This window comes from Streptomyces sp. NPDC051738, from assembly GCF_044453205.1.
GTDB lineage: Bacteria > Actinomycetota > Actinomycetes > Streptomycetales > Streptomycetaceae > Streptomyces.
This window is the reverse complement of sequence record NZ_JBITCM010000005.1, coordinates 168,928-281,451: the sequence shown is the minus strand read 5'-3', so window position 1 is coordinate 281,451 and position 112,524 is coordinate 168,928. Positions and strand designations below refer to the sequence as shown.

Genomic DNA, 112,524 nt, shown 5'->3' with positions numbered 1-112,524 from the left:
GCCCGCCGACGAGGACGACTGGACGGCTCTGCGGCACGCCCTGGACACGGTCATCGCGCGCTATCACGAGGACCCTGCCCGCGCCCTCGCGACGACCCGCCTGGTCAGGGACACTCCCGCCCTGTGCGCGCGACAACTGGAGAAGCAGCACGGCTGGCGCCCCGCCCTGGCCCGGGCGCTCGCGGAGCGTGCCGGTTCCGCGGAGCCGGCCACGCTCGGCCAGACGGTGCGCGCCGCGGCGGCGCTGGACTGTCTGAACGTCGCGGTCGACCACTGGAGCGCCTCCGACGGCCGGCTCGACCTGGTCGAGCTCCTGGACGAGGCCTTCGCGGCGCTGGGGTCCGGCTAGGGAATGGTCGGACAGTCCCCTCAGGGCCTGTTTCAGGGGTCGCCGAATCAGTGGCCGCGTCCCATCATCGCTGCATGACCGAGCTGACCCGACGAAGCTCGACCAGCAGCAGGAAAGGAAGCGCCGGCCATGTCACTCGCTCGCGTCCACAACTTCTCCATCTCGCTCGACGGCTTCGGCACCGGTGAGGGGCTCAGCCGCGACGCGCCGTTCGGCCACGCCGGCGAGAGGCTGCACGAGTGGATGTTCACCACCCGCTTCTGGCACGGCATGACCCGTCGGCCCGGCGGAACCGGCGGCGTCGACGACGCCTTCGCGCGGCAGTTCCTGCCCGGGATCGGTGCCGAGATCATGGGCGCGGGGAAGTTCGGCTACCCGGGGTGGCACGAGGACCCGGAGTGGAAGGGGTGGTGGGGGCCCAACCCGCCGTTCCACACGCCGACCTTCGTCCTCACCCATCACCCGCGCCCGTCGATCGAGATGGAGGGCGGCACGACGTTCCATTTCCTCGACACCTCGCCCGCCAAGGCTCTCGAAACAGCCCGCGAGGCCGCGGGCGGGCAGGACGTACGCATCGGCGGCGGGCCCACCGTGGTCCGCGACTTCTTCGCCGCCGGGCTCATCGACCACCTGCACGTCGTGGTGGCCCCGATCCTGCTCGGCCGAGGCGTACGCCTCTGGGACGGGCTGGAGGGCGTCGAGGACGGCTACGAGGTCGAGGCCACCTCCTCGCCCAGCGGGGTCACCCATGTGACGTTCACCCGTACGGGCCTTTGAACCACCGCCGTGCCGGTGAGGCCGGACCGCTACCTCGTCAGTGCCTCGACCCGCCGCATCACGTCACGGCAGAACGCGCCGACCCCGTCCGGGTCGTCGATGAACTGGTTCGGCTTGACGCAGAAGGTCGTGAAGCCCTGTTCGAGTTGCTCCGGGATCGACGCGAGTGCGGCGCCGAGGTCCGCCGGGGAGTGGTCGTCGGGGAAGACGGCCTGGGTGCCGCCGATCATCTCCAGGTCGGCGAGGTCACGGCCGGCCGCGGCCAGGGCGTCCTTGAGGAGCTGGATGTCCTCGCCCGCGGGCCGGCCGAGGGGATGGAATCCATGGCCGTGGCGGACGAGTCGGCGCAGGACCGGGCCGTGCAGGCGCTGTCCGCCGAACCAGAGTCGAGGGCCCTCCGGGCGGTACGCCTTCGGCTCGAACCAGACGTCCTTGAAGGAGTAGTGCTCGCCGGCGTGCGAGATCGGTGACGGTCCCCAGGCCTTCGCCCAGATCGCCAGGTGCTCGTCGAGCAACCGGCCCCGGCTGCCGAACGGCACGCCCAGCGCGTCGTACTCGTCCCTGCTCCAGCTGACCGTGGGCTGCACCACCAGTCGTCCTTCGCTGAGCAGGTCGAGGGTGCCCAACTCACGTGCCATCAGCAGGGGATGGCGCAGCGGGGCGAGGACGGCCGCGGCGGCCAGGCGCAGCCGCTCGGTGACGGAGGCGATGGCGGCGAGCAGGAGCAGCGAGTTCGGCCAGGGGGTGTACGGGTCCTGGTTGCCCGGGAGGGCGTAGTCGCGGGGGTTGCCCATGATGCCGGCCGCGGCGGCGTCGGGTCCCAGGACGATGTGTTCGCTGACCATCACCGCGTCGAATCCGGCGTCCTCGGCCTCGCGGGCCCAGCGCACGGCCCTGGGGAGATCGGCGCGGCCACCGGTGAGCGTCCAGTTCTCGCTGAGGACGAGGAGCATGTGGGGCGCGGTGGCCGTCGGGGTGGTGATCGTCATGCGCATCCTTGCCTTTCGACGAAGCGGGAGACGTCCTCCGGGGCCGGACGCAGCACGCCGTCACGCACCGCGAGCGCCGTGGCCTGGGCGCGGGAGGCACAGCCGGTCTTGCGCAGGAGGTGCTCGACGTGGCTGTGCACGGTCCGCGGGGAGAGGTAGAGGGCCGCCGCGATGGCGTGGTTGGTCTGGCCCATCGCGGCCCGCGTCAGCACCTCCAGCTCGCGCGGGCTCAGTCCGTACGGCAGCTCCATGGGCACCTCGTGGACGACGACCGCCCGGCGGACGAGCGCCGAGCCGGCGGTGCACCGGCGCAGCACCACGCGGTGCCACTCCCGGCCGACCGGCCACAGCACGCGTAGCCGCTGCCCACCGGAGTCCTCGAACGCCCGGACCAGACAAGCGAATTCATCATCCGCGAGGACCTGGGCGGGTCGGTGTCCCGGGAGGTCGACGACAGCTCCGTCGGCGACGAGGTTCGCCCCCGCCTCCTCCGGCAGGTCGTGCAGCTCGGCCGGTCGGGCCGTCGGGTCGGCGAGGGCGCCCAGCGCGGGGAGCACGGAGGCGAGCAGTCGGCGCGCCTCGGTGTCGTAGGCGTTCGCGCCCTCCGCGGCCAGGTGGACCAGGCCCACGAGCCGGCCCTCGTGACGCAGTGCTCCCGTCACGCCGTCCCGGAAGCCGGCCGGGCGGACGCGCTCGGCGTAGAACCAGCCGTGGCGGAAGCGCTGCCCGGCGTCCTCGGCGTCCTCGGTGATGGACGGCGGGAGCTCCTGTCGTACGACGTTGCCGTACCACGGCGTCCCCACGAACTCGGCGGCCAGCGCCTCGGCGTCCCCCGGTTCGTAGCCGACGCCGGCCACCTGGGCGTGGGCGCCGGTCAGCGGGTCGATCGCCAGCAGGGTGGCGGCGTCGAGCGGCAGGGCGGCAGCGAGCTCGCTCAGCGCCTGCGCGCAGGCCGAGGTGGTGTCGCGTTCACGGGTGAGCATGCCGATGCGGGCAGCCGCCGCGAGCTGGTGGTGGCTGATCATGCGGGACTCCGGGGGCCGGGACCACGGGGCGGTTGTTTGGGCCCTAACGATATGGGTGGGCGTGGGCGGTCCACAAGGCCGGGCGGGGCCGGTCCTGTTTTCGCCCCCGCCGCCCCTACCCTTCCCGTCCTTCTGGGGCTCCGCCCCAGACCCCGCTCCTCAAACGCCGGAGGGGCTGATTTTGCCCGCCTGCGCCCCAAGCACCGGGCCCGCGCATTTCAGCCCGTCCGGCGTTTGAGGACAAGGCCCCTTAAGGGCCGAAACGGGGGTCTGGGGGCGGAGCCCCCCAGGGACGGGACGGGTAGGGGCGGCGGGGGCGAAACACACTCCCCCACCCCGACAACGGTCGGTATATGTACGGATGGCGGCGCGACCTGCCCGGGTCTTTCCTGTTCGGCACGCACCGACGCCCGGCCCGCACCGGGCCCCGTCCCCCGAAGGGCACCGCCATGACCGCATCCCCCTCGTCCGCCTCCCCGACCTCAAGACGACGGTTCCTCGCCTGGTCCGGCGCGTCCGTCGCCACCGCCGCGCTGGCCGCCGCCGGCTGTTCGGCGCCGGACGACGGAACCGGCTCGACGCAGGCCGCGGCCTCCGGCGGACCGTCGGGCAAGCTCACCAAGATCGGCCTGGACTACCCCTTCACCCAACTCCCGCTCTACTCGACCCTGGTGAAGCTCTCCACGACCGCCGCCAAGCAGCACGACATCTCGCTGCTGACCACGAGCGACGCGGGCAACGCCGACACCCAGGCCACCAATCTCAACACCTGGGTCACCCAGAAGGTCCCGGCCATCGTGTCGTTCCCGATGGTCTTCGAGGCGACGGAGTCCATCGCCAAGGCGGCGCTGGACGCGGGCCTGATCTGGGTGACGTACGGCGGATCACTGGAACACCAGAGCGCCGACATCCAGTTCAGCTTCGTCGAGGGCGGAACCCTGCTCGGGGAGGCAGCCGCCAAGTGGGCGGACGAACGGCTCGGCGGCAGGGGCAAGGTCGCCTTCCTCACCGACAGCACCATCCAGCTGGGCCGCGAGCGCACCAAGGGCATGATCGACGCCTTCACCAAGCACGCGCCCGGCGTCGACGTCGTCGCCCAGGAGCAGGCCATCGACCCGGACACCGGCCTGTCCAAGTCCCGCGCCATCCTCGCCAAGCACCCCGACCTCGACATCATCCTCGGCGTCACGGACGCCGCGGCGTACGGCGGGTTCAAGGCACTCCAGCAGACCGGGCGGGCGAAGGACGACGCCAAGACCTTCGTCGGCGGGCAGGACGGCTCGGCGCCCTCCCTGCTCGCGATCAAGCAGGGCACCTTCTACCGCGCCTCCGCCGCCCTCGCGCCCAAGGACATCGCCGCCGCCATCGTGGACGTGCCGCGCGCGGTCGCCGCGGGGAAGGCGGACGCGAGCGCCCAGGTGCCGATCACCCTGGTCCAGCGCGCGGACACGGCCCGGATCGACGCCCTGCTCGCCCAGAACGCGTAGGCCGGTCATGACAGCGGTCACCAACCTCCGTATCCAGGGTCTGAGCAAGTCCTTCGGCGGTGTGCGGGCACTGGACGGCGTGGACCTGACCGTCCCGGCGGGCCAGGTGCACGCCCTCCTCGGGCACAACGGCGCCGGCAAGTCCACGCTCATCAAGTGCCTCGGCGGAGCCTTCCCGCCGGACGCGGGCACGATCGAGGTGGGCGGGAGGGCGTATACGCGGCTGACTCCCCGCGAGTCCATCGCCGCCGGTGTGGCGATCATCTTCCAGACGCTCAGCGTCGTGGACTCTCTCACGGTCGCCGAGAACATCTTCCTCGGCCAGGAGTGGACCCGGTACGGCCGCATCGACCGGCGCGCCCAGGAGGACGTCTCAGACGGCTTGCTGCGGCGGGTCGCCGCGAGCTGTTCGCCCCGTGACCGGGTGGGCGAACTGCCCATGGGACAACGGCAGTTGGTCGAGATCGCGAAGGCCCTCAGCCGCAGCGCCTCGGTCCTCGTCCTCGACGAGCCGACCGCCGCGCTCTCCGGCGCCGAGAGCGACGCCCTGGCCGAACGGGTCGAGGACCTGCGGGCCCAGGGGCTGGCCATCGTCTACGTCACGCACCTGCTCAGCGAAGTGGAACGGCTCGCGGATGCGGTGACCGTGCTCCGGGACGGGCGCGTGGCCCATCAGTCGGGGGTGGCGGGGCAGACCCGGGGTGAGCTGGTCGAGGCGATCGTCGGTCGGCCGGATGTCTCGCGGGGCGTCGCCGCGAGCGGCTCGTCAGGCCCGGCTGCGGGGCTCTCGCTCGCCGTCGGTTCGGCGTCCGGGGCCGACGACTCGCCGCGCACCACGCCCCGTACCGACAACTCCCCGCGCAACACGCCCCGGACCACCCACAGCTCCCCGCGCACCGCACGCCTTGCCGTGGACGGCCTGCGCGGCCCCGGCTTCGGACCGGTCGACGTCCGCGTCGGCTCGGGCGAGATCGTCGGGCTGTACGGGCTCATCGGCTCCGGTCGTACGCGGCTGCTGGAGACCCTGTTCGGCAGGCGCCGTGCCTCGGGCGGAACCGTGCGGGTCGGGGAGCGGGCCGTCGTCGCCACCCGTCCGGCCGACGCGCTGGCCGCCGGCATCGCCCTCGTACCGGCGGACCGGCGCAGGCAGGGCCTGTTCCCGTCGCTCAGCGCCCAGGACAACGCCCTGCTGCCGACGGTCCGTTCACTCGCCCGGCACGGTGTGCGTGCGCTCGGTGCCGAGCGACGCGTCTTCGGCGCGCTGTCCGACGCGGTGGGCCTGCGTCCGGCCCGGCCACGGCTGCCGGCGGCCGCGTTCTCCGGCGGCAACCAGCAGAAGCTGGTCCTGGGCCGGTGGATCAACGCGGCGCGCACCGTGGACGTACTGCTCCTCGACGAACCGACGCAGGGCGTCGACGTCGGCGCGCGCCAGGAGATCTACGGCGTGCTCTCCTCCCTCGCCGAACAGCAGGGCACCGCCGTGCTGTTCGCGTCCAGCGACCCCGAGGAGGTCGTCGCGCTGGCCCACCGCTGCCTGATCGTCTCCGGCGGCCGGGTCGTCGGCGAGCTGAGCGGAGCCGAACTCACTCAGACGGCGCTGCTGTCGGCCGTACATCACGCGGCGCCCGAACCGTTGGCGGCACCCGAGGGAGCCGTAGCGCCCGAAGAACCCGCGCCACCCCAAGCACCCCCGCCGCCCGAAGAGCCCGCAACACCGCAAGCAGCCCCGCCGCCCGAAGAACCCGCCCCACCGCAAGCACCCCCGCCGCCCGAAGAACCCGCGCCACCCCAGGCACCCTCGCCACCCGAAGAACTCACGGCGCCCACCTGCCCCGCGCCAACGGACAGCACCCCACGCACCCAAGATCCCGCCGCACCCGACAGGCCCGCCGCCCCCGAAGGAGCACCATGACCACCGCCACCAAGGGCTCCGCTCCCAGCCCCGCGGGCCCCGCGACCACACCCCCCGCCAACCGCCTTCTACCCGCCCCGGGCACCCTCGCCGAGACCGGCCTGACCGCCCTGCGGCGTCGCCCCCTGCTCGCCGTACTGCTCCTCATGGTCCTGGTCTTCCAACTGACCACCGGGAGCTTCCTCGACGCGGGCAATCTGCGCGGGATCGCCACCGACGCCGCCACGCTCGCCATCGTCGCGGTGCCGCTGGCGCTGCTGGTGATCAGCGGCTACCTCGATCTGTCGGTCGGCTCAACGCTCGCCCTGGGCGGACTGGTGGCGGGCTGGCTCGCCGGGTCGCAGACGCAGTCACCGGTCGTCGCCGTGCTGGGTGCGCTGGTGGCGGGGGCCGCGGTGGGCGCCGTCAACGGCGTCCTGTGCTGCTATCTGGGCCTGTCCGCCTTCATCGTGACGCTGGGCATGCTGACCGCCGTGCGGGGACTGGCGCAGCAGCTCTTCCCGCTGCCGCTGAGCGGCTTCGGATCCGGGTTCGCCTGGCTGGGCGGCTCGCGGATCGCCGGCGTCGACGCGCCGGTCCTCATCGCGGTGCTCGTGCTGGTGGCGGGCGCGCTGTTCCTGGCGCTCACCCCGGCCGGGCGGCACGTCTTCGCCATCGGCGTCAACCGGGAGGCCGCCCATCTCTCCGGCATCGACGTCCGCCGTACGCCGTTCACCCTGTTCGTCGTCACGGGTGTGGCCGCCGCCCTCGCCGGGGCCATCAAGGCATCCGTGCTGGACAGCGTCGTCGCCGGGACCTCGGGCGCCGGGTTCGAGCTGACCGTGCTGACCGCCGTCCTGCTCGGCGGGGTCGCTCTGACGGGCGGCTCGGGCTCCGTCTTCGGAGTGCTGCTCGGCGTACTCTTCCTCGGCTGTCTGCAGAACGGCCTCACGCTGCTGAACGTGCCCACGTTCTGGCAGCAGATGGCGCAGGGAACGGCCCTGGTGGCGGGCGCGGCGCTCGCCTACTTCGGTCCGCGGCAGACGCGATGACCACCAACGACTCCCCCCCCCACCTCGCAGAAAGGCCTCGCGTGAGCGACAGCACCCCCACCCTCGTCCTGACCGGCGGTCAGGTCCTCACCGTCGACGCCGGTTTCACGGTCGCCGAGGGCGTGGCCGTGCGCGGGCGCGACATCGTCGCCGTCGGCAGCGACGCCGAGATGCGTGCGCTGGCCGGTCCCGGCACGCGGGTCGTCGAGCTCGACGGCCGGACCGTGCTGCCCGGCATCAACGACTCGCATCTGCACGGGGCCGCGTACGGCCTGGCCAAGCCGCCCTTCGCCCTGGACGTCGGGAATCCGGCGGTGGGGACGATCGCCGACATCGCCGCGGTCGTGGAGCGGGCCGTGCGGGAATCCCGCCCCGGTGAGTGGATCGTCGGGCTGGGCTGGGACGCCGGGTATCTCGCGGAGTGTCTGGCGGATCCGCAGCGCTTCCCGCACCGGCGGGACCTGGACGCCGTGGCGCCCGAGAACCCGGTCTGTCTGACCGACTTCTCCCAGCACATGGTGTGGGTCAACAGCGCGGCCCTGCGCGTCTGCGGGGTCGACGCGAACAGCACGCCACCGCCCGGCGGTGTCATCGACGTCGACCCCGACGGGGAGCCCACGGGCATCCTGCGGGAGGCGGCCGGGAAGCTCGTCCAGGCAGCGCTCCCCTCCCCCACCGTCGGCCGGCGCCGCCAGGCCATCGAGGCGGTGGTGCGGGAGCTGCACACGCGCGGCATCACCAGCTACACCGAGCCGGGCCTCGGCCCCGGCGGCGCGGAGACCCTGTTCGGCGGTCTGAGCACCGACAACTGGACCGCGTACGCCGAACTCGCCGAGGACGGTCAACTCGACGCCCGGGTCAGTGTGTTGCTGCTGCCCGCGCCCATGGGCGGCTCGGCGGACGACGTACGCAAGGGGCTGGCCGAGCTGCGGCGGCCGGAGTCCGCGGACCCCCGTCTGTTGCGGGCGATCGGCGTGAAGATCTTCGGCGACGGGGTTCCGCCGAACCGCACGGCCTGGATGAACGAGCCGTACGCGGATGGCGGCCACGGCGCGTTGTGCGTGCACGGCACCACCCCGGCACTGCAGGTCGCCGAACTGCGCGAGATGATCCGGCTGGCGCACGAGGCCGGCTTCCAGCTGGGCGTGCACGTCACCGGGGACCGGGCCATCGACACGGTCGTGGACGCCTTCCTCGCCGCGAACGCCGCCTCGCCCCGCCCGGACGCCCGGCACTACGTCATCCACGGCGACTTCATCGGCGCCGACAGCCTCGCCAAGCTGGCCGCGCACGGCTACGGCGTCAACATGAACCCGGCCATCAAGTGGACCATCTCCGACCTGATGGACGAGGTCATCGGCACCGAACGCTCCGCCTACCAGTGGCCGGTGCGCTCCACCGTCGAGGCCGGGGTCGCGGTCTGCGCCAGCTCCGACGCGCCGATCACCGCGCCCGACTGGCGGCAGGGCGTGGCCGCGATGATGCTGCGGGAGTCGAAGGCGAGCGGGCGGCAGAGCGGCCCGGAGCAGTGCGTGGAGCTGGCCGAGGCGCTGCGGGCGTACACGATCAACCCGGCCCGGCAGGACTTCGCCGAGGAGTGGAAGGGGTCCGTGGAGGTCGGCAAGGTCGCCGACCTCTGTGTCCTGGACCGTCCGCTGCTGGATCTGGATCCGCACGCGATCACGGACGCGGAGGTGGTCATGACGGTGTTCGACGGACGGGTCGTGTACGAGAGTTGAGGGCTCCGCCTGCTGGCCTGCTCCACCTTCGGCCTGTCCACCTTCGGCCTGTCCCACCTTCTGCTCCACCTTTTCGAAAGCATGGCCGTGCATTGGTGACGCCGCTACCGTGATCGACCGATCTTCCGCGCGGAAGAAGGAGTGACGGTGGGCGCAGTCGGGTCGAGGGTCGTACTGGTCACCGGTGGCAGCGGGTTCGTCGGCAGCCATCTGGTCAAGCGGCTGCTGGAGCGGGGGTACGAGGTCCACAGCACCGTGCGGAGCACCGCGGACACGGCGAAGATGCGCCCGCTGCGGGAGCTGCAGGAGACGCACCCCGGTCAACTGTCCCTGTTCGAGGCGGACTTGCTGAAGGAGGGCGCCTTCGACGAGGCGATGAGCGGTTGCCGGGTGGTGTTCCATGTGGCGTCGCCGTTCCGTATGCCGGAGAAGATCAAGGACGGTCGCCGGGACATGGTCGACCCGGCGCTGCTCGGCACGCGCAACGTGCTGGCGGCCATCGAGCGGACGCCCACGGTCGAGAAACTCGTCCTCACCTCGACCGTGGGCGCGATCTTCGGTGACTACGCCGACGTCCTGGCGATGGACGACGCCGTGCTGTCGGAGCGGTACTTCAACACCACCAGCACGGTGGAGAACAACCCCTACCACTACGCCAAGACGGTCGCGGAGCGCGCGGCCTGGGACGCGGAGGCCGCCCAGGGCCGCTGGCGGATGGTGGCGGTCAACCCCGGCCTGATCCTGGGCCCTTCCCTCACGCCCGCCTCGGAGTCCGGCAGCCTCTTCCTGCTGGAGGAGCTGTTCAAGGGCTACTTCTTCTACGGCGCCCCGGACTTCAGCTTCACCACGGTGGACGTGCGCGACGTGGCCCACGCCCACATCGCGGCGGCGGAGAACCCGGACGCGAAGGGCCGTTACATCCTCGCCGCCCCGACCATGACGTCGTTCCACGAGATGGCCCGCATCCTCCGCAGCCGCCACCCCCGCGACCTCCGCCTCCCGCGCACCGCGCTCCCGCACTGGCCCGTACGCGTCCTGGGCCCGGCCTTCGGGCTGACGCAGGACTACATCCGGAAGCACCTCGGCATCCGCTTCCGGGTGGACAACAGCCGGAGCGTGAACGAACTCGGCCTCACCTACCGCCCGATCGAGCAGACGGTCCTCGATCACTACGCGGCGTGGCGGAGTCAACGCGCCGCGAAGTGAATCCGGCCGTCCGGCCGCCCCGAGCGTCGAAGGTCACAAAAACGTATCGGACATTTCACACGTCAACCTTCACGCGAGTCACACAAGTTGGCTAGGTTACGCCTAGGCCGCACGACGACCTCCGGCGAACCCCGTCGGGACGTGCGGCCTCCGCCGAGTCCGGTGCGTCCGCTGGGACCACTGGAGCCGGGGACCCAACCGAACTTGGGGTGAATCGGCCCAACCGCCCTTCGGGGCAAGGGCCGTAGGGCACACCTTCCGGAACCGATCGCCCGAACCCGTCAGCTAACCCGGTAGGCGGAGCACGGAAGGAGTACGTCGCCCATGGCGCCGGAACGCACCGCGCGTCCGGGGGCTCTGAGCCTCCCAGGCATGCGCAATTCCGCACTCGCGTCGGCGGCTCTCACCTCTGTGGCACTGCTCGCCCAGACGGCCAACGCCGCCCCCTCCGCGGGGGACGAGACACCGAGCCGCGAGGAGGTCAGCCGGAGGGTCAGCTCCCTCTACGACCAGGCCGAGTCCGACACGGGTACCTTCAACGCCACGCGCGCGGCGTCGACGGGACCGCGCAAGCGCGCCGACCGGCCGACGGATGCCGGACGCGGGCCCGTCGCCGCCCGAAGCACCCGCGGCGAGGAGAGCGGGCGCAGCGACCCCGCGCTCGACAGCGTCACCCGGCAGTGGTTCGACGCCGCCCGCTCCAAGGCGGGTCCGATCGTCCCGGCGGTGCTGCCGAGGGACAGAATGCCGGACGGTCCCACCGGGGTACGGCCCGCGCGCCCGGCGGAGCGTGCGCTGGAGGGCCTCACCGACCGGGGGCGGGAGCCGTCCGGCCGCGCCGCCCTGGAGTTGCCCGCCGCACCGGTCGCCGAGCTGCCGGCGGCTCCGGCCACCGCAGCGGCTGCCGTGGCGGAGCTGACCGCCGGCCCGATCGCCGCCCTGCCGGCCGCTCCCGAGGCTGCTCCGCCGGAGACCGGCTGGACCACCCAGGGCGCGCTGGGTAATCAGAGCATGCAGAGCAGTCAGATCACCGGGACCGCCCTCGCCCTGCCGGCCCCGACTGCCGAACCGCCGCGCTCCTCCCTGCGGACCACCAAGGAGCAGAACCAGCGCAAGCTCGACCGCGCCCGCGGGCTGCTGTCCGCGTACACCACGCAGCAGAGCACGGCACTCACGGCGATCGAGAGCCCCCTGGGCCAGCCCTCGCCGGAGACGCAGTGGCAAGCGCTGCAGGACCTCGGAGCCTCCGACCTGACCCCGGTCCCGGCGGGCGCAACGGCCTGGCCCGGCACGGCAGTTCCGCCCGCCGGCACCCTCGCGACCACCGCCACCGCACCCCAGGACACCCCGGCCGTGCGCGCCCTGGACTTCGCCCTCGCCCAGATCGGCAAGCCCTGCGTCTGGGGCACGACGGGCCCAGGCGCCTACGACAGCGGGGGCCTCACCCAGGCCGCCTGGAAGGCCGCCGGCATCACGCTCCCCCGCACCCCGCAGGAGCAGGCGACCGCCGGCCGCGGCATCGCCCTCACCTACGTCGAGCCCGGCGACCTGGTCCTCTTCCACGCCGGCCACGTCGGCATCTACTCCGGTAACGGCATGATGATCCACGCCCCCGGCCCGGGACGGGTCATACGCGAGGAGTCGATCCACTACGCCGGGGAGTCGGCGATCCACAGCGTGATACGGCCCGCCTGAGCTTTCGCCCGGCCCACCAGCCACCCCGCGTCACCCCGCCCACCAGCCGCCCCGCCCCGCCTGCGCAGGGCGGGGTGGTCTCCTTCCGCCCCTTGGTCGATACGTCCTGACAAACCCATTGACATCACCTGCGGGCAGCCGCATAGTACCTGCCACTAGAGCGCGCTAGTGGAGCGCTCCAGCCCGATCAGCACAGCGAGGTGCATGGGACATGCGCAGACACAACAGAGCCGCCGCTCTGACCGCCACCGCCCTGGCCGGCGTCCTGTTCGCAGCAGGCTGCTCCAGCGGCTCCGGCGGCAAGGAGTCCGAGGAGGGCGCCGCCGACGCCTCGGCGGGCAAGGCCACCACGCCCCGGATGACCGTGGCCATGATCACCCACGCCGCCCCCGGCGACACCTTCTGGGACCTGATCCGCAAGGGCGCCGAGGCCGCCGCCGCCAAGGACAACATCAAGCTCGTCTACTCCAGCGACCCGAGCGCCGGCACCCAGGCCAACCTGGTGCAGAACGCCATCGACCAGAAGGTCGACGGCATCGCGCTGACCGCGGCCAAGCCGAGCGCCATGAAGGCCGTCGTCGCCAAGGCCACCGCGGCCGGCATCCCGGTCGTCGGCTTCAACTCCGGCCTGGACGACTGGAAGGAGCTCGGCATGCTCGAGTACTTCGGCCAGGACGAGAACATCGCGGGCCAGGCCTTCGGCGAACGGCTCAACGACAGCGGTGCCAAGCACGCCCTGTGTGTCATCCAGGAGCAGGGCCACGTCGCCCTGGAGGCCCGCTGCGCCGGCCTGAAGAAGGGCTTCAAGGGCACCACGGACAACCTCTACGTCAACGGCACCGACATGCCGTCCGTGCAGTCGACGATCACCGCCAAGCTCCAGCAGGACTCCTCCATCGACCAGGTCGTCACCCTCGGCGCGCCCTTCGCCCTGACCGCCGTGCAGTCGGCGTCCGATGCCGGGAGCAAGGCCAAGATCGCCACCTTCGACCTCAACAAGGCGCTGGTGACGGCCGTCCAGGACGGCAAGGTCGAGTTCGCCGTCGACCAGCAGCCCTACCTCCAGGGCTACCTGTCCGTCGACTCGCTGTGGCTGTACAAGACCAACGGCAACTTCAGCGGCGGCGGCACGGCGCCGGTCCTGACCGGGCCCGCCTTCATCACCAAGGACAACGTGGACGCGGTGGCCGAGTTCGCCGCCAAGGGAACGCGGTAACCCCAAGAACGGGCGGGGCCGGCCGTGACCGCGACGGGGCACGGCCGGCCCCGCCTCCCCGCTCTCCCAGAGCCTGCGACTCCCCGCTCTCCCAGAGCCTGCGAACAGGCTCTCAGGCCGGCTCCTTCGGGGCCGGCCCACTCGTGCCGCGGACGACGAGCTTCGGGTCCAACACGGCCTCGCGCGGCTCCAGTTCCCGGTTCTCCAGCCGTTCCACGGCGAACCGCACCGCGTTCTCGGCCAGCAGCAGCGCGTCCTGACGGACCGTCGTCAGGCCCATCGGCATCAGGTGGGAGAGATGGCTGTCGTCGTAGCCGACGACCGACAGGTCGCGCGGGACCTCGACGCCCGCTCGGGTCAGGGCCATCAACAGGCCCATGGCGCACCGGTCGTTGCCCGCGAGGACCGCGGTGGGAAGCGGCAGCCCCCGGTCGCGCTCCGCCAGCAGCAGCCGGCCCGTCTCGATGCCCGACTTCTCGGTGTGCTCGCCGGGGATGACCCGCGCCTCGGACTCCAGGCCGTGCCTGCGCATCGCGGCCTTGTACGCGCGGCGCCGCTCGGCCGAGCCGGGGCCGCGCCCGCCGTCGATGTGCACGATCCGGCGGTGCCCCAGCTCCACTAGGTGGTCCATGGCCTGCCGTACGCCCTTGCCCTCGGCGCTGTGCACGAAGTCCACATGGGCGCCGGGGGCGCGACGGCCGACCGAGACGGTCGCCGCCCGATGTCCGAGTTCGTCGAGGTAGGCCGGGTCGGCGTCGGGGGCGAGCAGGATCAGCCCCTCGCAGCGGTGACCGAGCAGCGCCTCGATGGCCTTGGCCTCGCTGCGGCCCGGCGTGGTGCCGGAGAGCAGGACGTCGTAGCCGAGCCGTTCGGCCTCCGGATAGATGCCCTCGATGAGGTCCGTGTGGAAGATCTGATGCACGATGAACATCACGCCGAGCGTGCGGCTGCGGCCGCGCGCGAGCAGCCGGGCCGCGTTGTCGGGCCGGTAGCCGATCTCGTCGGCGACGCGCAGGACCCGCTCGCGGGTCTCCTGGCTCGCCCCGGGCTGGTTGCGGAAGACGATCGAGACGAGCGCCCGGGACACGCCCGCCCTCCCGGCGACATCCGCCATCGTGGGCCGCTGCCTGCCCGATCCGTCCACCTGTGGCACCCACCTTTCGACGCCGCTCACCTTAGCCGGATCTCGAAATCTTGAGCCGGGTCTCGAAATCTCCCGGCAACAAGCTATTGACATGACATTTGGACCAGCGTCATCGTACTCGGACTAGAGCGCTCTAGTAGAGCGCGACAGCAGATTCGTCCACTGGCTTCCGTCCCCTCCTCGAAGGACACGTCATGGCAACGGCGCCAACCTCGCTCCGCACCACCGCGGGCAATCTCTGCCTGGGCTCGGCCCCCGACTCCTGGGGCGTGTGGTTCCCCGAGGACGACCAGCAGGTCCCGTACACCCGCTTCCTCGACGAGCTGGCCGCGGCCGGCTACCAGTGGCTGGAGCTCGGCCCGTACGGCTACCTCCCCACCGACCCGGCCGTCCTCGCCGAGGAACTCGCCGTGCGCGGCCTCAAGGTCTCCGGCGGCACCGCGTTCGGCGCGCTGCACCGCCCCGAGGCCTGGGACGAGATGCTCGCCCACGTCCGCCAGGTGGCCACGCTGACCGCCGCCGCGGGCGCACACCACCTTGTCCTCATCCCGCCCATGTACCGGGACGAGAAGACCGGCGCGTTCACCGAGTCCCCCGAGCTGACCGCCGAGCAGTGGGCGGGCTTCGGCAAGGCCGCCGACCGGCTCGGCAGGCTGCTCCTGGACGAGTACGACGTACGGCTCGTCATCCATCCGCATGCCGACAGCCACATCCAGACCCAGCCGGAGATCGAGCGGCTCCTCAACGAGTCCGACTCCCGCTACACCAACCTCTGCCTGGACACCGGCCACGTCGCCTACGGCGGCGGCGACAACCTCGACCTGATCCGCCGGTTCGGCGAGCGCGTCGGGTACGTCCACATCAAGCAGATGGACCCCGAGATCCTCGCCCAGGTGGCCGCCGAGGACCTCTCCTTCGGCGAGGCCGTCAAGCGCGGCGTGTGCGTGTCGCCGCCCGCCGGGGTGCCCAGGCCCGCCGACGTGGTCGCCGAACTCGCCCTTCTCGACGCCGAGTTGTTCGTCGTCGTCGAGCAGGACCTGTACCCGTGCGCGCCCGAGGTGCCGCTGCCCATCGCGGTCGCCACCCGCGAGCACCTGGCCGGCGTCGGCCTCACGGGTACCCGTCGTCCAGCCCTCACGACCCCCGAACGCTGAGGAGACGGCTCATGGACATCAGGGACGACGCGACACCGGCCTCCGCCCCCGCCCCCGTCACGGACGACGCCCCGCCGGCGGTGTCCCGCAGGCTGCGGCTCATCACGATCATCGCCACCTTCGGCGGACTGCTCTTCGGCTACGACACCGGCGTCATCAACGGCGCCCTGCCGTACATGACCGAGGACCTCGGTCTGACCGCGGTCACCGAGGGCATGGTCACCAGCTCGCTGCTGCTGGGCGCGGCCCTCGGTGCCGTCGCCGGCGGACGGTTGTCGGACGCGCGCGGACGACGCCGTACGATCCTCACCCTCGCCGTGCTGTTCTTCATCGGCGCGCTCGGCTGCACGCTGGCGCCGACGACCGCCGTGATGGTCGTCGCCCGGTTCGTGCTCGGCCTCGCGGTCGGCGGCGCGTCGGTGACCGTGCCGGTCTACCTCGCGGAGGTCTCCCCCGCCGAACGGCGCGGCGCACTGGTCACCCGTAACGAACTCATGATCGTCACCGGCCAGTTGCTGGCGTTCACCTCCAACGCGATCATCGCCCGGGTGGGCGGGGAGTCCGGCGGGGTGTGGCGCTGGATGCTGGTGATCGCCACCCTGCCGGCCGTCGTGCTGTGGTTCGGCATGCTCGTCATGCCGGAGAGCCCGCGCTGGCTCGCCTCGCAGACCCGCTTCGGTGAGGCCCTGGACGTGCTCAAGCAGGTGCGCTCGCAGCAGCGCGCCGAGGCCGAGCTCGCCGAGGTGTCCGCGCTCGCCGTCAAGGAGGAGCAGGAGAAGCTCGGCGGCTGGCAGGACATGAAGGCCACGCCGTGGATCCGCAAGCTGATGTTCATCGGCTTCGGCATCGCCATCGTGCAGCAGATCACCGGCGTCAACACGATCATGTACTACGGCACCCAGATCCTCACCGACGCCGGTTTCGCCTCGGACAGCGCGCTGACCGCCAACATCGCCAACGGCGTGATCTCGGTGCTGGCCACCTTCGTCGGCATCTGGCTGCTCGGCCGGGTCAACCGCCGCCCCATGCTGATGGTCGGTCAGATGGGCACCACCGCCGCCCTGTTGCTGATCGGCGTCTTCTCCCTCGTACTGCCGTCCGGTGACGGCCGCGCCTACGCCGTGCTCGCCATGACCGTCACCTTCCTCGCCTTCCAGCAGGGCGCGATCTCCCCGGTGACCTGGCTGATGCTGTCGGAGATCTTCCCGATGCGGATGCGCGGCTTCGGCATGGGGGTCGCGGCCGTGGTGCTGTGGCTGACCAACTTCGTGATCGGACTGGTCTTCCCGTCGCTGGTCTCCGGCATCGGGATCTCCAACACCTTCTTCCTGTTCGTGGTCGCGGGCGTCTTCTCGCTCGCCTTCGTGAAGCGCTACGTCCCCGAGACGAAGGGCCGCTCGCTGGAGACCCTCGAAGCCGAACTCCGGGCGCGCTTCTCCTGATTCCCCCCTGTCCCCGGTTCCGTCGCGGCCGGGGACCGCAGAAAGGACCACCACCCATGACTGTGCGCGTAGGCGTCATCGGCGCCGGCTGGATCGGCAAGGAACACATCCGGCGCCTGACCGACACCATCACCGGTGCCCGGGTCACCGCGGTCACCGACATCGACGCCGCCCGTGCCGAGGAGGCGGCGGCACCGGTCGGCGCCCGCGTGCTGCCCGACGGTGCGGCCGTGGTCGCGGCGGACGACGTCGACGCCGTCCTCGTGACGTCCTGGGGCCCCACCCACGCAGAGCACGTGCTGAACGCGATCGCCGCGGGAAAGTCGGTGTTCTGCGAGAAGCCGCTGGCCACCACCGCCGAGGACTGCCTGAGGATCGTCGAGGCCGAGACGGCACACGGCCGCCGCCTGGTCCAGGTCGGCTTCATGCGCCGCTACGACGCCGGCTACCGGCAGCTGAAGCAGGTCATCGACTCCGGCCGCATAGGTGAGCCGCTGATCGTGCACTGCGCCCACCGCAACCCGACCGTCCCGGAGTCGTACACCTCCCCCATGGCCGCCCTGGACACGGCGGTGCACGAGGTGGACGTACTGCGCTGGCTGCTGGACGACGAGATCGTCTCCACCCAGGTGGTCACCCCGCGTGCCACGAGCAAGCGGTTCGCGCACCTGAAGGACCCGCAGATCATGCTCTTCGAGACCGCCAGGGGCGTCCGCATCGATCTCGAGGTGTTCGTCAACTGCCAGTACGGCTACGACATCCAGTGCGAGGCGGTCGGCGAGGAGGGCCTCGTCCGGCTGCCCGACCCGGCCTCGGTCGGCGTGCGCACCGCGGGGCAGTACAGCACGGAGGTGCTCACCGACTGGGTGGGCCGCTTCGCGGACGCCTTCGACACCGAGTTCCGCGAGTGGATCGCGGGCATCGCCGCGGGCGACGAGCCCACCGGGCCCTCGGCCTGGGACGGCTACGCCGCCACCGTCATCACCGCCGCGACCGTCGAGGCCCTTGAGTCGGGCCGCGTCGTCGCCACCGACCTCAAGCCCCGTCCCGCCTTCTACGGAGGTGCCGCGTGAAAATCGCCCTCGACCCGTACATGCTCCGCGCGCTCCCCATCGACGAGATGGTGCGCACGGTCGCCGAACTCGGCTACGAGTACATCGAGTTGTCGCCCCGCGACGACTTCATGCCGTTCTTCCTGCACCCGCGTGCCGACGACGAGCGGATCGCGGAACTCAAGACCTCCCTGCGCACGCACGGCGTCCAGCTGTCCTCCGTGCTGCCGCTGTACAAGTGGTCCTCCCCGGACGAGACCGAGCGGCAGGCGGCCGTCCGCTACTGGAAGCGGATGATCGAGATCACCGCCGACCTCGGATGTCCGCTGATGAACTCGGAGTTCAACGGCCGCCCCGAGCGCGCCGCCGAGAGCGAGGCGGCCTTCTGGCGCTCGCTTGAGGAACTGCTCCCGGTGTTCGAGCGCGAAGGCATCGCTCTGAACCTGGAGGCCCACCCGGACGACTTCTGCGAGGAGAACACCCCCGCGGTCGACCTGGTCCGCGCGATCAACAAGCCGTGGGTGAACTACCTCTACTGCGCCCCGCACTCCTTCCACCTGTCCGGTGCGGACCCGACAGCGGACATCGCGGCGATGATGCGCTACGCCGGCGACAAGCTCCAGCACGTGCACATCGCGGACTCCTTCAACCACAAGGGCTCGTCCGGCCTGCGCTACATCCTCAACCCGCCCGGCACCCCGGCCCGGATCCACCAGCACCTGGACATCGGGCAGGGCGAGGTCGACTGGGACGCCTTCTTCGGCACGCTGCGCGAGCTGGACTTCGACGGCGTGGCCACCGCCTGCGTCTTCGCCTGGGAGGAGCGGGCCGAGGAGTCCTCCGCGTTCATGCTGGACCGCATCCGCAAGGAGCTGACCGCGTAGGCGGCACGCAGGTTCAGGCGGCCTTCAGCGCGAGCGGCAACGCGCTGAGGCCGCTGAGGAAGTTGGAGTAGACGGGCTTCGCGGGGCCCGTCTGCTCCATCTCCGCCACGAGGTCGCGCAGTCCGGCCAGTACGGCCCCGATCTCCGCCCGGGCAAGGTAGGCGCCGAGGCAGAAGTGCGGTCCGTAGGCGAAGGTGACGTGCTTGTTGGGGGTGCGGTCCAGGCGCAGCCCGCCGGGTGCGTCGAAGAGCCGCTCGTCGTGGTTGGCGGAGGCGTTCCAGACGGTGACGATCTCGCCCTCCTTGACCGGATGCCCCACGATCTCCGTGTCGGTCGTCGCGGTGCGTCCCGAGTGCAGGGCGGGGGTCGTCCAGCGCAGGATCTCCTCTACGGCGGTGTCGATACCGGCGTCGCCGCGCTTGAGGGCCTGCCACTGGTCGGGGTGTTCCAGCAGGGCGAGGGCGGCGCCGACCATGGACAGGCGGGCCGTCTCGTCGCCGCCGAGGATCAGGCTGTAGCAGTTGAGCATGATCTCGTCGTCGTCCAGCGGCAGCCCGTTCACCGCGAGTTGTATGTGGCCGGCGACCATGTGGCCCGCGGCACGGCGAGGACGGCCGCCGCGTCGTTGCCGTCCACCTGCTCCGCGCGGACGCCGAAGCCGACGCCCTTGTACGCCAGGCCCGGAGCCGCGCACTGGGCGGACAGCGGGACGGAGATGTCGTACCGGTTGTTCTGCACGAGGAAGCTCGCCGGGCCGGCCGCAGGGGTCGGCCACGAACCGCTCGGCGGTCAGCCCCGTCCAGGCACATAGGCGCGGGTGTTCCACATGGGCCGGCCGATGGGCACGGGGAGCATCTCGGGCACCATGTGGGCGGGCAGGTGCCGGGCGCAGTGGGCGCTCACGGCCGGGAGGTCGGACTTACGCGCGGGCGGGCGGGCGGACCGTGGCTGATCGAGGCGCACACCTACCGTCTCGGCCCGCACACCAGCGCCGACGACCCGTCCCGCTACCGGCCGGCCGAGGAGGCCGAGCACTGGCGCCGGCGCGACCCGGTCACCCGCCTGGAGTCGGCCCTGCGCGAGCGCGGCGTGCTGACCCGCGAGGCCGCCGAGGCCGCGGCCGCCGAGGCGGAGGCCTACGCCGCCGACCTGCGCGCACGCTTCACCCAGGACCCCGAACTGAACACCATGGCCCTGTTCGACTACGTCTTCGCCGCACCGGCCCCGCAGCTGACCGAGCAACGCGCCGCACCGCGGGACGAGTTGGAGGGATGTTGAGATGACGACGACCGTGGCGATGGCGCAGGCCCTCAACGCCGCCCTGCGGGACGCGCTGGGCGCCGACGAGCGTGTCGTGGTGTTCGGCGAGGACGTCGGCCGCCTCGGCGGTGTCTTCCGGGTCACCGACGGTCTCACCGGGGAGTTCGGCGACCGGCGCTGCTTCGACACCCCGGTCAGCGAGGCCGGTATCGCGGGCCTCGCGGTCGGCATGGCGATGGCTGGGTTCCGGCCGGTGGTGGAGATGCAGTTCGACGCGTTCGCCTACCCGGCGTTCGAGCAGATCGCCTCCCACATGGCCAAGATGCGCAACCGCACGCGCGGCGCCCTCCCCCTGCCGCTGGTCGTCCGGATCCCGTACGGGGGCGGCATCGGCGGCGTGGAGCACCACAGCGACTCCAGCGAGGCGTACTACGCGCACACGGCGGGACTGAAGGTGGTGACGCCCAAGCGCCACTACTGGACCAAGGAGACGCTCCGACTCCCGGCCCGCACCCAGCCGTTCGGCACCGCCGCGATCCGCCGGCCCGGCAGTGACGCGACGCTGGTGGCGTACGGGCCGTCGGTCGCCGTCGCCCTGGAGGCGGCCCGCGAGGCGGAGGCCGAGGGCCTGGACGTGGAGGTGCTGGACCTGCGCACCCTCGTCCCGCTGGACGACCGTACGCTCGCCGCGTCGGTCCGCCGCACCGGCCGCTGTCTGGTCGTGCACGAGGCACAGGGTTTCGCCGGGGTCGGCGCGGAGATCGCGGCCCGGGTGGTGCAGGAGCGGTGCTTCGACGCGCTGGTCGCGCCGGTGCTGCGGGTCACCGGCTTCGACATCCCGTATCCGCCGCCGCTGCTGGAGGGCGCGCATCTGCCGGGCGCCGGGCGGGTGTTGGCGGCGCTGCGGCGGCTGCTGCCCGACAGCGCCGGGCACCGGCTGCCCGGTACGGTCGCAACCGCCCCCGACGACGGGGCCGTTTCCGGCCGTACCTTCCATCTGCCGGATCTGGGCGAGGGATTGGCGGACGCCGAGCTTCTGGAGTGGACGGTCGCGGTCGGCGACGTCGTCGAGCGGGACCAGGTGGTCGCCGAGGTGGAGACGGCCAAGTCCGTGGTGACACTGCCCAGTCCGTACGCCGGGACGGTGACGGCCCTGCACGGCCGGGCCGGCGAGATCGTCAAGGTGGGGGCGCCGCTGCTCGCGGTGGCGGAGGCCGCGCGGGAGGATGGCTCGGGCGCCGTCCTCACCGGGTACGGGACGAACGCGGCGCGGTGGTCGGCGCCCGCGCCCGCCACGCCCCGCCGGTCGGACATCGAGCCGCCCGCGTCGGCCGCCCGCACACCGCTGGACGCCACCGCCGAGAAGTGCCTCCGCGGTCACCGCGACATCCCCGCCGTCACCATCTGGGCGGACGCCGACGCCACCCACCTCCTCGCCGCCCGCGCGACCCTCGGCACCGGTCTGCTGCCGCTCCTCGCGCAGGCATGCCTCGCCGGGCTCGCCGCCTTCCCCGCCCTCAACTCCCGGGTCGACGGCGGCCGAGGGGAGATCGTCCGGCTGCCCGAGGTGCACCTCGGCTTCGCCGCGCAGACCCCGCACGGTCTCGTCGTCCCGGTGGTCCGCGACGCGCACCAGCTCGGCCTCGACGACCTCGCCGCCGAACTGGGTCGTCTGACGGACCTCGCCCGCGAGGACACCCTCCCGTCGGCCCACCGGACCGGTGGCACCTTCACCCTGAACAACTACGGCGTCCTGGACGTCGACGGCGCGACGCCGATCCTCAACCATCCCCAGTCCGCGATGCTCGGCGTCGGCCGCGTCACCGACCGTCCCTGGGCGGTGGACGGCCGGGTGGAGGTGCGCAAGGTCGTCACCCTGTCCCTCACCTTCGAACCACCGGGTGTGCGACGGCGGCACAGCGGCAGGGTTCCTGCGCCTTGTCACAGACCGCCTTGTCACAGACCGCCCCGCCGGCTGACTCACCCGCTGCGGCGATCCGCCCTGCGCTGTGCCAGCCACAGGGCGACCGCCTCCGCGAGGGGCTGCCCGGTCTCCAGCTCGACGAAGCCGAACTGGCCGCCCTGGTTGCACTCCAGGAACCACCAGATGCCGTCCTCGTCCTCGGCGAAGTCGAAGGCCGCGTACGCCAGTCCGGCCAGAGTGACGTACTCGTGCACCGCCTTGCCGATGCGCTCGGGCACCGGGACCGGCTCCCAGGGGTGCCCGGTGTCGCCGTAGCGGCCGTCGATCTGGCCGGGATCGGCCGTCTTGCGCGCGGCGAACAACCGGGCGCCGACGCAGGTCAGCCGGATGTCCGCCCGCTTGGGTATGTACCGCTGGAGCAGCGCGGGCCCGGCCGCGACCGCCGAGAAGTCGGCGTCGGGGCCGATGAGGGTGGTGGGCAGATCCTGCGCGGGGTCACCGGGCGGCGGCCCCGAGGCGGACTTCACCACCACGTCCCGGTACTCCTCGACGAACTCCCTCGCCAGCCGGGGCGCCGTGGTGAAGACCGTCGGCGGCACCGCGAAGCCGCTGAGGTGGGCGACCCTCAACTGCCAGGGTTTCAGGCGTGCCTGGTCGGCGTTGCGGGGATGGTTCATCCACCGTGCGGCGGCGGAGTGGAGCATCCCGTACAGCGCCTGCCGGGTCTCGGCGGTCAGCCACGGTGAGGGGTGCGCGGCGTGCGCGGCCGGTTCGCCGGGCCTGCGCACCCAGATGGAGCGCAGCCCGCCCATGCTGAGCACATGGCCGTTGACCGACAGATGGCCGTCGAAGTCGCCGTGCGCGTAGTCGGCGGACAGCACGGCCTTGCCGGGCAGGTCGGCGGGGTCCAGCCGCAGCACGGGCGTCCCCGTCGCGTGCAGCCTGGCCACCACCAGGTCGGCGGTCACGTCCTCCTCGGACGTGAGGATCAGTACCGTCATGCGCGGTCAGGGTCGTCAGTCGTCGAAGTGGGTCGCGGATCCGGCGGTGGACGTCGTCGTGCCGACGGCGAGCAGGAGGTCCGTGTCGCTGACGGCGGGGCGACCGTCGGCCAGTACGTTCAGCTGGCGGGCCGGGTCGAAGTGATACGGCGTCACCGCGTCGGAAAGCCCTCTGGGAGAGGCGTAGTTGAGGGTGAACGGTCGCACTGTGAACCTCCGATGTCGCGTGCGTGAATTACCGTCACTTACGTGCTCCTTCCGTAAGGAATTCATCACTTTCCGCCACATGGGGGTGAAGGTCGTCACACCTCCCCCGGATTCCCCGACCCATCACTGGAAGCCTTGACGCTGAACCGTTTCATTGCTTCTCTCAAAACGCAGTTCTACATGGGAGCGCTCCCAACCCCCCACGTGAAAGGGATCCCCGTGCAGACAACCCCCCACCCCAGACGCACCCTTTCCGCCCTCCTCACCGCCGCACTCGTCGCCTGCCTTCTGTCGCTGTCCTGGGCGGGCGGCTCACCGGCGCGGGCGGCGGCGGGCGACGGTTCGGTGTCCGATCCCAACATCGTCTATGTGGGCCGCTGGGACACGAGTTCGGCCACCGCCGCCGTGCCTCATTGGTCCGGCGCGTATCTGCAGACGGCGTTCACCGGCACCACGGTGAAGGTGAAGGCCAGGGACGCGGTCAACTTCTACGCGAGCGTCGACGGCGGACCCGACGTCTTCCACGCGGGCGTCCGCGGGACGGTGAACCTCACTCCCCAGCCCCTGTCCCCCGGCACCCACACCCTGCGGATCTCCTACCGCTCCGGCGACACCATCTTCCAGGGCCTGGTCCTGGACTCCGGCGCGCGCACGGTCGCTCCGGCACTGCCGTCAGGGCTGGTCGAGTTCGTCGGCGACTCCATCACCGCCGGCGCCCTCACCGACCGGCTGGCGCTCGACTCGTACGCCTGGAAGACCGGCGAACGCCTCGGCATGCGGCACACCCGGATCGCCCGAGCCGGCTACTGCCTGGTCGCCCAGTCCGGTTGCACGGGTCTGAGCAGCCAGTACTTCCGCACCGGCAGCACCGGCGACCAGAACTGGGACTTCTCCCGCTACCCGGCGAGCGCGGTGGTCATCAACCTCGGCACCAACGACATCGGGCACGGCGTGTCCGGCCCCGCCTTCCAGGCGGCGTACACCAAGTTCCTGAGCGATCTGCGCGCCCGGCACCCCGAGGCCCAGCTCTTCGCCGTGCAGACGCTCAAGAAGCGCTACGTCGCCGAGACCAGGGCCGCCGTGAGCGCCCGCAACAGCGCCGGTGACGCCAAGGTGACCTACGTCGACACCACGGGCTGGCTCACCGACGGCACCGACTACGAGGACGGCAACGGCCACCCCAACGAGGCGGGCCACACCAAGTTCGCGGCCCGCCTGGCCCCCGTCATCGCCGCCCGACTCGGCACCTCCGTCGCGGACGCGTCCGCCAAGGCCGCCGCTCCGGGCCAGCCCGGCGACCCCAACATCAAGTTCGTCGGCCGCTGGGACACCCGCAGCTCCAGCACCCTCTACACCCCGTACTGGGCGGGCGCCTACTACCGGGTCGGTTTCACCGGCCGGACGGTCAAGCTCAAGCAGCGGGGCACCATCGACTTCTGGGCGCGCATCGACGACGGGCCGGTGAGGTTCTACGACGACGTCAAGGGCACCGTCGACCTGACACCGACGGCACTGGCCCCCGGCAACCACACCCTCCAGGTCAACTACCAGGTGGTCGCGGGCTCGTACCGCGGCGACGCCGTCTTCCAGGGGCTGGCCCTGGACAGCGGGGCGACCACGTTCGCACCGGCGGCCCCGGCCAAGCTGATCGAGTTCGTCGGCGACTCGATCACCGTGGGCACCACCACCTCGCAGAACGCCCGTACCGCGTACGGCTGGCTGATCGGCGAGCGGCTCGGCGCCGAGCACACCCAGGTCGCCCAGGGCGGTGCCTGTCTGGTCGCCACGGCCGACGGATGTGTGGGCCTTGAGCAGCAGTTCGGCAGGCTCAACCCCAACTCGTCCACGCCCGACTGGGACTTCTCCCGCTACCAGGCGGACGCCGTCGTCATCAACCTGGGCACCAACGACGTGGGCCACGGCGTCAGCTCCACGCAGTTCCAGTCGGCGTACTCCAGCCTGCTGCGCAAGGCCCGAGCCGCCTATCCGCGGGCCTGGATCTTCGCACTGGAGACCTTCCGCGGCCGTTACGTCCCGCAGACCGAAGCGGCCGTCAAGGCGGCCGTGGACGGCGGTGACACCCGGCTCTCCTTCGTCGACACGACGGGCTGGCTGGGCTCCGGCGACCTGACGGACTCCGTCCACCCCAACGACCAGGGCCACCGGGTCATCGCCGACCGTCTGGCGCCGATCATCGCGGCGCGGATCGGCGGCTGACCTCGCCGGTCGTCGTCCCTAGGCGCCCGACCGCAGCTCGCGCAGCAAGAGCGGTGCCGCCTCGGTCAGTTGGGCCACCTGGTGGTCGATCAGCCGGACGCACTCGTCGAGCGAGCCGACGGGTGTCTCCGGGATCTCCAGCAGGTAGCGGTATCCGCCGTTCTCGTCGTCCTGCGGAGCGTCGACGCCGATGTCCGCCTCGGCGGAGAAGGCATCCGGCGACATGCGAACGGTCAGCCCGCACGACATGGCGCGGCCGTCCTTCAGGTCGAGGGTCACCCCCAGGACCTGCATTCCGGGCGTCGCGCCGTACTTCACGAACTCGCTCCAGGTGATGGCCGGCTGGTGTTCCAGGAACAGGTCGTACGCCATCGTCCGGAGCCGGCCGGCGGCGCTCCACAGGGCGATGGGCAAGCGCTGGGCGTCCAGGGCGGCTGTGTCCACGGGCCGATCCTAGGACCCGCCGTTCCCCCGTGCCCCGGGGCAGACCCGCGTGGCCGGACCGATCGCCCGTGTGGTCCAGCCACGCCACGCCCCTAGGCCCTGTCGTTTGGATCATCCCGGCGTCGCGGGTCCTGGCACGCACTCCCCCAGAGGGGGGACCCCAGCGGCGTTGTCGTCGGTCGCCGACTCCCCCACGCTCGAACCGGCTTCGCTCGGCTCGCGCGGGGGCACCCCCATCGCCCCCGCTCGGGTCGGCCAAGAGGAACCGATCCTCACGGCCGAGCTGATCCAAACGACAGGGCCTAGCGGAGCGCGCGCCTGTCCGCGTGCAGCGGGGCCGAGAGCCGGATGGTGATGAACTCGTTGTCGTCGGCCTTGCCCGCCGTACGGCCGGACGAGAAGGGGAAGTTGTTGTCGTTCAGGACCGCAAGTGTCCGGTCGTCGACGAGGTTGACGTCCTCGATCGTCTGGAACGGGAACCGGAACGAATCCCCGAAGCCGCCGAGCCCCTTGGGGTTGGCGATGTCCAGCAGGTCGGCGACGAGGGTCTTGTCCATCAGACCGTCGCCGTCGCGGTCCCGGGTGTCGGCCAGGTAGATGCGCTTGAACTTGGCCGTGTCGCCCTGTCCGCCGTCGCGCTCGATGACCAGGAAGCGGTGCCGGTCGACGGCGATGGCGTCACCGATGGCGTTCGAGGTCGACTCCAGGTGGTAGACGAAGCGCTTCCCGGTGTACGCGCGCCCCCGCAGGTCGAACTCGCTGAACCGCAGGTCGCCGGGGGTGTCGCCGGTCACCGTGCCTTCGAGGAGCGGGTAGAGGCGGCGGCCGTCCACGGAGCGGACCATGCCCTCGAAGCCCTTGCTGCTGCCGATGTTCGGCTGGGCGCCGTTCAGGTACGGGTTCTCCGGCGCCTTCACCCCGTCGAGCGCGATGGGCGCCTCCAGGAGGCGGCCCTTGGCGGAGAAGTGCAGCAGCCAGGGGCCGAACTCGTCGCCCATCCAGTACGTCCCGTCCGGCATCCGCACGATCGACTCGACGTCGAAGTCGGCGCCGGTGAGCACCCGGTCGGCCCGCGTGAGCGGGAACGGCACATGACGGTCCGGGTCGCTCAGGCTGAACCCGCCGAGCACGGTGACCTTCCCGCTCCGGGTGTCCGGCTTGATGCGGTGGACGCGGAGCAGGAAGTCGGCGCTGTTGGCCTTGGTGCCGTACCCGTTGTCCGACAGCACGTCGAAGGTGCCGTCGGGCCGGTTCACGACGCCGCTGAAGCCCTGGACGGGCTGATGGGCGAACGGAGCCGCTATCCCGTTGAACGGGCCCGCGCCGATGGCCGAGCCGGACGGCTCGCTGCCGGGCACGAACGTCTCGGCCGGCAGCGCCGCGAAGCCGGTCAGCGTGGCCCGGCCGAAGTCCTGCCCGCCCCGGTCGGCCACCGCGGGGGACGCGAGGGAGACGGTCAGCACCGCGGCACTGACCATGATCGAGATTCTTCTCATGGCGCGCACAGTAAGAGCATGCGGTGACGTGGGCGCCAACGACAGCGGAACAGCTCACGCGGCAGTGGAACACCTCACTGCATCGGCATTCCTCCACCCTGGAGCCGTTCCAGGTCGGAGGGACGTACCTGGATGACGAGCAGGGCGATCACCGCGGCGATCGCGGTGAAGATCGCGGCGATGACGAAGGCGGCGGAGACTCCCGCGGTGAGGATCTCGTCGGCGTACGGCGCCGGCAACTGCCCGGTGCGTTCGAAGCGCAGCCGCTCCAGCGGGGTGGCCTGGGCCAGGAAGGCGGGGATCTGTTTCTCGGCCTCGTTGTTGCTGGCCGTGCCGAACATGGTGACCAGGATGGACAGTCCGAGGGAACCGCCCACCTGCTGGGTGGCGTTGAGGAGCCCGGAGGCGGCGCCCGTCTCATGGACGGCCACGTTGGACAGCGCCATCAGGGTCAGGGACACGAACTCCATGCCCATGCCGAGGCTGAAGACGAGCATGGGGCCGAGGATGCTGCCCAGGTAGGTGGAGTGGATGTCGGTCAGGGTCAGCCAGGCGAGGCCCACGGCGGCCAGGATCGCGCCCGTCACCATGAACGGCTTGGGCCCGTACTTCGGCAGGAGTTGGGAGGCGAGCCCCGCGCCCACCGCGATGACGGCGCTCACCGGGAGGAAGGCTAGGCCGGCCTGGAGCGGGCTGAAGTCCAGCACGTTCTGCACGAAGAGGGTGAGGAAGAAGAACATGCCGAAGATCGCGGCGGCGAGGCTCAGCATCATGCCGTAGGTGCCCGCCCGGTTGCGGTCCGCGAACATGTGCAGGGGCGTGATCGGCTGCCGGGAACGCTGCTCGACCATGATGAACAGCACCAGGAAGACGACCGCCGCCCCGAACGCGGCCAGCGTCAGCGGGTCCCGCCAGCCGTCCTGCGCGGCCCGGATGAACCCGTACACCAGGAGCACCATGCCGATGGTGGAGGTCAGCGCGCCGGTCAGGTCGAAGTGCCCGGGGTGGCGCTCGGACTCCCGGATCCAGCGCGGCGTGGCGAGCACGATGAGCAGCCCGATGGGCACGTTGACGAACAGCACCCAGCGCCAGTTGAGCCACTCGACCAGGATTCCGCCCATCAGCAGCCCGATCGCACCGCCGCCCGCCGAGACCGCCGCGAAGACACCGAACGCCCTGTTGCGTTCGGGCCCTTCACGGAAGGTCGTACTGATCAGGGCGAGGGAGGTCGGGGACGCGATGGCGCCGCCGACGCCCTGCAGGGCACGGGCGGCGAGGAGTTGCCAGGAGTTCTGGGACAGTCCGCCGAGGAACGAGGCGAGGACGAAGAGCAGCACGCCGAAGACGAACACGCGCCGTCTGCCGAGGATGTCGCCCATCCTGCCGCCGAGCAGCAGCAGTCCGCCGAAGGTGAGCGTGTAGGCGTTGACCACCCAGGACAGGCTCGTCGTGGAGAAGTCGAGCGAGCGCTGGATGTCGGGCAGGGCGATGTTCACGATGGTGATGTCGAGCACCACCATCAGCTGACAGGACGCGATGACCAGCAACGCCATACCGCTGCCACGGCCATCACCTCGCTCCGTGTCCTGCGGGGTGGTCCGTGCTTCAGGGGTCGGCTCCGGATTGCTCATGGCATCGCGCCATCGGTGGGTGGTCGGGGCTGGTTCCCGCCACCATTCGACCGTACGCCGCAGCCGGACGGCCCTCCAGTCGATCACCGGGCCGGCTGCGGCGCCCCTGGTCAGCGTCCGGCGCGGATCAGGCCGGTGAGATAGCGCCACAGTGACGAGCGCTGCCGGGTGGCCTGGTCCGGCAGCACCGGATCGATCGCCTCGGGTGCCGGGTTCGCCGCCGGGTCCGTGGCCGTCCGCTGCGCCGGAACTCGCTCGGACACGGCGGACCCGGCTGGCCTCGCGGCGAGTTCGTACCGTACCGGCAGTGAGCGCAGGCCGCGCATGAACGGCGAGGAGCGCCAGGGAAGTTGGTCGGCCGGGAGGGCGAGGTCGAGATGGGAGAACCGCTCGAAGAGCCGGCCCACGCCGACCGCCGCGACGGTGGACGCGAGCTCGCGCGCCGGGCACTGACGCGGGCCCGCGCCCCAGGACAGATGGGCCCGGGTGCTGATCGTGCTGCCCGCCGCCACGTGGTCGGCGAAGAGCGGGTCGGCGTGCGCGGCGGCGGAGGAGACCCACACCGGGTCGCCCGCCCGGATCGTGTAGGTGCCGAGCGGGGTGTCCTTGGCGGCGAACCGCGGGACGAAGTTCACCAGCGGCGGCTTGCGCATGACCACGCGGTTCATGGTCTCCCGGATCATCCCGGCGGACAGGCTGGCGCGGACGCTGCCGTCGCCGTCGCCGGAGATGACCTCGACCACGGTGTTGGACATGAGGATGCCGACGTGGTCGGAGGTCATGCCGAGCAGCATGAACAGCTCACGGGCCAGCTCGTCGAGCGAGAGTTCGGGATGCGCGGCCAGCAGGTGGGAGGGGAAGTCGTCCCCCGGCTCCTTCAGCTTCACGGCGGCCAGTTCCGCGAGCGTGGCCAGCAGCCTTTCCAGGGCGGGCTCGGCGTCCGGGCCCGCGTCCAGGACCCGCCACATGTCCATGAGCGCGTCGTCGCCCTGGGATCCGGGGAAGCCGAGCAGATGGCTGGCCACCATCAGCGGCAGCGGGCGGGAGAACTGCGCGGACAGGTCCGCGACACCCGTGCCGCCGCCCTGTCCGACGAGGGTGATCAGTTCGTCGGCGTAGGCGGTGACGGCCGCCTTCAGCCGCCTCGCCTGGGGGTGCGCGGGATCCTGGAACGGCTTGAGCGCCGCGTCCCACGCCGTACGCAGCGGCTTGTATCCGGGACCGCCCTGGATCAGGACGTGGTTGACCTCCAGGGACGGTCCGAGCGGCCAGTCGGCGGGCACTTCGCCGTCCGAGCGGGCCCGCCAGTTCTCCAGCCCCTTCGGCCAGCCGTCGTCGTCCTGGAGTACCTGCAGCGCCTCCCGGTAGCCGAGGACGAGCCAGGCGGGCACACCCAGCAGATCGACCGGGGCGACGGGTCCATGCTGCTGCCTGAGCCGCTCGTACACGAGCGAGGGACGCGTCTCGTAGTCGCGGGTCAGCAGCGGCTGGGCATTCAACTCCTCCAGCCTGGTGCCGTCGACGCCCACGGATCCGCTCCCACCCACCTGGGACTCCATCTGCCTGCCGCCCCCTCCGACACTCCCCGCACCGGTTCACTACCAGTCAGTAGCCGACAACGTCCGCGACCCTACCCCAGGGGGCCCCGCGGGGTGAACGACGGGGCGAGGGAGGTCAGCCGGTCGTCGGCGGGATGTTCTGGTTGGCGTGGAAGAAGTTGTCCGGGTCGTAGGTGTGCTTCGCCGCGGCCAGTCGGTCGTAGTGGCCCCGGTAGGTGGCGCGGACGCGGTCCGGGTTCTCCCCTTCGCCGAGGAAGTTGATGTAGGAGCCGCCCATGGAGTACGGATGCAGGTCGCTCCAGTAGTCGACACACCACTGCCGGACCAGCCCGGCGTTGGCCGGGTCCGGGTCGATCCCGGCGATCACGCCGGACCATACGGCGTCCCGGTAGGCCCAGGCCGTGTCGTCGGCGCCGACCTCGTGGGCCTGCGCGTCGACCGGGTACAGGTGCATCAGGGACAGCTCGGTGGGGAGGTTGTCGCCGTACTTGTGGTGCACCTCGATCGAGGCGTCGGAGATCTCGTCGAAGAAGTCGCCGCGCCAGTACCACTGGTAGCCCTTGGGGATCAGCTCGTCGAACATGCCCTGGAGGGCGGGGTAGGGCATGGGCGTGGTGAAGTGGAAGGCGGGGGGCGCCGGTTCGTTGACCGAGACCAGTGCCTGTTCCAGGCGGTCGTCCGCCAGGTCACCGGTGTAGCACCAGACGACGCCGCACATCTTCTGCCCGTGGATCGCCTCGGGGAACGGCGGTCCGGGCGGGATGGTGAACAGGGTGAAGAAGCCGTTGAGGTCCTGCGGTGCGGCGGGCAGGAACTCCCGGTACCAGCGCAGCACTTCCGGTGTGCGGTCGACCGGCCACACCGTCACCGCGACCCCGACCGTGCCCACCGGGTGCAGCCGGAACGTGAACGACGTGACGACGCCGAAGTTCCCGCCGCCGCCCCGTAGCGCCCAGAACAGCTCGGGGTGCTCCTCCTCGGACGCGGTGACGAAGGTGCCGTCGGCGAGGACGACGTCGGCGGACAGCAGGCTGTCGACGGTCAGGCCGTACTTGCGGGTCAGATGACCGTGGCCGCCGCCGAGGGTGAGGCCGCCCACGCCCGTCATCGAGATGATGCCGGTCGGCAGGCCCAGGCCGAACGTGTGGGCCGCATGGTCGAGGTCGCCCAGCTGCGCGCCGCCGGCCACCTGTGCGGTCATCGCGCCCGGGTCCACGTGCACCCCGCGCATCGTCGACAGGTCGAGGACGAGCGCATCGTCGACCAGGCACAGACCGGGTCCGCTGTGGCCCCCGCCGCGTACCGCGAGCTCCACCCCGGTGTCCCTGGCGAAGGAGAGGACGGCCCGTACGTCCGCCACGTCCACGCACTGCGCGAGGGCAGCGGGCCGCCGGTCGATCATGGCGTTGTAGATGCTGCGGGCCTCGTCGTAGCCCGGGTCCCGTGGGGTGATGACGGGTCCCCGCAGTCCCTCGCGCAAGCCCTCCAGTGCCGTTCCGTTGATGCCGCCCATGGCCGGACCCCTCTTTGTGAAGACATCTGTGTGAAGACGTCTGCGTGAAGACGGTGAACCGCGGACGGATGGCGGCGCCTGACGTCCGGGCGGGCAGCGGGGGCGTGGTGCGCGAATCCGTTCGCACCTCGTGTCGATGTCGATGTCGGCAGGACGCACCCGCCCCGCCGTACCCCAGTCTTCACCTCTCCATGGACGACCGCACGTCGATCGGGAACGGATTCCCTAGAAGCTGAAGGTCATGAACGCCCCGAGGCCGCGATCGGCCGCCTTGCCGAAGAACTCGACCAGTTCCTCGTAGGTGTCCTTGAGCCACTCCCCGCCGTCGTCGTCCCAGATGCGGGGGTAGACATCCTGCTTGGTCATCTCCTCCGCGTCGTAGTGCGCCGCAACCTGCTCCCACGGGGTGGCCCGCAGCTGCCGTGCGACGGTCACGACGTCCTCGGCGGGGTACCCGAACAGGGTGCCGTCCTCCAGTATCGGGAACCCGTCCATCAGGAACTCGAGTTCCACGTCGGTCTCGTCGAGCAGGAACTGCAGGCCGGCCCACAGCTTGTCCAGGCCGACGTCGGGACGGTCCTGCAGCGAGGTGTCCTTGTCGTAGTACTCGTAGACGAACTCATCGGCCCACTCGGGCTCCTTCACCGCCCTGTCCAGCTCCTCCGTCGTCGCGCCGATGAACGAAATGTACATGCCCATTACAAGCATTCCCCCTGTGAACCGACCGTCCGATCTCTTGATCGAACAACGACGCCGAGTGTTCCACAGGGCACTGACAACCGGGCTGAGCTCCCTCTGTTACGCTCCCCGGGCCTCCCGCGGGGGAAGTCCGGTGAGAGTCCGGCGCTGACCCGCAACGGTGTGCGTGGGGACCTGGTCGTCCGTCGCGCGAGCCCGATCGCCCGTGGTTGGCGCGACCCGTTGACTGCTCGCCGAGGACTGCGAGAGGGGACCGCGCGGCCGGCACGGTCGTTCGGGCTGTCTCTCTGCCAGAGGTTCACAGGCGGCCCCAGGCGAAGGACCACCCCGCCCGTGCACCGAAGTCCGGCCCGGATACCGGCATCTCCACCGCGAACCAGTACGTCCCGCGTGGCCGTGCCGCCGCTCGTCCTGGGACTGGGTCTGCTGCTGCTCGTCTCCCTCGTGTGCGGCGTCGGGCTCGGAGCCGCCGGAATCGGCTGGGGCGATGTCTTCCGGCTGCTCGGGGCCGGGCTGACCGGCGGGACCATCGACGCCCGGGACGTCGCCTCGTACACCATCCTCTGGGAGATCCGGCTGCCGCGCGTCGTGCTCGGCGCGATCGTCGGGGCCGGGCTCGCGGCGGTCGGGGTGGCCGTGCAGGCGATGGTGCGCAACGCGCTCGCCGATCCGTTCGTGCTGGGCATCTCCTCGGGCGCCGCGGTGGGCGCCAATGCGGTGATCCTGCTGGGTGCGTTCGCGGGCCTGGGCGTCTGGGCGCTGTCCCTGTCGGCCTTCGCGTCGGCGCTCGCCGCGATGGCGCTGGTGTACGCCGCGGCCCGCTCACCGCACGGCCTCACCCCGCTGCGGCTGATCCTCACCGGGACGGCACTGGCGTACGGCTTCGAAGCGGTCACCACCGTCATGGTGTTCGGCGCCGCCCGGGGCGAGGCCGCCCGGTCCGCGATCATGTGGCTGCTGGGCAGCCTGGGCGGCGCGACCTGGGCCCAGGTTCCGCTCGCCGCGGTGACCGTGGCGGCGGGATGGGCGTGGCTGCGGTGGCGGGCCGAGTCGCTGAACGCCCTCGCGATGGGCGACGAGACGTCCGCCGCGCTCGGCGTCCGACCGACGCTGCTGCGCAGGGAGTTGTTCCTGGTCAGCGCCGCCGTGACCGGGACCGTGGTCGCGGTCAGCGGGGCCATCGGGTTCGTCGGGCTGATGGTGCCGCACGTCGTGCGGATGCTGGTCGGCGCCGATCACCGGCGGGTGCTGGCCGTGGCGCCGCTCGCCGGGGCGGTGCTGCTGGTGTGGGCCGACCTGCTGTCGCGGCTCCTCGTCGCACCCGCCGAGCTTCCGGTCGGGGTGATCACGGCCGTCGTCGGGGTGCCCGCGTTCCTGCTGCTGATGCGGCGCGGCGGCTACGCGTTCGGAGGCCGGTGACCATGCGGCTCGACATCGAGGGCGTCACGGTCGAGGCCGCCGGGGCACGGCTGGTCGACGACATCCGGCTCGCCGTGGACAGCGGCGCGTTCGTCGGGCTCGTCGGCCCGAACGGCAGCGGCAAGTCCACGCTGCTGCGCTGTGTGTACCGGGCGCTGCGGCCGGCCGGGGGCGTGGTGCGGCTGGACGGGGACGACGTACACGCCATGGCGCCCCGGGCCGCGGCCCGGGTACTGGCGGCGCTGCCGCAGGAGTCGGCGGCCGAGTTCGACTTCACGGTCGCCGAGGTCGTGGCCATGGGACGGCTGCCGCACCGGGACCGTACGGCCGCCTCCGACCGGGAGATCTGCGCCGCCGCCATGGACCGGACCGGCGTCGCCCATCTCGCCGGCCGCGGGTTCCTCGCCCTGTCCGGCGGCGAGAAGCAGCGCGTGCTCATCGCCCGCGCGCTCGCCCAGCAGCCGCAGGTGCTCGTCCTGGACGAACCGACCAACCACCTCGACATCGCACACCAGTTGGACGTGCTGTCCCTGGTGCGAGCCAGCGGCGTGACCGTGCTGGCCGCCCTGCACGACCTCAACCTGGCCGCCGCGCACTGCGACGTCCTGTACGTCATCGACGGCGGCCGAGTCGTCGCCTCGGGCGCCCCGCACGACGTCCTGCGACCCGACCTGCTCGCCGAGGTGTTCGGGGTCCGTGCCCATCCGGTACGCCACCCGGAGACCGGAGCGGTCCAGCTCCTGTTCGACCTCCTGCCCCAAGGACCCACATGCGCAAGCTCATAGCCACCGCCCTCTGCCTCGCCGCGACGGTCACCGCGACCGGCTGCGGAGCCACGGTGGAGAAGTCCGCGGACGCCAAGTCCGCCGCCGCCACGCTCACCAACTGCGGCCGGAAGGTCACCTACGACCGGGTCCCCGAGCGCGTCGTCACCAACGACGTCGGCATCACCGAGCTGATGTTCGCCCTAGGTCTGGAGGACCGCATGGCCGGGTTCGCCATGCCGGACGACAAGGGCGATCTGACCGACGTCCCGTGGAAGGACGGCTACGACAAGGTCAAGTGGCTGTCGAAGGACCAGCTCACCAAGGAGAACGTCCTCGACGCCCGCGCCGACCTCGTCTTCGCCGGCTGGAACTACGGCTTCCGCGAGGACGGCGGCTTCACCCCCGACGCCCTGAAGAAGCTGCGCGTCCCCTCGTACATTCTCACCGAGTCCTGCCGCAACGGCCGTACGGAGACCTCGCGCGGCATCATGCCGCCCCTGGACGCCCTGTACGCCGACCTCACCAATCTGGGGAAGCTGTTCGGGGTCGAGAAGCGGGCCGCCACGCTCATCGCCGACTTCAAGAAGCAGATCGCCGAGGTGCAGGCGAAGGCTCCCACGGGCGCCGACCGGCCGAAGGTGTTCCTGTACGACAGCGGACAGGACCAGCCGTTCACGTCCGGCCGCTACGCCACCCCCGACCAGGTCATCAGCAAGGCCGGCGGCATCAACGTGATGCACGACGTCCAGGACTCCTGGACCACCGCGGGCTGGGAGAGCGTCGTGGAGCGGAACCCGGACGTCATCGTGATCTGCGACTACGGCGATGTCAGCGCCGAGCAGAAGAAGAAGTTCCTGCTCTCCTACGGGCCCCTGCGCAACGTCTCCGCCGTCAAGCACAAGCGGATCTTCGTCCTCGACTACATCGACCTGGTCGAGAGCCCCCGCAACCCGTCGGCCATCGCCCGCCTCGGCGCCTACCTGCGGACGGTGGCCGAGGAGAGCTGACCCCCGCCGCCGGACCGCTCGAAGTGGCTCGGCCTGCCGTCGCGGTGGACAAGACGGCCGAGGCGCTGCGCCCGGGCGCGCGGCATGAGGGTCCAACCGCCATCGGGCTCGCGCAGGGCGGCGGAGTGCCAGGGAGTGGTCCAGACGTCGGGTGCGTCGAGGAGCCGGATGCCGAACTTGGCGGCGCCGGCCGGCTGGGGGTGGATCGACAGGCGTACGGCGCGCGGGTGGTGGTCGGCGATCAGCGCACCCCAGGCACGGCTGCGCTGGATGACGCCGTACGCCCGTCTGCGGCATTCGCGTTGGAGCGCCGAGCGGGTGCCGGGGAAGTCGGCCGTGTCCTCGACGAGGAAGCGGGTGATGCCCCGGTACAGCACGAGGGTGGGGGCATCGGTGCGGACCTCGGCGCGCAGGGCCTCCAGGGTGGGGGCGTAGCGGTCGTGGACGTGGGCGCGTTTGGTGGCGTGGGGAAGGTCGCCGAGGACGTCGCGCAGGTCGAAGACGGAGAGACGGTCCAGGCCCGACTCCCGTATGAGCGCGCGCAGTTCGTCCGCGTAGGCGTCTATGTGCTCGTCGGGGACGCGGATGAGGTCGCCGAAGACATGGCCGTCGGAGCAGATGACGACGTGGGCGCCGGGCGGGTGGATCCGCTCGATCTGCGCGCACAGCGTGTCCAGGAACGCGAGGGAGAGGCGTTCGCCCATGTCGGGGAGGTGGCCCAGGGTCTTGGCCGGGTTGGGTGACTTGCAGGGGAAGCCGGGCAGTGTGAAGGCGATGGGCGCGCCCTCGCGAACGGAGTCGGCGATCCTGCGCAGCTGACGGGGGAACGCCTCGGCCGAGACGGGGTTCTGGTCGGTCGTGCGGTGGTGGGGCAGGAGCAGGTTCAGTATCTGCGCGCTGGTGAACTCTGCCTGTGCGTCGGCGGTCTCGGGCTGCGCGCCGGTCGTCCTGGTCTGCGCACCGGCCGGCCTGGGGAGGGTGTCCGGTGCGGTCGTCAGCGACATGTCGTCTCTCCTCGGGTCGTGCGGGCATGGCGGCATGGCGCCGGGGCGGGCCAGGCGCTGTTGGTCGGGGTGGGGTGGGGTGGGATCAGTCGGCGGTCGGGGTCAGCCGGAGGCCGGGGGTGGGACCAGCCGAAGGGTGGGGCAGGACCAGCCGGGGGCCTGACCAGGGCCAGCCGGACTCCGGGGGCGGCCTGGACCAGCCGGGAGGCCGAGGCCAGGACCGGCCCGGACGCCTGGGGCAAGACCAGTCGAAAGCCAGGGCCAAGACCGACCGGACACGGGGCCAAGACCAGCCCGGAGGCCGGGCCAGGACCAGCGAGTGGCCGAGGCCAGGATCAACCGGATGCCGGAGGCCAAGACCAACCGAAAGCCAGGACCTGGTCCAGCCGGACACCGAGGGCCAAGACCAACCCGGTGCCGAGGGCCGAGGCCGGGCCACTCCCCGTCGGCCTCACAACCGCAGGTCATACGCCACGGGCAGCTGGTTCGTGCCGCGGCCCAGGACCGCCGGGATCCACTCGATGTCCTCGTCCGCGATGGCGAGACGCAGGCCGGGCAGGCGGGTGAGCAGGGTGCCGAGGGCGATCTGGAGTTCGGCGCGGGCCAGGGCGGCGCCGGGGCAGAAGTGGATGCCGTGGCCGAAGGCCAGGTGGGGGTTGGGTGAGCGGTCCAGGTCCAGGGTGTCGGGGTCCTCGAAGCGGCGCGGATCCCGGTTGGCCGCGCAGAGGGAGACGATCACGGAGTCGCCGGCCGGGACCTCGGTGCCGTGCAGGTCGCTGTCCTGGTCGAAGAAGCGCCAGGTGGTCAGCTCGAAGGCGCTGTCGTAGCGCAGGAGTTCCTCGACCGCGCGAGGCAGGAGGCCGGGTTCGTCGCGCAGGAGGGCGAGCTGGGCGGGGTGGCGGAACAGGGCGATCAGGGCCGTCGTGATCTGGTTCGTGACCGGTTCCTGGCCCGCCACCAGCAACTGGAAGATCATCGAGTCCAGCTCCTCCTGGGACAGTTCGCCCCGGTCCCGGGCCACGACGAGCCGCCCGAGCAGGTCGTCGTCCCCGCGCTCCCGCTTGTGCGCGACGACCTCGGCGATATAGCTCTGCAGACCGTGCAGCCGCGCCTCGTACAGCGGCCGCCCCGGGTCCGTCGGCCCGACCGGCTGCACGACCTTGCCCCAGTCGCGGTCGAAACGCGCCGCCAACTCCCCCGGCAGTCCGATGACTTCGGCGAGGACCAGGAAGGGAAAGCGGGCGGCGAAGCCGGTGACCAGGTCGGCGGGTCCGGTCGCAGGCAGGGCGTCCACCAACGCGTCGGCCAACTCCTGGAACCGGGGCCGCAGTTGCTCGATGCGACGCGGCGTGAAGGCATCCGTCAGGAAGCGCCGCATGTGCGTGTGCCGCGGCGGGTCCTGGTGGAGAAGATGGACCTGGAGCCGGGAGTGCTGCGGCTCGGGCATGATCGAGGCACGGGCACGCCAGCGGTCGTTTCCCCGGTCGTGGTGCTTGCCGAGGCGGTCGTCGTTCAGGGCGGCGTGGGCGGCGTCGTATCCCGTGACGAGCCACGCCTGTACGCCGCTGGGGAAGAGGACCGGGTGGACCGGCCCGGCCTCACGCATCCGCTCGTACAGCGGATAGGGGTTGGCCTTGTACGGGCAGCCCGTCAGCGGGACCGGGTCGGGGAGCGACTGAGGGTCTGTGAACGGAAGGGGTTCCTGGAGGGTCATGCGCGGGCTCCTCAGAGGGCGAGTTGGGGCTTGTGGTGGTCCAGCCAGAGGGCGAGGTCGACGACGCGTTCGAGGCGCAGGCGGTGGCCCCACTCCAGCCGCTCGGGCGGGGTGTCGAGGAGCGGCTTGATACGGGTCTCGTCGGCCAGCGCACGGACCTGTTCGACGGACAGCGCGTCGCGGGCCAGGTCCTGAAGGCCGCGGTTGTAGGCGGGGTGGTGGGTGGCCGGGTAGTGGTTCTTGGGCCGGTGCAGGACCGATTCGGGGGCCAGCCCTGTCCCGGTGGCGCGCAACAGGCTCTTCTCGCGGCCGTCGAAGCTCTTCAGTGCCCAGGGAGCGTCGAAGGCGTACTGGACGAGCCGGTGGTCGCAGTACGGGACCCGCACCTCCAGTCCCTGGGCCATGCTCAACCGGTCCTTGCGGTGCAGGAGTTGGCGCAGCCAGCGGGTCAGGGACAGGTGCTGCATCTCGCGCTGCCGGTGCTCGGCGGGGGTCTCGCCGTCGAGGTGGGGTACGGCGGCCAGGGCGCTGCGGTAGGTGTCGTCGCGGAACTCGGTGATGCGCAGGCCGAGTTCGGGGTTGAGCGGCATGGCGGCCTCGTCGCCGGTGACCAGCAGCCAGGGGAAGGTGTCCGCCGCGAGCGCCTTCGGACTGTGGAACCAGGGGTAGCCGCCGAAGACCTCGTCGGCGGCCTCGCCGGACAGGGCGACGGTGGAGTGCCGCCGTATCTCCCCGAACAGCAGATACAGCGAGGTGTCCATGTCACCGACGCCGATCGGCGAGTCCCGGGCCACGACGACGGCCTTGCGGTGCTCGGGGTCGAGCAGTGCGTGCGGGTCCAGTACGACCGTGCTGTGGTCGGTGCCGATGAAGACGCCCGCCTCGGTGGCGTACGGGGTGTCGTGGCCGGTGCGCAGGACGTCGCCGGTGAACCGCTCGGCCTGGTCGCTGTAGTCGACGGCGTAGGAGCGGATGCGGGCGTTCGGGCCTTCGCGCAGGCGGAGTTCGTCGGCGAGCAGGGCGGTCAGGACGGTGGAGTCGATGCCGCCCGACAGCAGGCTGCACAGCGGGACATCGGCCTCCAACTGACTGCGGGCGGCCTTGCCGAGCAGGGTGCCGATCCGGTCCACGGTCGTGGCCTGGTCGTCCTCGTGCGCACCGGCCTCCAGCTGCCAGTAGCGGCGCTCACGGATGCCGTCCCGGTCCAGGACGAGCAGGCCGCCCGGCTCGACCTCCCGTACGCCGGACCACACCGTAGGCCCGGTGTTGAACAGCAGGCTGTACGCCTCCCGCAGCCCGTCCGCGTCCACCCGGGGCGGTATCTCCGGGTGCCGGAAGAGCGCCTTGGGCTCGGAGGCGAAGGCGAGGCCTCCGTCGACGGCCGCCCAGTACAGCGGCTTCACGCCGAGCCGGTCGCGGACGAGGAGCAGCCGGTGGGCGCGCTCGTCCCAGACGGCGAAGGCGAACATGCCGTCCAGGTGGTCGGCGAGCCCCTCGCCCCACTCGGCGTAGGCGCGCAGCACGACCTCGGTGTCGCTGCGGGTGTGGAACGCATGCCCGCGGCCCCGGAGTTCGGCTCGCAGCTCGTGGTGGTTGTAGACCTCGCCGCTGTGGCTCAGCACGGCCGTGGGTTCGTGGGGCCGGTCCGTCATCGGCTGGACGCCGCCTTCGAGGTCGATGACGGCCAGGCGACGGTGGCCGATCGCGGCGTGCTCGCCCAGCCACACGCCCCCGGCGTCCGGGCCGCGTCGCGCGAGCTCGGCGGTCATGGCCTCGATGACCGGGGCCTGGGTGCGGGCGTCGCTGTGGAACGACACCCAGCCGGTGATTCCGCACATGGTGACTCCTCGATCAGGTCGGGACGGTGCCTGGATCACGTCGAGACGGTGTCGGTGGTCCGCTCGGACAGGGCGGCGGTGGGTCGGCCGGGCAGCGCGAGCAGGGGTACGGCGAGACAGGCGGCCACGGCTGCGGGGGCCAGCCCGGCCCGCGCTCCGTCGCCCGTGCCGGACAGGGCCCAGGTGGCGGTGGCCAGGGCCGGGCCGAGGGTGAAGCCGAGGCTGCGGGCGACCTGCACCGTGGAGCCGACGGTGGCGATCCGCTCCGGTGGGGCGGCGCCCATGACCAGGGCCTGGGTCGGGCCGCCGCCCAGGCCCATGCCGACGCCGGCCAGCGCGAGCCGCCAGGCCACGTCGGGCGGGGACCAGCCGTCGCCGAGCGGGATGAGCAGGAGCAGTCCGGCCGCGGTGAGCGCGGCACCGGTGACCGCGACCCGCCGGAACCCGTATCTGTCGGCGAGCCGCCCGCCGAACGGCCCGGCCAGCGCCATGCCGAGCGGGAAGGCGAGCACGGTCAGCCCGGTCGCGGTGGCGCTGACGCCGTCGTCCCGCTGGAGGTGCAGGGCGACGACGTAGTGCATGGCGGCGAACCCTGCCGCGAGCGCCAGCACCGCACCGTGCGCGCGGAACAGTCCCGCCGCCCGCAGGACACCGGTCACCGGACGGCCACCCGGCCCGCGCAGCCACCACCACAACGGCGGTACGGCGGCGAACGCGAGCAGGAACCACGGCGGTTGCCCCGATCCCAGCGTCAGGGCGAGCAGCAGCAGGGCCAGCCCGCAGGCCACCGCCGCCGCGTCAGTCAGTGACCGCCGGTCGGGCCCGCGCAAGGCACCGTCCTTGGGCATCGCCCTCCAGGCCACGACCAACGCCAGCACGCAGAAAGGGATCTTGACCAGGAACACCCAGCGCCACCCCAGGTGGTCCAGCAGCAGCCCGCCCACCGCCGGGCCGGTCACGGCGCCCAGCGGGCCGAGTGTCGCGGGCACGCTCATCGCCCGGCCGCGCACCTCGGGCCGTACGGCACGGATCACCAGCACCGGCATCAGCACGAACAGCACCGCCGCGCACGCGCCCTGCCCGATCCGGGCCGCGATCAGCCAGGCGGCCCAGGGGGCGAGGGCGGCCAGAGCACTGCACAGCGCGAAACCGGTGGTGGCCGCCAGCAACGCGGGCCGTGTGCCCGTGCCGTCCAGCCATCGGCCGACCGGCAACAGCAGGGCGACGACCGGGAGTTGGTACCCCAGCGCCGCCCACTGCGCCGTGCCGGCCGAGACGTTCAGGCCCTCGGCGATGTCGGCCAGCGCCACATTGACGATGTTCATGTCGAGCATCGCCACGAACGACAGCGCGCCCGCCACGGCCACGAGAACCCAGCGGTCCCTCACCCTCGCGTCCCCTCCCCCTCACGGTCGACTGCCGGACAGCAGCCTCGCTTCAGAGGTCGGGGACGCCGGTGGACGAGTTCCCGAACATGGCCGGAAATATGATGAAACGCGGAGGCGGCCGCCGTACGGCTCTGTACCGTTCCGTACGGCGCCTTCTACGTGCCTCTCTTCGGCCTTCTACGGCGGTCAGGCCGAGACGATGCCGTCCAGCTTCCCGGACTTGGCCTCCGCGACCAGCGACGAGAACTGGTCGGCGCTCATCTGCACCCGTTGCCCGAAGTCGTCCGTGAGGACCACGCGGCGTTCGGCCGGGGCGGCGGGGTCGACGAACAGCTGCGGACAGCCGCAGTCGCAGTTGCCGCAGAACGTCGCCACCGGGTCCAGGCCGTCAATCCCGTGGATGTCGCTCATAGTTCACAACCTTTCGCGATCGTGGGCGCTCACCGGTGTGACCGCCCGGGACCAGCCCCCAGAGCACCGCTCGGGGCCGACATGGGGATACCCGCTCCGTCCGGCCCGTCCACCGGGGCCCGATGATCGAAGGCGATCAGCGGATCGCCGGTCAGCGGATGGTCCACCACCGTCGCCCGGACGCCGAACACCTCGGCGAGCAGGGCGGGTCGGAGCACCTCGCGGGGTGGTCCCGAGGCGACCACCCGGCCGTCGTGCAGGACGTGCAGCCGGTCGCAGACGGAGGCGGCGGCGTTGAGGTCGTGCAAGGACACGAGGGTGGTGCGGCGCTGGGCGCGCAGCAGGGCGAGCAGTTCCACCTGGTGGCGGATGTCGAGGTGGTTGGTGGGCTCGTCCAGGACCAGGACGTCCGGCTGCTGGGCGAAGGCGCGGGCCAGCAGGACGCGTTGGCGTTCACCGCCGGACAGTTCGGTGAAGCGGCGCCCGGTGTGCCGCTCCATGCCGACGTCCCCGAGGGCTCGGGCGACGACGTCCCGGTCGGTGGCGTCCTCCCCGGCGAAGGGCCGCTTGTAGGGCGTACGGCCCATGGCGACGACCTCGCGGACGGTCAGCTCGAAGTCGCCGCCCCGCTCCTGTGGGAGAGCGGCGACATGGCGGGCCGATCGGGCCGGGGGAATCTCCCCGAGGTCGGTCCCACCGAGCAACACCCGTCCGGCGGCGGGCTTCAGGTGCCGGTACACGGTGCGCAGGAGCGTGGACTTGCCGCTGCCGTTCGGACCGACGAGGCCGGTGATCTCCCCGTCGGCCGCGATCAGATGGGCGCCGGCGACGACCGTACGGCCGGCGTACGCGACGTGCAGGTCCTCGATGTCGATCCTCAACGTCCGCTCCCCCAGGTCCCCGAGAACCTCGACGTCCGCTCCGCCAGACCCGCGGCACCGCTACCCCAGATCCTCAACTTCCGCTCCCCAGACGCCGGTCCAGCAGATACAGCAGGGCCGGAGCCCCGATCAGCGAGGTGACCACGCCGACCGGCAGCTCCTGGGTGTCCATCGCCGTGCGGCAGACGATGTCCACGACCACCAGCAGCAGCGCCCCGAACAGCGCGGAGACCGGCAGCAGACGCCGGTGGTCGCCGCCGACGACCAGACGGCAGACGTGGGGCACCATCAGCGCGACGAAGGCGATCGCCCCCGAGACGGCCACCAGGACGCCGGTCAGCACGCTGGTCACCGTGAACAATTCCCGCCGCAGCCGGGTGACGTCGATACCGAGCCCGGCCGCGGTCTCGTCGCCCATGAGCAGGGCGTTCAGGCCCCGGGCGCGTGCCTGGAGGCACAGCCACCCGGCCGGTACCGCGACCGCGGGTACGGCCAGCAGGTCCCAGTTCGCGCCGCTGAGGCTGCCCATGAGCCAGAACAGCACGCTGTGGGTCTGCTGCTCGTCCCCGGCCTGCAACACCAGGTAGCTGGTGAACCCGGACAGGAACTGCCCGATCGCCACCCCGGCCAACACCAGCCGCAGCGGCGCGAATCCCCCGCCCCGCCGGGCCACGGCCCACACGAGCGCGAAGGTGGCCAGGGCTCCGACGAAGGCCGCCCCGGACAACCCGAGGCCCAGCGCCCCGCCGGCCCCGAGACCGAGGACGATCGCGGCGACCGCGCCCAGGGAGGCGCCGTTGGAGATGCCGAGGAGGTACGGGTCGGCCAGCGGGTTGCGCACCAGCGCCTGCACCGCCGTACCCACGAGTCCGAGCCCCGCGCCGACGAGGGCCGCCAACAGGGCTCGGGGGACGCGGAGTTGCCAGACGATCAGGTCGTCGGTGCCGGGGCGCGGGGCCTCGCCGGACAGACGGCGCCCGACCACGCCCCACACCTCACCGGCCGGGATGGACGTCGAGCCCCAGGACACCGCCGCGGTGAGGGTGGCGAGCAGCGCCAGGGCGAGCGCCAGTGCCAGCGGTCCGGCGGGGACGGAGCGCGTACGGGTGTTCTCCTGCCGCTCCTGTCCCTCGTCCGTGCCCTTTCGGCCGGCCAGGGTGTCGACCACGGTCAGCCGACCTTGCCGGGGTACAGGGTCTTGGCGATCTCCTCGACCGCGTCGGCGTTGGTGACACCGGCGATGGTGGTCCGCTCGGAGCCGATGCGCAGGAAGCGGCCCTCCTCGGCGGCCTTCAGGCCCTTGGTGGCGGAGTTCGACTCCAGCCACTTCTGCGCCTCGTCGAAGGCCTTCTCGTTCGCGGCGTCGCTGCCCCGGTCGCGCACGCCGAGCTGGATCCAGTCCGGGTTCTTCGCGATCACGTCCTCCCAGCCGACCTGCTTGAAGTCACCGTCGCAGTCGGCGAAGACATTGCGCGCCCCGGCGAGGGTGATGACCGCGTTGGCGACCTGGCGGTTGCAGACGGCCATGGGCTGCTTGGTGCCGGCGTCGTAGTCGAAGAAGAAGTAGGTGGGCCGCTCGTCCTCGGGCGTGCCCCCGACCGCCTTCTGGACGGCGTCGATCTTCTCCTTCATCCCGGCGACGAGTTCCTTCGCCTTCGCGCCGGTCCCCGTGACCGCGCCGAGCGAGGTGATGTCGTCCTCCACGGCGGAGAGATCGGTGACCGGGCTCTTGCTCATGGCGGCGCAGGCCGTCGACTTCAGGAAGGTGTGCTTGATGCCGGCCGCCTCGAACTCCTCCTCGGTCGGGGCGTCCCCCATGCCGCCGCCCATGTTCATCGAGGCGAAGGTGTCGATGTACAGGTCGGCTCCGGAGCCGAGGAGCTTCTCCTTCGGGATGACGGTGTCGCTGAGCACCTTCACCCGCTGTGCCTGCGCGTCGAGTTCGCCGGGCAGGGTGCCCTTGCCGGGCGGGAAGCCGGTGCCGATCACCTTGTCCCCGGCGCCCAGCCGGAGCAGCAGCTCCAGGCTGGAGGCGTTGCTGGTGACGATGTGCTTCGGGGCCGAGGCGAAGGTGGTCTTCGCACCCGTGCAGTCGGTGACGGTGACCGGGTAGTCCGCGGAGTCGCCCTTCCCGGCGGCGGAGCCCGCCCGGTCGCTGTCCCCGCTGCCCTCGCCACCCCCACTGCCGCAACCGGCCGCCAGCAGGCCGCCGAGCACCGCAGCAGTCGTAGCCCGCCACACACGAGAACGCATCGAAACTCCCCGAATTCACTGGACGCACAGGCGGATCTCCGCCGCCCGATCCAGTAGTCGGGGCGAACCCGGTGTCAGTTCCCGGCCGGGGGAACTGACACCGGGGCTCCGGGTCAGGCGGCCACGGCAGCCGGTTCGACCACGGTCACGGTGTCCGCCACGGTCACGGTGTCCGCCTCGGCCTCGCTCAGCAGCTCGACGAGGGTCGCCCGGGCGCGGGCCACGCGCGAGCGGACCGTCCCGATGGGGCAGTCGCTCATCTCGGCCGCCTCGGCGTAGGGCAGGCCCGCCAACTGGGTCAGGACGAACGCCTCGCGGCGCTCGTCGGGCAGCGTGTCCAGCAGGTCGAGCAGGGCAATGCCGTCGTCGAAACCGGGCAGACCGGTCGGCTGGGCGCGCTCCGCGAGCAGCGTCCAGTCGTCGGTGTCGCTCAGGCGTGGCCGGGCGGCGGCGTACCGGTGGCTGTCGATCACCGCGCGGCGCGCGATGGACAGCAGCCACGCGCGCGCCGACGAGCGGCCCTCGAACCGGTGCAGGCTGCCGAGCGCACGCAGGAACGTGTCCTGCGCCAGGTCGTCGGCGGCCTGCGGATCGGCGGACAGATGGGCCACGTACCGCACGACATCGCGGTGCAGCGAGCGGACGAAACGGTCGGTCGCGTCCGGGTCACCGCCCCGGGCGGCCAGCGCCCAGGCGGTCGTCGACTCGTCGCAGGAGGCCGTTTTGGAGGGGGTGTCCGCCTTCGTGTGTCTCACGCGGGTCACACGTGAGGAGGGCAGGGCAGGAGTGATCACCTGAGTCCTTCTCGGTAGACCGGACTTCGGCACGGCGGCGGCGGGCACGACGGTGGCGCCGTCGGATACCAGGGCGCGCGCAGACCTACGGCGCGCCGTACCGGGGGTGTCCGGGGGTGCGGGACACGGCCGTATGACAGGTACGGCCGTCGGCCCGAGGCACGGTCGGCGTCGACTGCGCGACACCGGTACGGCGGTCGCCGCGCAGGCAGCCGTGTCCGTACGGCCTCGGGGAACCGGCTGTCTCAGACGACAGCGGTCCCCGCCGGGGGCCCCCGAGAGGTGATCGTGTGAACGAGCGGCAGCAGCCGCGGCGCCCGGTCGGAACGAGCGCGATGCGGACGCAGACGCGGGCGGTGCGGCGGCGCGGGCAGGACGAGCGACAGCCTCAGCGGGGCGGCCAGCCATCCGGCGACGGCCCGCAGGATCCGGAACGCGGCACGCTCACCGTGGCCCAGCCACAGGCCGCACAGCAGCGCGGCGAGGGTGTGGACGGCGAGCATGCCCAAGGAGGACGTGCTCGCCATGTCGTGGCCCATGTCCATGTGGCCTGCGGACATGTTGCCTCCGGACATGTGGGCCGCAGACATGTGGCCCGCGTCCATGGAGCCCATGTGCGCCGAGCCCATGTCGCTGGAGCCCATGTGCGCCGACGCCATGTCACCGGAGCCCATGTCGTGCCCGGTGCCGGTGGCCCCGGGGGCCAGGGACTGCGCGTACTCGAAGGCCGCGTGCAGTCCGCCCTGGGCGGCGACCACGACGGTCACGACCAGCAAGAGCCCGCGCTCGCGGCCGGCCAGGCACCAGCCCGCTCCGCCCGTGAGGAGGACACCGGCCGCCAACGTCCACCAGGGGACCGTCGCGCCCGACATCAGTACGTGGCCGAGGGCAGCGAGCAGCACACAGACGGCCGCGAACACCGCGGCCCGTACCGTGCGCACACCCCACCCAGCAGTCATGACGGCCCTCATCCTCGCATCCTGGGCCCGCTCGTCACGGGTGGGTACGCACAACACCCCCGTCCCGCACTCAAGCCCAGAAGAGTGATACAGGACACACCGTCACGAGGGAACCGGGCGCGCACGCTGACCGACGAGTAAAGGTGAAGGTGTTCGCTGCGCGCGGCCGACCTCACGAGTCGTCAGCCCTCGCCGGGGCGGACCACCACCGCCGGTACCTCGACCCGCCCGCCGTGCTCGAAGTGCAGCGTGAACGGTACGAGGTCACCCGCCCGCCACCCCGGCTTCGCCCGCAGCGTCACGTCCAGCCCGAAAGGGGACATGGCGAGGCCGCCGCCGGCCGGGACGCGGGCCGAGTCGACCGTCTGCGCGTAGGCCATGCTGCCGCTGGTCATACGATGCCTGCTGAGCGTGGCCTCACCGCCGACGGCGGACGACGTCACCTTCAGAAGCCGGTCGTCCGCGCCCCCGGTGTTGGTGATCCGGAAGAAAGCGGCGGTGTCCCGGACGTCGCCGAACGGCAGGAAGACCCGCCCTTCGGTCACCGCGATCCGCGCCGGGCTGCCCGCACTGCCGGAGTTCACCCAGGTGGTCAGCCCGCCCAGGGCGACGCTGCACGCGGCGATCGGGGCGAGTGCGGCGAGCAGGCCGTCGGCGATACGGCGGCGGGTCGGGCGCCAGGCCCGGGGTTCGGTCGGTCGCTCTGCCGTGGATGTGGTCGTGGTCATCGACTTCCCTCCTCGGCACCCAAAGGCCTCCGGGCCCGGGCTCGGCCCTGGCCCTGGTTTTGGCCCTGGCCCGCTACACGCTCACGCCCCCGCGCAGGCTCCGGCTGCCACGCCCGCAGCCGCAGGCTGTTGCCCACCACGAGCAGTGAGCTCACCGACATGGCCACGGCGGCGACCATCGGGTTGAGCAGGCCCACCATGGCGAGCGGCACGGTCACCGCGTTGTAGCCGAAGGCCCACAGGAGGTTGGCGCGGATCGTGCCGAGGGTGCGCCGGGCGAGCCGTACGGCGTCCCCGAGGGCCTCGATGTCGCCGCGCACCAGGGTCACGTCGGCGGCGCCGATCGCCACGTCCGTGCCCGTGCCCATGGCGATGCCGAGGTCGGCTCCGGCGAGTGCGGCCGCGTCGTTGACGCCGTCGCCGACGACCGCGACCCGGCGGCCCTGCCCCCTCAGTTCCCGTACGAGGTCGGCCTTGTCCTCGGGGGTGCAGCGTGCGTGTACCTCCTCGATGCCGAGCGCGGAGGCGACCGCCCTGGCCGGTGCCTCGCGGTCGCCGGTGGCGAGCACCGGGTGCACTCCGAGGCGCCGCAGCCGGTCCACGGCCCGGTAGGCGCCGGGGCGTACGACGTCGCCGATCTCGATGAGCGCCTCCGTCGCCCCGTCGACCCGGACCAGCACCGGCGTGTGCGCGGCGGCCTCCGCCACCGGCAGCACGTCCGCGAGCGCCGTGGGCAACTCCTCGTCCGGCGCGAGGACCTCGACCAGCCGGCCCTCGACCCGGCCGCGCACGCCCCGCCCCGCCTCCGCATGGAAGGCGGACACCTCGGGCAGCGGCCCCGGCAGGGTCCTGCGGGCGTACGCGACGACCGCGCGGCCCAGGGGGTGTTCCGAGCCCTGCTCCACCGCCCCGGCCAGCCGCAGCACGGCCTCCTTGCCGAGCCCGCCGGGCACGGCCGTGACACGGGCTACGCTCATGTGCCCGGAGGTGAGGGTGCCGGTCTTGTCGAGGACGACGGTGTCGATGTGCTGGAGCCCCTCCAGGCCCTGCGGTCCCCGGACCAGGACGCCGAGCTGGGCGCCGCGTCCGGTGGCCGCCATCAGCGCGGTCGGGGTCGCCAGGCCCAGCGCGCAGGGGCAGGCGACGACCAGGACTGCCACGCACGCGGTGATCGCCGCCTGCGGATCCGCCCCGGCCCCGAGCCAGAACCCGAGCACGGTGACGGCCAACGCCAGCACCACGGGCACGAACACCCCGGCCACGGCATCGGCCAGCCGCTGCGCCCGCGCCTTCCCCGCCTGAGCCTCCGTCACCAGCCGTGCGATCCGGGCGAGTTGGGTGTCCGCGCCCACGGCAGTGGCCCGTACGAGCAGCAGCCCGCCCTCGTTGACGGCACCGCCCACGACCGCCGAGCCTGGCCCGACCTCGACCGGTTCGCTCTCCCCGGTGACGAGCGACAGATCCACGGCGGAGTTGCCCTCCACCACCGCCCCGTCGGTGGCGACCCGCTCACCGGGCCGCACGACGAAGACCTGCCCGACCGCCAACTCCTCGATCGGAACGAGGCGTTCGGTGCCGTCGTCCTCGCGCACCGACACCTCCTTGGCGGCCAGCCGCGCGAGTGAGCGCAGCGCCGCACCGGTGCCGTGCCGCGCCCTCGCCTCCAGGAAGCGTCCGGCCAGCACGAACAGCGGGACGCCGACGGCCGCTTCGAGGTACAGGTGCGCGACGCCACCCGAAGCGGAGGTGAGCAGGCTGAAGGGCATCCGCATCCCGGGCGCGCCCGCGCCACCCAGGAACAGGGCGTACGCCGACCAGGCGAAGGACGCCACCACGCCCAGGGAGACCAGCGTGTCCATGGTCGCCGACGAGTGCCGCAGCCCGCGCAGCGCCCGCACATGGAACGGCCAGGCACTCCACACGGCGACCGGCGCGGCCAGCACGAAGCACAGCCACTGCCAGTTGCGGAACTGCCAGGCGGGCACCATCGACAGCACGAGCACCGGCACCGCGAGCAGGGCGGTGACCAGCAGCCGGACACGCTCCTGCCGTACGTCCTCGGACTCCCGCTCGCCCGAGGGCTCCCGCTCGCCCGAAGGCTCCCGTCCCTTCGGAGGTTCGGGCAACGCGGCGGTGTATCCGGCCTGTTCGACCGTCGCCACCAGTTCCTCGGGGCGGACGTCCGGCGGATGGCTCACCCGTGCTCGGCCGGTGGCCAGATTGACGGTCGCGGTCACGCCGTCCAGTTTCGCGAGCTTCTTCTCCACCCGCCGCACGCAGGCCGCGCAGGTCATTCCGCCCACGGTCAGATCCGTGGTGGTCAACGGGAGTAGCGGTTCGATGGCCATCAGTGGCCGCTCCCGTGCCGCATGTCCATGTCCCCGGTGTCCGCGTCGCCGCTCGTTCCCGAGCGGTGCATGCCGGGCGCGACCGGTCCGGCGGCGGATCCGACGGCGTACGACGCCGTGAAGATCAGGGCGAGCAGCAGCAGAAACCCGCAGAGAGCGGGCGGCACAAGTTGGGGTGCTTTCATCGACGGCCTCCTGACGCACGTACCGCTTCAGGAGTCGGGCGCGGAGGGCAGGGAGTTCCCGGCCGCCGTCTCAGCTGGAATTCCCGGCCGCCGCCTCAGGCAGCCCCGCCCCGACGGCTCCTGAACCACCACGCCCCGACACCGAGCACGACGACGGCCGCGCCGATGCCGATCGGCAGGGCCACCGGCATGCCGTCGTCACCGTCGGTGTCGTCCGCCGCTGCCTCCGCCGAGGGGGTCGAGGGTGCGCTGGTCGAGGGCGCCGCCGTAGTCGGCTCCTCGGTGGGAGTGGGGGTGGGGCTGACCGCCTTCGCTCCGGGTGCGGCGGCCTTGAGGTCCAGCTGCGGCGCGGGGTGCCCGTGCCCGTGGCCGTCGCCCTCGCTCTCCTCCTCCAGTTCGATCCAGCGGTCCACCTGGCCGTCGCTGTACGACTGCAGGGTCTTGAAGACGAGCGTCTTGGTGTCGGGCAACTGCCGTACGGTGACGACGTATTCGGCGTTCTCCCCGACCGCGAGCTTCGGCCCGGACACCGTGTAACCGCGATCCGTGGGGACGAGCTTCCAGCCCTTGGGGCCTTCCTTGTAGGTGATGTCGGCCGGGGTGATGCCCTCGGGCAGGATCACCTCCAGCTTGCTGATCCCGGCGGAGCCGGACTCCGACTCGGCGGTGAAGGTCAGCGCGACGTTCTGGTCGAGTGCCCGGGCGCCCTCCGCCTCGACCTCGGCGTGCGCCGCCGCGGGCTCCGCGAAGGCTACGGCGGCAGCGAACGCGACCGCGGTGAGGGCGCCGGTGCGGCGCAGCGTGCGGGGAAGGGTGGGGCGGGGCACGTGTGACTCCCTCGTACCGGTGATGTGGTCGCTGCATTCAAGCGCAGGGGAGTCCGCAATGCGAGGGGCTCTGGTTGATGCGCAGGGGCGATGGTCGATGCGCAGGGGCGATGGTCGACGCGCAGGGCTCTCGTCAGGGCGCAGCGCCTTCGGCAACGCGAAGGCGCCTGTCGTCACCGCGAGGGCTCCTCCGCTTCGCGCGGGTAGCGAAGGCAGGAGGCGACGACCACGAACGGCCAGAAGGACTGGATGGCCGTCACCAGGCGCTCGGCGGCCCCGTCGGCACCGTCGTAGTACATCTCGATCATGAACCAGGCCGCGCTCACGACCATCAGAGCGGTCGCGGTGAAGGAGGGCACGGGCCTCAGTCCCCAGGGTGCAGCGCCACTGCGGCCGACGGCCAGAACCGGCCACACCGCCAGCAGCGTGAAGCCGACCGCGACCGCCGAACCATGGCGCAGCGAACCTCCGCTGCTCGGCGGCGGGACCAGGGCCACCACGAACGTGGCCGCACCTCCCGCGCCCAGCGCCACCCGACCGGGCAGCGCGGCCGGGCGCAGACCCAGGGCGGTGATCATGTGGCAGACACCCAGGGCGGCCAGCGCCACGGTCATCACCCAGAATCCAGCGGCACCGGAGGCCGCCAGCGCGCTGATCGGCTGCGTGGCGGGGTCGTAGGCAGGCCCTTCGAACAGCGCCGCGATCGTCCAGCCGGCGATCAGTACGGCAGGCGCACATCCCGACGACAGCAAGGCCCATCTGGGGACAGATTGCATCAAGACACCGTAAAACGTCCCGTTGGTCGATCCCGTCACGCACACGCCGCGCGGTCAGGCCACCGTGAGCACGAGCGCCCCGGTGTAGGTGGTGCCGGGCGTGAGCGGGGTCTCGGTGCCGTCGACGGTCAGGGTCACGCGCTTGCCGCGCGGGGCCTCGACGGACGCGTCGGCGGCGAGGGCGAGCCGGGTCAGGCAGGAGGTGCCGGTGACCGTCCAGGTGGAGCCGCTGTTCAGCCGCACGATCGCGCCGTTGTTGACGGCGGCCCGCGCGGTGTTGGTCACGATGCCGGGTTCGTGGAAGTTCGAGGCGTCGATCGTGGACACACGGTGCCGGGCCTTCGACGCCGAGATCACGCCCTCGACCGTGGCGTCCTCGAAGGTGAGGACCATGTTCCGACCGGTGCGCATGCCGTTGCAGAAGTCGCCTTTGAGCCGGATGGCGATGAAGGTGGCGGCTCCGTCGGTGGCGTGGGCGGCGGTGACGTCGAAGGTGGAGTCCTTCGCGGGGTCGTCGGCACCCGGACGGTCGCGTCGCCGATGGCGTAGGTGCCGTAGCCGTACTCCCCCGTGTTGCCCACGTGGCTGTTGATCGCGGTCAGCTGCAGCCCGCTGCCGCCCTCGACCGACAGGGCGCCCCAGGTCTCCGAGAACACCGTCGAGTTGAGCCCGCGAAGTCACAACGGCCGTTCCCCGTAAGGGAGATGACGGGCCGCTGGAGCGTGTACGTACCGTCCTGCACGTACACCCCGTCGAAGCACTCGCCGGTCGAGGTGATGGAGATGTTCCGCGCGAGGGCATCGGTGAGCCTGCCGCCGAGCACCGCGGCCAGGACGGACTTGTCGCGCACCACACCGTCGGCGTCGACGTACAGCGCCTGGCGGAAGGGGAAGGTGAGCGTCTCGTACGTCACGTCGTTGGCCTCGGCGACCGTGAGGACCACGTCGCCGCGGTAGGTGCCGGCCTGGATCAGGGTGGCCGTGCCGCCCGTCTCGGTCAGGAGCTGTACGGTCTCCACGCCGTCGACGGTGAGCGTGAGGCTGTGGCCGTCGGGGGCGGTGATGGTGCCGCCCTTCCGGCTCCCGTACCGCTGATGGAAGGCGATTTTCCCGTCCAGTCGACCCATGTTGGCCCAAGTCCCTTGTCCCGTGCCGCCGAAGTGCGGTGGTGGCAGCGTAGGGAGGGCTTTTGACCGGAACAAGAAATGCGCCGGAGAAGGGGCATCGGGGGTTCGTATGGATGGTATGCGGCGAAGGGGAACGGTCGTGCGGCCGTCGAACGTGTAGGCCCGAATCGCCAGGTCACGCCAGAGTGCGCCACCCCTTCCGGCCCATAGAAATATCCATCAGCATGAAGGGCCCTGAACGGGACGGCAGGGCAGAGAGTGCTGGGGGTTGGACATGCAGGGCACCATGGGGAAACAGGCCGTCGAGTGGCTCGCCGCGGCCGCCGAGGATCCTGGCTCGTGCAAGCGGCAGTGGGACAAGGGCGCGGACGCGGTCCTGCTGGAGGCCGGACAACTGTGGGACGTGCTCTCCGTTCCCGAGCACCTCGGCCTGGGCGCCCTGGATCTCCTCAGACGTGCCCGACGGCGGGCCTCGGGCCCCGTCCTGGTGAACTGCGGGGCACGCAGGGTCGGCTTCTTCCTGCCGCCCGATCCGGTCACCAAGTGGGTCGGGCCCGGCGTACGCCATGTCGGCAGGGGATCCTGGGTCGCCGTGCCGCCGCCCGCCCGGTCCGCCGGCCGGCGCCTGGAGTGGCTGCTGCCGCCCGACGGCACCGGCACCCTGTACGACCCCGGCCTCGTGGAGCGGGCGCTGCGCGAGGCCGTCGGCACCGCGGCCGTTCCGAGGCGCCTCAGTCGGGCGTGGGCGGGGCGGAGACGCTGACGCGCCCGCCGCTGCCGCGCCACTCCCACAGCTCCATCGGCCCGGGAAGCCCTCGGGGGACGACGACGGCCGGCACGCGCTCCGTCGCCTCGGCCTGCTCGTCGCCTCCCGGTGCGGCCTCGAGCGCCCCGACCGGGCCCGTCCACCGGCCGATCGCCCAGGTGGTGACGGCCCGGCCCGGCCCGTCGGCCACGGTGACCGAATCCCACCATGTGTCGCGGCGCCGTGGCACGGCACGGCCGTTGGCCTGCCACTCGGCGACCAGCGCCGCGTAGATCGACGGCTGGGTCCGGACACCGGTGACCGGTACGACGTACGTCACGGGTGCGGCATCGCCTCCGAAGACTCGCCGCGCCGACTCAATGCTGTCCATGCCCGGGGAAACGCCGCGGTGTGCGCCGGTGGTACGCCGATGGCCCCCGCGACCACCCAGTCGGGTGAGACGGTCCCCCGGATGGAGCCGTGGTCCGTTCGACCCGCCCGCCATGTTCTGTTCGAACCGCCCTATGCCCACGATCGAGACAGGAGCCGCTTCCATGGACGGACGACAGGACGTTCCCGCCTTCTCCGGCATCCGCGACGAGGCAGACGCCGACGCCACCGACGACTGCCCGTGGTGCGACGCCCTGCGCGAGGCCGGCCCGCCGTCTGCCGACCAGCCGTCCCCTCCTGCGCGACGACGCTATGACCCGTATATCTCCCGCGCCCGGTACGACGACTGGTGAGGCCGGGACTGCTCACAGCTGTGCGTCGAGGGCCTGCTCCGTGCGCTCGTGCAACTGGGCGGCGAGTACGGCGACGTCGTCCTCGGCATGCCGGGCGTCGAGGCGGGCCAGCACCGTGTCGATGACGTCCTCGACCCCGGCGGTGGCCTCGAATCCGACGCCTGCCAGGCGGTCCAGGGAGTGGTCGATGTCCTCGCCGCGGTGCTCGACGAGCCCGTCGGTGAACAGCACCAGCGTCTGCGTCGGGTCCAGCCGATAGGTGGCCGGCTCATAGCCGCCCAGGCCCGTGCCCAGGGGTGGGCCGACCGGCACCGGCAGCAGTGAGGTGCGGCCCTCGGCGTCGATCACGGCCGGGGGCAGATGGCCGGCGCTGGCGAAGGTCACCTGGCCGCGATTGGGGTCGACCCGGGCGAGCAGACAGGTGGCCGGCCGGCGGTCGGGCTCCGCGGAGGCGCTGTCGTCCAGCTGGCGCAGCACACGGTGCGGCGGAAGGTCGGCGGAGGCGATGTAGCGCAGCGCGGAGCGGTACGCCGTCATGTCCACGGCGGCCTCCAGGCCGTGCCCCATGACGTCGCCCACGACGAGCAACGTCCGGCCGAAGTGCAGCCGGACGGTCTCGCACCAGTCCCCGCCGACCAGTGTGCTCTGCCCGACGGGCAGGTAGCGGATGGCGACGTCCAGGTTCGGGTGCGGACGGCCGGGTTCGGCGAGCAGGGCCCGCTGGAGCTTGCCGACGATGCCCCTGACCCGCTCGTGCTCCTGGGCGTGCCGGATGTGGGAGGCAGCGCGCTCGGCGAGGAGGGCGAGCAGGCCGGTCTCCGCCGGGGTGAAGGGCGCTCCGTCGCGGGCGCAGACCAGCCCGCCGTACGGGGAGTGCCCGCCGGTGGCCAGGGGAACGCACAGCGCCGGCCGGGCAGCGCCGGACGCGTGGGAGTGCATGGCGTCCGCCTGGGAGGGAGCGGGGTCCGCCTGGGAGGGGGCGGCGTCCGCGCCCTCCCTCGGGGCGTTCGTTCCGCGTGTCGCGGCCATGGCCCACTGGACGTCGGGCAGCAGCTCCGGGTCGCCGTCGACGGCCTCGTACTCCGCCCCGGTCTCTCTCCCGACCCGCAGCACCGCCGCGGCGCCGCCCACCTGCCGGACGGCCTCCCGGGTGAGCTCCGCACAGGTGGCGTTCTCGTCCAGCGTGGTGCCGATCCGGGCCAGCGCCGTGCGCAGCGCGGTCAGCCGGGACGACACTGCGAGGTCCGCCTCGGGAACGCCGGCGGGCGCGACGGGAGCCACCGTCGCCGACTTTCGAAACGACTGAAACCAGCGCACCACAACAAACACCCTAGAACGGCGACAAACAGATGGATGGCCCGGCGTACTCCGCCGACCTGGGGGCGCACGGCCTGCTCTCTGCCTGTTTGGCGCGCGGGCGCTCGCCCCATACGGGGAATTGAGCAGCCGACGTATGGCCGCGGCACCGGGCACCCGGTGCACTGAGGGCCCACCGGTCATCGGACCGAGGCTCCACCGGTCATCAGGAGGCTTTTCTTGGCGCTCATGGAGTGGACGAAGTCAATGGAGTGGCTGGCCGCCGCGTCGGAGGACCCCGGCGCCTGCAAGGAGGAGTGGCAGAACGGCATCACCGGGGTCGCGCTGCTCGCGGCCGGACGGTTCTGGGACGTGCTGATCGTGCCGGAACAACTGGGCCTGCGCGTCGCCGATCTCCTGGAGGAACTGCCGCTGCTCGAACCGGGGCCCTGTCTGCTGGACACCCGACGCCGCCACGTGGGGTTCTTACTGCCCCCGGAGCCGCAGACCGTGTGGATCGGCACCGGTGTACGGCTGCTCGGCGCGGGGACCTGGATCACCGCCCCCGCCCCGCACTGCCGCTGGGGCACGCTGCGCTGGCTCGTCCCGCCGGACGGCAGCGGCAACCTGACGATGCCCGAGGTCCTGGAAGTGGCCCTGCAGCGCTGCGCGGACGAACTGTCCCGCCTCCAGGGCCGTCCCGCACCCTCCGGGCACAGCCGGACGGCATCGGAGGACGGGCAGGTCAGCGGCCCGCAGCGGGTGCGCCAGTGCGCGGTGCGGGGATATCCGCAGCCCTGATCGGCTCCGGCTCCCGTAGATACGATCGGCCCCGGCCCCCTTCGGCTTCGCTCAGCCCAGGAAGCTCAACCGCACCTGCCGGTTCGGGTTGTCCCGGTTGGTGTCGACGAGGCACACCGACTGCCACGTCCCGAGTTCCAGGCGCCCGCCCAGCACCGGGAGCGTCGCGTGCGGCGGGACGAAGGCCGGGAGGACGTGGTCGCGGCCGTGGCCGGGGCTGCCGTGCCGGTGCTGCCAGCGGTCGTCGGCGGGGAGGAGGGTGTGGAGGGCGGCCAGGAGGTCGTCGTCGCTGCCGGCGCCCGTTTCGATGATCGCGACACCGGCCGTGGCGTGCGGCACGAAGACGTTCAGCAGGCCGTCACGGCCTGCCGCCGCCTCCCGCAGGAAGGCCTCGCAGTCGCGGGTGAGGTCCACGACCCGCTCCGAGGAGCCGGAGGCGACGTTCAGAACTCGGGTGGTGAAGGCGTCTGACATGCCCTCCATCCTCGCCCATCCACCGGAGTTCGCCGCCGAGGATGCGACCGGGCGACGGTCGAGCCGTGATACGCAAGGTCCACTTCGCGAGACACCGTTGACCGTCGCCACGCCATCTGGCTACTTTCAGCGGCATGTTGCGTTCAGCCCTGCTCACCACGCGCGGTCACATCGACCTGCTGCGGGTGGCCTCCGCCGCGTGTCGCCGCGGCTGCTGACGCCTGTTTCCTCCCCCAGCTTCCCTCTCCGCCGCCATACGGCACCGCTCTACCCGCACGCCTGACGTCACCGTGAGACGTGGCGGCGCCGAAGCGCATGCCCCCATCGGCCGCTCTCCCCCGTGGAGCACCCATGAGTATCAGCCACGCCCCGCCCGGCTCTCCAGAGCAGGATATTTCTGATATATCCGACGATGACGTCGCCGAGGTCACCACCGCCAAGACAATCGGCAAGACCACCGACACCACCCCCTCCCCACCCGACCTCGAACCCCTCGTCCCCACCTCCTCCCGCCGCACCCGCGTCCCCCGCTGGCTGCGCCGCACCTCCGGCCCCGTCCTGCTCCTCATCCTGTGGCAACTGCTCAGCAGCACAGGCGTGTTGACCGCCGACGTCCTCGCCTCACCCGGCCGCATCGCGCAGGTCGCGGGCGATCTGATCGCGGACGGGTCGCTGTCCTCGGCCATGGGGACGTCCCTCACACGGGTCGCCGCGGGCCTCGCGCTCGGCACCCTCGTCGGGACCGGACTCGCCCTTGTCTCGGGCCTGTTCCGGATCGGCGAGGACCTGGTGGACGCACCCGTGCAGATGCTGCGGACCGTTCCCTTCGTCGGGCTCATCCCGCTGTTCATCATCTGGTTCGGCATCGGCGAGGCGCCCAAGGTCGCCATCATCACGCTCGGCGTGACGTTCCCGCTTTACCTCAATGTGTACGCCGGTATCCGCGGCGTGGACTCCCAGTTGATCGAGGCCGGTGAGTCGCTCGGGCTGTCCAGGTGGGGCCTGGTGCGGCACGTCGTGCTGCCCGGCGCACTGCCGGGTGCCCTGACCGGCCTGCGCTACTCGCTCGGCATCGCCTGGCTGGCCCTCGTCTTCGCCGAGCAGGTCAACGCCGACTCCGGCATCGGGTTCCTCATGGTGCAGGCGCGGGACTTCCTGCGGACCGACGTGATCGTGGTCTGCCTGATCGTCTACGCCTTCCTCGGCCTGCTCGCCGATTTCATCGTCCGCTCCCTCGAAAGGCTGCTGCTGCAATGGCGACCGACGTTCACCGGCCGGTGAGCCCCCAGGCCACTCAAGCGGGCCAGGCCACCCAGGCAGGGCAAGCCACCCAGGCGGGGCAGGCCGCACCGACCGCGCAGGCCGTGCATGTGGCGGGGCTGACCCGCTCCTTCGACGGGCGTGCCGTCATCGACCGGCTCCATCTCGACGTCCAGCCGGGCGAGTTCGTCGCCCTCCTCGGCCGCAGCGGCTGCGGCAAGTCCACCTTGCTGAGGATCCTCGCCGGCCTCGACCGCGACATCGAGGGCACCGTCCTGGTGCCGCGCCGCAAGGCCGTCGCCTTCCAGGCGCCGCGGCTCATGCCGTGGAAGAGGGTGTGGCGCAACGTGCTGCTGGGCCTGCCGGGCAAGCCCGCGCGTGCCGTCGCCGAGCAGGCGCTCAAGGAGGTCGGCCTGGACCACCGTACGGACGCCTGGCCCAAGACCCTCTCCGGCGGCGAGGCCCAACGGGCCTCCCTGGCACGGGCGTTGGTCCGCGAGCCCGATCTGCTGCTGCTCGACGAGCCGTTCGGCGCGCTCGACGCGCTCACCCGTATCAAGGCCCAGCGCCTGGTGGGCGAGTTGTGGCAGCGGCGCGGCTGCGCGGTCCTGCTGGTCACGCACGACGTCGAGGAGGCCGTCCTCCTCGCCGACCGCGTCCTCGTGATGGACGACGGGGTCATCGCGCACGAGCAGCGCATCGACCTCAACCGCCCCCGCGACATCACCGACCCCCACTTCGCCGAACTGCGCGCCGGCCTCCTGGAGCGTCTCGGCGTCGACACCGCCGCCGAAGCAGCCTGATCACCCGCCCACCCCCTCCCTCCATCCCCCTCCCTCCACCCTCCTCCCTCAGTTCCACAGAACGGATCCGTCATGCGACGTCGCCTCGTCCCCGCCGCGCTGCTTCTCCCCCTGGCCCTGCTCGTGTCCGCCTGCGGAGGTAGCTCGTCGGCCTCGACCGGCGGCGACACCGACGGCTCGGGCTCCCTCACCCTCAACGTCGGTGACCAGAAGGGTGGTTCGGAGGCCATCCTGCGCGCCGCCGGGGAGCTCAAGAACCTCGACTACAAGATCAAGTGGTCGACCTTCACATCCGGCCCGCCGCTGCTGGAGGCCGTCAACGCCAAGGCCGTCGACATCGGCGGTGTCGGCAACACACCGCCGGTCTTCGCGGCCGGTGCGGGCTCGAAGATCACGGCGGTGGCCGCGTTCAAGGGCACCTCCAAGGGCGACGCGATCCTCGTACCGAACGACTCGAAACTGACGAAGCCCGAGCAGCTCAAGGGCAGGTCGATCGCGGTGGCGCAGGGTTCCTCCGCCAACTACCAGCTGGTCGCGTCCCTCAAGGCGGTCGGGCTGAGCCTCGGCGACGTCGACGTCAAGTACCTCCAGCCGGCCGACGCGCTGGCCGCGTTCACCGCCGGCAAGGTCGACGCGTGGGCGGTGTGGGATCCGTACACCTCGCAGGTGCTCCAGTCCAAGCAGGGCCGGATCCTGACGACCGGCGACGGGATCACCAACGGCCTCACCTTCCAGGTGGCGGCGCCCTCCGCGCTGCAGGACAAGAAGAAGGCCGCCGCCATCAAGGACTACCTGGAGCGGCTGCGGCGCGCCACGGCGTGGGTGTACGACCACCAGGAGGAGTGGGCCAAGGTCTGGGCGAAGGACACCGGGCTGCCCTACGAGGTCGCGCTGGCCTCGGTGAAGCGCACCAACGCCACCCGGATCTCGGTCGCGGTGGACAAGCCGGTCATCGCCTCCGAGCAGGAGATCGCCGACACCTTCACCGAGCTGAAGCTCATCCCGAAGAAGGTGGACTTCGGGGACTTCGTGGACACGCGGTACAACGGCGATCTGCCGCCGTCGACCACGGAGGCCCGCGCCTCGCAGGGTTCGTAACGGGACCGACGGCGAGCCGACCGCGCTGCCGCCGGACCCGACCGAGGGCCTCGGGGGAAGATCCGCGCCCCCGAGGCGGTTAGTAGAAGCGTGAACAACACAGGGGCGGTCGAGGCAGTCGACGTGGTCGTCATAGGCGCTGGTCAGGCGGGTCTGTCCAGCGCCTACCACCTGCGGCGCACCGGTTTCGAGCCGGGCCGCGACTTCGTCGTCCTCGACCACTCCCCCGCTCCGGGCGGCGCCTGGCAGTTCCGGTGGCCGTCCCTGACGTACGGCAAGGTGCACGGGATGCACGCGCTGCCCGGCATGGAGCTGACCGGCGCCGTTCCCGAGCGGCCGTCGTCCAAGGTCATCGCCGAGTACTTCGACACCTACGAGCGGACCTTCGACCTGCGGGTGCGGCGCCCCGTCGATGTGCGTGCGGTGCGCGAGGGCCCGAAAGGGCGGCTGCTCGTCGAGAGCTCGGCGGGAACCTGGTCGACGCGGGCGCTGATCAACGCGACCGGCACCTGGGACCGGCCGTTCTGGCCGCGCTACCCCGGCCAGGAGACGTTCCGGGGGCGGCAGTTGCACACCGCCCAGTACCCGGGGCCCGAGGAGTTCGCCGGACAGCGGGTGGTGGTCGTGGGCGGTGGCGCCTCCGGTACCCAGCATCTGCTGGAGATCGCCCCGTACGCGGCGGCCACGACGTGGGTCACCCGGCGTCCGCCGGTGTTCCGCGAGGGTCCCTTCACCGAGGACGTGGGCCGCTCGGCGGTGGCGCTCGTGGAGGAGCGGGTCCGGCGGGGGCTGCCGCCGAAGAGCGTGGTCTCGGTCACGGGGCTGCCTCTGAACGACGCCATCCGGCAAGGGCTCGCGGACGGGATCCTGGACCGGCAGCCCATGTTCGACCGGATCACTCCGGACGGGGTGGAGTGGCAGGACGGGCGGCACATTCCCGCCGACGTCATCCTGTGGGCGACCGGTTTCCGGCCCGCCGTCGATCACTTGACCCCGCTGCGCCTGCGCGAGCCGGGCGGCGGGATCCGCCTGGAGGGGACGCGCGCGGTCGCCGATCCCCGCGTGCACCTCGTCGGCTACGGCCCGTCCGCCAGCACGATCGGCGCCAATCGGGCCGGTCGCGCGGCCGTACGGGACATCAGGCGGTTGCTGTCCGAGGAGACGGTCGCCGCGTGACGTACTGGTCGCCGGCCGGCCGACTGGCGACCTTGCCCCCGGAGCACTGCGCCGACGCCCCTGTCGGTCACTTCGACGGCTTCGGGCTCGCCGGGCTCGCCGCGGCCGCCTTCTGGTGGGCGTTGAACTCGGCGACATTGCGCTGGTGTTCCGCGTAGTCGGCCGTGAAGCGGGTGTCGCCCGGCTTGACCGTGACGAAGTACAGCCAGTCGCCCGGCGAAGGGTTGACCGCGGCACGCATCGCCTCCTCGCCCGGGTTGTCGATCGGCGTGGGCGGCAGACCCATGCGCTGGTACGAGTTGTAGGGGCTCTCGATCCTGGTGTCGGACTCGGTGGTCCGGAGGGTGGAGCGGCCCAGCGCGTAGTTGATGGTGGAGTCCATCTGCAACGGCATCCCGCGCTCCAGCCGGTTGAAGACGACCCGCGCCACCTTGCCCATGTCGGACCTGCTGCCGGCCTCCGCCTGGACGATGCTCGCGATGGTGACCGCCTGATAGACGTTCATGGCGTTGCGCTGTGCGCCGGCGGCGATCGGGGCGCCGTTGAACTTCTTGTTGGCGGTGTCGACCATGGCCGACAGCAGGGACTCCGGCGTCGCCTTCTTGCCGCCGGGCTCCAGGGGATACGTCGCCGGGAAGAGGTAGCCCTCGGGGTTGCCCTCGGCGTCGCCCGGCAGCTTGAGGTCGAGTTTGTCGAGGGACTTCTTCGTGGAACCGGGCGGCAGGGCGAGGGCCTTGTCGACGGCCTCGTAGACCTGGCTCGCGCGCCAGCCCTCCGGGATCACCACCGAGGTGGGCCTCGGCTGCGGCTCCTCTCCCGGGTTCAGCAGCGGCACCGCCACGGCGGTCCCGGCCACGACGGCGCCGCCGGCGATGAGAGCGATACGGCCCCGGCGCGTCAGTCGAATCGTTCTCCGTGACGGAGTGTTCAGGTACATGCGGGAACGGTAACCCGCACATGCTTACAAAACCGGCATAACGCTACCCCGTCGGCTCCAGTTGGGCGTCACGGCGGACCAGCCCCGCATAGCGCCCGTCCCGTTCCAACAGTTCCGCGTGCGTGCCCCGTTCGGCCACGAGCCCGGCGTCGAGGACCACGATCTGGTCGGCGCCCCGAATGGTGGACAGGCGGTGGGCGATGGTGAGGGTGGTGCGGTTGGCGGACAGGGCGTCGATGGCCTCCTGGACGGCGTGTTCGGTGCGGGTGTCCAGGGCGCTGGTCGCCTCGTCGAGGATGAGGACGGGCGGGTCGCGCAGGATCGTCCGGGCGATGGCCAGGCGCTGCTTCTCCCCGCCGGAGAAGCGGTGCCCGCGCTCGCCGACGACCGTGTCGTAGCCGTCGGGCAGGGCGGCGATGTGCTCGTGGATCTGGGCCGCCCTGGCCGCCGCGTGCAGTTCCTCGTCGGTGGCGTCGGGCTTGGCGAAGCGCAGGTTGTCGGCGACGGAGGCATGGAAGAGGTACGTCTCCTGCGAGACGACGCCGACCGCGCGGGCGAGGGTGTCGAAGTCGAGGTCGCGCACGTCGACGCCGTCGAGGGTGACGCGGCCGCCCGTCACGTCGTACAGCCGCGGCACGAGATGGCCGAGCGTCGACTTTCCGGCGCCGGTCGGGCCGACGACCGCGAGGCTGCCGCCCGCCGGGACGGTGAGGTCGATGCCGCCGAGGATCGCGCCCCGCTGCCCGTCGTCGCCGTCGTACCGGAACTCGACGTTCTCGAAGCGGACCTCGCCCTTGACGCGGTCGAGGTGGACGGGGTCCGCCCGCTCGGTGATGTCGATGGGCAGGTCGAGGTACTCGAAGATGCGCTGGAAGAGCGCGAGCGAGGCCTGGATCTGGACGCCGGTGGACAGCAGGCTGACGGCCGGGCGGAACAGGCCCTGCTGGAGCGAGACGAAGGCGACGATCGTGCCGATCGAGACCTGCGGGCCGCCGACTTGGAGGGCCGTCCCCGCGGTCCAGTAGATGACGGCGGGCATGGCGGCCATGACGATGCTGATGACGGCCATGCGCCAGCGGCCGGCCATGTTCGACCTCACCTCGAGGTCGACCAGCCGCTCGGACTCGTCGGCGAAGGCGGTCGTGAGCGAGTCGGAACGGCCCATCGTGCGGCCGAGCAGGATGCCGCTGACCGAGAGCGACTCGGTGACGGTGGCGGCCATCGCGGCCATCTGCTTCTGGCGCTGGGTGGTGATCTTCTTGCGTTCGTTGCCGACGCGGCGGCTGATCCAGACGAAGACCGGCAGCAGGAGCAGCGAGACGACGGTCAGGCGCCAGTCGAGCGCGATCATCGCGACGATCGTGGCGACCACGCTGGTCAGGTTGGAGACCAGGGAGGTCGCGGTGGAGGTGACGGTGGCCTGCATGCCGCCGATGTCGTTGGCGATGCGGGACTGGACCTCGCCGGTGCGGGTGCGGGTGAAGAAAGCGAGCGACATGCGCTGTAGGCGGCCGTAGACGGAGGTGCGCAGGTCGTGCATGACGCGCTGGCCGACCGTCGTGGAGATCAGGGTCTGCAGCACGCCGAACACACTGGTGAGGACCGCGCTGAGGATCATGCCGAGCGCGAGCAGACTGAGCAGACCGGTACGGCCCTCGGGGATGGCGACGTCGAGGATCGCCTTGAGGAGGAACGGTGTGGCGACGCCGACCAGCGACGCGGCGCCGACGAGCAGGCCGACGACGGCGAGGCGCCCGCGGTACGGACGGAAGAGTCTCAGGATGCGGCGCACCTGCCGGGGTTGTTCCTTCTCTGCGGCGGATGGCCTTCGGGTGGGTTCCTTGTCGGGGTGCATGGGCTCCTACGGAAGGTGTGGCGATGCGGACTGGCGGAGCTTAGCTCATTGTTACCTATGTTCACAATGAACGTCGTCCTGATATTGTTCCCGCATGACCACCCCCGATCCCGACGGCCCGCTCGCCGAGCAGCTCCTGCGCCTCACCCGCCGGGTCCACCGCATCCAGAAACAGCACCTGCAGCAGTGCGGCGTGGGTATCACCCCGGCCCAGTCCCGTCTGCTGCGCACGCTCGCGCACTACGGCTCGCCGCCCCGGATGGCCGATCTCGCCGAGCGCCTGGAGGTGGTCCCGCGCGCGGTGACGTCGCTGGTCGACGGGCTGGAGGCGAGCGGGAAGGTACGGCGGGTGCCGGATCCGACGAACCGGCGGGTGATCCGGATCGAGCTGACCGACGACGGACGGGGAGCCCTGCGGGAGCTGCACGGTGCGCGCCGATCGGCGGCGGAGGAGATCCTAGCGCCACTGACGGACGAACAGCGTGGGGTGTTGGGCGAGTTGCTGGACACGTTGATCGACGGGGGTGGGGAGCCGCGCTGCTGAGCGCCGGCCGGCGCCCGCGCGCGGTACGGCCGGCGGACGCGGGACAGGCCGCGGCCCCCTCCAGTGGTACGGAGGGGGCCGCGGCCTGTTCGGTGGGGCTGGGGTCAAGTGACCCCGGATGACCGGGCTCAACTGGCCCCGGAGGCAGGCTCCTTGTTCGTCTGCGCGGGGACGGCGACCGGCTCCCCGGACTCGGGTGTCTCGGACGTCTCGGGCGCCTCGGGCTTCTTGAGCTCCGCCTTTTCAGCCTTCCCGGGCTCCGCCTTCTCCGGCTCGTCGTCGTCCAGCTCGACCACGATCTCGCCGTCCAGAACCTTCCTCGCCCGCTCCTTGTCCAGCGCGCCCTCCCAGCGGGAGACCGCGAAGACGGCGACGCAGTTGCCGAGCAGGTTGGTGACGACGCGCATCGAGTCCATGATGCGGTCCACGCCGAGGAGCAGGGCGACGGCTCCGGCCGGGATGGCGCCCAGCGAGGAGGCGGTCGCGGACAGGGCGAGGAACGCCGAGCCGGGGATGCCCGCCATGCCCTTGCTGGTCAGCATCAGGACCAGGATCACGGTGATCTGCTGGCTGAGGCTGAGGTCGACGCCCACGGCCTGGGCGATGAACAGTGTGCCGATGGACAGGTAGAGCGAAGCGCCGTCGAGGTTGAAGGAGTAGCCCGTCGGCAGCACCAGACCCACGGCGTCGTCACGGGCTCCGGCCTTTCGCAGCTTCTGCATCACGCGCGGCAGGACCGACTCGGTGGACGCGGTGCCGAGCGCGAGCAGCATCTCCTCGCGGATGTAGCGCAGGAACTTCCAGAGGCTGAGCCCGGTGACGATCTTCAGGGCGACGGCGAGGAGGGCGATGAAGAGCGCCGCGGCCGCGTAGCACAGGATGATCAGCTTGCCGTAGGTCTCGATCACGCCGAGCCCGTAGTTGCCGATCAGGACGGCCATGGCGCCGAACACCGCGATGGGGGCCAGCCGCATCACGAAGCCGACGATCGCGAAGATGATCTCCTGGGCCTGCTCGATGGCGGGCAGCACCTGCGGCACCTTGGTGTGCCCGAGGTGCAGCAGCGCGGCACCCACCAGACAGGCCAGGACGAGCACCTGCAGCAGGGAGTTCTCGGCGAAGGCGCCGATGAAACTGGTGGGCAGGGCGTTCAGCGCGAACTCGGTCGTCGAGGGCAGCTGTCCGCCGCCCGTCTTCGCGTCGACCGCCGAGGCGTCGAGCGTGGACGGGTCGACGTTCATCCCGGACCCGGGCTGGACCAGGTTGGCGGCGACGAGCCCGATGAGCAGCGCGAGCGTGCTCGCGACCTCGAACCAGATCAGGGCCTTCAGCCCGATCCGGCCGAACGCCTTCAGGTCACCGGCCTTGGCGATCCCGACGACGACCACGCAGAACACGAGCGGGGAGATGATCGTCTTGATGAGCCGGATGAAACCGTCGCCGAGCGGCTGAAGATCCGCGCCGAAGCCGGGCCACAGCTTCCCGACGACGATTCCGAGTACGAGCGCGCAGGCGACCTGCGCGAAGAGAGAGGTACGCAGCATGCGTGCGACGCGTCGCGGAAGGGACGGTACGGACGGCGGCACGGGCACTCCTTGGGGACGGCGGCACACAGAAGCCCCCAGGGACGGTTGGGACTTCTGCCATACGGAAAGCGGATTCCGTGCCGATCACTTTGAGGGTCATGATGTCCTGACACAAGACCCCCGTGTTGCATCCGTGTAAATCGCACCCTGAGTGACGCATCGCACACACCCGTCTCAGCAGCCGCCGCGATCCTCGGTGAGCACCCCTTGGACGCTGGTCAGAGAGCGGTCGTAGCAGCCACCCGAGCCGTGCAACCGGTAGCGCTCGCTGGTCGCGCCGACCGCCTTGCGCTGATCGCGCGGCACGTTCATCGTCCAGGCGGCATCGCCGGTGTAGGTGTCGTCGAGCCGCGACCAGGCGATGCGCCGGCCGCCGTACGACGTGACGGCCGTGGCACGGTCACCGAGGGTCAGCACGGTGCGCAGCCGGTCCTCCGCGCCCAGCGTGATCGTGCCGTCCATGCTGTACGTCCGCTCGGTGCGCGTGGTGCGGGCGGGTCCGCGCCCGTCGACCGTGATGGACACGGCGTCCGTCCAAGTGGCGTCGAGCGCATCGAGGTTCTCGCCGTCGGTCCAGCGGTGGACGGAAGTGTTGGCCAACGCACGGCGGACGGTCGTCGTCACCCGGCCGTGCGAGGTGTCGACATAGCCGGCGACGGTCAGCCGGTGCCCACCCTCCGTGTCCACCCGATGCTCCGAACCGGGCGTGTACTTCGAGGAGTTGACGAGGTCACCGAGCTGGTGCGTGGTGAGCTTCCCGGTGACCTGTGCGCTCTTCGCGTCCTGCCAGACGAGGACGTTCACGGGTGCGCTCCAGCCGCTCTGCCCCTCAGGGACGCCGACGACGGAGACCTCGACGCGATGCGGGCGGCCGTCGTTGAGGAGGCCGGCGAACGGAGTCAGGTCGTATTCGATCGGCTTGACGTCGAAGGCGCGCGGTCCCGGGACGACGTACCAGAGGAAGGGGTTGGACCAGCCCCCGGTCCACACATGCGGGAACGGCGCGGCGATTCCGGCGAGCCGGCCGTCGACCTTGATCTGCACCTCGCGGTAGGGGCCGCCGGTGGCCTTGCAGGAGTAGGGCGCCGGGTCGGGTGCGGACAGGTACCAGAACTCCTCGCAGCCGCCGCCGGATCCGGTGGCGTACACCTCGGCGACGATGCGTTCGCTGTTGCGCGGGGTGGTGAGGGTGCCGTTCTGGAGGGTGAGGATGCGGTCGGGGGTGGTCGCGGGGTTGTCGGGGGTCGTGGGCCGGCCGCCGGTGGCCTCGGCAGCGCGGCCGGCGTAGAACGTCAGCGTGACCTTGACGTCGATGACGCCGGTGTACGTGTCGTCGACGACGTTCCCGATGAGCATCTCGACGTCCTGGTCGCGGCGGAGGGTGTCGCTGTAGCGCGTGACGTCCTTCTCCACGGACCACTCGATGCCGTCGGGTGACGGCTCCGGGGTCGACGTACGGAAGATCTCGACGCCGCCGACGTGCAGATAGCCGAGCCGGTCGTACTGGCGCCCCTTGACCTTGCCGTCCATGCGCAGCACGACCTTGCTCCAGCGGTCGCCGCAGCCTTCGGGCGGAGTGTAGGCGCCCTTGTACGGGGTGAAGTCGCGGAACTGCGCCTCGGCCACGGTTACTTCGCAGGACTTGCCGGATGGCTTGGGGATGGGCGGCGCGGCGGTGATGGGGTCGTGCCAGTCGGTGCCGAACTCGGCGGGCACGTCGGCCGATCGGGCGGGGGACACCCCGAGGAGTGAGGTCGCCAGGAGGGTCGCTCCGGCGAGCATGGACATGACGATCCGTCTCTTCATGGCCGGTGTTCTACGGGGAGTTGGGCATCCGCCGCAATGATGCCTGCTGCGTCAGTGCGAGGGTTTCAGGTCGGCCCTGTCCCCCATCACCACCACGGGATGCCGGTCCGGATCGAGCGTGCGCAGCAGGTACTCCATCGCCGATTCGGACAGACTGACACAGGCCGACGTGCCGCTGCCGTGGTCCATGTGCAACCAGATGCCACCACCCTTGGCCGCGCCCTCGGGGCGGGTGGGGTCGTTGGGCGGGGTGCCCTTGACGCGGTTGTAGTCGATGGCGATGACGTAGTCGAAGTCGTGCCAGTACGACTTCGCCCACCAGCGCGGCGCCGCGAAGGCCGCGGACCTCGTGTACGGCAGCCTGGACCCGGGGTCCTTCAGTACGCCACCCGCGTCGCTCAGCGTGAACACACCGACGGGACTGCGGTTGTCGCCCTCACGGTGGTCGGTCGTCCAGCCCTTCTTGCCGTTGTGCGCGGGCCAGCTGCGGGTGCTTTCCCAGGTGGAGCCGTGCCTCGTGTACAGCACGACCGTGGAGTTCGCCGCGTCCTTGCCGTCGCCGTAGACCGCCACGACCTGGCGGGAGTCGGCTGGGATGCGCCGCTGCCAGCGGTCGCCGACGCCCGGGATGCGCGACGGGTCCGTGGTTGCGGCCGGGCGCGTGGGGGCGCCCTTGCCGCCTGCACCTGCACCGTGCCGCGAACCCTCGCACGCGGTCAGGGTCACCATGACTGCCAGGAGGGAGCCGAGGGCCGCCGCCGCGCGCCTCGACCGCCATGCTCCGCCGTTCCGCATCGCTCCATGGTGGCACCGCGTTCAGCGTGCCCGCGGGATCGACGGTGCTGCGTTCCGGAGGGGACCGGAACTGTGCGGCGCAGCGGAAAACCGTTTGCGTCCGACCACGCTGCGACGCGAACCTGTCACGGTTTGCTGCCGCCGTGCGCGTCCCCACACCACGCATCGGCACATCGCCCACTCACCACCTCCATCCCTGTTCCCCCCACTGACACGAGCCACTGGGACGTCATGCAGATTCAAGACCTTCCGTATCCCGATCCAGGTGTGCCGGACGCACGCTCGGGTCCCCGATTCCTGTGGTGGCTCTTCCGGAACCAGCTGGGCGGACAGCTGAAGGCCCTGGCCTGGGGGCTGCTGCACTTCCTGTCCGTCTCCGCCCTGCCGTTCTGCGTCGGCGTCGCCGTGCAGGCCGTCGTCGACCGCTCCGGCACTCGCCTCGCCCTCGCGGGCGGCCTGTTGGCACTGTGCTGCGCAGGAACCGCGATCGGCGAGACCTTCCTCCACCGCACCGCCGTCACCAACTGGATCACGGCGGCCGCCCGCGTCCAGCAGGTGCTGGCCCGCAAGGCCGCACAGCTGGGCTCGGCACTGACGAGGCGCGTCGCGGCCGGTGAGGTCGTCGCCGTCTCCACGGGTGACGTCGAGAAGATCGGCTGGTTCGTCGAGGCCTGGTCTCGGTTCACGGCGGCGGCGGTCACCATCGTGATCGTCTGCGTCGGCCTGGTCGTCTACCAGCCCGCGCTAGGTGTGGTCGTCGCCGTGGGCCTGCCCGTGCTGGCCGTCGCCGTGCTGCCCCTGCTGCCCCGGGCGACCCGACGGGCCGACTTCCAGCGCGAGAAGGCGGGCCGCGCCACCGAACTGGCCTCGGACACCGTCGCCGGACTGCGTGTCCTGCGTGGCATCGGCGGCGAGGAACTCTTCCTCGACCGCTACCGCCGCGCCTCCCAGGAAGTACGCCACGCCGCCGTGCGCAGCGCCCGGATGTGGTCCCTGATCTCGGCGATCCAGGTGCTGTTGCCGGGGCTGCTGCTGATCGCGGTGGTCTGGTACGGCGTCCACCTGGCCCGCGACGGCCGCGTCACCATCGGCGAACTGGTCGCCGTCTACAGCTCGATCATGATCCTCACCTACCCGCTGCGCCACTTCGAAGAGATCGCGATGGCCTACTCCTTCTCCCGCCCCTCGGCCCGGCGGGCCGCGCGCGTGCTGGCACTGGAGCGGGTCACCGACACCGACGGTTCGCGCGACGGATCCGAGGTGCCCTCCGGGGACCTGTACGACCCGGCCACCGGACTCCTCGCCCCCACAGCCCGGCTGACCGCCGTGGTGTGCGGCGACCCGGACGCGGCGGGGCGGCTGGCCGAACGCCTCGGCGGACACGCCTCGGAGGAGGGCACGCCGGTGCTCCTGGGCGGCGTCCCGCTCGACGAGTTGCCGCTCGACAGCGCCCGTACGGCCGTCCTCGTTCAGGACAAGGATCCGGTGCTGCTCTCCGGCACGCTGCGCGAACTGCTCGACGTGCCGAGGTCGGGCGGCGTCGGTGCCGAGGAGGCGCTGGCGGCAGCGCAGTGCGAGGACGTCCTGGCCGCTCTGGTCCAGGGGTCGGTCGGCGCCGAGGACCCGATGGACGCCCGTATCACCGAACGCGGCCGGTCCCTGTCCGGCGGCCAGCGCCAGCGCCTCGCGCTCGCCCGGTCGCTGATCACGGACCCCGAGGTGCTGGTCCTGGACGAGCCGACCTCGGCCGTCGACTCGCACACAGAGGCCCGGATCGCGGAGGGCGTGCGGAAGCTGCGGGCGGGGCGCACGACGGTGGTGTTCACCTCGTCCCCCCTGCTCCTGGACCGCGCCGACCGGGTCGTGCTCGTCCACGAGGGCGAGGTGGCCGCGATCGGAGTGCACCGCGACCTGGTGCACACCGAACCCCGGTACCGGGCGGTGGTGACCCGGGAGACCGACGAAGAGGCCGCGGTGAACGGCGCGTCGGGCGACAAGGCCGCCCCGGACAGTGCCCCGGACAGTGCGCTGGACAGTGCACTGGACAGTGCGCTGGGCAAAAAGGCCTCCCTCAAGGACGTCTTGAAGGAACTGGAAGAGATCGAGGAGTCGGCATGATCGGCGTGGCGCCACCGGCCTACGACCCGGCGGCCCCGACGACGGCGAACACCTTGCCGGTCGGCGCCCCCGCGACCGTACGCGCCTATGTGGTCGAGTTGTTCCGCAGGCACCGCGGTGCCTTCCTCCTGCTCGTCTGCGTCAACACGGTCGCCGTGGTGGCCTCGATGGTGGGGCCCTGGCTGCTGGGCGGGCTGGTGGAGCGGGTGTCGGACGGCGTCGCCGACCGCGACCTCCATCTGGAGCTCACCATCGGCCTGTTCGTGGCCGCACTCGTCGTCCAGGCCGTGTTCGTACGGCAGGTGCGGCTGCGCGGCGCGATGCTCGGCGAGCGGATGCTGGCCGATCTGCGCGAGGACTTCCTCGTACGGTCGGTCGGGCTGCCGCCCGGTGTCCTGGAGCGAGCCGGGACGGGCGACCTGCTGTCCCGGATCACGACGGACATCGACCGGCTGGCCAACGCCATGCGCGAGGCCGTGCCCCAGCTGGCGATCGGCGTGGTGTGGGTGGTCCTCCTGCTGGGCGGGCTCGTCATCACCGCCCCACCGCTCGCGGCGGCCGTGCTGGTCGCCGTGCCCCTGCTCGTGATCGGCTGCCGCTGGTACTTCAAGCGGGCACCGGCCGCCTACCGCTCGGAGGCCGCCGGGTACGCGGCCGTGGCCGCCGCGCTCGCCGAGACCGTGGACGCCGGGCGCACCGTCGAGGCCCAGCGTCTCGGCTCGCGCCGCGTCGAGCTGTCGGAGCAGCGGATCAAGGAGTGGACGGCATGGGAGCGCTACACGCTCTGGCTGCGCTCGGTGTTCTTCCCGTTCATCAACGTCACCCACGTCATGATCCTCTCCTCGGTGCTGATGATCGGCGGCGTGTTCGTCCTGCATGGCTGGATCGGGGTCGGTCAGCTGACCACAGGTGCCCTCATCGCGCAGATGCTGGTGGATCCCGTCGGGCTGATCCTGCGCTGGTACGACGAGCTGCAGGTGGCCCAGGTGTCGCTGGCCCGGCTGGTCGGGGTCCGGGACATCGAGCCGGAGGCCGGGGACGACCAGCTCGCGCCCGAGGGCCGCGACGTGCACGCCGACCGGGTGCACTTCGGCTACCTGGAGGGCGTGGACGTGCTCCGCAAGGTCTCCCTGGAGGTCGCGCCCGGCACCAGGCTGGCGCTGGTCGGCCCCTCGGGCGCCGGCAAGTCCACCCTGGGCAGGCTGCTCGCCGGCATCTACGCGCCCCGGGACGGCCGGATCACCCTGGGCGGTGCGGAACTGTCCCGGATGACCGCCGAACGGGTCCGCTCCCACGTGGCCCTCGTCAACCAGGAACACCACGTCTTCGTGGGCTCCCTGCGCGACAACCTGCTGCTGGCCCGCACCGACGCGACCGACACCGAGCTGTGGTCGGCACTGGGCGCGGTCGACGCGGACGCGTGGGCCCGTGCGCTCGACGACGGCCTGGACACCGAGGTCGGCTCGGGCGGGTTCGCGCTCACTCCGGCCCAGGCCCAGCAGATCGCGCTGGCCCGCCTGGTGCTGGCCGACCCGCACACGCTGGTCCTGGACGAGGCGACCTCGCTCCTCGACCCACGGGCGGCCCGCCACCTGGAGCGATCCCTGGCCCGCGTCCTCGACGGCCGCACCGTGGTGGCCATCGCCCACCGCCTCCACACCGCCCACGACGCGGACGCCATCGCCGTCGTGGAGAACGGCCGCATCACCGAACTCGGCAGCCATGACGACCTGGTCAGGGCCGACGGGGCGTACGCGGCGCTGTGGCGGTCCTGGCATGGGTGAGCGGGGGTGAGCGGAGGGCTCGGGCGGGTGGGGTTGGGGGGCCACGCGGCTTGGGCGGGCGCGGTTGGGGGCGGAGGCCGTGCGGCTTGGGCGACCCGGTTGAGGGCTGAAGCGGGGCAGCTCGGGCGACCCCGGTTGAGGGCTGAAGCCGCGCAGCTCGGACGACCCCGGTTGGGGGATGGGGTGGCGTGGATGGCCAACAGTGCTTGGGCGCGGGGGTGGCTGGGCTCGGCCGACCGCGGTTGGGGCGCCGCAGTGGCCTGGTTTAGCTGACCACGATCGGGAGCCAGGGTGGCCAGGCTCAACCGACCAAGATCCGGAGCCGCAGTGGCCCGGCTCAAGCCACCACGGTTGCCAGCTGCAGTAGGCGGGCTCGACCGACCACGATCGGAGGCCGGGTCGGCCGGGCTGGCCGGGCTGGCCGGGCTGGCCGGGCTGGCCGGGCTGGCCGGGCTGGCCGGGCTCAATCCACCACGATCCGGAGCCGCGGTTGCCCGACTCAAGCCACCACGGTTGTGAGCCGCAGTGGGCGGGCTCGGTCGACCACGATCGGTAGCCAGGGTGGCTGGGCTCAGCCCACCCCGATCGGGAGCCGCACTGTCCCAGCTCAACCCGCCACGACCGCGGGCCGAGGTGGCAGAGCTCGACCGACCACAGTCGGGACCCTGGGTGGCCGAGCTCAACCCACCACGATCCCGAGCCGCACTGTCCCGGCTCACCCCGCCGTGATCGGGCGCCACGGTAGCCGATCCGGACGGCACGGAGCGCGGTCGACGGGCTGTAGTGCGCCCGGGCGGCGTGGCCCGGACCGGCCCTGCCTGCGCCGGCATGGCGGCATGGATTCAGGCGGGGCCCATCCGCGGTGCTCGCCTTGGCCCCGTGCCGTTGCGCCGGGGCGAAAAGGGGTGGAAGGCTGGATAGCGGCACCGGTTCGGGGGCACCCGGGAACCAGGCGATTCTCGCCGGGTGCGGCCTGTGCCCCGCGCCGCGGCAGCCCGCCCGCGGTGACTTCGGGCCCGTCCCCACCACCTGGAGGTACCCGTGAACAGCGCCGACGGATGGGGGGACGACGTCTACCAGCCCGACGCATCCGATCAACGTGAGGACACGGGGCTGCTCGACGCGGAGGACACCCTGGAGAACGACGGCGTCGACGACCCCCTGGACCGGGGCTGGTCCCCTCCGGACCGACCGTGGGCGGTGGAGCACACCGGCGTCACGGCCGCCGAGCGCCGAGAGGGCGAGACCCTCGACCAGCGGCTCGCCGAGGAGATGCCCGACCTGGCCCCCCGGGACGGCGACGGCCTGGGCGACGCCGACGGCACCGACGGGGAACTCCTCGACAACGAGGTCGGCGCCATGCGCTCCGGCCGCCTCGTGGCCCCCGACGAAGGGGCCCACGAGGACGAGGAGAGCGCGCTCGTCGCGACGGACGTGGGAATCGACGGCGCAGCGGCGTCCGCCGAGGAGGCCGCCATGCACATCGTCGACGATGACGCCCTGTACAGCTGACCGTCGTTCGACCGACCGCCATGCGGCTGGCCGCCGTACGGAAGATCGCACAGCCCGCTGTGTCGCGGTCCGCGTGCCTTCGGCCCCACACCGTCGTCCGCCGTTGCCGATGCCGCCAGAGGAGGAACTCGCATGCAGCAGGACAAGCACCCCGACTACCACCCGGTCGTCTTCCGCGACCGCTCCGCCGGCTACGCCTTCCTGACCCGGTCCACCGCGACCAGCGACCAGACCATCGATTGGGACGACGGCGAGACCTACCCGGTCGTGGACGTCGAGATCTCCTCGGAGAGCCACCCGTTCCACACGGGCAAGGCGAGGACCCTGGACTCGGAGGGCCGTGTCGCGGCCTTCGAGCGGCGCTATGGCGGCGGGACGGGCCCGGGCGGGTGATCCGTCGAGCGCACGGTAGGCCCCACCGCAGGTCCATAAGGCCTGGCGGCTGGGAACCCGGGATTCGGAAGAGCGGGTCACCGGCGTGAGGAGGTGCCGGATCACTTCCCCTGCACCGATGCCCAGCGGATCGCCCTGGCCCCGAACCTGTCCCTGGCCCGGAACCTGGCCCTGAATTTGGCCCAGGCCCAGGCCCAGGCCCAGTCCCTGAACCTGCCCCTGCCCCTGCCCCTGCCCCTGCCGGAGGCCCCGCGGTCCCCTCCCGCTCAGATGACGTTGAGCGCCGCCGCGCAGCCCACCCCGCCGAGCACCATGAACACCGGCATCAGCACCTTGAGCTCGACCCAGCTGCCCGCCCGGAACCGCATGGCCTTGGGCGGGCCCACCGGGTACCAGCGCTTGCGGCCCACCGGGATCGGCCACAGGATCGGGCAGCCGGACACCGTCAGCGCGTCCCCGATGTCGTGCACGAGCGCGCCCAGCACGATCGGCAGCCCCAGCCACAGATACTCCTGGCCGGGCGCCGTGAACAGCCAGTCCGAGCCATTGCCCGGCTTGTCCAGGACCCCGGCGATGATCCACGAGCTGGTCGCGGCCAGCAGCCACACCAAGACATCGGCGCTGGAGCCCCGGGTCGCGCGCCACAGCAGTCCCTCGATGGCCAGCACCATGTGCGCGAACAGGATCGCCAGCACCGCCCAACGACCACCGGTGATCGCCAGGACCGAGGCGCCCCCGCCGATCAGGACCGCCCACAGCCAGGTGTGCGTGAGCGTGCGGTGCCCACCGGAGCGACGCGGATCGCCCTGCTTCTTCGTCCCCTTGTAGACGGCGTACGACAGCTTGTCGACGATCTCGCACAGCCAGCGCGACAGCGGTCCGAAGGCTCGCGAGATGGTGGCCGCCTTGTGATCGAGGTCCGGGGCCAGAGCGGCCCCGGCGCAGATCAGCGCGCCGGCGAGGAGGACCGGCCAGGGCATCCCGTGCCCGGCAGCGGCGGCGGCCGCTCCGACGCCGAGCCAGGCCGCGGCCCCCGATAGTGAGTGTGCTGGTCCCATCATCGCCGTTGCCCGCCCCATTCCTCGTGTGCCGCTGTCCAGTTGACCGGGTTCGCTGACGTGTCGTCGGCGACACAGCGTAGCGTTCGCGATCTTCGCCCTCGCATCCGATTCCCCTATGCGGCATGAGGGCAGGCAAGATGGGTGGGTGACCCTCATCGATCAGCTGCCGCCGACCGCCGACCCCGACGCCCTCTACGAAGCCTTCGAGTCGTGGGCCGAGGAGCGTGGTCTCACGCTCTACTCCCATCAGGAGGAGGCGCTGATCGAGGTGGTCTCCGGTGCGAACGTGATCGTGTCGACGCCCACCGGCTCCGGCAAGAGCATGATCGCCGCGGGTGCCCACTTCGCTGCGCTGGCCCGGGACGAGGTCACGTTCTACACCGCTCCGATCAAGGCGCTGGTCTCGGAGAAGTTCTTCGAGCTGTGCAAGATCTTCGGCACCGAGAACGTCGGCATGCTGACCGGAGACGCGTCCGTCAACGCCGATGCCCCCGTCATCTGCTGCACCGCGGAGGTGCTCGCGTCGATCGCGCTGCGCGACGGCAAGCAGGCGGATGTCGGCCAGGTCGTCATGGACGAGTTCCACTTCTACGCGGAGGGGGACCGCGGCTGGGCCTGGCAGATCCCGATCCTGGAGCTTCCCCAGGCGCAGTTCATCCTGATGTCGGCCACGCTCGGCGATGTCTCGATGTTCGAGAAGGACCTCACCCGGCGCACCGGCCGCCCGACGGCGGTGGTCCGCTCGGCGACCCGCCCCGTGCCGCTCTCCTACGAGTACAAGCTGACCCCGCTCACCGAGACGCTGACCGAGCTGCTGGAGACCAGGCAGGCGCCCGTCTACATCGTGCACTTCACGCAGGCGCAGGCCGTGGAGCGGGCGCAGGCGCTGATGAGCATCAACATGTGCTCGCGCGAGGAGAAGGACCAGATCGCCGAGCTGATCGGCAACTTCCGCTTCACCACCAAGTTCGGCCGCAACCTCTCCCGTTACGTGCGGCACGGCATCGGCGTCCATCACGCCGGCATGCTGCCCAAGTACCGGCGGCTGGTGGAGAAGCTCGCGCAGGCCGGTCTGCTGAAGGTCATCTGCGGTACTGACACGCTCGGCGTCGGCGTCAACGTCCCCATCCGTACGGTGCTGTTCACGGCCCTGACCAAGTACGACGGCAACCGCGTCCGCACGCTGCGCAACCGGGAGTTCCACCAGATCGCAGGCCGCGCCGGGCGCGCCGGCTTCGACACGGCGGGCTTCGTTGTCGCGCAGGGCCCCGAGCACGTCATCGAGAACGAGAAGGCGCTCGCCAAGGCGGGTGACGACCCGAAGAAGCGCCGCAAGGTCGTCCGCAAGAAGGCACCCGAGGGCTTCGTCGGCTGGACGGACAACACCTTCGAGAAGCTCATCGCCTCCGAACCGGAGCCCCTGACCTCCCGCTTCCGGGTCACGCACACCATGCTGCTGTCGGTGATCGCCCGCCCCGGCAACGCTTTCGAGGCGATGCGGCACCTCCTGGAGGACAACCACGAGCCCCGCAAGCAGCAACTGCGGCACATCCGCCGAGCGATCGCCATCTACCGCTCGCTGCTGGACGGCGGCATCGTCGAGAAGCTCGACGAACCGGACGCCAGCGGCCGCATCGTCCGCCTCACCGTGGACCTCCAGCAGGACTTCGCGCTCAATCAGCCGCTGTCCACCTTCGCTCTGGCCGCGTTCGAGCTGCTGGAGCCCGAGTCGCCGTCCTACGCCCTCGACATGGTGTCCGTCGTCGAGTCCACCCTGGACGATCCGCGGCAGATCCTCGTCGCCCAGCTGAACAAGGCCAAGGGCGAGGCCGTGGCCGCGATGAAGGCGGACGGCGTCGAGTACGAGGAGCGCATGGAGCGCCTCCAGGACATCTCCTACCCGAAGCCCCTGGAAGAGCTGCTCTTCCACGCTTACAACACCTACCGCAAGAGCCACCCCTGGGTCGGCGACCATCCGCTGTCGCCGAAGTCCGTCATCCGGGACATGTACGAACGGGCGATGTCCTTCACGGAGTTGGTGTCCTTCTACGAGCTGGCCCGCACCGAGGGCATCGTGCTGCGTTACCTCGCCAGCGCCTACAAGACCCTCGATCACAACATCCCGGACGACCTCAAGTCCGAGGATCTGCAGGATCTGATCGAGTGGCTCGGCGAGATGGTGCGCCAGGTCGACTCGAGTCTGCTCGACGAGTGGGAGCAGCTCGCCAACCCGGAGGAGATGACCGCCGAGGAGGCCCAGGAGAAGGCCGACGAGGTCAAGCCGGTCACCACGAACGCGCGCGCCTTCCGCGTCCTCGTCCGCAACGCCCTGTTCCGCCGCGTCGAGCTCGCCGCCCTCGACCAGGTCGAGGAGCTGGGCGAGCTGGACGCCGAGGCAGGCTGGGACGCCGACGCCTGGGGCGAGGCGATGGACAAGTACTGGGACGAGTACGAGGACCTCGGTACCGGACCCAACGCGCGTGGTCCCAAGCTCCTGGTGATCGAGGAGGAGCCGGAGAACCGGCTGTGGCGAGTCCGCCAGATCTTCGACGACCCGAACGGCGACCATGACTGGGGCATCAGCGCGGAGATCGACCTCACCGCCTCCGACGCGGAGAGCCGCGCGGTGGTCCGGGTCACCGACGTAGGCCAGTTGTGAGCACAGGAGACTCTCACCCATGACGACGAACCCGGCCGAAAGGCTCGTCGACCTGCTCGACCTGGAGCAGATCGAGGTCAACATCTTCCGGGGCCGCAGCCCACAGGAGTCCCTGCAGCGGGTCTTCGGCGGCCAGGTGGCCGGCCAGGCGCTGGTCGCGGCCGCGCGCACCACGGACGGCGACCGTCCCGTGCACTCGCTGCACGCGTACTTCCTGCGCCCGGGCCGGCCGGGCGTGCCGATCGTGTACCAGGTCGAACGGGTGCGGGACGGCAGGTCGTTCACGACCCGCCGGGTCACCGCCGTGCAGCAGGGCCGCACGATCTTCAATCTCACCGCCTCCTTTCACAAGCCTGAGCAAGGGAGCTTCGAGCACCAGCTGCCGCCGGCCCGCAAGGTCCCGGACCCGGATTCGCTGCCGACGGTCACCGACGAGATCCGGGAGCATCTGGGCACGCTGCCCGAACAGTTGGAGCGGATGGCGCGCCGCCAGCCCTTCGACATCCGCTATGTGGACCGGCTGCGCTGGAACGCCGAGGACGTCAAGGACGCCGAACCGCGCAGCGCGGTGTGGATGCGCGCGGTCGGGCCGCTGGGCGACGACCCGGTCGTGCACACCTGCGCGCTGACCTACGCCAGCGACATGACCCTCCTGGACGCGGTCCGCATTCCGGTCGAGCCGCTGTGGGGCCCGCGCAGCTTTGACATCGCCTCGCTGGACCACGCCATGTGGTTCCACCGGCCGTTCCGTGCGGACGAGTGGTTCCTGTACGACCAGGAGTCGCCGATCGCGACCGGCGGGCGGGGCCTCGCCCGTGGACGGATCTACGACGTGGAGGGACGCCTGCTGGTGTCCGTCGTCCAGGAGGGTCTGTTCAGGGCGCTGTAGTCCGGGGAGTCCTGCGCCGCAGCCGGCTCAGCAGGCCGCGTGCCCGCTCCGGCTCCTCGGACCTGGGCAGCCCATCGGGCACTGGATGCGTCGGCACCGGGGCCCGGTTCGCTGTGGGACGCGGCGCGGCCCGCGTCTCTCGCGCTTCGTGCAGGACTGCCGTGAGGTCGGCCCGCAGCCAGCTGATCTCGTCCGGGTCGTCCGCCGTCATGAGCCTCTCGGCGATGTGCGCGGCGGGCGAACCCGGTGCCCCGGATGCCGGCGGCCCTGGCCGGAAGCGGTTCAGATGGGAGCGCTCATAGGGATCGGGAACGATTTCCGCGATCTGGACGGGATCGAGGAACGCGGCCAACGCGCCCGCCCTCTCCCATGGGTCGTCGGTCTGTCGCAGCAGGAAGCCCCGGTGACGTCCGCGCCAGTTGCGCGGACGCAGATCCACGCCGGCGTCCAGCATGCCGCGCAGCCCCTCGGGCGTTCGGCGGGCGTTCAGCAGTGGGGCGTTCTTCTCATCGGTGGCGAACTGCTTCAACTCCTCGGCCAGATACAGCCAGACCACGGCTCGATAGCGGTTCAGATACCAGCTCACCGGCACGATCAGCCCCAGACGGGCAAGGCGCGTGAACCTTCCGTTGGGCACGTCCATCAGGCCCGCGCCCTCCACGGTCCCGACCGCCTTCACGCGCTCCAGCAACAAGTCGGGGAACCCGGTCTCCGAACGCAGCCGGTCGATCTCGGACCGTGGAACACGCCGGCCCCCGCCTCCTTCGTCGGGCACGGTCCGCATGAGCCCGAGGTGGACGGCAAGCTCCAACTCCCTTCGCTTCAGCCCCAGGTCCCGGGCCGCTCGGCTCGGCGTGCAGGACGGGTGGTGCGGCTTCGTGATGGTGTCGCCAGACATGGTGATGGCCCCCGTGGAGTCAGTGGCTCACGCTGTGTGCGTTCGCCGTGACAAAACCGTAGCCAATCCGCCAGATCTCGTGGCGAGCCTGTGGATAACTCTGCGGGGGATGACGAATCAGCAGGTCAGAGGTCTGTTACCGGTGCCCGTTCGGGCTGTCGGGCGTCCACGTCGAGATGCTCGCCGACTCGGTTGACGAGCAGGGTCATCTCGTAGGCGATCTGGCCGATGTCGGCCTCGGAGCCGCTGAGTACGCACAGACAACTGCCGGTGCCCGCCGCGGTGACGAACAGGACGGCGTCGTCGAACTCGATCATCGTCTGGCGCACTCGGCCCGCGCCGAAGTGTCGTCCCGAGCCCTTCGCCAGGCTGTGCAGTCCGGACGAGACGGCGGCGAGGTGCTCGGCGTCCTCGCGTCGCAGTCCCGTGCTCGCGCCGGTGACGAGGCCGTCGTTGGACAGCACCAACGCGTGTCGCACATGATCGACGCGCTCTGTCAGGTCGTCCAGGAGCCAGCCAAGTCCCTGGTTCTGCGCCATGATCCGGTCTCCCCGTGTAGATGTCTCCCCCTGCACCGGAGGAATCTCCTTCGCCACCATTCCCGACGATCCGGCCCATGGGCAAGGAGGATGGGGGCATGGCGCAGAAGATGACCGATGAGGAATGGCGTGCGTTCGTCTCGCACGGCACGCGCACCGGCAAGCTGTCGACCGTACGAGCCGACGGGAGCCCGCATGTGACGCCGATCTGGTTCGTGCTCGACGGGGACGAGGTGGTGTTCAACACCGGCGAGTCGAGTGTGAAAGGGCGCAATCTGGCCCGGGACGGCAGGGTGGCGCTGTGCGTGGACGTCGATCAGCCGCCGTACGACTTCGTGGTGCTGCGGGGCCGTGCCCGGATCTCTGCGGATCTCGAGGAGCTGAGGCACTGGGCCGGGCGTATCGGGGCGCGGTACATGGGCGAGGAGCGCGCGGAGGAGTTCGGGGAGCGCAACGGCGTTCCGGGGGAACTCCTGGTCCGCGTCACCATCGAGAAGGTACTGGCGGAGAAGGGCGTCGCGGAGTGAGGGCGATCCCCACGCCGCACGAAGCCTGCGGCGGCTGAGAACCGGTCATCCCACGGAGTCGAGCAGCCGGGCGGTGTGCATCCGTCCGGCGTACTCGACGAGCCGGATCAGCACCTCCTTTCCCGAGTCGCGGTCCCTGGCGTCGCAGAGGACCACGGGCGTTCCCTGGTCCAGGTCGAGGGCGCGTGAGACGTCTTGGGCGCCGTAGGCGCGGGCGCCCGCGAAGCAGTTGACGGCCACGACGAAGGGGATGTGCCGGTGCTCGAAGTAGTCCACGGCGGGGAAGCAGTCCTCCAGGCGCCTGGTGTCGGCGAGGACCACCGCGCCCAGGGCTCCCTGCGACAGTTCGTCCCACAGGAACCAGAAGCGGTCCTGGCCCGGGGTGCCGAAGAGGTAGAGGGACAGGCCGGACCGGATGGTGATGCGTCCGAAGTCCATGGCGACGGTCGTGGTGACCTTCTGGTCGACACCGTCAGTGTCGTCCACCAACTGCCCGGCTTCGCTGAGCAGTTCCTCGGTGCGCAGCGGCCGGATCTCACTGACCGCGCCCACCAGGGTGGTCTTCCCGACGCCGAATCCACCGGCGACAAGGATCTTCAACGCCAGCGCGGTCGTCTCGCCATCGGAGGCGTCGGACGCGTCGGAGTGCTCGGAGACCATCGATCACTTCTCTCTGGAGTGCCGGCATCGGTCGACGTCGCGGTGCGAAGTCAGCATCATGACAACTGCGGCTGACTTTCGAGGCGTTGGACCGCTTTTTGCCCCAGGCGACCGTATCTTTCCTTGAAGTGTCATTTACAGCGCCCGCAATCCTTCGATCACCTCGCGCAGAATCCGCTCGTCCGGAAGCTGCGCGGGCGGTACCGGACGGCTGACGGTGACGCAGCCCATTTCCAGGAGGTCGCCGAGGAGCACCCTGACGACCCCCACGGGCAGATCGGCGCCCGCGGCCAGTTCCGCGACCGACTGCGTCTCCGGACGGCACAGTTCGATGAGGGACCGGTGTTCCGGCCCGAGCGCGGTGTCGTCGTCGGCTCCGGGCGCGGCGGCGTCCAGCGTGACGAGGGCGATCAGGTCGAAACGCACCCCGGTGGGACCGGGCCTGGTCCGCCCGCCCGTCATGGCGTACGGGCGCACGAGGGGCCCGGCCTCGCTGTCGTACCACTGACTGCCCTGCTCGCGCGGAGCGCCCGTAGTGTCCTCCGTCATGTGCGCGGACCGCCCTTCCGTCTCATCCCGCGGCGGGCGGCCGCGCGCTGGCCCGCGTTGGCGTGTAGAGATGCTCGCCGACGCGTTTGACCAGCCGTGCCATCTCATAGGCCACCAGCCCGATGTCGGCGGTCACGGCGGTGAGGACCGCGAGGCAGGAGCCGTCGCCCGCGGCCGCCACGAACAGGAAGGCGTCGTCCATCTCCACCATGGTCTGGCGCACTCCCCCGGCGCCGAAGTGCCGCCCCGCGCCCTTGGCCAGGCTGTGGAAGCCGGACGCGACCGCTGCGAGGTGCTCGGCGTCCTCGCGGCGGAGGCCCGTCGACGCGCCCACGGCGAGTCCGTCGTTGGACAGCACCACGGCGTGCCGCACCTCGCCCACCCGCAGCACCAGGTCGTCCAGCAGCCAGTCGAGTTCGCCGGACCGCTGGGCGGCCCTCATGCTCGGATCCTGGATCATGCGAGATCTCCTTCGCTGCTGTCGCTGCGCGCTGTGGAATCGGGAGTGGCACCGCGGCCGGGCTGCCTGCCGCCGCCGCGCGCCCAGCCGTCGCGGTATGCCGCCATGCGGTCCCTGACGAGTTCGGGGGTACGCCCGTCGTCGTGGCGGGAGGCGACTGTCTCCGGTGGTTCCTCCGGGCGCCCTGCGCGCAGTTGGGGCGCGAGGCTCGCCTGTCGTACACGGCGTGGGAGGTCGTCGGAGGCTTCGGAGTCGTCCGGGGGACGGTGCAGTCGCAAGGTGGTGACTCCGGGGGGTGGGGTGTCGGTCGTGGACCTGGCCACGGGCGGTACGGGAGCCACCAGCGCGGGTCGTTCGGCGGCCGCGTGGACGGATTCCTGGTGCCGGTCGGTGACCCTGTGGACGGATTCCCGGTGCCGGTCGGCGGCGGGCACGCGCGCGTACTCGCGTTCGGCGGACCGCTCGGACTCCGCCTCCCTGCCGGGGGAACGTTCCGCCGTCGCGTTGTGCAGCAGGGACGTGGGCAGCAGGACGACCGCGGTGGTGCCGCCGTACGGCGAGGTACGCAGATGCACCTTGATGCCGTGCCGGGACGCGAGCCTGCTCACCACGAAGAGGCCGAGTCGGTCGCTGTCGAACAGGTCGAGTGCCTCGGACTGCTCGATGCGCCGGTTGGCCTCGGCGAGAGTCTCCTTGCCCATGCCGAGTCCGCGGTCCTCGACCTCGACGGCATAGCCGTTGCCGACGGGCTCGCCGGTGATACGCACGCGCGTGTGGGGCGGTGAGAACTGGGCGGCGTTCTCGACGAGTTCGGCCAGGAGGTGGGTGAGGTCGGCGACGGCCGCGCCTATGACGGACGTCTCGGGGAGTTGTCGTAGCTCCACGCGCGCGTAGTCCTCGACTTCGGAGACGGCCGCGCGAACCACGCTGGTCAGGGAGACGGGCATGCGCCAGGCCCGGCCGGGCGCCGCTCCCGAGAGGATGATCAGGCTCTCCGCGTGGCGTCGCATGCGCGTGGTGAGATGGTCGAGCCGGAAGAGGTCGCTCAGTTCGTTCGGATCGTCGGAACGCCGCTCCATGCTGTCCAGCAGGCTCAGTTGGCGATGCACCAGGACCTGGCTGCGCCGGGCAAGGTTGACGAAGACCCCGGAGATGCCGCTGGCGAGTTCGGCGCGCTCCACGGCGGCCCGCAGAGCGGCACGGTGGACGGTGCCCAGGGCCTCGCCGACCTGACCGGTCTCGTCCTCGGCGGGCGGTCCGGGCGGCGCCTCGGCCCGGATGTCGATCTCCTCGCCGGCCCGCAGCTTCCGCATCGCTTCGGGGAGTTTGCGCCGGGCGATCTCCAGAGCGCCGTTGCGCAGGCTGACCAGTTCGACGACGAGGCCCCGTCCGATACGTACGGAGATCACGAGCGAGGCGACGACAGCGGCGAGCCCGAGCAGTACGGCGGCGCCGGCCGGGCTGAGCAGCCCGCGGGTGAAGGGGTCGGCGCGCTCCGCGACATCGCGCCCGGCGTCCTGCTCGATCGTCCGCATTCCGCCCTGCACGCGTGCGTGTGCCTTGCTCCAGGTGGCTTCCGGCACCGCGTCGATCGCCCGTACGCCCGGTGCGGTGGCGAGGACCTTGTCCTCGACGGCGGCCACGGCTGCGTAGCCGCTGCCGTCGGCGAGGCTCTGCCAGGCCGTGCGTTCGGGGCCCCGCAGGTCGGCGACGGCGGACTCGGTGAGGGTACGGCGGGTGTCGACGGCGCCCGTGAACAGCCGCAGTCGCACTCCGTCGAGACGCCCGGCGAGGCGTGCGCTGTCCAGCACTACGTCCTCCTGGGCCAACGCCTCGCCCGCGCGGGCGAATTCGAGCAGCACGCGCGCGTCGGAGCCGAGTTCGGCGTCCTGGATTCCGCTGAGCGCACCGCCGACCGCGAACGCGCTCGCGATGGTCTGCGTGTATCGCCCGTACGCCTCGTCCCAGCCCGAACGGCCGTCGAGGACAGCAATGCGTACGGTGTTCAGCTGCTCGGCGCCGGTGACGAAGGCGTCGAGTCGGCCGGCCACTCCAGCCGGGAGTTCCTCACCGTCGGCAACCGTGCTGCGGTCGTCGAGCCGCAGCCGTGCCACCGCCCGGCCCGTGTCCCGCGCGAGCTGCTTGTAGTCGCCGCTCTGCCCGGCGGAAGGGTCGCCCGCGTAGCGGACCGCGGCCGCGCGTTCGGCCTGGAGGGCGGCTACGGCGGCCGCGACGGGGGCCCTGATCTCGGAGTCGACGCGCTGCAACTGGCGCAGCCTGGACACGTCCTGTGCGGTGGTGACGGTGGCGTAGGCCCACAGGGCGAGCAGGGAGACGACGGGCACCATCAGCAGGCAGACGATCTTGGCGCGTACGGTGCGTGGCCGTATGCGCCAGCGCTCCGCGCGCGTGGGCGGGGCATCAGGCGACACGCCTGCGGGCTCTTCAGGGCGTTCGTCGGCCGGCGGTCCGGCATGGGCGCGGCGGCCTCGCACGGGGGGCGTGGACGGCGTCGTGCCGTCGGCCGCGGTGGTCCTACGGGGTGTACGCATGGCCTCCTCGCTCGGAAGTGGTTCGGGGGCGTGCCCTCCGGGCCGTCGCCGGTCCGGATCCGCCGCTAGCCGACGGCGCCCTCGACCGGCCGCTGAGCCGACGCGGACGCCTCGCGTTCGCCCGTCGTGGGCGACAGTGCGACAAAGGCCGAGGTCAGGAAGAGGTAGGACCCGAGGCCGACGGCGAGGGGGAAGATGAACTGCATCGCCGTGGCCCCGGGCAGGACTCCGCCGGAGGGCGTGACGTCGACACCGACCGCGAACATGCCGGTGTAGTGCATGCTGCTGACCGCGGCGCCCATGATCAGGGAGGCGATGGTGACGGCGATCGGCGACTTGATGTTGAGCGCCGCCCACAGGGCCGCCGTCGCCGCGACGACCGCGATCAGGACGGAGAGTCCGACGAGGACGGGGTCGTAGGTGACGTCGCCATGGAGCCGTACGGCGGCCATGCCCAGGTAGTGCATGCTCGCGACGCCGAGCCCGGTGGTGAGCCCGCCGAGGAAGAGCGCGCGGGTACGGTCACGGCTGTAGCCGACGGCGAAGACGCCGGCGCAGACGACGGTCATGGCGACGAGGAGGCTCACGATGGTGAGTGGCACGTCGTAGCGGATGTCGGTGCCGCTCACGCTGAAGCCCAGCATGGCCACGAAGTGCATGGTCCAGATGCCGGTGCCGATCGCCGAGGCCGCGGTGATCAGCCAGTTGCGGCGCGACCGGCCGGTGGCGCTCAGCGCGCGGACGGTGCAGCGCAGTCCCAGCGCGGCGCCTATGCACGCCATCACAAACGACAGCACGGGGGTCAGCCAGCCCAAGGCGGCGTGGTCCAGGTGTCCCATGGCTCCGGGACGCTAGCCGCAGCGCGGGCGCGCAAGGGGGGCGCATTTCGAAAGCTGTTGGAATATGACGCACCGATGCACCGGAACGATCGCGTCACGCTCGAACATGTGCACAGCGGTGTCATCCGTCCCGGTGAGGGATCATGCGGAACATGAGCGACGACCACACGCACGTGCAGGAGTTCTTCTCGGCCCGCGCCGCCGACTGGGACACCAAGTTCCCCGACGACGAGCCCGCCCACGCGGCCGCGGTCGCCGAGCTCGGGCTGCGCGAGGGGGCGCGCGTGCTCGACGCGGGCTGCGGCACCGGACGCGCCCTGACGCCGCTGCGTGCCGCCGTGGGGCCCTCGGGAGTGGTCATCGGGGCCGATCTGACCCCGGCGATGCTGGAGGCCGCCGTACGGGCCGGACGGGACCGGGACGGGCAGTTGCTGCTCGCCGACGTGGCCGCGCTGCCGGTGCGGTCGGAGTCGCTCGACGCCGTGTTCGCGGCCGGCCTCATCGCACACCTGCCCCATCCCGCGGCCAACCTGCGGGAGCTGGCCCGCGCGGTGCGCCCGGGCGGCACGCTCGCGCTGTTCCACCCGATCGGCAGGGCGGCGCTCGCGGCCCGCCAGGGCCGGCAGATCACTGCGGACGACCTGCGGGCCGAGCCGAATCTCCGGTCGCTGCTGGCCGGTTCCGGGTGGCGCATGACGTCGTACGTCGACGAGGACGACCGGTTCCTGGCGCTGGCCGTACGGGAGTCCTGACGTCTCAGTTCTGCCCGACGACCGCCGCGACGAAGGCGTCGGGATTGTCGAACATGACGTTGTGACCGGCGCCGGGCACGGTCACGACCCGTACGCCGGCGGCTTCCAGGCCCTTCCTGCCGGGGAGTTCGCCGGTGAGCTCGCCCTGTAGGTACACGCGGTCGACCGACAGCCCTTCGAGGATGTCGCGCATGATCGGCTCGGAGCCGCGCCTCAGCCAGGTGGCACTGCGGTGCAGGGCGCGCGGGTCGGCCAACCTCATGGTCGCCGCCCAGAAGGGCCCGACGGCTTCCAGCACGCGCGCGTACGCGCCGCCGACGAACTCGTCCTCGTCGTAGGCCGTGATCCACGCGCTTCCGGCGGCGGGCGGAGGCGAGGCGTCGAGATTGGCCTCGGTGAGGAGCAGGCGGGTGACGAGGTCGGGCCGACGACGGGCGAGCACAATGGCGACGGAGCCGCCCATGCTGTGCGCGATCAGCTCCACGCCGGTCAGCCCCGCCGCGTCCAGGGCCGTCGCCAGGGCGTCGGCGTGGTCCTCAAGCCGGTACCCGTAGTCCTCGGGCCGGTCGCTGATGCCGTGCCCGGGCAGATCGATGAACAGGCTGCGGCGACCTGCGAGTTCCGGCCGGGCCGCGATGTGGGCGTGGTAGACGGAGGAGACCGACCCCAGTCCGTGCACATACACGCGCGCGGGTCCCTCCCCCGGCGTCTCCGTCCAGCGGATGCAACTGCCCTTGCCGTCGAACTCGGCCTGCCTCATCGCGTCCTCCCCTGGAGCTTCGGCGACCGCCCCCTTCTGTCGCCGAGACTCCAACTCTACGTTGATTACAGGAAGATGGATGATCGGTCAGATCAGCCACACAGGGGGAAGGCGGTCAGTATGTGGGGCAAAGTGCGCGAGTCGTGTGCGAGATTTCTCCGTTCCTTGCGCGTGGAGACGGACACCGGCAAGGACAAGGACAGGCGCACGCACAACCTGTTCGAGGCCGCCGCCGTGTACGTGTCGGCCTGCGCGGAGGACGACCAGGAGCAGATCGACGAGGCCACGGGCTGGGTGTCTCCGGAGGCGCTCTCGTTCGGGGTGAGTGAGCTGGCGTGCCGGGCCGTGATCGCGCTCGCTCGGGAGCGCGACGAGTCGCCGCAGACCGTCGCCCGGTCCCTCCTGGGGCTCCCTGCGGCCTGACACCGCGGACATTCGCGGTCGATTCGCCCCGTCCAGTCGGAAAACTGCAGCTCCGGGTGTGTCTGGGAGTCGTGACAAGCGGCTTCCGGGCGCACTAGGGTGCGCGCCGATGGACGAACCGATGGGGAGGCTGGGATGGCCGGGACGGACGAGGAGGCCGTCGCCGCTGCGGACGACGCGCTCTACGTGCTGACGGCGGTGTTGCTGACACCGGCGCAGTTCCCGAGCGTGCTGGGCGACGACTATCCGGAGGCATGCGCGGCGCTCGACCTCGCGCCGCTCGCCGACGGGTACGGCCTGGTACTGGGCCAGGACGGCGAGGGCGCCCGGTGGACGGTCGTCATCGACGACGTCTCCCTGGTCGCCGTCGCCATCGCGTCCTGGGACTGCGGCATGGAATACGACCTGTCGCCGAACGAACGCACGGTCGTGGCCGCCCTGCCCGGATGGCCCCTCGCGGTGGCCGTCGCCGCACCCAATGTTCCCGCCCCGCACGATCCCGCCCCGGAGGTCGCGGACGGTCCGCTCCTGGCGCCGCCCGACACGAGCGTCTGGGGCCCGGCTCAGCGGCGCCTGGGCGCCGACGAGATCGCCCTGCAGTGGGCGACGTGGCGGGATCAGGTCAACGACGCCGCCTTCGCGACACCGGGCGGCGGGTCGGACGCCGCCGCGGGCAAGGACGAAGGCGAGGACAGGAGCGAGGGCCCAAGCAAGGACCGGGGCGAGGGCGGCGCAGGCAAAGGCCAGGGCGAAGAGGCGGAGAAGGCCGGGGGGAAGGTACGCCACAGCGGAATCCGGCGGGTGCTCGCCGAGGCGCGCGCGTACGTGGACTCCGCGCCGCCCCTCGGCCGCGTCCGGTCGTCGTTCGCCCCGGGTGACGCACGGACCCTGCGTGCGGACGGTCCCGGCTGGTCGCTGGTCGCCAGGACCGACGACATCGCGTTCGTGCTCCTCGACGACGAACCCGGCGAGGTCCTGCCGGTCGGCCGCGGACCGGAGCTGCCCGGGCTGCTGGAAGCTCTCGACAAGATGGCCGTCCGGCCGAACTGAGGCATCGCCCGGGCGATGGGCGGCGGTCTGGAGCAGGCGGCGACCCGCGTCCGGCCAGGCTGCGGTCTGCGGAGCCGGCAGCAGTGCGCGAAACAGATGCCACGGATGCCTCACGCCTGCAGCCACCGGCGATCACTACGGAGCCACCAGGCCTCCTGTTCTATGCGGAGCCACGGGGTCTCCTGTTGCTGTGCGGAGCCCCTTGGCCTCCCATCCCTGTCTCGACGCCCCATTCGACAGCGACGTTCCATGTGGCCCCACCCCATGGAAGGCGCGGAACCAGACCCGCACCATGAGGCAGCCTTCGCGGCTCCGCTCTTCGTGTTGTGTTCCGTCTCCCGCCTTCAAGGAGGCCGTCATGCGCCCGTCCCGAGGTGTCCCGTTCGTCGCCGCCACGCTGCTGGTCGGCGCCCTGAGCTGGCCGACTCCCGCTGCGGCCAAGGCAGTTGGCGAGCACCACTGTGTCCGTCAGGATCGCGTGCGAGTACCCGGCGCGGCATTCCAGCAGAGCGCCTGCCTCTCGGATCTGACCACGGCTGGACTCGCCGGGACGCCCTACACCGACATGGCCGACCAGGCCGGACTGACGGCTCGGGGAACTCGGACGCCGAGCGGGGTTCCCGGGATTCAGATCGACGGATACTTCCCTGACTCCTCCCGCTTCAACGCCACGCACGGCTGGCAGCACGACGCCCAGTTCGTGATCCGGCTGCCGGACCGCTGGAACGGCGGACTGGTCGTCACCGGAGCCCCTGGCACCCGTCGGCAGTACGCCACGGACACGGCGATCTCCGACCAGGCGCTCGCCCTGGGTTACGCCTACGCCTCGACCGACAAGGGCAACAGCGGCGCCGACTTCTACCGCGACGGCAAGCGCCCCGGAGACGCGGTCGCCGAGTGGAACACGCGGACCACCGAGCTCACCCGGGCCGCTCGCAAGGCGGTGGCCCAGCGCTACGGGCAAGCTCCGCGCCGGACGTACATGACCGGCATCTCCAACGGCGGCTATCTCACCCGCTGGCAGCTGGAGAACCATCCCGAGCTGTACGACGGCGGCGTGGACTGGGAGGGTGCCCTGTGGACCACGGACGGCCCCAACCTCCTCACCTCCTTGCCCATTGCAGTGGCACGCGTGCTCGGCGGCGCGCGGGACGAAGACCTGTACGCGGCGGGTTTCGCGCGTGGCTCCGAGTTTCTGTGGCCGTACCACGAGCAGGCCTACTGGGGAGTCACGCAGAAGATCTACCGCGCCGAGTTCGACCCGGCATACGACCCCGGCTGTCCCGGTCCGTCCGCCGGGAGCACGCCGGAGCAGATCCTCGCGCCGTGCGCGTCCGATGCCGCATACGACTACGCGTCCCGTCCGGCGTCCGTCCACCGCGCGGTGAGCCGCATCGCGCTGACCGGGCGCATCGGCAGGCCCCTGATCACGTTGCACGGTGACCTGGACGCGCTGCTGCCGAAGGCCGTCGACTCGGACGTGTACGCGCGCATGGTGGACGCGAGCGGGCGGGGCCCACTGCACCGCTATTTCACGATCGCGGGCGGCACCCATGTCGACGGGCTGTACGACACCTATCCGGACCGGCTCCGGCCGATCCTGCCCTGCTACCGGTCGGCGTTCGACGCGCTGGTGTCATGGGTGGAGCGCGGCACTCGACCGCCCGCGGACCATACCGTCGGCAGGCCCGCGAACGGCGAGGTACTCAACTCCTGCGCGCTGTCCACGCCGGTCGCACCGGATGCCAGGTGAGCATCAGCGACCGAGTTCCTTGCGGGTGGCGCGGCGCAGCCTGCGCCGCTGTGACGGATCGAGCGTGAGATACGCGGCGGCCGGGACTCCCAGAATGATCAGGAGCGCGGCCCACCAGGGCAGCCAGATCAACAGGATGAGACCCGCCGCCACACCTCCCGCGGCGATCTTCGCGTTCTTCGACATGTGCGTCGCCTCCTTCGCGGCCACTGCCGCTCTCTGTCCTGAAAACGGGTCCGCGCTTCCGGCAGTTCCGGACCGCGCCCCTGAGACGACCCTGAGGTGCGGCCCCTACTGGTCACGGAGATCCGGTGACGAAGGAGGTGCGGTCGGTGCACCGGACTCCGCACAGGGCAGATACCCACACCGGCCAATAGGTGACCCAGATCACCGGGCGGGGATGTCGGGTGCGCCGACCAAGTGCTGTACCCTCGGCCACCCAACCGCGAGTAGTCAAATTTGAGGAGCGTCAAAGAGCTGTGCCGAGGCTTTCCGAGGCAACACCGTCCGAGATCTCCGAACTGGCATCCTGCTGTGCCGTTTTCCTACCCGGCGATCCTGCCCGCAGCGGCCGGTTCGCGTTCTGGCGAGCCGATGGCGACGCGGCTCCCTTCGTCGCGTCCGGATCCGTCGACGAACCAGCCGTCGCGCTGCCGATCGAGAGCCTGACAGTCGCGCTGCCTGGAGAGGACGGTGTCGAGCCGGTGAGCGTGCCGGCCGTCGTGCTCCCGGTGCGCGCCGCGCTGCCGGTGCTCACGCGTGCGCGTGCCGACGCGCAGGCCCACCGAGCGGCCACTTTCTGGGGCGCCGCCACGGTGCTGGCCCTGCAGCTCGTCGCACGCGGTCTGCTGCTGCCTGGCCTGTCGACGACCGATCACGACGCCTGGCGCGCCGGCCCTCTGCGACCGGAGGACGTGGAACGCGTCCGCGCCCTTGCCGCCGCGATGCCGCCCGAAGCGCACGCCGTGCCACTGGACGACGTCGAGCCATTGAGGTTGCCGGACCCGGAGCGGCTGCTGCGGGCCTTCCTGGACGCGGTCGCCGACGCGCTGCCCCGCTCCCCCGCCGCGCCGCTCGTGACGGGCGGGCCCGCCTATGCGGCGCCGGAGCCGCAGCGGCTCCCCGACCAGCGCGCGTGGGCCGCCGATGTCGCCGCCGGCCACGACGCGGGCGTACGGATCTCCCTGCGTCTTGAGGTCCCCGGCCTCGCCGCGGCGACACAGGATGACACGGCGCTGTCGTTCCGGGCGGTGCTGCAGGTGCACAGCGTGAGTGATCCGACGCTGGTCGCGGATGCCGGCGACGTGTGGGCGGGATCCGGCGCCTTCGACCCACGCGCGCGGATGGACGCCCTGCTGGCGCTTCGCCGGGCGGCGCGCGCCTGGAACCCGCTCACGCCGTTGCTCTCGGCTGCCGTGCCGGACGCGGTGGAACTCGCCGACGAGGAGGTGACCGACCTCCTGGCCGAGGGCGCCCGGGCCCTCACCGGTGCCGGTGTCGAGGTGCACTGGCCCAAGGAGATGGCCCGCAAACTGACGGCACGCGCGGTGATCGGCCCGCCGGACGACGAGTCCGCGCCCGGCAGGGTCTCCTCGGACACCCCGTCGTTCCTGTCCGCCGACGCGCTGATGGCCTTCAACTGGTGGGTCGCACTGGGCGACCAGCGGCTCACGCGCGAGGAGCTGGACCGTCTCGCCGAAGCGAACCGCCCGGTGGTGCGGCTGCGCGACCAGTGGGTCGTCGTCGATCCTCAGGAGGTGCGACGCGCCCGCGCGCAGCAGGACCACAAGGTGACGCCCATCGACGCGCTCGGCGCCGCTCTGACGGGCTCCACCGAGGTCGACGGCCGCCAGGTCGAGGTCCTGCCCACGGGGTGGCTGGCGGCACTGCGCGAGCGGCTCGCGGATCCCGAGGGACAAGAGCCGGTCGGTCAGCCGACCGCGCTCGCGGCCACGTTGCGGGACTACCAGCGGCGAGGCCTGAGTTGGCTGGCCCGGATGACCTCCCTCGGCCTGGGCTGCTGTCTGGCCGACGACATGGGCCTCGGCAAGACGGTCACGCTCATCGCGTTGCATCTGCACCGGCAGTCCGAAGCCTCGTCCGCCGGTCCGACGCTGGTGGTGTGTCCGACGTCCCTGATGGGCAACTGGCAGCGCGAGATCGAGAAGTTCGCGCCCGGCACGCGCGTGCGTCGCTTCCACGGCTCCCGGCGTGACCTGGACGCCGTGGCGGACGGGGAGTTCGTCCTCACCACGTACGGCACCATGCGTATGGACGCGCGCCGGCTCGCCGAGGTGCCTTGGGGCATGGTCGTGGCGGACGAGGCCCAGCATGTGAAGAACCCCTACTCGGCGACCGCGCGGGAGCTGCGCTCCATCGGCGCACGCGCGCGCGTGGCGCTCACCGGCACGCCGGTCGAGAACAACCTGTCGGAACTGTGGGCGATCCTCGACTGGACCACTCCCGGCCTGCTGGGCCGGCTCGGCACCTTCCGCACCCGCTACGCACAGGCCGTCGAGAGCGGCCAGGACCCGGCCGCCGCCGAACGCCTCACCCGGCTCGTGCGCCCGTTCCTGCTGCGCCGACGCAAGTCCGATCCGGGAATCGCGCCGGAACTGCCGCCTAAGACGGAGACCGATCGCGCCGTGTCCCTCACCGCGGAACAGGCGGGTCTCTACGAGGCCGTGGTCCGCGAGACGCTCGCGGAGATCTCCGGCGCCGACAGCATGGCGCGACGCGGTCTGATCGTGAAGCTCCTGACGGGCCTGAAGCAGATCAGCAACCACCCGGCGCAGTTCCTGAAGGAGGAGCAGCCGAGGATCTCCGGACGCTCGGGGAAGCTGGAGCTGCTGGACGAGTTGCTCGACACCATCCTCGCCGAGGGGGCGAGCGTGCTGGTCTTCACCCAGTACGTGCGCATGGGACGCCTCCTCGAAGAGCATCTGGCGGCCCGCGGCATGCCCTCGCAGTTCCTGCACGGCGGCACACCTGTGGCCGAGCGCGAGGCCCTGGTGCAGCGCTTCCAGGACGGTGAGGTGCCCGTCTTCCTGCTGTCGTTGAAGGCAGCGGGCACGGGTCTGAACCTCACCCGCGCCGAACACGTCGTGCACTACGACCGCTGGTGGAACCCGGCCGTCGAGGCGCAGGCCACCGACCGCGCCTACCGCATCGGGCAGACCCGGCCCGTGCAGGTGCACCGGCTGATCGCCGAGGGGACCATCGAGGACCGCATCGCCGACATGCTGAACCGCAAACGGGAACTGGCCGACGCGGTGCTCGGCGGCGGCGAGGCGGCGCTGACCGAGCTGACGGACGCCGAGCTGGCCGATCTGGTGGAACTGCGAGGGGGCGCGCGATGACTCGACACGACGGTGACCTGGAGCGCACGTTCGCCGCACTGCCTCCAGCGCACGGGAAGGGGTTCGCGCAGACGTGGTGGGGCCAGGCCTGGCTGAAGGCGCTGGAGGATGCGGCGCTGGACTCGCAGCAGCTCAAGGCCGGCCGCAGGCTCGCGCGCGCGGGAGGGGTCGGTGCGGTGTCGGTGCGTCCGGGGCGGATCACGGCCGTCGTGCAGGGCCGCGACCGTACGGCACACCGGGCCGACGTGCTGCTGGAGGAGCTGACCTCGGAACAGTGGGACCGCTTCCTGGACATGACCGTCGAGCGGGCCGGGCATGTCGCGGCGCTGCTGGACCGCGACATGCCACCACACCTGGTGGAGGACGCGGCCGCCACCGGCATCGAACTACTGCCAAGCATGGGCGACTTGGAGCCGGAGTGCGACTGCGACGCCTGGGACCACTGCGGGCACACGGCGGCCCTCTGCTATCAGGTGGCACGGCTCCTGGACCAGGACCCGTTCGTCCTGCTCCTGATGCGCGGACGCGGCGAACGCGACCTGCTGGACGACCTCCAGGCCCGCAGCGCCGCGCCCGCCGGAACGCCGCCCGAACCGTCCGCGTCGGCCGAGCCTGAGGGGGTGGACGCCACGGAGGCGTACGCGGCCGGCGACATCCTCCCGCCGCTGCCCGCCCTGCCCGAACTGCCCACCGAGCCGGGAGTGCCGCCGTCCCTGGACACCGAGACACCTCCCGCGCCCGGCGTCGATCCGGATGCCCTGGAGTTCCTCGCCGCACGGACAGCCGCCGAAGCCCGCCGCCTGCTCGCGGAAGCGCTGCGCACCGGTCCGGAACAGCACGCCATGGATGAGGAGTTGACGCCCGCACAGGACGCGGTGCGCCTCGCCGCCGGTGCCCCCTCCGAGGACGTGGCGGAGCGGCTGGCAGACAGGTCGGGGCGCGGTCGGGAGGGGCTGGCGACGGCCGTGATCGCCTGGCGCCTGGGAGGCGTTGCCGCGCTGTCGGTGCTCGACGAGGAGTGGACCGTCGAGGGCGAAACGCTCGCACGCGTGCGTGCCGCTCTGGAGTCGGCATGGGACGAGGGCGAACGGCCGTCTTTGCGGGCGAAGGGCAACCGCTGGACGGTTGTCGACGCGCCGAACCAACTGCGCCTGGGGCGCGACGGACGATGGTGGCCGTACCGCGAGGAGCGCGGTCGCTGGGTGCCCTCCGGAGGCCCTGCGCAGGATCCGGCGACTGCGCTGGCCTCGGCGGAACTCGTGGCCGAGGACAGGGCGTTGTAGGGCGTGCTCCTGGGGGCTTCGGCAAGGATCGCCTGACCTGTCGAGGCCCCCAGCCCACATCGCCCCAGGCACCCATACCGGCAAGAACCGGCGCGGAAGTGCGCCCGGGTTGACCCGACATGAGGCACTTCGACCCAAGCATCCTCACCGTCGCCGATCAGCTCACCGAGGCATGCGTCGACGTCTGCGCCCCTTGAGAAGTCGGCTCGACGAGTGCCCGTCGCACTGTGTTCACCTCACGGTCGTACGACGTTCCGCGCGGGCTCCAACTGTGGCCGCTGTCAGCGAATTTGGTCCTCAGGAGGCCCGATGTCCCCGCACGCCACCGGTCGGCGCCGCGCTCACCGTTTCGTCGCAGGCGGAGTACCCCTCGCCGTAGTCGCAACGCTCGTGGCCGCCGCCGGACCTGCCGTCGGCGCCGAAGACGCGGACGGCAAGGCGCGCGTCGTGCGCACGGCGACGCTCGGCGACATCCCCCTCGGCGCGTTCAGCAACACGCTGCTGCCCGGCACCGTGGACGACGACCGGGCCGTGGACCTCGGCGGCATCGGCAGCGACATCTACCCGACGAGCCGCAAGGGCGAGTTCTGGACGGTCACCGACCGCGGCCCCAACGGCCAGATCAAGGTGAACGGCACGAAGCGCCGTACGTTCCCCGTGCCGGGCTTCGATCCGGCGATCGTGAAGATCCGGGTGTCGGGAGGCACCGTGCGGGTGCTGGACGCGATCCCGATCACGACCGGGTCCGGGAAGCCCGTCACCGGGCTGTCGAACCAGGAGGGGCGCGATGAGGCACCGTACTCCTACAACGCGCGGACCCCTCTGACGTACAACCCGAACGGGCTGGACACCGAGGGCATCGTGCGGGCCGCCGACGGGAGTTTCTGGCTCGTCGACGAGTACGGTCCGTCCCTTGTGCACGTCTCCGCGCGCGGGAAGGTCCTGACCCGCTACGTGCCCGAGGGGCTCGGCCTCACCGGCACCGACTACCCGGTGGCGGAGGCGCTGCCGTCCGTTCTGCTGCACCGGAAGATCAACCGCGGCTTCGAAGGGCTGGCCCAACTGCCCGGCGGCGACCTGGTGATGGCCGTGCAGAGCCCGCTGTCCCTGCCGGACACCGATGCCGGGGAGGCGTCGCGGACCACGCGGCTGCTGCGGTTCTCGCCGAAGAAGACGGCAGTCACCGCGGAGTACGCGTACCGCTTCGACCCGGTGAACGTGGTGGACCCGAGCGAGGACGACACCTCCGAGCTGAAGATCTCGTCCGTCGTGGCCGTGGGCGGGAACCGGCTGCTGGTCGAGGAGCGCACCGACAAGGCCGCCCGGCTCCATCTGGTGCGTCTGGACCCCGCCTCGAACATCCTGCGTGGCCCCTGGGACGACGACGCGGCCTCTCCGTCGCTTGAGCAGCTCGACGACCCGGCGGCCTCGGGTGTGCCGGTGCTGTCCAAGAAGCTGGTCGTCGACCTGGGCACGGTCGCCGGTGTGCCCGGCAAGATCGAGGGCATCGCGCGCGTGGATCACGACACACTCGCGCTCATCAACGACAACGACTTCGGCATGACCGACGGCGAGGGCACCTTCGACGCCCAGGGCCGACTGGTCGACAGCGGTATGGAGACGTCAGTGATCTACGTGCGGCTGCCGCGCGGCATCTGACCGCCCTTCACGAGACCTGGCTCGACTGCGGTGCACACGCGCGTGGCCGTTGCGTGGCGCCACGCGTGCGTGCCCGCACATCCATGTCCAGCCTGGCTACGCCTACTGCAGCTCCTCCCCCAGGGACGGAAGCAGCGACTCGAGATCGCTCGGAAGGCCGCTGGGCAGCTCGGTGGGGAACCCCGACGGCAGCGATGTCGGCAGCTCGCTCGGCAGCCTGCTGGGGAGCTCCGTCGGGATGCTGAAGGACGGCTTGGGCGTGCCGCTCGTGCTGGTCTCGCCGGATGGCCTCCCGTCGGGCGAGTCGTCGCTTGCCGAGACCATGAGGACCATGGCCACGACGACTCCGACGGCCACGATCGCGACGATCAGGACGAACAGCGGATTCCGCCGCCGCCTCGGTCCACCGCCTCCGTCGGGCGGTTCCGGCGGCGGCCAGTCACCGTACGAGGGCGGGCCGCTGTCGCCCGGAGGGGGACCGTAACCTCCCGGGGGCCCATATCCCCCTGTGGGAGGCGGTCCGAAGCCGCCTCCCGGAGGCGGGGTGTCACCCGGCGGTCCGGGCGGCTGAGGCGGTACGGGCGGCATGGCCATACCGTCCAGAGTTGCCTCATATCCGTCAGGACGCGACCCCTGCGGGCGAGTTGATACGCGCCCATGCCGTGGATCACATGATTCCGGCACATTTCGCGCGAAGCCCCATCAGCACCGTGTACTGCGTACCGCGTACCGCGTGTGACCGGGCCCGCCCCTCGACGGGCGGTCACACGCGGTAGGGCGACGACAGGGCACGCGCGCGTGGCCTCAGCCGCGGGCGCCCAGCAGGTGGTCCATCGCCAGCTGGTCGAGGCGCTCGAAGGCCATCCCGCGCGCGGCGGTCGCCTCGACGTCGAACTCCTCGAAGGCCGTGCGGTCCGCGAGCAGCGACTTGAGGCCGTCGGCGGCGGTCGGCTGCGCCAGCTCGTCCAGGCGCGAGGCGCGCAGGGCCTCCTGGACCTCCGGGTCGGCACGGAAGGCGGCCGAACGCTGCTTCAGGATGAGGTAGTTGCGCATGCAGCCCGCGGCCGAAGCCCACACACCGTCGAGGTCCTCGGTCCGCGGCGGCTTGAAGTCGAAGTGCTTGGGGCCCGCGTAGCCGGCGCTCTCCAGGAGATCGACCAGCCAGAAGGCGGCGCGCAGGTCGCCGGCGCCGAAGCGCAGGTCCTGGTCGTACTTGATGCCGGACTGGCCGTTGAGGTCGATGTGGAAGAGCTTGCCCGCCCACAGGGCCTGCGCGATGCCGTGCGGGAAGTTGAGCCCGGCCATCTGCTCGTGGCCGACCTCGGGGTTGACGCCGTACAGCTCGGGGCGCTCCAGGCGCTCGATGAACGCCAGGGCGTGGCCGACGGTGGGCAGCAGGATGTCGCCGCGCGGCTCGTTCGGCTTGGGCTCGATCGCGAACTTCAGGTCGTAGCCCTGGGAGGTGACGTACTCGCCGAGGAGGTCGAAGGCCTCCTTCATGCGGTCGAGGGCCACGCGTACGTCCTTGGCGGCGCCGGACTCGGCGCCCTCGCGGCCTCCCCAGGCGACGTATGTCTGCGCGCCCAGCTCGACCGCGAGGTCGATGTTGCGGATCGTCTTGCGCAGCGCGTAGCGGCGCACGTCGCGGTCGTTGGCGGTGAACGCTCCGTCCTTGAAGACGGGGTGCGTGAAGAGGTTGGTGGTGGCCATCGGCACCTTCATGCCGGTGGCGTCGAGGGCTTCGCGGAAGCGCTTGATGTGCGCCTCTCGCTCGCTGTCCGAGGACCCGAAGGGGATCAGGTCGTCGTCGTGGAAGGTGACGCCGTGGGCGCCGAGCTCGGCCAGGCGCTGCACCGTCTCGACGGGGTCGAGGGCACGGCGGGTGGCGTCGCCGAAGGGGTCCCGTCCCTGCCAGCCGACGGTCCACAGGCCGAAGGTGAACCTGTCCTCGGGGGTGGGCTGGTAGCTCATGCCGCGGCTCCTTGCTTGCTGACGACTGCTTGCTACGAGTTACTGCGAATGCTCGCTACGAGTTACTACGAGGTTGCTCCGACTATTTCGTCATCGCGGTTTACAAATTAGTATGCCGACGCGTCCCTGGGAAGGGACAAGATGTCGCCAAAGGGGTGAGGTCCGGGTCGTCGTTTTCCGGGGCACCCTTGAAACAGCAGGTCAGATCCCGCGAGCCGCGGAAGAGGGAGAGCCCGATGTCAGCAGCCGAGGGTCCGCTCGTCGTCGGCGTGGACACGTCCACCCAGTCCACGAAAGCGCTGGTCGTCGACGCCTCGACCGGGCGGGTCGTCGCGAGCGGCCAGGCCCCGCACACGGTGTCCTCCGGAGCCGGCCGCGAGAGCGACCCGCGCCAGTGGTGGGAGGCCCTGTGTGAGGCGCTGCGCCAGTGCGGCGACGCCGCGCACGAGGCCGCCGCGGTGTCGATCGGCGGGCAGCAGCACGGCCTGGTCACCCTGGACGCGCAGGGCGAGCCGGTACGTCCGGCGCTGCTGTGGAACGACGTGCGCTCGGCGCCGCAGGCCCGTCGTCTGACCGAGGAGCTCGGCGGCGCGAAGTTCTGGGCCGAGCGCACGGGCTCCGTCCCGGCGGCGTCCTTCACGGTCACGAAGTGGGCCTGGCTGGCCGAGAACGAGCCCGAGGCAGTCCGGGCCACCAAGGCAGTACGTCTCCCCCACGACTACCTGACCGAGCGCCTCACGGGACAGGGCACCACGGACCGCGGCGACGCCTCCGGTACAGGCTGGTGGGCGTCGGGGACGGAGTCGTACGACGAGGAGATCCTCGCGCGCGTGGGGCTCGACCCGGCGCTCCTGCCCCGTGTGGTCCGGCCCGGTGAGGTCGCGGGCACCGTGCGCGACAGCCACGACCTGCCGTTCTCCAAGGGCACCCTGGTCGCCCCCGGCACCGGCGACAATGCCGCCGCCGCCCTGGGCCTCGGTCTGCGACCCGGAATGCCCGTGCTGAGCCTCGGCACGTCGGGCACGGTGTACGCGGTGTCGAGGCGACGCCCCGCCGACCCGACCGGCACCGTGGCAGGGTTCGCCGACGCGCACGGCGACTGGCTGCCGCTGGCCTGCACCCTGAACTGCACGCTCGCCGTCGACCGTCTCGCCGCCCTGCTGGGCCTCGACCGGGAGGCCGTGGAGCCCACCACCGGCCTCACCCTCCTGCCCTACCTGGACGGCGAACGCACCCCGAACCTGCCGAACGCCTCCGGCGTCCTGCACGGCCTGCGCCACGACACGACCGCCGGCCAGCTCCTGCAGGCCGCCTACGACGGCGCGGTCCACGCGCTGCTGGGCGCCCTGGACCTCGTCCTGGACGACGACGCCGACCGTTCGGCCCCGCTGCTGCTGATCGGCGGCGGCGCCCGGGGCACCGCATGGCAGCAGACCGTACGACGGCTGTCGGGGCGCCCGGTGCAGGTGCCGGAGGCCAAGGAACTGGTCGCGCTCGGCGCGGCTGCCCAGGCGGCCGGCCTGCTGACCGGCGAGGATCCGGCAGCGGTCGCCCGGCGCTGGGACACCGCGCGTGGGCCGGTGCTCGACGCCGTGGAGCGGGACGCGAAGACGCTGGCCAGGATCAGCGGGGTACTCTCCGACGCGGCCCCGCTGCTGGAGCGGAACCCAGAGGCCCACTGAGGACGGACGAGGACTGACGGAGGCATGACCGCACCGCTGCACGAGGCCCACCCGGCCGGGGCCGGACCCGCGCTGCCCAACACCCAGCAGGGGATGCGCCGCCGCAACCTCGCCCGGGTGATGCACACCGTCAGCGCCGAGGGTCCGCTCTCCCGTGCGGCCGTCGCCTCCCGCATCGGGCTGACCCGTGCCGCGGTGTCGACGCTCGTCGACGAGCTGATCCGCTCGGGGCTGCTGGAGGAACTCGGTCCCGAGCGGCCCAGCCGGGTGGGCCGTCCCGGATCGGCGCTGGCCGTCAGCGGGCACGGTCCGGCCGGGATCGGCGCGGAGATCGGCGTCGACCATCTCGCCGTCTGCGCGGTCGACCTGCGCGGCGAGGTGCGGTCCAGGGCCGTGCGGTACGGCGCGAACCGGGGTCGTGCCCCCGAGCCGGTGATCGAAGAACTCACCGAGCTGGTGCGCCGGGTGCTCGCCGAGGCCGAGCGCGAGGGGCTGTGGCCCGCCGGTCTGGCGATCGCCGTGCCGGGTCTGGTCGCCCGGGACGCCCGTACGGTCGTACGCGCGCCGAACCTCGACTGGCGCGACACGGACCTCGGCGCTCTGCTGCCCGTGGACTTCCCCCTGACCGTGGACTTCCCGCTGACCGTGGGCAACGAGGCCAACTTCGGCGCACTCGCCGAACTCTGGCTCGGCGACGGCACTCCGCGTGACTTCCTGCACGTGTCGGCGGAGATCGGTATCGGCGCGGCTGTCGTGGTGGACGGGGGGCTGCTGCACGGAACCCGCGGTTTCGCGGGCGAGTTGGGGCACGTGCCCGTCCAACCGGACGGACCCCAGTGCCCGTGCGGGGGGCGCGGATGCCTGGAGCAGTACGCCGGTGAGGAGGCCGTACTGCGCGCCGCCGGACTGGAGTCGGGCGAGGACCGCGTCGGACTGCTCGCCGAGCGTGCCGCCGAGGGCCACGAGGACGTACGGCGGGCTCTGCGCGACGCGGGAACGGCGCTCGGTATCGCTCTGACGGGCGCGGTCAATCTGCTCGACCCCGAGAGCGTGGTGCTGGGCGGCGCGCTGGCAGGACTCGCACCCTGGCTGCTGCCGTCGCTGGAGGCCGAGTTGGACCGGCGCACCGCGGGGCCCGCCTGTCCGGTGTCCGTGTCACGGCTCGGTCCGCAGGGGCCGTTGCTGGGGGCGGCGCATTCGGTGGTGCGGGCGGTGCTCGACGATCCGGTGGTGGTGGCGGAGCGGGCCTGACGGTCCGCGGAACTGCCGAACCGACCTGATTCCAGGCCGAGTTCACTCGTGTGAGTGAGCGAGATATCCACAATCGCGGGGCTGTCCACGGAAACCCAGCGCTCCCTTCTGCCCAACCCACCAGCGCCGTACGGTGATTCACGCGAGACACCCCTCCCTCAACGGCCTTCCGCAGAACGGAGCTGTGCAGCGATGAGCGACCCCCGGATCCTGACCGTGCGACCCGAGCCCGGCGAGTACGCCTGGACCTTCGGCGGGGCACCTCCCGTGGCGCGCATCGCACCCGGCACAGTCCTCGATCTGTACACGGAGGACTGCTTCGCCGGACGGGTACGGTCCGAGAAGGACCTGGTGTCCGAGGTGTGCGAGTTCCCCTTCCTCAACCCGCAGACCGGACCCTTCTACGTCGAAGGCGCCAAGCCGGGTGACACGGTCGCCGTGCACTTCGTGTCGATCGAACCGGCCCGGGACTGGGCCGCGTCCACCACCGTCCCGCTGTTCGGAGCACTCACCTCGACGCACACGACGGCCACGCTGCAACCGCCACTCCCGGAGACCGTCTGGATCTGGCAGCTCGACCGGAGACGGCGTACGGCGCTGTTCCGGGCGCACGACAGTGACATCGAGGTCGAGCTGCCCATGGACCCGATGCACGGCACCGTCGGGGTGGCGCCGGCCAATCTCGAGGTGCGCTCGGCCCTGGTTCCCGACGCGCACGGCGGGAACATGGACACACCGGAGATGCGGGCGGGCGTCACCTGCTATCTCGGGGTGAACGTCGAGGGCGCGCTGCTCAGCCTCGGCGACGGACACGCCCGGCAGGGCGAGGGCGAGACCTGTGGCGTCGCGGTCGAGTGCGCGATGAACACCGTGGTGATCGTTGAACTGCTCAAGGGACTTGCCACGCCCTGGCCCCGCATCGAGTCGGACACTCACATCATCGCGACGGGTTCGGCCCGGCCGCTGGAGGACGCCTTCCGGATATCCCAGCTGGAGCTGGTGCGGTGGCTGGTGCGCGACTACGGGTTCAGCGAGCTGGACGCGTACCAGTTCGCGACCCAGGCCGTCGAGTCACCGCTGGCCAACGTGTGCGACACGAACTACACGTGCGTGGCCAAGATCCGCAAGCAGTGGCTGCCCGCACGCGAGACCCACCGTGGAGTGCACGCGCGACTGCGGGGGACGGCAGCGACGCTGCGCTGAGCGCCCCGGCCGACGTCAACACCCCCCGTGGCCAACCTCAACGATGAAAGGCAATCGCCCTTTTGGAACGTGTAAGCCCCCTCCTCAGCCGACGCCGGATCCTCCAAGGCACCGCCCTCGCCGCCGTCCCGTACGCCCTGCTCCCCCAATGGCGGGCCGGAGCGCACATCCCCGGCCCGGACTACCCGCTCGCCGAGTGGCAGCCGGCGAGCACCGCCAACTACACGGTGGCGAACCGCCCTACGAGCCATCCCATAGACCGGGTGATCATCCACGTCACGCAGACCACCTACCCCAACTCCCTGTCCGTCTTCCAGAACCCGAAGAGGAAGGTGTCCGCCCACTACGTCGTCCGGTCCGGCGACGGACACACCTCCCAGTGCGTTCGCGAGGCGGACATCGCCTGGCACGCCGGGGACTGGGACCACAACACACGCAGCATCGGCATCGAGCACGAGGGCTGGGTCGACCGGCCCGGCTTCTTCACCGACGTCCTGTACGAGACATCGGCCCGGCTCACCGCGGCCATATGCGCGAGGCACGGCATACCGAAGGACCGCACACACATCGTCGGGCACTACGAAGTGCCAGGCACGGATCACACCGATCCCGGTCCGCACTGGGACTGGACGCGCTACATACGACTGGTCGACACCGCCTGAGCACACGATTGGTCGACGCCCGCCTGAGCACACGACCGGCCGACGCCCGCCTGAACACACGGCTGGATCGACGTCGCCTGAGGACTCGCACATCTGCGCCGGTGTGCCCGTCGTTCGGGTGCCTGCCGTCGAAAAGGTTGTCCGCGCGCGTACCCGGAGTGACGATGTCCCCAAGCGCACCGCCTTCCGGGGAGGCCGAGTTGAGCGATCCGTGGGTGGCCCTGGAGCCGGGGGCCGACCCCGCCGAGCGTGTCCGTGTGCTGCGTCGTGCGCATGAGACGTTCACCGAGGCGGGGACCGTGCCGAAACCGGTGCGTGCCGTGGTGGCCGACTCGTGGCGGCGTTCCGCGCGGGCCGGTGTCGGTCCGGACGGGACCGCCGATGTGGAGCTGGCGGACGGAGACCTCGGCGCCTATCGCGCGGAGCATCCGCTGGCGCGGGTGATGCCGCTGTTCCGGGAGCTGCTGGGCACGTTCGCCGCCGACGGCGAGCACCTGCTCGCCGTGTGCGACACGCACGGCAGGCTCCTGTGGGTGGAAGGCCATGCCACGACCCGGCGGAAGGCAGGGGGGATGAACTTCGTTCCGGGTGCGCGGTGGGCGGAGACCGCCGTCGGCACGAACGCGCCGGGAACGGCGGTCGCCGTGGACCGGCCGGTGCAGGTGTTCGCAGCCGAGCACTTCATCCGCCGGGTTCAGCCCTGGACCTGCGCGGCGGCGCCGGTGCACGATCCGCGCAGCGGACGGGTGCTGGGTGCGGTGGACATCACCGGCGGGGACCGGCTCGCGCATCCGCACAGTCTGGGGTTCGTGCAGGCGGTGGCCCGTGCCGCGGAGTCCCAGCTGGCGCTGCTCGCCCCGCCTGTGCCGACCGCCGACACACCGGAGCTGAGCGCGCTGGGCCGGGACGAGGCGCAGCTGCTCATGGGGGGCCGACGGGTCAGACTGAGTCGCCGGCACAGCGAGATCCTGGTGCTGCTGGCCCGCCATCCGGAGGGGCTGACCGGGGACGAGTTGCTGTGCGCGCTGTACGAGGACGAGTCGGTGACGCCGGTGACTCTGCGCGCCGAACTGACCCGTCTGCGCCGGGCGCTGAGCCCCGGGCTGCTCGCCTCGCGGCCGTACCGGCTGACGGTGCCGGTCGAGTCGGACGTGGCGGTCGTCGAGCGTCGGCTGGAGGCGGGTGCGGTCACGGCCGCGGTCACGGCGTACTCCGGCCCGCTGCTGCCCGGCTCGCAGGCACCGGCCGTCGTGCGGCTCAGGCGGCGCCTGGCGGACGGCCTGCGTACGGCGCTGATCGCCCGCCGCGACCCCGATTTGCTGGCCGACTGGGCGCACGCGCCGTGGGGCGAGGACGATCTGGATGTGTGGCGGGCGCTCGCCGCGGTGCGGCCGGGGGCGGCGGTACGGTCGCGGCTGGCCGCGCTGGAGTCCGAGCTCATGGCACCGCCTGCCTGGGAGTGCCGTCCGCCGCACTGATCGGCCCAACGGCCGACTGATCGAACCATGGGCGGGCTGATCGAACCGCCCGGAGGGGGCTCATCGAACCACTTGGGGCTAAATGGAACCTCCGGCCCGCGCAACGTACTTGCAACCTCGCCGTCCCTAGCCTCGCGCCGAGAGCTGCCCAACGGCGGGCAGCGCTTCTTCGGGAGGCAGAGCAGCATGACCCGTTACGCGGCGCCCGGCACCGAGGGTGCGATCGTCTCCTACCAGGCGCGCTACGACCATTTCATCGGCGGTGAGTACGTGCCGCCGATCCGGGGGCAGTACTTCGAGAACCCGACGCCGGTGAACGGGCAGCCGTTCACCGAGATCGCGCGGGGTACGGCGGAGGACGTGGAGCGGGCGCTGGACGCGGCGCACGCGGCCGCCCCCGCGTGGGGCCGGACGTCGGTGACCGAGCGCGCCGGCATCCTGCTGAAGATCGCCGACCGTATGGAGGCGGACCTGGAGAAGCTGGCCGTCGCCGAGAGCTGGGAGAACGGCAAGCCGGTGCGGGAGACGCTGGCCGCCGACATTCCGCTGGCCATCGACCACTTCCGCTATTTCGCGGGCGCGATCAGGGCGCAGGAGGGCTCGCTCGGCGAGGTCGACGACGACACGGTGGCGTATCACTTCCATGAACCGTTGGGCGTCGTCGCGCAGATCATCCCGTGGAACTTCCCCATCCTGATGGCGACTTGGAAGCTCGCCCCCGCGCTGGCCGCCGGCAACACGGTCGTGCTCAAGCCGGCCGAGCAGACCCCGGCGTCCATCCACTACTGGCTGAGCCTGGTCTCCGATCTGCTCCCGCCGGGCGTGGTCAACGTCGTCAACGGCTTCGGCGTGGAGGCGGGCAAACCGCTGGCGTCCAGCCCCAGGGTGGCCAAAGTGGCGTTCACCGGGGAGACCACGACCGGCCGGTTGATCATGCAGTACGCCTCGGAGAACATCACGCCGGTCACGCTGGAACTCGGCGGCAAGTCCCCGAACATCTTCTTCGACGACGTCTGGGCGGCCGACGACGACTTCCGGGACAAGGCGCTCGAGGGCTTCACGATGTTCGCGCTCAACCAGGGCGAGGTGTGTACGTGCCCGTCCCGGGCGCTGGTCCAGCGGGGCCGCTACGCCGAGTTCATGGACGCGGCGATCGCCCGCACCGAGCGGATCAAGACCGGTCACCCGCTCGACACGGACACGATGATCGGCGCGCAGGCCTCCAACGACCAGTTGGAGAAGATCCTCTCCTACCTCGACATCGGCCGCCAGGAAGGCGCCCGGGTCCTCGCAGGGGGCGAACGTATCGAGCACGACGGCGAGTTGAAGGGCGGCTACTACGTTCAGCCGACCATCTTCGAGGGCGACAACCGTATGCGGATCTTCCAGGAGGAGATCTTCGGGCCGGTCGTCTCGGTGACGTCGTTCGACGACTTCGACGACGCCATCAAGATCGCCAACGACACGCTGTACGGCCTTGGTGCGGGCGTGTGGACACGGGACATCAACACCGCGTATCGCGCCGGCCGCGCCATCCAGGCGGGGCGCGTGTGGACGAACTGCTACCACGCCTACCCGGCGCACGCGGCCTTCGGCGGCTACAAGGGCTCGGGCATCGGGCGTGAGACGCACAAGATGATGCTGGAGCACTACCAGCAGACCAAGAACATTCTCTGTTCTTACAGCCCTCGGAAACTTGGCTTCTTCTAGAGCGTGGAGACGTCGAAGGCCGCGGGGCCGCCTGCGATCACGGGGACGGCTCAGCGCGGCTGCTGCCCTCTGACGAGCGCAGTGGGCAGGGACGCGTCGAGGATCAGATCACGCGGCAGCGCCAGTTCGAAGCGCTGCTCCAGAACGGCGAGAGAGGCACGGTGCGCCGTGTCCCTCTCGCTCTCCTCCGGGATTCCGGCCGCGACGATGTCAGCGCGGACGAGGTCGGCGCCGGGGCCGGTGATGTCCTGCGACCAGGTGTGCATGTACATGTCGAAGCCGCACACATAGTGGTCGTCGTGGAAGTAGGCGAATGCGGGTGGCGGGACCTTCGGGTTCTGCTTCTCGTAGTAGAACTCGAAGACGTGGACCCCGTCTCGGGATGTCCCGTCGTGGTACGCGGGCCCGAGGACGGACGGCCAGTGGCCGTAGGCAATGGCGAAGCCCAGGCCGGCGTGGTCGCCGTAGCGGACGGCGATGCTGTCGGCGTCGCCGCGCTCCGCGTCGAGACCGTCGATGAGCTCTTCGGCCTGCGGCCCGGTGGTGGCCTGGACCGGTACGGGGCCGTGGGGAGCGGCGAGGCGGGCGGCGAGCTGTTCGCCGGTCAGACCCCGGGCCAGCTTGATGTAGTAGCCGAGCCAGGAGATGTCCTCGTCGGCTATCCATGTGATCCCGCCGGAACTCACTGCGTGTCTCCGTTCTCCGGTGTGGCGCCGCCCGGGGTCGGCCCTGTGACCGGCCCCGGGCCGCACATGCGGTGTGCGTCAGTCTGTGTGCGTCAGTATCGTGCTACCGGATGTCGCACTTGATCGTCGGCTTCGAGGCGTCGCACTTGTCGAAGCCCGGCGTCCTGACGAAATACGCGTCCTGGTCGATCAGCCGGAGATCCTTGGCGAAGGTGGGGAAGCGGCTCATCGAGGTGGAGTTGACCCACCCGGACATCGCGGACCGGCCGCATACTTCGGACCACGTCGGCGCGGCGGTGCGCTCGTCATCGTACAGCCGCCAAGTGCCGTCCGACAGCTTGGTCGAGTAGGTCTGCGCGCACTTGTCGCCCGAGGTGACCGGGTTGGTGCCGCCCATGTCGGAGGGCATTCCGCCGCTGTTGTAGCTCGCCGCGAAGGTGAACTCGTCGCAGGACGGCTTGTCGCTGGCGGAGATGTCGGTCACCGGTGTGGTATCCGGGTGGCCGGATTTGGCGGCCCAGCCGTCCGGGCAGATGACCCTGCGGTTGGCGTCGGGGTCGCGGCCGTACTTGTTGCGCTCACCGTGCTCGCCCGTATCGCCCCTGCGGTCGGGGAGGTAGCTCAGTGGCGCGCCTTCGCGGATCTTCGCCTGGATCAGCCAGGCGTGCGCGGCGGCCGCCGGGGTCTTGGCGGTGTTGAACACATAGCCGGGCATGTAGTCCCGGAACACGCAGCCCGCCGGGGAGTACACCATGTCGCAGCGCACGAACACCGGGTTGCCGATGAAACCCTGACTGTTGTCTGTGGGGAACGTCTCCGGCACCGACGTGGAGAACGTCGCGTACGGTGCGAACGCCAGCGCCTGGGAGAGGTCGGAGTCCTTCTTCCCGGACTCGTCCGGCACCCCGCCGGACCACTGCACGGTGGCCGTCGCGGTCTCCTCGTGGGGGTCGATGTCGTAGGAACCGCCCCACATCAGGTTGCCGTCCCAGGCGTAGGAGGGTTTGTCCGCGCACCCGGCGGAGCACTGCGGGGAGATCGTCAGCTTGATCGCCCCCGGCTGGGCGGGGAACGGCAGGTGTCCGGCGGGCATCGGCAGCGGTGTGACACGGGCCCACAGTTTCAGCTCCGTGCCGGTCAGCGCCGTACTCATGTGAGAGGAGTACAGGAACTCCTGATAGCCCTTCTCCTCCAGGCCCGCCTCATCGGTGACCTGGACGGAGAACTTCCCGTACATGCACGCCTTGTCGCGGGTGAAGATCGACAGGTAGGTGCCCTGAGCGGCGCCCACTTCGCAGGAGTCGTGCAGCGGCGGGTTCGCGGCCCGCGTGGACTTCAGCCTCGCCCTGGATTCGCGGGCGGCTGCAAAGTCTTCCTTCGTGGCCGGCTTCCAGGCGATGCACAGCCGGTCACCCTGCGCGGTCGCCTCACAGTACCGTTCACCTGCGGCGTCCCTGGTCTGCACGGAACCCCAGCCGGGGACCGGCTGCCAGGAGGTGTCGAACGCCGGGTCCGGCGCGTCCCTCTTCGGCGCCGGGAGGGTGATGTCGACCTGCCGGGCCCGGGTCTTGAACGTCGCGTAGGGCGACCAGTCCGTCTCGTACAGGGAGCCGTCGTAGGCGGAGGTACGGAACGCGTAGGTGGTGGCGGGCTTGAGGTTGCCGTGCGGGACGGTGACCGTGGCCTTCGACCCCGAGGCCACCATCTTGGACACGATGACGCCGTACTCGGCGGACACGTCGCCCTGGTTGGCCGGGTCGGCGTTCTGGCCCGTGAGCTTCAGCTTGGCCTTCGGCTTCCCGGCCGTGTCGACGGTCCACACCTCGAAGGTGAGGTTCGCCTTGTCCCCGTCCGGGTCCGTGACCGAGTTGCGCAGCTGCGCCACGGTGCGGTCGACCTGCCACACAGTGCCGCTCTGCTTCCATGTGGGTCCGGCTTCCGGCTTGCTCCCCGACGCGGGGCGGCCATTGGCTCGGGTGCCCTTCTCCGGCCCGGCGGCCGGCCGCGACGACGGAGCATAGTTCCCGACCCCGTCGGGAGCCGGGCCGTCGGCGGCAGACGCCACGCCGGTGCCGAGTAACAGGGCCGCGGCGGTGACGGCGGTGGTTATTCGGGACAGGCAGCGTCTTCTCTTCGTCTTTCCAGACACGCTGGATGGTCCTTTCAGGCCCCGTCCCGCGAGCTCGTGGCTGTGCATGCCCCCGGGGCGCAGGCCGGTTGGTGGGTTGAGTCGCGCTGGAACTTTCCTACAGGCCGCCGCGTTGCCGTTCCTAGGTCATCAACTGGGGCGTTCAGCCTGAAAGGCAGGTAGTGGACGTGATGAGGCCGACGTTTGGCGAGGGTTGCAGCGCGGATCCTCCAAACCCTGAGCAGCGGTCGCTGTGGATGTCCACCAACTCGCCTGCGGGGATGGGGAGTCAGAGCTGAGGGTGGTGTCTCCGGGGCGGCGGCTACCGTGAGCGACACGCGACACCAATGACTCCGCGCACGATCCCGACCGCCGGACGCCGGTCCCTGGACGAGTCGGAGCTATGGCGGCGACCGCGCGTCAACAGGTGGTTGAACGGATTCCCGCATCGCGGCGACGTCGAGTCCGCGTTCGCCGAGTACCACGCCCCGCGGGCCGAGGTCGACCGGTCCTGGGCGAAGCCGTCCTGGTCAGGAGGCACGCTTTCCCTTAGGGCTAAGATTTCAACATCAGATACGTGTCCCGAGGGGAAGCCATGGCTCAGCGCAGGGCGGCACGGCGGCCGGACGCCGTTTCGGGGATTGTCGATGCCTGGGCACGTGAGCGGCCCGAGCTGGACACCTCGCCGCTGGAGGTACTCGCCCGACTGCACCGCTCGTATCTGCAGTACCAGTCCCGGATGGTCTCGCAGCTCGACGCGCACGGCCTGTCCGTCGCCGGGTTCGACGTCCTCACCGCGCTGCGCCGGGCCGGCGCCCCGTACCGGCTCACCGCCGGGCAGCTCGCCGCCTCGGGGCTCATCTCGTCGGCGGGTGTGACCCTGCGCCTGGACCGGCTGGAGAAGGACGGCCTGCTCGTGCGGGAGCGCGACGCCGAGGACCGCCGGGTCGTGTACTCACGGCTGACCGACGCCGGGTTGAAGAAGGTGAACGAACTGTTCGCCGCGCACCTGGAGAACGAGCGCCGCATGCTGAGCGGACTGTCCCCCGCCGAGCGCCGTCAACTGGCCGGTCTGCTCTCCAAGTTGGAGCGCTCGATCGTGGAGTCCGACGATGCCGGTCCGGACGGTCCGGAGGGTCCGGATGGTCCGGATGGTCCGGATGGTCCGAACCCCGGCTGACCCGGACGGCAGACGAAGGGCGCCCCGGCCCGGGACGCCCAGCCGGCCACGCGGGCACCGCTCAACCGGTGGGCCGCGCCGTCGACTGCCCCTTCGCCTGGGCCTGGTACATGCGCCGCAGGCGGACGATGCCGAGGTCGTGCTGGTAGAGGTTCTCGTGCTGGTCGGCGTCCGCGGGCAGGCCTTCCAGCATGATCCGGTCCTGTTCCAGGACGTCCCAGTGGCGGGCCTCGATGAGGGTCTTGTAGAGGAAGCGCCAGCTGTCGCGCTGCCAGTCCCGCACCTTGCGGTAGCGCCAGAAGAAGACGCCGGTGCGCTCGGCGTCCACCGGGCAGGCCATGCCGACGATGCCGAAGGCGCCACCGGGTCCGGCGGACGGCGGGTAGGGGATGGTGAGATCCACCCAGTCGACGCCGGTGTGGCACAGCTCGACCCAGTCGAAGTTGACGCCGCGCTGGTCGGTCTTCTCGAAGAAGTAGCCGCGCTCGGTCTCCCGGATGCGGAACTTCGCCTGGGTGTCGCCGTCGAACATGGTGTGGGACTCGCTGTGCAGGAACGCGCCGTGCATCGGGTCGAGGAGGTTCTCCATGGCGTACCGCCACGGGACGTTCCATTCGGCGTAGCACAGGAAGGCGGACACGTCGTCGTCGGCCAACGGGTCCGGCACGGTGAGTTCCACCGGCTCGGGGTGCTCCTC

General features: G+C 71.3%; 100 protein-coding genes, 3 pseudogenes and 2 riboswitches (2 of these 105 cut by a window edge). Of the genes and pseudogenes, 50 read left to right on the top strand and 53 right to left on the bottom strand.

All coding sequences use genetic code 11. The features are described from left to right. Together ACIA8X_RS14485 and ACIA8X_RS14480 are read left to right on the top strand one after the other, a co-directional pair. Window positions 1-349, top strand: partial view of a TetR/AcrR family transcriptional regulator gene (locus tag ACIA8X_RS14485; protein ID WP_393445940.1) — the 3' portion only. It extends 245 nt beyond the left edge of the window; only the last 349 of its 594 coding nucleotides appear in the window; its start codon lies beyond the left edge, outside the window; the stop codon is at window positions 347-349. Window positions 350-478: 129 nt separating this feature from the next. Then, window positions 479-1,126 (top strand): dihydrofolate reductase family protein, encoded by a 648-nt coding sequence (locus tag ACIA8X_RS14480; RefSeq protein ID WP_393445942.1) that lies wholly within the window; start codon window positions 479-481, stop codon window positions 1,124-1,126. A 29-nt stretch (window positions 1,127-1,155) separates the two neighbouring features. On the opposite strand, the gene ACIA8X_RS14475 is transcribed toward ACIA8X_RS14480, so the two are convergent. Next, complete coding sequence (locus tag ACIA8X_RS14475; RefSeq protein WP_393445944.1) at window positions 1,156-2,115, bottom strand: TIGR03619 family F420-dependent LLM class oxidoreductase; 960 nt, start codon at window positions 2,113-2,115, stop codon at window positions 1,156-1,158. Further along, the gene (locus ACIA8X_RS14470) at window positions 2,112-3,140 is read right to left on the bottom strand and encodes a response regulator transcription factor (protein ID WP_393445945.1); all 1,029 of its coding nucleotides are present in this window, start codon (window positions 3,138-3,140) and stop codon (window positions 2,112-2,114) included. Before ACIA8X_RS14470 ends, ACIA8X_RS14475 begins: the two co-directional genes overlap by 4 nt. 449 nt (window positions 3,141-3,589) lie before the next feature. On the opposite strand from ACIA8X_RS14470, the gene ACIA8X_RS14465 reads away from it, so the two are divergent. The 7 genes from ACIA8X_RS14465 to ACIA8X_RS14435 all read left to right on the top strand — a co-directional run bounded on the left by ACIA8X_RS14465 (window position 3,590) and on the right by ACIA8X_RS14435 (window position 13,426). Beyond that, window positions 3,590-4,627, top strand: a complete 1,038-nt coding sequence (locus ACIA8X_RS14465; protein WP_393445946.1) for a sugar ABC transporter substrate-binding protein — start codon at window positions 3,590-3,592, stop codon at window positions 4,625-4,627. A gap of 7 nt (window positions 4,628-4,634) precedes the next feature. Then, window positions 4,635-6,539, top strand: coding sequence for a sugar ABC transporter ATP-binding protein (locus ACIA8X_RS14460; RefSeq protein WP_399458374.1), 1,905 nt, complete (start codon window positions 4,635-4,637; stop codon window positions 6,537-6,539). Next, window positions 6,536-7,570: an ABC transporter permease gene (locus tag ACIA8X_RS14455; RefSeq protein WP_393445948.1), complete on the top strand. Its 1,035-nt coding sequence runs from the start codon at window positions 6,536-6,538 to the stop codon at window positions 7,568-7,570. Before ACIA8X_RS14460 ends, ACIA8X_RS14455 begins: the two co-directional genes overlap by 4 nt. 41 nt (window positions 7,571-7,611) lie before the next feature. Then, window positions 7,612-9,309 carry an amidohydrolase gene (locus tag ACIA8X_RS14450; RefSeq protein ID WP_399458373.1) on the top strand — a complete coding sequence of 566 codons (1,698 nt, stop codon included), beginning with the start codon at window positions 7,612-7,614 and terminating at the stop codon, window positions 9,307-9,309. A gap of 147 nt (window positions 9,310-9,456) precedes the next feature. Further along, window positions 9,457-10,515: an NAD-dependent epimerase/dehydratase family protein gene (locus tag ACIA8X_RS14445; RefSeq protein WP_393445950.1), complete on the top strand. Its 1,059-nt coding sequence runs from the start codon at window positions 9,457-9,459 to the stop codon at window positions 10,513-10,515. A gap of 141 nt (window positions 10,516-10,656) precedes the next feature. Further along, window positions 10,657-10,831, top strand: a riboswitch (cyclic di-AMP (ydaO/yuaA leader). A gap of 56 nt (window positions 10,832-10,887) precedes the next feature. After that, the gene (locus ACIA8X_RS14440; protein ID WP_399458372.1) at window positions 10,888-12,210 is read left to right on the top strand and encodes a C40 family peptidase; all 1,323 of its coding nucleotides are present in this window, start codon (window positions 10,888-10,890) and stop codon (window positions 12,208-12,210) included. Window positions 12,211-12,421: 211 nt separating this feature from the next. Beyond that, the gene (locus ACIA8X_RS14435) at window positions 12,422-13,426 is read left to right on the top strand and encodes a sugar ABC transporter substrate-binding protein (protein WP_393445954.1); all 1,005 of its coding nucleotides are present in this window, start codon (window positions 12,422-12,424) and stop codon (window positions 13,424-13,426) included. 112 nt (window positions 13,427-13,538) lie between these two features. Here the strand turns inward: ACIA8X_RS14435 and ACIA8X_RS14430 are convergent, their stop codons facing one another. Next, window positions 13,539-14,540 carry a LacI family DNA-binding transcriptional regulator gene (locus tag ACIA8X_RS14430; protein WP_399458455.1) on the bottom strand — a complete coding sequence of 334 codons (1,002 nt, stop codon included), beginning with the start codon at window positions 14,538-14,540 and terminating at the stop codon, window positions 13,539-13,541. A 224-nt stretch (window positions 14,541-14,764) separates the two neighbouring features. Here ACIA8X_RS14430 and ACIA8X_RS14425 point away from each other — a divergent pair, with 224 nt between their 5' ends. Genes ACIA8X_RS14425 through ACIA8X_RS14410 form a run of 4 tightly spaced genes read left to right on the top strand, consistent with a single transcriptional unit; the run spans window position 14,765 to window position 19,102 of the window. After that, window positions 14,765-15,724, top strand: a complete 960-nt coding sequence (locus ACIA8X_RS14425) for a TIM barrel protein (protein ID WP_399458371.1) — start codon at window positions 14,765-14,767, stop codon at window positions 15,722-15,724. A gap of 11 nt (window positions 15,725-15,735) precedes the next feature. Then, window positions 15,736-17,166 (top strand): sugar porter family MFS transporter, encoded by a 1,431-nt coding sequence (locus tag ACIA8X_RS14420; RefSeq protein WP_399458370.1) that lies wholly within the window; start codon window positions 15,736-15,738, stop codon window positions 17,164-17,166. A gap of 56 nt (window positions 17,167-17,222) precedes the next feature. Beyond that, a complete protein-coding gene (locus ACIA8X_RS14415) occupies window positions 17,223-18,239 on the top strand; it encodes a Gfo/Idh/MocA family oxidoreductase (RefSeq protein WP_399458369.1) in 1,017 nt (338 codons plus the stop codon). After that, entirely contained in the window at window positions 18,236-19,102 is an 867-nt protein-coding gene (locus tag ACIA8X_RS14410) for a sugar phosphate isomerase/epimerase family protein (RefSeq protein WP_399458368.1), read from the top strand. The genes ACIA8X_RS14415 and ACIA8X_RS14410 overlap by 4 nt, the downstream gene beginning before the upstream one ends. A gap of 13 nt (window positions 19,103-19,115) precedes the next feature. Here the strand turns inward: ACIA8X_RS14410 and ACIA8X_RS14405 are convergent, their stop codons facing one another. Continuing rightward, window positions 19,116-19,664 carry a cytochrome P450 gene (locus tag ACIA8X_RS14405; protein WP_399458367.1) on the bottom strand — a complete coding sequence of 183 codons (549 nt, stop codon included), beginning with the start codon at window positions 19,662-19,664 and terminating at the stop codon, window positions 19,116-19,118. A gap of 38 nt (window positions 19,665-19,702) precedes the next feature. After that, window positions 19,703-19,855: pseudogene (locus ACIA8X_RS14400) on the bottom strand (thiamine pyrophosphate-dependent enzyme); the annotation flags it as partial. 114 nt (window positions 19,856-19,969) lie between these two features. Here ACIA8X_RS14400 and ACIA8X_RS14395 point away from each other — a divergent pair. The 3 genes and pseudogenes from ACIA8X_RS14395 to ACIA8X_RS14385 form a co-directional block, all read left to right on the top strand. After that, window positions 19,970-20,380 (top strand): thiamine pyrophosphate-dependent enzyme, encoded by a 411-nt coding sequence (locus ACIA8X_RS14395; RefSeq protein ID WP_393445966.1) that lies wholly within the window; start codon window positions 19,970-19,972, stop codon window positions 20,378-20,380. A 1-nt stretch (window position 20,381) separates the two neighbouring features. Beyond that, a pseudogene (locus ACIA8X_RS14390) lies at window positions 20,382-21,293 on the top strand (alpha-ketoacid dehydrogenase subunit beta); the annotation flags it as partial. Window positions 21,294-21,380: 87 nt separating this feature from the next. Continuing rightward, a pseudogene (locus ACIA8X_RS14385) lies at window positions 21,381-22,193 on the top strand (2-oxo acid dehydrogenase subunit E2); the annotation flags it as partial. A 149-nt stretch (window positions 22,194-22,342) separates the two neighbouring features. On the opposite strand, the gene tgmB reads toward ACIA8X_RS14385, so the two are convergent. Both tgmB and tgmA read right to left on the bottom strand, forming a co-directional pair. Then, on the bottom strand, window positions 22,343-23,287 hold the full coding sequence (gene tgmB / locus ACIA8X_RS14380) for an ATP-grasp ribosomal peptide maturase (protein ID WP_393445970.1): 945 nt from the start codon (window positions 23,285-23,287) through the stop codon (window positions 22,343-22,345). Between the two features lie 15 nt (window positions 23,288-23,302). Continuing rightward, window positions 23,303-23,494 carry a putative ATP-grasp-modified RiPP gene (gene tgmA, locus ACIA8X_RS14375; protein ID WP_393445972.1) on the bottom strand — a complete coding sequence of 64 codons (192 nt, stop codon included), beginning with the start codon at window positions 23,492-23,494 and terminating at the stop codon, window positions 23,303-23,305. Window positions 23,495-23,713: 219 nt separating this feature from the next. On the opposite strand from tgmA, the gene ACIA8X_RS14370 reads away from it, so the two are divergent. Continuing rightward, on the top strand, window positions 23,714-25,711 hold the full coding sequence (locus ACIA8X_RS14370; RefSeq protein ID WP_399458366.1) for a GDSL-type esterase/lipase family protein: 1,998 nt from the start codon (window positions 23,714-23,716) through the stop codon (window positions 25,709-25,711). An 18-nt stretch (window positions 25,712-25,729) separates the two neighbouring features. On the opposite strand, the gene ACIA8X_RS14365 is transcribed toward ACIA8X_RS14370, so the two are convergent. From ACIA8X_RS14365 to ACIA8X_RS14340, 6 genes are all read right to left on the bottom strand, one after another. After that, window positions 25,730-26,155, bottom strand: coding sequence for a hypothetical protein (locus ACIA8X_RS14365; protein ID WP_393445976.1), 426 nt, complete (start codon window positions 26,153-26,155; stop codon window positions 25,730-25,732). Between the two features lie 302 nt (window positions 26,156-26,457). Next, window positions 26,458-27,651: an esterase-like activity of phytase family protein gene (locus ACIA8X_RS14360; protein WP_399458365.1), complete on the bottom strand. Its 1,194-nt coding sequence runs from the start codon at window positions 27,649-27,651 to the stop codon at window positions 26,458-26,460. A 74-nt stretch (window positions 27,652-27,725) separates the two neighbouring features. Beyond that, entirely contained in the window at window positions 27,726-29,204 is a 1,479-nt protein-coding gene (locus tag ACIA8X_RS14355; protein WP_393446419.1) for an MFS transporter, read from the bottom strand. 188 nt (window positions 29,205-29,392) lie between these two features. After that, on the bottom strand, window positions 29,393-30,841 hold the full coding sequence (locus tag ACIA8X_RS14350; RefSeq protein ID WP_393445979.1) for a cytochrome P450: 1,449 nt from the start codon (window positions 30,839-30,841) through the stop codon (window positions 29,393-29,395). A gap of 115 nt (window positions 30,842-30,956) precedes the next feature. Next, window positions 30,957-32,354: an FAD-binding oxidoreductase gene (locus ACIA8X_RS14345; protein WP_393445981.1), complete on the bottom strand. Its 1,398-nt coding sequence runs from the start codon at window positions 32,352-32,354 to the stop codon at window positions 30,957-30,959. A gap of 225 nt (window positions 32,355-32,579) precedes the next feature. Continuing rightward, on the bottom strand, window positions 32,580-33,047 hold the full coding sequence (locus ACIA8X_RS14340) for a YfbM family protein (protein ID WP_393445983.1): 468 nt from the start codon (window positions 33,045-33,047) through the stop codon (window positions 32,580-32,582). Window positions 33,048-33,175: 128 nt separating this feature from the next. Then, window positions 33,176-33,258: riboswitch (cobalamin riboswitch) on the top strand. A 128-nt stretch (window positions 33,259-33,386) separates the two neighbouring features. On the opposite strand from ACIA8X_RS14340, the gene ACIA8X_RS14335 reads away from it, so the two are divergent. The 3 genes from ACIA8X_RS14335 to ACIA8X_RS14325 are packed head-to-tail and all read left to right on the top strand — an operon-like array spanning window position 33,387 to window position 36,246. Further along, window positions 33,387-34,472, top strand: coding sequence for a FecCD family ABC transporter permease (locus tag ACIA8X_RS14335; RefSeq protein ID WP_393445985.1), 1,086 nt, complete (start codon window positions 33,387-33,389; stop codon window positions 34,470-34,472). Window positions 34,473-34,474: 2 nt separating this feature from the next. Next, window positions 34,475-35,257, top strand: coding sequence for an ABC transporter ATP-binding protein (locus ACIA8X_RS14330; RefSeq protein WP_393445987.1), 783 nt, complete (start codon window positions 34,475-34,477; stop codon window positions 35,255-35,257). After that, window positions 35,242-36,246 (top strand): ABC transporter substrate-binding protein, encoded by a 1,005-nt coding sequence (locus ACIA8X_RS14325; RefSeq protein WP_393445989.1) that lies wholly within the window; start codon window positions 35,242-35,244, stop codon window positions 36,244-36,246. Before ACIA8X_RS14330 ends, ACIA8X_RS14325 begins: the two co-directional genes overlap by 16 nt. On the opposite strand, the gene ACIA8X_RS14320 is transcribed toward ACIA8X_RS14325, so the two are convergent. The 17 genes from ACIA8X_RS14320 to ACIA8X_RS14240 form a co-directional block, all read right to left on the bottom strand. Further along, window positions 36,216-37,250, bottom strand: a complete 1,035-nt coding sequence (locus ACIA8X_RS14320) for an L-tyrosine/L-tryptophan isonitrile synthase family protein (protein WP_393445991.1) — start codon at window positions 37,248-37,250, stop codon at window positions 36,216-36,218. The two genes, ACIA8X_RS14325 and ACIA8X_RS14320, sit on opposite strands and share 31 nt — an antisense overlap. 451 nt (window positions 37,251-37,701) lie before the next feature. Beyond that, window positions 37,702-38,964 (bottom strand): cytochrome P450, encoded by a 1,263-nt coding sequence (locus ACIA8X_RS14315; RefSeq protein ID WP_393445993.1) that lies wholly within the window; start codon window positions 38,962-38,964, stop codon window positions 37,702-37,704. Between the two features lie 11 nt (window positions 38,965-38,975). Next, complete coding sequence (gene asnB, locus ACIA8X_RS14310) at window positions 38,976-40,802, bottom strand: asparagine synthase (glutamine-hydrolyzing) (RefSeq protein WP_393445995.1); 1,827 nt, start codon at window positions 40,800-40,802, stop codon at window positions 38,976-38,978. Window positions 40,803-40,837: 35 nt separating this feature from the next. Then, window positions 40,838-42,190, bottom strand: coding sequence for an MFS transporter (locus tag ACIA8X_RS14305; RefSeq protein WP_393445997.1), 1,353 nt, complete (start codon window positions 42,188-42,190; stop codon window positions 40,838-40,840). Between the two features lie 186 nt (window positions 42,191-42,376). Next, window positions 42,377-42,601 (bottom strand): hypothetical protein, encoded by a 225-nt coding sequence (locus ACIA8X_RS14300; RefSeq protein ID WP_393445999.1) that lies wholly within the window; start codon window positions 42,599-42,601, stop codon window positions 42,377-42,379. A gap of 29 nt (window positions 42,602-42,630) precedes the next feature. Further along, complete coding sequence (locus tag ACIA8X_RS14295; protein WP_393446001.1) at window positions 42,631-43,482, bottom strand: ABC transporter ATP-binding protein; 852 nt, start codon at window positions 43,480-43,482, stop codon at window positions 42,631-42,633. A 73-nt stretch (window positions 43,483-43,555) separates the two neighbouring features. Then, the gene (locus ACIA8X_RS14290; protein ID WP_393446421.1) at window positions 43,556-44,638 is read right to left on the bottom strand and encodes a FecCD family ABC transporter permease; all 1,083 of its coding nucleotides are present in this window, start codon (window positions 44,636-44,638) and stop codon (window positions 43,556-43,558) included. Between the two features lie 14 nt (window positions 44,639-44,652). Then, window positions 44,653-45,735, bottom strand: coding sequence for an ABC transporter substrate-binding protein (locus ACIA8X_RS14285; RefSeq protein ID WP_393446003.1), 1,083 nt, complete (start codon window positions 45,733-45,735; stop codon window positions 44,653-44,655). Between the two features lie 113 nt (window positions 45,736-45,848). Further along, entirely contained in the window at window positions 45,849-46,529 is a 681-nt protein-coding gene (locus ACIA8X_RS14280; RefSeq protein WP_393446005.1) for a sigma-70 family RNA polymerase sigma factor, read from the bottom strand. 245 nt (window positions 46,530-46,774) lie between these two features. After that, entirely contained in the window at window positions 46,775-47,488 is a 714-nt protein-coding gene (locus ACIA8X_RS14275) for a hypothetical protein (protein WP_393446007.1), read from the bottom strand. 182 nt (window positions 47,489-47,670) lie between these two features. After that, on the bottom strand, window positions 47,671-48,216 hold the full coding sequence (locus ACIA8X_RS14270; RefSeq protein ID WP_393446009.1) for a copper chaperone PCu(A)C: 546 nt from the start codon (window positions 48,214-48,216) through the stop codon (window positions 47,671-47,673). Continuing rightward, window positions 48,213-50,564 carry a heavy metal translocating P-type ATPase gene (locus ACIA8X_RS14265; RefSeq protein WP_393446011.1) on the bottom strand — a complete coding sequence of 784 codons (2,352 nt, stop codon included), beginning with the start codon at window positions 50,562-50,564 and terminating at the stop codon, window positions 48,213-48,215. Before ACIA8X_RS14265 ends, ACIA8X_RS14270 begins: the two co-directional genes overlap by 4 nt. Next, a complete protein-coding gene (locus ACIA8X_RS14260) occupies window positions 50,564-50,749 on the bottom strand; it encodes a hypothetical protein (RefSeq protein WP_393446013.1) in 186 nt (61 codons plus the stop codon). The genes ACIA8X_RS14265 and ACIA8X_RS14260 overlap by 1 nt, the downstream gene beginning before the upstream one ends. Window positions 50,750-50,844: 95 nt before the next feature. Next, window positions 50,845-51,576, bottom strand: coding sequence for a DUF1775 domain-containing protein (locus ACIA8X_RS14255; protein ID WP_393446015.1), 732 nt, complete (start codon window positions 51,574-51,576; stop codon window positions 50,845-50,847). A gap of 173 nt (window positions 51,577-51,749) precedes the next feature. Next, window positions 51,750-52,352, bottom strand: a complete 603-nt coding sequence (locus tag ACIA8X_RS14250; protein ID WP_393446017.1) for a DUF998 domain-containing protein — start codon at window positions 52,350-52,352, stop codon at window positions 51,750-51,752. A gap of 54 nt (window positions 52,353-52,406) precedes the next feature. After that, a complete protein-coding gene (locus ACIA8X_RS14245; protein ID WP_393446019.1) occupies window positions 52,407-52,763 on the bottom strand; it encodes a hypothetical protein in 357 nt (118 codons plus the stop codon). Window positions 52,764-52,950: 187 nt separating this feature from the next. Beyond that, complete coding sequence (locus tag ACIA8X_RS14240) at window positions 52,951-53,478, bottom strand: hypothetical protein (protein WP_393446021.1); 528 nt, start codon at window positions 53,476-53,478, stop codon at window positions 52,951-52,953. A gap of 274 nt (window positions 53,479-53,752) precedes the next feature. Between ACIA8X_RS14240 and ACIA8X_RS14235 the strand changes: the two genes are divergently transcribed. Then, window positions 53,753-54,241, top strand: coding sequence for a bifunctional DNA primase/polymerase (locus ACIA8X_RS14235; RefSeq protein ID WP_393446023.1), 489 nt, complete (start codon window positions 53,753-53,755; stop codon window positions 54,239-54,241). Here ACIA8X_RS14235 and ACIA8X_RS14230 read toward each other — a convergent pair. Continuing rightward, window positions 54,210-54,614, bottom strand: coding sequence for a hypothetical protein (locus ACIA8X_RS14230; RefSeq protein WP_393446025.1), 405 nt, complete (start codon window positions 54,612-54,614; stop codon window positions 54,210-54,212). The two genes, ACIA8X_RS14235 and ACIA8X_RS14230, sit on opposite strands and share 32 nt — an antisense overlap. Window positions 54,615-54,777: 163 nt before the next feature. Here ACIA8X_RS14230 and ACIA8X_RS14225 point away from each other — a divergent pair, with 163 nt between their 5' ends. Beyond that, complete coding sequence (locus ACIA8X_RS14225; RefSeq protein WP_393446027.1) at window positions 54,778-54,966, top strand: hypothetical protein; 189 nt, start codon at window positions 54,778-54,780, stop codon at window positions 54,964-54,966. Window positions 54,967-54,978: 12 nt separating this feature from the next. On the opposite strand, the gene ACIA8X_RS14220 is transcribed toward ACIA8X_RS14225, so the two are convergent. Continuing rightward, complete coding sequence (locus ACIA8X_RS14220; RefSeq protein ID WP_393446029.1) at window positions 54,979-56,247, bottom strand: PP2C family protein-serine/threonine phosphatase; 1,269 nt, start codon at window positions 56,245-56,247, stop codon at window positions 54,979-54,981. Window positions 56,248-56,511: 264 nt separating this feature from the next. On the opposite strand from ACIA8X_RS14220, the gene ACIA8X_RS14215 reads away from it, so the two are divergent. Beyond that, window positions 56,512-57,063 carry a hypothetical protein gene (locus ACIA8X_RS14215; RefSeq protein ID WP_393446423.1) on the top strand — a complete coding sequence of 184 codons (552 nt, stop codon included), beginning with the start codon at window positions 56,512-56,514 and terminating at the stop codon, window positions 57,061-57,063. A 51-nt stretch (window positions 57,064-57,114) separates the two neighbouring features. Here the strand turns inward: ACIA8X_RS14215 and ACIA8X_RS14210 are convergent, their stop codons facing one another. Further along, complete coding sequence (locus tag ACIA8X_RS14210) at window positions 57,115-57,537, bottom strand: YjbQ family protein (RefSeq protein ID WP_393446031.1); 423 nt, start codon at window positions 57,535-57,537, stop codon at window positions 57,115-57,117. A gap of 134 nt (window positions 57,538-57,671) precedes the next feature. On the opposite strand from ACIA8X_RS14210, the gene ACIA8X_RS14205 reads away from it, so the two are divergent. From ACIA8X_RS14205 to ACIA8X_RS14185, 5 genes are all read left to right on the top strand, one after another. Then, window positions 57,672-57,755: a putative leader peptide gene (locus ACIA8X_RS14205; protein WP_349817350.1), complete on the top strand. Its 84-nt coding sequence runs from the start codon at window positions 57,672-57,674 to the stop codon at window positions 57,753-57,755. Between the two features lie 133 nt (window positions 57,756-57,888). After that, on the top strand, window positions 57,889-58,818 hold the full coding sequence (locus tag ACIA8X_RS14200) for an ABC transporter permease (RefSeq protein ID WP_393446033.1): 930 nt from the start codon (window positions 57,889-57,891) through the stop codon (window positions 58,816-58,818). Then, the gene (locus ACIA8X_RS14195) at window positions 58,791-59,600 is read left to right on the top strand and encodes an ABC transporter ATP-binding protein (protein WP_393446035.1); all 810 of its coding nucleotides are present in this window, start codon (window positions 58,791-58,793) and stop codon (window positions 59,598-59,600) included. The genes ACIA8X_RS14200 and ACIA8X_RS14195 overlap by 28 nt, the downstream gene beginning before the upstream one ends. 72 nt (window positions 59,601-59,672) lie before the next feature. After that, window positions 59,673-60,698 carry an ABC transporter substrate-binding protein gene (locus tag ACIA8X_RS14190; protein WP_393446037.1) on the top strand — a complete coding sequence of 342 codons (1,026 nt, stop codon included), beginning with the start codon at window positions 59,673-59,675 and terminating at the stop codon, window positions 60,696-60,698. Window positions 60,699-60,788: 90 nt separating this feature from the next. Then, complete coding sequence (locus ACIA8X_RS14185) at window positions 60,789-61,874, top strand: NAD(P)-binding domain-containing protein (RefSeq protein ID WP_393446039.1); 1,086 nt, start codon at window positions 60,789-60,791, stop codon at window positions 61,872-61,874. Between the two features lie 67 nt (window positions 61,875-61,941). Here the strand turns inward: ACIA8X_RS14185 and mltG are convergent, their stop codons facing one another. Both mltG and ACIA8X_RS14175 read right to left on the bottom strand, forming a co-directional pair. Further along, window positions 61,942-62,811: an endolytic transglycosylase MltG gene (mltG, locus tag ACIA8X_RS14180; protein WP_393446041.1), complete on the bottom strand. Its 870-nt coding sequence runs from the start codon at window positions 62,809-62,811 to the stop codon at window positions 61,942-61,944. 43 nt (window positions 62,812-62,854) lie between these two features. Then, window positions 62,855-64,666, bottom strand: coding sequence for an ABC transporter ATP-binding protein (locus ACIA8X_RS14175; RefSeq protein ID WP_393446043.1), 1,812 nt, complete (start codon window positions 64,664-64,666; stop codon window positions 62,855-62,857). A 94-nt stretch (window positions 64,667-64,760) separates the two neighbouring features. On the opposite strand from ACIA8X_RS14175, the gene ACIA8X_RS14170 reads away from it, so the two are divergent. Then, window positions 64,761-65,210 (top strand): MarR family winged helix-turn-helix transcriptional regulator, encoded by a 450-nt coding sequence (locus ACIA8X_RS14170; RefSeq protein WP_393446045.1) that lies wholly within the window; start codon window positions 64,761-64,763, stop codon window positions 65,208-65,210. Window positions 65,211-65,338: 128 nt separating this feature from the next. Here the strand turns inward: ACIA8X_RS14170 and ACIA8X_RS14165 are convergent, their stop codons facing one another. From ACIA8X_RS14165 to ACIA8X_RS14155, 3 genes are all read right to left on the bottom strand, one after another. Then, a complete protein-coding gene (locus ACIA8X_RS14165) occupies window positions 65,339-66,796 on the bottom strand; it encodes a cation:dicarboxylate symporter family transporter (RefSeq protein ID WP_393446047.1) in 1,458 nt (485 codons plus the stop codon). Window positions 66,797-66,970: 174 nt separating this feature from the next. Then, on the bottom strand, window positions 66,971-68,602 hold the full coding sequence (locus ACIA8X_RS14160; RefSeq protein ID WP_393446049.1) for a peptide-N4-asparagine amidase: 1,632 nt from the start codon (window positions 68,600-68,602) through the stop codon (window positions 66,971-66,973). 51 nt (window positions 68,603-68,653) lie between these two features. Then, complete coding sequence (locus ACIA8X_RS14155) at window positions 68,654-69,397, bottom strand: L,D-transpeptidase family protein (protein WP_393446051.1); 744 nt, start codon at window positions 69,395-69,397, stop codon at window positions 68,654-68,656. A gap of 231 nt (window positions 69,398-69,628) precedes the next feature. Here ACIA8X_RS14155 and ACIA8X_RS14150 point away from each other — a divergent pair, with 231 nt between their 5' ends. The 4 genes from ACIA8X_RS14150 to ACIA8X_RS14135 all read left to right on the top strand — a co-directional run bounded on the left by ACIA8X_RS14150 (window position 69,629) and on the right by ACIA8X_RS14135 (window position 75,204). Next, window positions 69,629-71,515 (top strand): ABC transporter ATP-binding protein, encoded by a 1,887-nt coding sequence (locus ACIA8X_RS14150; RefSeq protein WP_399458364.1) that lies wholly within the window; start codon window positions 69,629-69,631, stop codon window positions 71,513-71,515. Next, window positions 71,512-73,299: an ABC transporter ATP-binding protein gene (locus ACIA8X_RS14145; RefSeq protein WP_393446055.1), complete on the top strand. Its 1,788-nt coding sequence runs from the start codon at window positions 71,512-71,514 to the stop codon at window positions 73,297-73,299. Before ACIA8X_RS14150 ends, ACIA8X_RS14145 begins: the two co-directional genes overlap by 4 nt. Window positions 73,300-74,340: 1,041 nt before the next feature. Further along, window positions 74,341-74,811, top strand: a complete 471-nt coding sequence (locus ACIA8X_RS14140) for a DUF5709 domain-containing protein (RefSeq protein WP_393446057.1) — start codon at window positions 74,341-74,343, stop codon at window positions 74,809-74,811. 132 nt (window positions 74,812-74,943) lie between these two features. Further along, window positions 74,944-75,204 carry a type B 50S ribosomal protein L31 gene (locus ACIA8X_RS14135; RefSeq protein WP_393446059.1) on the top strand — a complete coding sequence of 87 codons (261 nt, stop codon included), beginning with the start codon at window positions 74,944-74,946 and terminating at the stop codon, window positions 75,202-75,204. Between the two features lie 266 nt (window positions 75,205-75,470). On the opposite strand, the gene ACIA8X_RS14130 is transcribed toward ACIA8X_RS14135, so the two are convergent. Further along, on the bottom strand, window positions 75,471-76,265 hold the full coding sequence (locus ACIA8X_RS14130) for a metal-dependent hydrolase (RefSeq protein WP_128430271.1): 795 nt from the start codon (window positions 76,263-76,265) through the stop codon (window positions 75,471-75,473). Between the two features lie 145 nt (window positions 76,266-76,410). Between ACIA8X_RS14130 and ACIA8X_RS14125 the strand changes: the two genes are divergently transcribed. Then, window positions 76,411-78,924 carry a DUF3516 domain-containing protein gene (locus ACIA8X_RS14125; protein ID WP_393446062.1) on the top strand — a complete coding sequence of 838 codons (2,514 nt, stop codon included), beginning with the start codon at window positions 76,411-76,413 and terminating at the stop codon, window positions 78,922-78,924. 19 nt (window positions 78,925-78,943) lie between these two features. After that, entirely contained in the window at window positions 78,944-79,813 is an 870-nt protein-coding gene (locus ACIA8X_RS14120; RefSeq protein ID WP_393446064.1) for an acyl-CoA thioesterase, read from the top strand. Here ACIA8X_RS14120 and ACIA8X_RS14115 read toward each other — a convergent pair. After that, the gene (locus ACIA8X_RS14115; RefSeq protein ID WP_393446066.1) at window positions 79,800-80,711 is read right to left on the bottom strand and encodes a DUF6397 family protein; all 912 of its coding nucleotides are present in this window, start codon (window positions 80,709-80,711) and stop codon (window positions 79,800-79,802) included. The genes ACIA8X_RS14120 and ACIA8X_RS14115 overlap by 14 nt on opposite strands. Window positions 80,712-80,836: 125 nt before the next feature. Then, complete coding sequence (locus ACIA8X_RS14110) at window positions 80,837-81,250, bottom strand: roadblock/LC7 domain-containing protein (protein ID WP_393446068.1); 414 nt, start codon at window positions 81,248-81,250, stop codon at window positions 80,837-80,839. A 98-nt stretch (window positions 81,251-81,348) separates the two neighbouring features. On the opposite strand from ACIA8X_RS14110, the gene ACIA8X_RS14105 reads away from it, so the two are divergent. Beyond that, on the top strand, window positions 81,349-81,777 hold the full coding sequence (locus ACIA8X_RS14105) for a PPOX class F420-dependent oxidoreductase (RefSeq protein WP_393446070.1): 429 nt from the start codon (window positions 81,349-81,351) through the stop codon (window positions 81,775-81,777). 45 nt (window positions 81,778-81,822) lie between these two features. Here the strand turns inward: ACIA8X_RS14105 and ACIA8X_RS14100 are convergent, their stop codons facing one another. The 5 genes from ACIA8X_RS14100 to ACIA8X_RS14080 form a co-directional block, all read right to left on the bottom strand. Continuing rightward, window positions 81,823-82,437, bottom strand: a complete 615-nt coding sequence (locus ACIA8X_RS14100) for an ATP/GTP-binding protein (protein WP_393446072.1) — start codon at window positions 82,435-82,437, stop codon at window positions 81,823-81,825. A gap of 135 nt (window positions 82,438-82,572) precedes the next feature. Next, complete coding sequence (locus tag ACIA8X_RS14095; RefSeq protein ID WP_093903835.1) at window positions 82,573-82,986, bottom strand: DUF742 domain-containing protein; 414 nt, start codon at window positions 82,984-82,986, stop codon at window positions 82,573-82,575. A 22-nt stretch (window positions 82,987-83,008) separates the two neighbouring features. Then, complete coding sequence (locus tag ACIA8X_RS14090) at window positions 83,009-83,446, bottom strand: roadblock/LC7 domain-containing protein (RefSeq protein ID WP_393446074.1); 438 nt, start codon at window positions 83,444-83,446, stop codon at window positions 83,009-83,011. Beyond that, entirely contained in the window at window positions 83,443-85,998 is a 2,556-nt protein-coding gene (locus tag ACIA8X_RS14085) for a nitrate- and nitrite sensing domain-containing protein (RefSeq protein ID WP_393446076.1), read from the bottom strand. Before ACIA8X_RS14085 ends, ACIA8X_RS14090 begins: the two co-directional genes overlap by 4 nt. A 65-nt stretch (window positions 85,999-86,063) precedes the next feature. Continuing rightward, complete coding sequence (locus tag ACIA8X_RS14080) at window positions 86,064-86,837, bottom strand: MHYT domain-containing protein (RefSeq protein WP_393446078.1); 774 nt, start codon at window positions 86,835-86,837, stop codon at window positions 86,064-86,066. Between the two features lie 152 nt (window positions 86,838-86,989). Between ACIA8X_RS14080 and ACIA8X_RS14075 the strand changes: the two genes are divergently transcribed. Continuing rightward, window positions 86,990-87,589 (top strand): class I SAM-dependent methyltransferase, encoded by a 600-nt coding sequence (locus tag ACIA8X_RS14075; RefSeq protein WP_393446079.1) that lies wholly within the window; start codon window positions 86,990-86,992, stop codon window positions 87,587-87,589. Between the two features lie 4 nt (window positions 87,590-87,593). On the opposite strand, the gene ACIA8X_RS14070 is transcribed toward ACIA8X_RS14075, so the two are convergent. After that, entirely contained in the window at window positions 87,594-88,349 is a 756-nt protein-coding gene (locus ACIA8X_RS14070; RefSeq protein WP_393446081.1) for an alpha/beta fold hydrolase, read from the bottom strand. Window positions 88,350-88,469: 120 nt separating this feature from the next. Here ACIA8X_RS14070 and ACIA8X_RS14065 point away from each other — a divergent pair, with 120 nt between their 5' ends. The 3 genes from ACIA8X_RS14065 (at window position 88,470) to ACIA8X_RS14055 (ending at window position 91,575) form a co-directional block, all read left to right on the top strand. Beyond that, the gene (locus tag ACIA8X_RS14065) at window positions 88,470-88,772 is read left to right on the top strand and encodes a hypothetical protein (RefSeq protein ID WP_393446083.1); all 303 of its coding nucleotides are present in this window, start codon (window positions 88,470-88,472) and stop codon (window positions 88,770-88,772) included. 135 nt (window positions 88,773-88,907) lie between these two features. Then, window positions 88,908-89,822: a hypothetical protein gene (locus tag ACIA8X_RS14060; protein ID WP_393446084.1), complete on the top strand. Its 915-nt coding sequence runs from the start codon at window positions 88,908-88,910 to the stop codon at window positions 89,820-89,822. Window positions 89,823-90,180: 358 nt separating this feature from the next. After that, the gene (locus tag ACIA8X_RS14055) at window positions 90,181-91,575 is read left to right on the top strand and encodes a tannase/feruloyl esterase family alpha/beta hydrolase (protein ID WP_393446086.1); all 1,395 of its coding nucleotides are present in this window, start codon (window positions 90,181-90,183) and stop codon (window positions 91,573-91,575) included. A gap of 3 nt (window positions 91,576-91,578) precedes the next feature. Here the strand turns inward: ACIA8X_RS14055 and ACIA8X_RS14050 are convergent, their stop codons facing one another. Continuing rightward, window positions 91,579-91,761, bottom strand: coding sequence for a hypothetical protein (locus tag ACIA8X_RS14050; RefSeq protein ID WP_031114931.1), 183 nt, complete (start codon window positions 91,759-91,761; stop codon window positions 91,579-91,581). Between the two features lie 293 nt (window positions 91,762-92,054). On the opposite strand from ACIA8X_RS14050, the gene ACIA8X_RS14045 reads away from it, so the two are divergent. The 3 genes from ACIA8X_RS14045 (at window position 92,055) to ACIA8X_RS14035 (ending at window position 97,876) form a co-directional block, all read left to right on the top strand. After that, a complete protein-coding gene (locus ACIA8X_RS14045; protein ID WP_393446088.1) occupies window positions 92,055-94,934 on the top strand; it encodes a DEAD/DEAH box helicase in 2,880 nt (959 codons plus the stop codon). Further along, window positions 94,931-96,217 carry an SWF or SNF family helicase gene (locus ACIA8X_RS14040; protein ID WP_393446090.1) on the top strand — a complete coding sequence of 429 codons (1,287 nt, stop codon included), beginning with the start codon at window positions 94,931-94,933 and terminating at the stop codon, window positions 96,215-96,217. The genes ACIA8X_RS14045 and ACIA8X_RS14040 overlap by 4 nt, the downstream gene beginning before the upstream one ends. Window positions 96,218-96,526: 309 nt before the next feature. Next, a complete protein-coding gene (locus tag ACIA8X_RS14035) occupies window positions 96,527-97,876 on the top strand; it encodes an esterase-like activity of phytase family protein (protein WP_393446092.1) in 1,350 nt (449 codons plus the stop codon). Window positions 97,877-97,978: 102 nt separating this feature from the next. On the opposite strand, the gene ACIA8X_RS14030 is transcribed toward ACIA8X_RS14035, so the two are convergent. Beyond that, window positions 97,979-98,233 carry a hypothetical protein gene (locus ACIA8X_RS14030; protein WP_393446094.1) on the bottom strand — a complete coding sequence of 85 codons (255 nt, stop codon included), beginning with the start codon at window positions 98,231-98,233 and terminating at the stop codon, window positions 97,979-97,981. Window positions 98,234-98,680: 447 nt separating this feature from the next. Further along, the gene (gene xylA / locus ACIA8X_RS14025; RefSeq protein ID WP_393446096.1) at window positions 98,681-99,847 is read right to left on the bottom strand and encodes a xylose isomerase; all 1,167 of its coding nucleotides are present in this window, start codon (window positions 99,845-99,847) and stop codon (window positions 98,681-98,683) included. 236 nt (window positions 99,848-100,083) lie between these two features. On the opposite strand from xylA, the gene xylB reads away from it, so the two are divergent. The 6 genes from xylB to ACIA8X_RS13995 all read left to right on the top strand — a co-directional run bounded on the left by xylB (window position 100,084) and on the right by ACIA8X_RS13995 (window position 107,833). Continuing rightward, a complete protein-coding gene (gene xylB / locus ACIA8X_RS14020; protein WP_393446098.1) occupies window positions 100,084-101,529 on the top strand; it encodes a xylulokinase in 1,446 nt (481 codons plus the stop codon). Between the two features lie 24 nt (window positions 101,530-101,553). After that, entirely contained in the window at window positions 101,554-102,780 is a 1,227-nt protein-coding gene (locus ACIA8X_RS14015) for an ROK family protein (protein WP_393446100.1), read from the top strand. A 192-nt stretch (window positions 102,781-102,972) separates the two neighbouring features. Further along, window positions 102,973-103,983, top strand: a complete 1,011-nt coding sequence (locus ACIA8X_RS14010; protein WP_393446102.1) for an acetamidase/formamidase family protein — start codon at window positions 102,973-102,975, stop codon at window positions 103,981-103,983. 62 nt (window positions 103,984-104,045) lie between these two features. Then, a complete protein-coding gene (locus ACIA8X_RS14005; protein ID WP_393446104.1) occupies window positions 104,046-104,645 on the top strand; it encodes an N-acetylmuramoyl-L-alanine amidase in 600 nt (199 codons plus the stop codon). A 164-nt stretch (window positions 104,646-104,809) separates the two neighbouring features. Beyond that, window positions 104,810-106,123: a GAF domain-containing protein gene (locus tag ACIA8X_RS14000; protein WP_393446106.1), complete on the top strand. Its 1,314-nt coding sequence runs from the start codon at window positions 104,810-104,812 to the stop codon at window positions 106,121-106,123. A 186-nt stretch (window positions 106,124-106,309) separates the two neighbouring features. Further along, on the top strand, window positions 106,310-107,833 hold the full coding sequence (locus tag ACIA8X_RS13995; RefSeq protein WP_393446108.1) for an aldehyde dehydrogenase family protein: 1,524 nt from the start codon (window positions 106,310-106,312) through the stop codon (window positions 107,831-107,833). Between the two features lie 50 nt (window positions 107,834-107,883). On the opposite strand, the gene ACIA8X_RS13990 is transcribed toward ACIA8X_RS13995, so the two are convergent. Together ACIA8X_RS13990 and ACIA8X_RS13985 are read right to left on the bottom strand one after the other, a co-directional pair. Next, window positions 107,884-108,519 carry a hypothetical protein gene (locus ACIA8X_RS13990; RefSeq protein ID WP_393446110.1) on the bottom strand — a complete coding sequence of 212 codons (636 nt, stop codon included), beginning with the start codon at window positions 108,517-108,519 and terminating at the stop codon, window positions 107,884-107,886. Window positions 108,520-108,622: 103 nt separating this feature from the next. Further along, entirely contained in the window at window positions 108,623-110,668 is a 2,046-nt protein-coding gene (locus tag ACIA8X_RS13985; RefSeq protein WP_393446112.1) for a hypothetical protein, read from the bottom strand. A 574-nt stretch (window positions 110,669-111,242) separates the two neighbouring features. Here ACIA8X_RS13985 and ACIA8X_RS13980 point away from each other — a divergent pair. Further along, window positions 111,243-111,827: a MarR family winged helix-turn-helix transcriptional regulator gene (locus ACIA8X_RS13980; RefSeq protein WP_393446114.1), complete on the top strand. Its 585-nt coding sequence runs from the start codon at window positions 111,243-111,245 to the stop codon at window positions 111,825-111,827. 61 nt (window positions 111,828-111,888) lie between these two features. Here ACIA8X_RS13980 and ACIA8X_RS13975 read toward each other — a convergent pair whose 3' ends face one another. Then, window positions 111,889-112,524, bottom strand: the 3' portion of a protein-coding gene (locus ACIA8X_RS13975; protein ID WP_393446116.1) for a Rieske 2Fe-2S domain-containing protein. Its footprint extends 387 nt past the window's final position; 636 of the gene's 1,023 nt are visible here — the last part of the coding sequence; its start codon lies beyond the right edge, outside the window; its stop codon occupies window positions 111,889-111,891.

Bases quoted from the DNA above. Each gene is read 5' to 3' on its own strand.
- ACIA8X_RS14480 (WP_393445942.1), top strand. From the start codon at position 479: ATGTCACTCGCTCGCGTCCACAACTTCTCCATCTCGCTCGACGGCTTC.
- ACIA8X_RS14475 (WP_393445944.1), bottom strand. From the start codon at position 2,115: ATGACGATCACCACCCCGACGGCCACCGCGCCCCACATGCTCCTCGTC.
- ACIA8X_RS14470 (WP_393445945.1), bottom strand. From the start codon at position 3,140: ATGATCAGCCACCACCAGCTCGCGGCGGCTGCCCGCATCGGCATGCTC.
- ACIA8X_RS14465 (WP_393445946.1), top strand. From the start codon at position 3,590: ATGACCGCATCCCCCTCGTCCGCCTCCCCGACCTCAAGACGACGGTTC.
- ACIA8X_RS14460 (WP_399458374.1), top strand. From the start codon at position 4,635: ATGACAGCGGTCACCAACCTCCGTATCCAGGGTCTGAGCAAGTCCTTC.
- ACIA8X_RS14455 (WP_393445948.1), top strand. From the start codon at position 6,536: ATGACCACCGCCACCAAGGGCTCCGCTCCCAGCCCCGCGGGCCCCGCG.
- ACIA8X_RS14440 (WP_399458372.1), top strand. From the start codon at position 10,888: ATGCGCAATTCCGCACTCGCGTCGGCGGCTCTCACCTCTGTGGCACTG.
- ACIA8X_RS14435 (WP_393445954.1), top strand. From the start codon at position 12,422: ATGCGCAGACACAACAGAGCCGCCGCTCTGACCGCCACCGCCCTGGCC.
- ACIA8X_RS14430 (WP_399458455.1), bottom strand. From the start codon at position 14,540: ATGGCGGATGTCGCCGGGAGGGCGGGCGTGTCCCGGGCGCTCGTCTCG.
- ACIA8X_RS14425 (WP_399458371.1), top strand. From the start codon at position 14,765: ATGGCAACGGCGCCAACCTCGCTCCGCACCACCGCGGGCAATCTCTGC.
- ACIA8X_RS14420 (WP_399458370.1), top strand. From the start codon at position 15,736: ATGGACATCAGGGACGACGCGACACCGGCCTCCGCCCCCGCCCCCGTC.
- ACIA8X_RS14415 (WP_399458369.1), top strand. From the start codon at position 17,223: ATGACTGTGCGCGTAGGCGTCATCGGCGCCGGCTGGATCGGCAAGGAA.
- tgmB (WP_393445970.1), bottom strand. From the start codon at position 23,287: ATGACGGTACTGATCCTCACGTCCGAGGAGGACGTGACCGCCGACCTG.
- ACIA8X_RS14360 (WP_399458365.1), bottom strand. From the start codon at position 27,651: ATGAGAAGAATCTCGATCATGGTCAGTGCCGCGGTGCTGACCGTCTCC.
- ACIA8X_RS14355 (WP_393446419.1), bottom strand. From the start codon at position 29,204: ATGGCGTTGCTGGTCATCGCGTCCTGTCAGCTGATGGTGGTGCTCGAC.
- ACIA8X_RS14350 (WP_393445979.1), bottom strand. From the start codon at position 30,841: ATGGAGTCCCAGGTGGGTGGGAGCGGATCCGTGGGCGTCGACGGCACC.
- ACIA8X_RS14345 (WP_393445981.1), bottom strand. From the start codon at position 32,354: ATGGGCGGCATCAACGGAACGGCACTGGAGGGCTTGCGCGAGGGACTG.
- ACIA8X_RS14340 (WP_393445983.1), bottom strand. From the start codon at position 33,047: ATGTACATTTCGTTCATCGGCGCGACGACGGAGGAGCTGGACAGGGCG.
- ACIA8X_RS14330 (WP_393445987.1), top strand. From the start codon at position 34,475: ATGCGGCTCGACATCGAGGGCGTCACGGTCGAGGCCGCCGGGGCACGG.
- ACIA8X_RS14325 (WP_393445989.1), top strand. From the start codon at position 35,242: ATGCGCAAGCTCATAGCCACCGCCCTCTGCCTCGCCGCGACGGTCACC.
- ACIA8X_RS14320 (WP_393445991.1), bottom strand. From the start codon at position 37,250: ATGTCGCTGACGACCGCACCGGACACCCTCCCCAGGCCGGCCGGTGCG.
- ACIA8X_RS14315 (WP_393445993.1), bottom strand. From the start codon at position 38,964: ATGACCCTCCAGGAACCCCTTCCGTTCACAGACCCTCAGTCGCTCCCC.
- asnB (WP_393445995.1), bottom strand. From the start codon at position 40,802: ATGTGCGGAATCACCGGCTGGGTGTCGTTCCACAGCGACGCCCGCACC.
- ACIA8X_RS14300 (WP_393445999.1), bottom strand. From the start codon at position 42,601: ATGAGCGACATCCACGGGATTGACGGCCTGGACCCGGTGGCGACGTTC.
- ACIA8X_RS14285 (WP_393446003.1), bottom strand. From the start codon at position 45,735: ATGCGTTCTCGTGTGTGGCGGGCTACGACTGCTGCGGTGCTCGGCGGC.
- ACIA8X_RS14275 (WP_393446007.1), bottom strand. From the start codon at position 47,488: ATGACTGCTGGGTGGGGTGTGCGCACGGTACGGGCCGCGGTGTTCGCG.
- ACIA8X_RS14270 (WP_393446009.1), bottom strand. From the start codon at position 48,216: ATGACCACGACCACATCCACGGCAGAGCGACCGACCGAACCCCGGGCC.
- ACIA8X_RS14265 (WP_393446011.1), bottom strand. From the start codon at position 50,564: ATGGCCATCGAACCGCTACTCCCGTTGACCACCACGGATCTGACCGTG.
- ACIA8X_RS14260 (WP_393446013.1), bottom strand. From the start codon at position 50,749: ATGAAAGCACCCCAACTTGTGCCGCCCGCTCTCTGCGGGTTTCTGCTG.
- ACIA8X_RS14250 (WP_393446017.1), bottom strand. From the start codon at position 52,352: ATGCAATCTGTCCCCAGATGGGCCTTGCTGTCGTCGGGATGTGCGCCT.
- ACIA8X_RS14245 (WP_393446019.1), bottom strand. From the start codon at position 52,763: ATGCGCACCGGTCGGAACATGGTCCTCACCTTCGAGGACGCCACGGTC.
- ACIA8X_RS14240 (WP_393446021.1), bottom strand. From the start codon at position 53,478: ATGGGTCGACTGGACGGGAAAATCGCCTTCCATCAGCGGTACGGGAGC.
- ACIA8X_RS14235 (WP_393446023.1), top strand. From the start codon at position 53,753: ATGCAGGGCACCATGGGGAAACAGGCCGTCGAGTGGCTCGCCGCGGCC.
- ACIA8X_RS14230 (WP_393446025.1), bottom strand. From the start codon at position 54,614: ATGGACAGCATTGAGTCGGCGCGGCGAGTCTTCGGAGGCGATGCCGCA.
- ACIA8X_RS14225 (WP_393446027.1), top strand. From the start codon at position 54,778: ATGGACGGACGACAGGACGTTCCCGCCTTCTCCGGCATCCGCGACGAG.
- ACIA8X_RS14215 (WP_393446423.1), top strand. From the start codon at position 56,512: ATGGAGTGGACGAAGTCAATGGAGTGGCTGGCCGCCGCGTCGGAGGAC.
- ACIA8X_RS14210 (WP_393446031.1), bottom strand. From the start codon at position 57,537: ATGTCAGACGCCTTCACCACCCGAGTTCTGAACGTCGCCTCCGGCTCC.
- ACIA8X_RS14205 (WP_349817350.1), top strand. From the start codon at position 57,672: ATGTTGCGTTCAGCCCTGCTCACCACGCGCGGTCACATCGACCTGCTG.
- ACIA8X_RS14200 (WP_393446033.1), top strand. From the start codon at position 57,889: ATGAGTATCAGCCACGCCCCGCCCGGCTCTCCAGAGCAGGATATTTCT.
- ACIA8X_RS14195 (WP_393446035.1), top strand. From the start codon at position 58,791: ATGGCGACCGACGTTCACCGGCCGGTGAGCCCCCAGGCCACTCAAGCG.
- ACIA8X_RS14190 (WP_393446037.1), top strand. From the start codon at position 59,673: ATGCGACGTCGCCTCGTCCCCGCCGCGCTGCTTCTCCCCCTGGCCCTG.
- mltG (WP_393446041.1), bottom strand. From the start codon at position 62,811: ATGTACCTGAACACTCCGTCACGGAGAACGATTCGACTGACGCGCCGG.
- ACIA8X_RS14175 (WP_393446043.1), bottom strand. From the start codon at position 64,666: ATGCACCCCGACAAGGAACCCACCCGAAGGCCATCCGCCGCAGAGAAG.
- ACIA8X_RS14170 (WP_393446045.1), top strand. From the start codon at position 64,761: ATGACCACCCCCGATCCCGACGGCCCGCTCGCCGAGCAGCTCCTGCGC.
- ACIA8X_RS14160 (WP_393446049.1), bottom strand. From the start codon at position 68,602: ATGAAGAGACGGATCGTCATGTCCATGCTCGCCGGAGCGACCCTCCTG.
- ACIA8X_RS14155 (WP_393446051.1), bottom strand. From the start codon at position 69,397: ATGCGGAACGGCGGAGCATGGCGGTCGAGGCGCGCGGCGGCGGCCCTC.
- ACIA8X_RS14150 (WP_399458364.1), top strand. From the start codon at position 69,629: ATGCAGATTCAAGACCTTCCGTATCCCGATCCAGGTGTGCCGGACGCA.
- ACIA8X_RS14145 (WP_393446055.1), top strand. From the start codon at position 71,512: ATGATCGGCGTGGCGCCACCGGCCTACGACCCGGCGGCCCCGACGACG.
- ACIA8X_RS14135 (WP_393446059.1), top strand. From the start codon at position 74,944: ATGCAGCAGGACAAGCACCCCGACTACCACCCGGTCGTCTTCCGCGAC.
- ACIA8X_RS14130 (WP_128430271.1), bottom strand. From the start codon at position 76,265: ATGATGGGACCAGCACACTCACTATCGGGGGCCGCGGCCTGGCTCGGC.
- ACIA8X_RS14120 (WP_393446064.1), top strand. From the start codon at position 78,944: ATGACGACGAACCCGGCCGAAAGGCTCGTCGACCTGCTCGACCTGGAG.
- ACIA8X_RS14115 (WP_393446066.1), bottom strand. From the start codon at position 80,711: ATGTCTGGCGACACCATCACGAAGCCGCACCACCCGTCCTGCACGCCG.
- ACIA8X_RS14110 (WP_393446068.1), bottom strand. From the start codon at position 81,250: ATGGCGCAGAACCAGGGACTTGGCTGGCTCCTGGACGACCTGACAGAG.
- ACIA8X_RS14105 (WP_393446070.1), top strand. From the start codon at position 81,349: ATGGCGCAGAAGATGACCGATGAGGAATGGCGTGCGTTCGTCTCGCAC.
- ACIA8X_RS14100 (WP_393446072.1), bottom strand. From the start codon at position 82,437: ATGGTCTCCGAGCACTCCGACGCGTCCGACGCCTCCGATGGCGAGACG.
- ACIA8X_RS14095 (WP_093903835.1), bottom strand. From the start codon at position 82,986: ATGACGGAGGACACTACGGGCGCTCCGCGCGAGCAGGGCAGTCAGTGG.
- ACIA8X_RS14090 (WP_393446074.1), bottom strand. From the start codon at position 83,446: ATGATCCAGGATCCGAGCATGAGGGCCGCCCAGCGGTCCGGCGAACTC.
- ACIA8X_RS14085 (WP_393446076.1), bottom strand. From the start codon at position 85,998: ATGCGTACACCCCGTAGGACCACCGCGGCCGACGGCACGACGCCGTCC.
- ACIA8X_RS14080 (WP_393446078.1), bottom strand. From the start codon at position 86,837: ATGGGACACCTGGACCACGCCGCCTTGGGCTGGCTGACCCCCGTGCTG.
- ACIA8X_RS14075 (WP_393446079.1), top strand. From the start codon at position 86,990: ATGAGCGACGACCACACGCACGTGCAGGAGTTCTTCTCGGCCCGCGCC.
- ACIA8X_RS14070 (WP_393446081.1), bottom strand. From the start codon at position 88,349: ATGAGGCAGGCCGAGTTCGACGGCAAGGGCAGTTGCATCCGCTGGACG.
- ACIA8X_RS14065 (WP_393446083.1), top strand. From the start codon at position 88,470: ATGTGGGGCAAAGTGCGCGAGTCGTGTGCGAGATTTCTCCGTTCCTTG.
- ACIA8X_RS14060 (WP_393446084.1), top strand. From the start codon at position 88,908: ATGGCCGGGACGGACGAGGAGGCCGTCGCCGCTGCGGACGACGCGCTC.
- ACIA8X_RS14055 (WP_393446086.1), top strand. From the start codon at position 90,181: ATGCGCCCGTCCCGAGGTGTCCCGTTCGTCGCCGCCACGCTGCTGGTC.
- ACIA8X_RS14050 (WP_031114931.1), bottom strand. From the start codon at position 91,761: ATGTCGAAGAACGCGAAGATCGCCGCGGGAGGTGTGGCGGCGGGTCTC.
- ACIA8X_RS14040 (WP_393446090.1), top strand. From the start codon at position 94,931: ATGACTCGACACGACGGTGACCTGGAGCGCACGTTCGCCGCACTGCCT.
- ACIA8X_RS14035 (WP_393446092.1), top strand. From the start codon at position 96,527: ATGTCCCCGCACGCCACCGGTCGGCGCCGCGCTCACCGTTTCGTCGCA.
- xylA (WP_393446096.1), bottom strand. From the start codon at position 99,847: ATGAGCTACCAGCCCACCCCCGAGGACAGGTTCACCTTCGGCCTGTGG.
- xylB (WP_393446098.1), top strand. From the start codon at position 100,084: ATGTCAGCAGCCGAGGGTCCGCTCGTCGTCGGCGTGGACACGTCCACC.
- ACIA8X_RS14015 (WP_393446100.1), top strand. From the start codon at position 101,554: ATGACCGCACCGCTGCACGAGGCCCACCCGGCCGGGGCCGGACCCGCG.
- ACIA8X_RS14010 (WP_393446102.1), top strand. From the start codon at position 102,973: ATGAGCGACCCCCGGATCCTGACCGTGCGACCCGAGCCCGGCGAGTAC.
- ACIA8X_RS14000 (WP_393446106.1), top strand. From the start codon at position 104,810: ATGTCCCCAAGCGCACCGCCTTCCGGGGAGGCCGAGTTGAGCGATCCG.
- ACIA8X_RS13995 (WP_393446108.1), top strand. From the start codon at position 106,310: ATGACCCGTTACGCGGCGCCCGGCACCGAGGGTGCGATCGTCTCCTAC.
- ACIA8X_RS13980 (WP_393446114.1), top strand. From the start codon at position 111,243: ATGGCTCAGCGCAGGGCGGCACGGCGGCCGGACGCCGTTTCGGGGATT.